The organism is Microbacterium sp. M1A1_1b (genome assembly GCF_053345565.1).
In genome coordinates, this window is record NZ_JBKFAJ010000004.1 from 56124 (window position 1) to 166320 (window position 110197).

Genomic DNA, 110197 nt, shown 5'->3' on the forward strand with positions numbered 1-110197 from the left:
CCCTACGGACTCGGTTCGTACCTGTTCACGACCGACGCCGACCAGGCACTCCGGGTCGCCGACCGCATCGAGGCGGGCATGGTCTACGTCAATATCGTCGGCGCGGACAGCCCGGAACTGCCGTTCGGCGGCGTCAAGGCGAGCGGTTTCGGTCGCGAGCTCGGCCCCCTGGGGGCCGACGAGTTCGTCAACAAGAAGCTCGTCCGCATCGGCTGACGGACCGCAACCCACGACGGACGGGAGGCCCGGTGCGAGCTGGCACCGGGCCTCCTGTCCGTCTCGTGGTCGGGGCGGTTCCGACGTCTCCCGAGCAGAGTGGAAACGATCGGTTACACCGATCCGTTGTAAGCGATCGGTGGCACTGGTACGATGTAATTGATCGCTTACAGTCGGGAGATGGTGATGCGTATCGACAGCGTTCTCGCCCTGGGCGACCTCGTCCATGAGCGCAGATCACACCTGGGTTGGTCACAGGGCGAGCTGGCGAGCCGGATGGGCGTCAGTCGCCGATGGGTCAACGAGTTCGAGAACGGCAAGGGCACCGCCCAACTCCGACTCGCGTTCGACGCACTCACCGTGCTCGGACTCGTCCTCGATGCATCAGAGGAACACGATGGGTGAACTCCGCACCTACCTCGACGGCACGCCGGTCGGCTCGTTCGAGATGAGCGCCACCGGGAACGTCACGTTCACCTACGACGATCACTACCGGTCGGCACCACAGGCCACCCCCATGTCCCTCTCGATGCGAACGAGTCGCGCATCCTGGAAGGCGAGATCTGCGGGACCGTTCCTGGCCGGGCTCCTCCCGGACAGCCCGGAGCGCCTCCGGGAACTCGCTGCCGAGCACCACGTCTCCGAGAACCCGTTCCGGCTGTTGGAGCGCATCGGGAGAGACGCTGCCGGAGCCGTGCAACTCCTGCCGCCGAGCGAAGCCGCTTCCGATGGCGCCGTCCGACGCGGAGCAGTGCGGCGTCTCGACGACGAGGACTTCGCGACCATGATCGACGCCCTGGCACACAATCCCGGGTCGTGGGGCGGCACGAGGAACGCCGGACGGTGGTCACTGGCCGGGGCCCAGAGCAAGGTCGCGCTCTTCCGGTTCGACGACGGTGCATGGGGTGTCCCCGAGGACTCGACGCCGACCACGCACATCCTGAAGCCCGTCATCGCGGCGATGCCGGATCACGACGTGAACGAGTTCGTGTCGATGGAAGCCGCCCGGCTGCTGGGGTTGACCGTTGCGGACCACGAGCTGCAGACGACGGCCACGGGGACGCGGGTGTTCGTCAGCCGACGGTACGACCGCGTCCAGGACGCAGACGGTCGATGGCGCCGTCTCCACCAAGAGGACACCTGCCAGGCACTCTCGGTCTTCCCGGCCAGGAAGTACCAGGAGGACGGCGGGCCGACGGTCAAGCAGATCGCCGCGTTGCTCCGCGAAGCGATCAAGCACCCGGACGACCGTCGGGATGCACAACGGCGGTTCTTCGATGCCCTCGTGATGACCGTCGCCATGCTGGGCACCGACGCACATGCGAAGAACTACTCACTGGTGCTGGACGGCGCCTCGGTGCGGCTCGCACCGCTCTACGACCTGGGGTCGCACGCCGCGTACCCGCAGTCGGGCACCGGCGCGCTCCGGGGAGCGATGTCGATCGCTGACGAGTACCGGTTCGACGCCATCGGAGAACCGCACTTCCGGGCCCTGGCGAAGTCGCTTGACCTGACCGCCGACGAAGCCACGGACCGGTACCGACGCCTCACGTCGAACGTCGCTGACGCGTTCGCCCAGGCGGCGAAGGACGTGCAGGAACCCTTCGCCGCCGAACTCGCCGACGCGGTCGCCGCGAACGCCGCTCGGCGCGGTTGGTGACCGCATGACACCAGGCCCGGTGCCAGCTGGCATCGGGCCTGGTGTCCGAGTCGTGGTCGCGACTAGAGCGCGGCGTGCTGCGGCAGCGCCGCTTCGATCTCGGCGGCGACCTGACGGCCGATGCGGACCGCACCGTCGACGTGCTGGTACCCGGCGCCGGCCAGGTCACTCGACGCGAACCGGATCGGACCCACAGACGCGCGCTGGTCGGCGCCGTAGCGGGAAAGCCCACCCAGGTCGAAGCTCGCGGCGTAGGCACCGCGGGTCCACTCCTCGGTCCCCCAGTCGCTCTCGTGGTAGACGACGGGGTCGGCCGCCTGAGGACCGTAGTAGTCCACGAGCGAGGCCAGGATGCGGGCCCTGCGCTCTTCCGCCGGCAGCGCGAACACCGCGTCGGCGTGCTCGTCGGACACGAAGCCGACGATGGCGCCCTGTGCCGAGCCGTGCGTCGTGTTGTCGTAGGCCTCGTGGACGAGCTCGTACGGGCTGAACGCGGTGCCGGACAGCCCGGCCTCGCGCCAGAACGGCCGGTCGTACACGGCCTGCACCTTGATGACGAAGCCCATCGACAGGTGCTGGTGCAGCTGGTGCTGGCGGCGGGGCAGCGGCGGCTCGAACGTGATCCGGGTGTACAGGGGCGGCGGGACCGCGACCAGGGCCTGCTGCGCGTGCACCTCGATGCCACCGTCGGCGAGCGCCACCACGCCGTCCTCGGTCCAGCGGAGCGTCCGCACGGGCGCGTTCAGGTGCACGGCGTCGCCGAGCTGCTCGGCGAGCCGTTCGGAGACCTGCTGCATCCCGCCGACGACGCGCTTGTCGAGGATGAAGTCGGCGTCGACCAGGTTCGCGAAGCTGCCCGCCGATGCGGCCATCAGCAGCGCCTGCAGCGCCGAGAAGGCATGGGCGGGCTTGGTGAGCATCGCGCCGGCGATGAACAGCTCGACGTTGTCGGTCGCGACCCGGTCGTCGCTCAGGCCGTGCAGCCACGCGCGGAAGCTCGTCTCGTCGAGCTGCCGGGCGTCGGGGGCGTTCCACGGCTCGGCGGGGTCGACCGTGGCGACGTACCCGTCGATGACGGACACCAGCCGCTCGATCTCGTCCGCGGTGGCCTGCGGCAGCGGGAAGACGTCGCCGGTGTACTCGGTGCGGGTGCCGTCCGCGTCGACGTACACGCTGGACCCCTCGCGGTACCGGTCGTACGTGTCCAGCCCGAGTTCGTCGAGGGTCTCCAGCAGGGCGGTCTGGTCCGGGGAGACCCACTGACCGCCGATCTCGAGCGCGACGCCGTGGATGTCGTCGGTCCACGTGCGGCCGCCGACCCGGTCGCGGGCCTCGAGCACGGTGACGGTCCGGCCCTCGGCCCGCAGGCGGGTCGCGGCGATCAGCCCGGTGACCCCGGCTCCGATGATGACGACGTCGCTCTCGGTCATCGCTGTGCTCCCTGTCCGCTCGTGGTGGTGCGCTGCCGGAACGGGTCCGGCGTCAGCGTGTACATCGTCTCGAGGTACTCGGCGATGCCCTCGGCAGCGCCCTCACGCCCGACGCCGGACTGCTTGACCCCGCCGAACGGTGCCGAGGCGTTCGACACGACCCCGGTGTTCAGGCCGAGCATGCCGGTCTCGAGCCGCTCCATCAGACGCTGCCCACGGGCCAGGTCCTCGGTGAAGGCGTACGCCACGAGACCGTACTCGGTGTCGTTGGCCGCGCGGACGGCTTCGTCGTCGGTGGCGAAGGTGCTGATCGCGAGCACCGGGCCGAAGATCTCGTCACGCAGGATCTCGCTGCCCGGCTGCACGTCGGTCAGGACCGTGGGCTCGAAGAACGTGCCCGGTCCGTCGACGGCGTGCCCGCCGGTCCGCACGACGGCGCCGCGGGACACAGCGTCCGCCACCAGGCGCTCGGCCTTGGCCACGGCGCGGTCGTCGATGAGCGGGCCGATCGCGACCCCGTCCTCGGTGCCACGGCCGACACGCATCGCCTGCACGCGCTCGGTGACGCGGCGCGCGAACTCCTCGGCGACGTCCTGGTGCACGATGAACCGGTTGGCGGCGGTGCAGGCCTGCCCGGTGTTCCGGAACTTCGCGGCGAGCGCGCCGGTCACGGCCTCGTCCAGGTCGGCGTCCGCGAACACCAGGAACGGGGCGTTGCCGCCGAGTTCCATGCTGGTGCGCAGCACGTTCGCCGAGGCCTGCGCGAGCAGGGTCCGACCGACGGGCGTCGAGCCGGTGAACGACAGCTTCCGCAGCCGCGGGTCGCCGATGACGGGTTCGGACACCGCCGCGGCGGAAGCGGTCGGCACGACGTTGACCACCCCGTCGGGCACGCCGACCTCGCGCAGCAGGTCGACGAACAGCAGCGTGGTCAGCGGCGTGAGCTCGGCGGGCTTGACGACCACCGTGCAGCCGGCGGCCAGCGCGGGGGCGATCTTCCGCGTCGCCATCGCGAGCGGGAAGTTCCACGGCGTGATCAGGTACGCGGGACCGACGGGCTTGTGCGAGACGATCGCCCGACCGGTGCCCTCGGGGTTCGTGCTGTACGAGCCGCCGATCCGGACTGCCTGTTCGGAGAACCAGCGCAGGAACTCGCCGCCGTAGGTGACCTCGCCGTTCGCCTCGGCCAGGGGCTTGCCCATCTCCAGGGTCATCAGCAGCGCGAAGTCGTCACGGCGCTCCTGCAGCAGGTCGAACGCGGCACGCAGCAGCTCCCCGCGCTTCCGGGGCGCGGTCGCAGCCCAGTCGGCGCGGGCGCGGTCGGCGGCGTCCAGCGCGCGGATCCCGTCGGCAGCGGTCGCACTCGCCACGTCGGCCAGCACCGCGCCGGTCGACGGGTCGTGCACGGCGAAGGTCGTGCCGTCGGACGACGGCTGCCACGAGCCGTCGATGAACAGTCCGGTGGGGACGCGGGACAGCAGGTCGTGTTCGGTGGTGGCGCTCATGCCTGGGCCAGTCCTTCCAGCACGACGCCCAGGCCCTCGGCCAGCAGGGCGTCGTCGATCGCGAGCGGCGGCAGGAAGCGCAGCACGTTGCCGTACGTGCCCGCGGTCAGGGCGATCACCCCGTGTTCGAAGGCGTACCGCACGACCCGTCCGGTGAGCCCCGGATCGGGATCACCGGTCGCCGGGTCGACGAGCTCCATCGCGATCATCGCCCCGCGACCCCGGACGTCGCCGATGCGCGGGTCGTCCGCCTGGGCCCGACGGAGGGTGTCGAGGACGATGGCCTCGATCTCCTGCGCGCGCTCGACCAGGCCGTCGTGCTCGAACGCGTCGATCGCTGCCAGGGCGGCCGCGCACGCGACCGGGTTGCCGCCGTAGGTCCCGCCGATGCCACCGACCTGCGGGGAGTCCATGATGTCGGCGCGGCCGGTCACGGCGGACAGGGGCAGGCCGCCCGCGATGCCCTTCGCGGTGGTCACCATGTCCGGCACGACGCCCTCGTGGTCGCTGGCGAACATCGCGCCGGTGCGGGCGAACCCGGTCTGCACCTCGTCCGCGATGAACACCACGTCGTTCGCCCGGGCCCATGCGGCGAGCGCCGGCAGGAAGCCCGGGGCGGGCACGACGAAGCCGCCCTCGCCCTGGATCGGCTCGATCAGCACCGCCGCGGTGTTCTCGGCCCCGACCTGCTTCTCGATCTGGCTGATCGCCCGCTTCGCCGCCTCGGCGCCGGACAGGCCGTCGCGGTACGGGTACGACATCGGCACGCGGTAGACCTCGGGGGCGAACGGGCCGAAACCGCTCTTGTAGGGCTGGTTCTTGGCGGTGAGCGCCAGCGTCAGGTTCGTCCGACCGTGGTACGCGTGGTCGAACACCACGACCGCCTGTCGCCCGGTGTGGCTGCGGGCGATCTTCACCGCGTTCTCGACGGCCTCGGCGCCGGAGTTGAACAGCGCCGTCCGCTTGTCGTGGTCGCCCGGGGTCAGGCGGTTGAGGGCTTCGGCGACCTCGACGTACCCGTCGTAGGCGGCGATGGTGAAGCACGTGTGCGTGAACGCTGCTGCCTGCGCGGTGACCGCGGCGACGACACCGGGGTGGGCGTTGCCGACCGAGGTCACGGCGATCCCCGAACCGAGGTCGATGAGCGAGTTGCCGTCCGCGTCGACCACGACGCCGCCGCCAGCGGCCACGACGGCGATCGGCACAGCGACACCCACCCCCGTCGGTACGGCCGCGGCTTTGCGTGCCAGCAGTTCCGTGGACCGCGGGCCGGGGACCGCCGTGACGAGACGGCGTTCCTGCGCCAGACCCGGTCCGCCGGTGGTCGTGGTGGGGTGCACTGCTGTGGAGGACATGCGGCGATCGTAGGAGCCCACGCACCGACCGCCCACCGTCCACCGTGTACACCACGTGCAGTACCGATCGCCACGGCGGATACAGTGACGCCATGCCCGCCACCCTGCGTTCCCTGCTCGCCCGGCGCGATCTCGGGCTCCGCCTGCTGACCGGCACGAGCCAGGACGACACCATCGCCTGGCTGCACAGCTCCGACCTGCCCGACCCCACGCCGTTCCTGACCGCGGGCCAGGCACTGCTGACCACCGGCACCCAGTTCGGTGCCGACGCCGAGGTCCCCCGGACGGTCGCCGACGACTACGTCCGCCGCCTGACCGACCACGGTGTCGTGGCGCTCGGCTTCGGTACCCAGGTCGTCCGCGCCGGCACCCCGGACGCCCTGGTCGGAGCGTGCCGCGCCCACGGCCTGCCGCTGTTCGAGGTGCCGTACGCCACCTCGTTCATCCAGGTCGCGCAGGCGAACGCGGAGACCGCCGCCAAGGACGCGAACGCGCGCGACGCCTGGGCACTCGCCGCCCAGCGCGCCATCTCGTTCGCGGCGATGCGTCCGGACGGCCTGGGTGCCACGCTCGCCGAGCTGTCCCGGCAGCTCGACTGTTGGGTGGGCCTGCTGGACGTCTCCGGACGGCTCGACCGGGCGTTCCCGCCCGACGGCATCACCGCCGACCAGGTCGACCAGCTGCGGACAGAGAGTGCCCGACTCCTGCGCGGCGGGCACCGGGCGAGCCTGCCGGTACGAACCGCCTCAGGAGGTTTCACACTGCAGACCCTGGGCTCCGGAGGGCACCTGGACGGGATCCTCGCCATTGCCACCGGCACGCTCGACCACGCCGGCCGCGAGGTCGTGACCGCGGTCATCGCCCTGGCCGGCCTGGCCCTGCAACAGAACCGGGAGCTCGGACGCGCCCGGGGCCTGCTGCGCACCGGGCTGCTGACGATGCTGTCGTCCGGCAACCCCGACGTGGTGGCGACCACGTCGCGAGAGCTCTGGGGTCCCCTGCCCGCCGAACCCGTCCGGGTGGCCGCCGTCCACGTCGAGGACGGCGACCGCGATGCCGTGGTCGACCTCCTCGAGCTCTGGGTGCAGGACCGCCCCGGGCACCTGTTCTTCGCCGTCGACGACGACCTGTTCCTGTGCGTCGGCGCCGACGATGCCGGACTCGACACCGTCCGGGCCCTGACCGAGCGATGGGACCTGCACGCCGGACTGTCGGACGACACGTCCTACGGCTCCTTCGGCCGCGCCCGCGCCCAGGCCGTCCAGGCACTCGGCCGCTCCCGCGAGGGTCGCCCCGGCCTGGTGGCGTTCGCCGAGCTGGCACGCGACGGCGTCCTGGCGCACCTCGCACACACCGATGCCGCGGACGTCGCAGCGGCCTTCCTCGCGCCCCTGACCGACCACGACGCCGCCGCTGGTTCGGACCTGACCCGGACCGTCCGCACCTGGCTCGAGCAGGACTGCGAGTACGACCGGACCGCGCGGGTCCTGGGCATCCACCGGCACACCGCACGCGCCCGGGTCGAACACGCCGGCAGGCTGCTCCACCGCGACCTCGGCCGGTTCGCCACCCGCGCGGACGTGTGGGCCGCGTTCGTCGCCCTGCCCACCGGCTGAGCGCCCTGCTCACCGACTGAGCGCCCTGCCCACCGGCAGAGCGCCCCTGCCTAGGCTGTTCCCGTGCCCACCCCGCCCCGCCGTCGCCTGTCACCCGAGGAACGGTCCGCGCAGATCGACGCCGCCGCCGTGGCCCTCGCCCGCGCCGACGGGCTCGCGGGACTCACGCTGCGCACCGTCGCCGCATCGGTCGGCGTCGCACCGTCACTCGTGGCCCACTACCGTCCGGCCATCAAGGCCCTGGTCGCCGACACGTTCCGCACCGTCGCCACCGACGAGGTCGCCGAGGTCCGCCAGGTCGTCGTCGCCGAACACGACCCGGTCGACCGGCTCCGAGCACTGCTCGCCGCCGTCAACGACCCCCGACGCGACGACGTCGGGACGATCTGGGCCGACGCCTGGAGCATCGGCCGCTCGAACCCGCAGCTCGCCGACGCCGCCCGCGCCGTGATGGGCGCGTGGCACGAGCTCGCCAGCCAGGTCGTCGCGGACGGCGTCGCTGCCGGGTCGATGCACACCGACGACCCCGACCGTGTCGCGTTCCTGCTCTTCGCCCTGGTGGACGCCGCGAACGGCTACGCCCTGGTCGGCCACCGGTCGCGCGCGGAGCGCGACGACCTGGTCGTCCGCACCGTCGCCGGAGCCGTCGGTCTTCCGGCGGAGCGGCTGACGTCCGACGGGTGACCAGCAGGCGGACTGGAGGCGCGGATCACCGCCGCCACGGGCCTCCCGTCCGCGGTCAGACACCGAGGACGAGTCGGACCCCCGCCTCGACCTGTCCGAGCAGGTAGGCGGGGAGCATGCCGACCGGGTGCGGGTCGAGGAACTCCCGACTCACGGGTCCGACCTGTGTGACGTTCGCCACCGAGTCACGGTCGAGACCGGACGAGCCCGGGGGCACCAGCACGTTGCCGGGGAACTGCTCGAGCGCGGTGTTCGAGGTGAGCGGAACCGTCAGGACCGTCTGGATCGATGACGCCGTCAGCCAGTCGGCCTGCAGGACCACGCACGGACGCACCTTCGCGGGCTCCGAGCCGCGAGGAGAACCGAAGTCGGCCCACACCACGTCGCCCCGTTCGATCACCAGGTCGTCCCTTCGGACCGGAGCCGCTCGTTCTGCCGCACGAACAGGTCGTCGTCATCTCGGGCCTTCGCGAGCGCAGCGTCCGCGAGTGCCGTGAGCTCGGACGTCCCCTCGAGCTGGTCCGCGAACCGTGCGGCCGCGGTCCGGTAGAACTCTGAGCGGTTCATGCCGTGGGCACGCGCCACGCGTTCGAATCGTTCGAAGTCGGCGTCCGGAACCGAGATGGCCTTCTTCATGCGGTGAGTATAACCGGTATCACTGCACCGGGAAGGCCGGGACGTCGAGCTCGCCGTGCTCGCCGTGCTCGACGAGCCAGCGGACCGCCGACTCCACGGTCTCGCCGGCCGTGTACCGCGGTTCGTAGCCGAGCAGCCGTCGTGCCTTGTCGATGCTGAACACCTGACTGCGGGACAGGTGGTCCCAGCTCGCGCCGGCGGCGTCCTGGTCGCAGGTCTCGCGGAACCGGTCCCACGAGACGGACTCCAGCCGGGCCTCCTGGCCGAACCACGACGCGGCGAGCGCGGCGTACCCACGGACGTTCAGGGCGTCCGGTGCGACCACCGTGAAGTCCTCGCCGGCGGCGGCGTCGCGGTGCTCGACGGCCAGCGCGAAGGCCTGCGCGACGTCGTCGGCGTGCACGTGCGCCATCGTCTCCGTCCCGATGCCGGGGATCGCGAGCGTCTCGCCGGCGGCCAGCGTGTGCCACACGGACGGGTCGAGGTTGCCGACCGGTCCGATCGGCGCCCAGCCCGGGCCGCTGATGTGACCGGGGTGCAACGACGTCGTGACGACACCACCATCGGTGGTTTCCTGCTTGAGCATCCGGGCGATGCGGTCCTTCTCGACGCCGTAGGTGCCGACCGGCGGCGTGGCGTTCTCCTCGGTGATCGGCAGCACCTGGCTCGGGCCCGCGCGCCAGATCGAGCCGCAGTGCAGCAGGTGGACGTCCGATCCGCGCAGCCCGTCGATCAGTGCCGTGGCCGACTCGAGCGTGAAACAGACCAGGTCGACGACGACGTCCGGCCGCAGGTCGGCGACACGGTCGGGGAACGTGCCGTCGCGGTCCTCCTGCTCGCGGTCCGCGACGACCTGCTCGACCCGCTCCCACTCCGGCGCGTCCGCGTACGCACGCCGCGATCCGCGGCTGACGTTCACGACGTCGTGTCCGGCGCGGACGAGCCGCGGGACCAGGAACGTGCCGATGTGTCCGGTTCCGCCGATGACCACGACGCGCTTGCTGTTGCTCATGCGGCCCACCGTAGGCGCGAGGAACGACAAGGCCCCCGGGATTCCCGGGGGCCTTGTCGTTGCTTGCCTGACTTCCGTCAGGCTCTGGTGCGCGAGGGGGGACTTGAACCCCCACGCCGTTTCCAGCACACGGACCTGAACCGTGCGCGTCTACCAATTCCGCCACTCGCGCCAGCCACAGAACACTACCACGCACAGACTGCCCCAGCTGACGCCGACTACCATGCAGAGGTCATCGACCCGAGACGTGGGAGACCCATGGGACTGCTGGACAGCTTCGAGCGGGGGCTGGAGCGCGCCGTCAACGGCACGTTCGCCAAGACCTTCCGCTCCGGTGTGCAGCCGGTGGAGATCTCGAGCGCGCTCCGACGCGAGCTCGACACCAAGGCCGCGGTGGTCTCGCGCGACCGCATCCTGGTGCCGAACGAGTTCACCGTGCGCCTGGCGCCGCCGGACTGCACGCGCATGAACGACGTCGGCCGGCCGCTCATCGACGAGCTCACCCAGATGGTGCAGCAACACGCCGTCGCCCAGAACTACTCGTTCTCCGGTCCGGTCACCATCCGCCTGCAGCAGGACGGCACGCTCTCCACCGGGATCCTGCAGATCGACTCCACGACCGTGCAGCGCGACGTCGCCTGGGTCGCCGTCCTCGACATCGGTTCGCAGCGGCACCGACTGCACCGCGGGCGCACCGTCATCGGTCGCGGGACCGACGCGGACATCACCGTCGCGGACACCGGGACCAGCCGCAAGCACGTCGAGGTCCTGTGGGACGGCAAGCACGCACAGGCCAACGACCTCGGGTCCACGAACGGCTCGAAACTGAACGGCGAACGCTTCGACCAGGCGATCGTCGAGCCGGACTCCACCATCGAGATCGGTCGTACCCGTATGGTGTTCCGGGTGATCCCGGAGAACGACGGAGGTGCGCGATGACCACAGGGCTGACACTGCTCGTGCTGCGCTTCGCGTTCCTCGCGGTGCTGTGGCTCTTCGTCTTCGTGATCGTCTTCGCTCTGCGCAGCGACCTGTTCGGCCAGCGCGTGCGGACGATCCCGACCGATCCCAAGGGCGCGCCCGCGGGACCGACGACCCCGACGATCCCCGCTGCTGCCCCTGCAGGCGGTGCGGGCGCGTTCACCGAACTCATCGAGCAGGGCCGCTCCAGCCCGCAGCAGACCGCCACCGACGTCGCCACCCGCCTGGTCATCACCGAGGGTGCCCGCGAGGGCATGGAGATGCCGCTCGGCCGCGGACCGATCACGATCGGGCGCTCCAGCGAGAGCAACGTCGTGATCCGCGACGACTACACGTCCACGCACCACGCACGGCTCGAACTGCAGTCGTCCGGCTGGGTGGTCATCGACCTCGAGTCGACGAACGGCACGTTCATCGACGGGCAGAAGGTGACGGCCCCCGTGACCGTCGCGGAGCGGACGCCGATCACGATCGGGACGACGACGTTCGAGCTGCGGCGGTAGGCCCGGATGACGGCTCGCACGCTGAGCGCCGCTGTGTCCCACGTGGGACGCATCCGCGCGAACAACCAGGACTCCGGGTACGCCGGCGCACACCTCTTCGCCGTGGCCGACGGCATGGGCGGACACGCCGGGGGTGACGTGGCGTCGGCGATCGCGATCCGCCGCATCCGCGAGGTCGACCGCGAGTTCCCGTCCGCGCACGACGCCGAGTTCGCCCTGCAGTCGGCCCTGATCGCGGCGAACCAGCTGATCACCGAGACGGTGTTCGAGCACCAGGAACTCACCGGGATGGGCACGACCGTCAGCGCGATGATCCGCGTCGGCGACCAGATCGCGATCGCCCACATCGGCGACTCGCGCATCTACCGGTTCCGCGACGGCGAACTGCAGCAGATCACCTCCGACCACACCTTCGTCCAGCGCCTGGTCGACAGCGGCCGCATCACCCCGGAAGAAGCGGCGGTCCACCCGCGCCGATCCGTCCTGATGCGCGTGCTCGGCGACGTCGACGCGGCGCCCGAGGTCGACACCGCGATCATGGACATCCGCCCGGGCGACCGGTGGCTGCTCTGCTCCGACGGGCTGTCGTCGTACCTGGCCGAGGAACGCATCCGACATGCGATGGCGTCGAACATGGACGCCAACCAGGTGACCCAGCGCCTGGTCAAGGAGACCCTCGACCACGGGGCGCCGGACAACGTCACGGTGGTGGCGATGGACGTCACCGACGCCGTCTCCGCCGAGGACGACGACGACGCCGCCACCACGGTCGGGTCCGCCGCCGCTCCGCTCACCTTCGAGGCGTCGACCGGCCGCAAGCCGATCCGCCTCCCCACGATCCTGCTGCACCCGCTCAAGGTCACCACCGCCCCCGAGGACTCGCACTTCGAACCGGAGAGCGACCAGTACTTCGCCGAGCTCATCGCCGAGGACCGCCGTCGCCGGGTCCGCCGTCGCATCACGTGGACGATCGCGCTCGTGCTCGCCGTCGCCGCGCTGGTCGGTGCCGTGTTCCTGGGCTGGCGCATCGTGCAGGACCACTACTACGTGGGCTCGGACCGCGGCCAGGTCGCGATCTACAAGGGCGTGCAGCAGCAGATCGGCCCGGTCGCACTGTCCGACGTGTACGAGGACTCCGGCATCGAGGTCTCCGACCTGCCCGAGTACACCAGGGAGAACGTCCGCTCGACGATCAACGCGCAGTCGCTCGACGACGCGCGGGACATCGTGGACCGCCTGCGCACCGCGGCCCGCACCGGACAGGACCAGAGCGGCACCGGTGGCTCCGGCGGCTCGTCGTCCTCACCGACCCCCAGCCCGTCACCGTCGCCGTCCTCGACGTCGGGGGCTGCGAAGTGACCACCACGACCTCCCCCTCCCTGACACAGGCGATCACGATCAAGCTGCGCGAGCCGGCGCGCGCGCGCAACCTCGAGCTCGTGCTGCTCGTCATCGCATGCGGCATCTGCGCCGGTGCCCTGGTGCTCGTCGAGCTCGGCACCAAGGGCCGGCTGTTCGACACGTCCGTGCTCTGGGCGGGCTCGGCGATCCTCGGCCTGGCGCTCGTGATGCACGTGGTGCTGCGGATCGTCGCCAAGAACGCCGACCCGTTCATCCTGCCGGTGGCACTGGTGCTCAACGGCATCGGGATCGCCGAGATCTACCGCATCGACGTCCACAACGCCCTGACCGGATGGAACGCGATCGGCGTCAAGCAGATCGTCTGGACCCTGCTCGCCATGGTCTTCGCGATCCTGACGGTCGTCCTCGTGCGGAACCACCGGTTCCTGCAGCGGTACCGGTACATCTTCATGTTCCTGACGATCGTGCTGCTGCTCCTGCCGATGCTGCCCGGCATCGGCCAGAACATCGGCGGTGCCCGCGTCTGGATCCGGCTCGGCCCGTTCTCGTTCCAGCCCGGTGAGCTCGCCAAGATCACGATGGCGCTGTTCTTCGCCGGGTACCTGGTGTCCGCGCGCGACAGCCTGTCGATCGTGGGCAAGAAGTTCCTCGGCATGACCTTCCCCCGCGGCCGCGACCTGGGCCCGATCCTGATCGTGTGGGGCGTGGCGATGAGCGTGCTGGTGTTCCAGCGCGACCTCGGCACCGCGTTGCTCTACTTCGGCCTGTTCCTCGTGATGATCTACGTCGCGACCGCACGCCTGAGCTGGGTGCTCATCGGCCTGGCCCTGTTCGTCGGCGGCGCCCTCGCCGCGGCCAGTGTGCTGGAGTACGTGCAGGGCCGCTTCGAGCAGTGGCTGAACCCCTTCGCCAACTCGGTCTACTACGCCGACACGCAGGCCAGCTACCAACTCGTGAACGGCCTGTTCGGCTTCGCCAACGGCGGCATCACCGGCACCGGACTCGGCCAGGGCCGCCCGTACATCACGCCCGTGGCCAACGCCGACTACATCCTCTCGTCGCTGGGCGAAGAGCTCGGTCTGATCGGTGTCTTCGCGATCCTGGCGCTGTTCATCGTCCTGGTGTCGCGTGGCATCCGGGTCGGCTTCATGGCGCAGGACGACTTCGGCAAGCTGCTCGGCATCGGCTTCGGCTTCACGATCGCCCTGCAGGTCTTCGTCGTCGTCGGCGGCATCACGCGGATCATCCCCGTGACCGGACTCACGACCCCGTTCATGGCCGCGGGTGGTTCGTCCCTGGTGGCCAACTGGATCATCGCCGCGATGCTGCTGCGGCTGACCGACTCGATCCCCGCTGAACAGCGCGTGCTCTCCGAGCGCGGTGGCCTGCTCACCAACGACCGCAAGGCCGCTCGCGGGCGGACCAGGAAGGAGCGTCGATGAAACGCCAGCTCCGTGGCGTCTCCACGGTCATCGTGCTCATGTTCGTCGCACTCTTCGTGTCGACGACCTCGATCCAGTTCTTCGCCGCCGACTCGCTGCGCGCCGACCCGCGCAACTCGCGGACCATCCTCGACAGCTACTCGAACAAACGCGGCGCCATCCTGGTCAACGGCACCCCGATCGCCGAGTCCACCGCCGTCGACGACCAGTACAAGTACCAGCGCAAGTACTCCAACGGCGCGCTGTACTCGGCCGTCACGGGGTACTTCACGATCGGCCAGGGCAACACCGGCATCGAGAGCGCCGAGAACACCGTGCTGTCCGGCAACTCGGACGACTCGTTCTTCCAGAACCTCAACTCGATCCTGACCGGGCAGGACGTGCAGGGCGACAACGTCAACCTGACGATCGACCCGGACGTGCAGCAGGCCGCCTACGACGCCCTCGGGTCGAACACGGGGGCCGTCGTCGCGATCCAGCCGAAGACCGGCAAGATCCTCGCGATGGTGTCGAAGCCCGACTACGACCCGAACTCGCTCACGTCGCACGACACCGCGAAGGTCAAGGCGCAGTACGACGCGCTGCTGGGACAGTCCCCGACCCCGCTGCAGAACCGTGCCATCGGCGGCGACCTCTACACGCCCGGGTCGGTCTTCAAGCTCGTCGTGGCGTCCGCTGCCCTGCAGGGCGGCAAGTACACGCTCGACTCCGAGTTCCCGAACCCGTCACGCCTGCAGCTCCCGCAGACCAGCAGCTACATCAACAACGCCGAGGGCGGCTCGTGCGGCGGCGGCGACACCGTCAAGCTGCGGACCGCCATCCAGAACTCGTGCAACATCCCCTTCGCGGAACTCGGGCAGAAGCTCGGGTACGACACGATCAAGGCGATGGCGGACAAGTACGGGTTCGGCGACGCGATCGAGGTCCCGATGAAGGCCACCGCCAGCCAGTACCCCGAGGTCGACTCGACGGCGCAACTCATGCTCAGCGCGTTCGGCCAGGGCAGCGTCCGTGTGTCGCCGCTCCAGATGGCCATGGTGTCCGCGGGCATCGCCAACGGCGGCAAGGTCATGCAGCCCTCGCTCATCGACTCGATCACCACGAGCGACCTGAAGACCGTCGAGTCGTTCTCCCCGAAGCAGTACAGCGACCCGCTCTCGTCCTCAGAGTCAGCTGACCTGACCGAGGCGATGCAGAGCGTCGTGAACGCGGGGACCGGAACCAATGCGAAGATCGACGGGGTCGACGTCGCCGGCAAGACAGGGACTGCCGAGAACGGCACGGGCGACCCGTACACCCTCTGGTTCACCGGGTTCGCGCCCGCGAAGGACCCGGAGGTGGCCGTCGCGGTCGTCGTCGGCAACGGCGGCGGACGCGGACAGTCCGGCGTCGGCAACACGGTCGCGGCCCCGATCGCGAAGAACGTCATGGAGGCGGTGCTGAACAAATGAGACCCACCAGCGGACTCACCTTCGGTGGGCGGTACCAGCTCTCGTCCCGGGTCGCCATCGGCGGCATGGGAGAGGTGTGGCAGGCGACCGACCTCGTCATCGGACGCACCGTCGCCCTGAAGATCCTCAAGGACGAGTACCTCGGCGACCCCGGGTTCCTCGAGCGCTTCCGCGCCGAGGCCCGTCACGCCGCGCTCGTCAACCACGAGGGCATCGCCAACGTCTTCGACTACGGCGAAGAGGACGGCAGCGCCTACCTCGTGATGGAGCTCGTGCCCGGTGAGGCGCTCTCCACCATGATCGAGCGTGAGCACACGCTGCCGGTCGACAAGGTCCTGGACATCGTCGCGCAGACGGCGAACGCGCTGCAGGCTGCCCACGCGGTCGGCCTGGTGCACCGCGACATCAAGCCGGGCAACCTGCTGATCACGCCGGACGGCCGCGTCAAGATCACCGACTTCGGCATCGCCCGCATCGCCGACCAGGTGCCGCTCACCGCGACCGGTCAGGTCATGGGCACGGTCCAGTACCTGTCGCCCGAACAGGCGAGCGGACACCCGGCGTCGCCGTCGACCGACGTGTACTCGCTCGGCATCGTCGCGTACGAGTGCCTGGCCGGACGCCGTCCGTTCACGGGCGAGTCGCAGGTCGCGATCGCGATGGCCCACATCAACGAGCAGCCGCCGGCGCTCCCCGGGGACATCCCCGAGCCGGTCGCCGCGCTGGTGATGTCCTGCATCGCGAAGAAGCCGGCCGACCGTCCGGCCACCGCAGCCAACCTGGCGCGGGCGGCGCAGGCGCTCCGTCGCGGTGACGTCGCGGCCGCGACCGTGGCGGTGCCCGCACTCGGTGGTGCCGGCACGGTGGCGTTCAACCCCCCGCAGGGCAACGACGCCGCGACCGCGCTCATCGGCACCCAGGCCGGTTCCACGGTCGGTGGTGTCCCTCGGACGCCGAGTTCGCCGGCAGCCCCCGCGGACGACGAACCGAAGAAGAAGCGCGCCTGGATCTGGTGGGTGGTCGCGGCAGGCATCCTCGTGATCGCCGGTGCCGTGATCGCCGCGGTCGTGTTCGCGAACGGCAACGCCGACCCCGCGCCGAGCCCGTCGAAGAGCGCCAGCCAGACGCCCAGCCGGACGCCCAGCCAGACACCCACGCCCGACCGCCTGTTCATCAACCAGAGCGACTACGTCGGCCGCAACACCGCCGAGGCGCAGACCGCCCTGCGCGCGCTCGGCCTCGAGGTCACCGTGGAGGACGGCGACACCGCCCCGTCGGCCGCACAGGCCAACACGGTGCAGTCCATCACCCCGACCGGCAGCGTGGCCCCGGGCACGCTCATCACCCTGCGCGAGTACACGGCGCCGCCGACGGTCAACAAGCCGAACACGCCGTCGGCGGGCACGGTGTCGTCGAGCGGAGCGGTGACGTTCAGCTGGTCGGCCGCGACCTGCCCGACCGGGTACACGGTCAGCAAGTACTCGTGGACCGTGACCGGCGGCAAGGACAGCTCGGGTGCCACGTCCGGCGACACGTCGTCGACCGCCGTCAACATCCAGGCAGACGCTGCCGGGTCCGAGGTCTCGTTCGTGTACAACGTGACCTGCGGGTCGCTCACGGCGTCCGAGAACTCCGACGCCGCCACCGCGACCTGGACCGTCCAGCAGCCGTCCGGCGAGCCCACCGGCGGCGCCACGCAGACCGGCGGACCGCAGGACGGCAACTGACGACGTCGGGGCCGTCCACACCGTTCCGGTAACGGTTGGTGTGGGCGGCCTCGTCGCCAGCGTCTCACCAGGGAGCCCTGTCGTACACTTGCCCCCGACGGACATTCGGAGGAGTACGTGCCAGAAGGTGTGACCGCGGGGATCACGCTCCTCGCCAACCGGTACGAGATCGGTGACGTCATCGGTCGGGGCGGCATGGCCACCGTGCACGTCGGGCAGGACACACGACTCGGTCGTCGTGTCGCCGTGAAGCTGCTCAAGCCGAGCCTGGCCAACGACCCGGCGTTCCGCACCCGCTTCCGTCAAGAAGCGCAGGCGGCCGCCCGGATGGCCCACCCGACGATCGTCCGTGTCTACGACGCCGGCGAAGAGACCGTCACCGAGCCGTCCGGCGCCGAGGTCCAGGTGCCGTACATCGTGATGGAGTTCGTCGAGGGTCGACCCCTCAGCGACGTCATCGCCGACGGGCCCGTCGAGTCCGACGAAGCCGTGCGCATCACGAGCGGCATCCTCACCGCGCTCGAGTACTCCCACCGCGCCGGCGTCGTGCACCGCGACATCAAGCCCGCCAACGTCATGGTCACGCAGACCGGACAGGTCAAGGTGATGGACTTCGGGATCGCCCGGGCCATCACGGACACCTCGGCGACGGTCGCGCAGACCACCTCGATCCTGGGCACCGCGTCCTACTTCTCGCCGGAGCAGGCCCGCGGCGAGACCGTCGACGCGCGCACCGACCTGTACTCGACGGGCATCGTCCTGTTCGAGCTCCTGACCGGACGCCCACCGTTCCTCGGTGACTCGCCCGTCGCGGTCGCCTACCAGCACGTCAGCGAACAGCCGGTCGCCCCGTCCACGATCACGCCGTCGGTCTCGCCGGCGATCGATGCCGTCACGCTGCACGCCCTGGTCAAGGACCGCACCCGCCGGTTCCAGAACGCCGCCGAGTTCCGCCGCGACCTCGAGCAGGCCGGCGCCGGGCACGTCCCGGCGTCGACCAAGAAGCTGCAGCAGCAGCGCGCGAACGACGCGTCGACCATGCTCTTCGGCGTGAACCCGCGCACGACCTCCAACCCCGAGGTCGCCTTCCGTGAACTCGACGACACGCAGGAACACCGCCCGCAGCGCACGCAGAACCGCCCCCCGGTGGCGTGGATCTGGGTCGGCATCCTGGTGGCTGTGGCCGTGATCGCCGGGGTCGTCTTCTGGGTCGCCAACCTGCAGCCGGGCCAGGCACCGGTGTCGTCGTCGGTCAGTGTGCCGAACGTCGTCGGTGCCACCTACGACTCGGCCAGCAAGGCCCTCGAACAGAAGGACCTGGTGCCAGTTCGTGTCGACGAGAACTCGGACGACGTCGACAAGGGATCCGTCATCCGGACCGAACCGGGTTCCGGCACGAACGTCGCCCGCAAGCAGAACATCCGGTTGGTCGTCTCGCTCGGCCCGGAACAGGTGGCCGTACCCGACGTCGCGAACCAGACGCAGGACGCGGCCCAGAGTGCGCTGAAGGCCGCCGGCTTCGAGGTCGGTGCGATCAACACCGACTACTCGCCGTCCGTCCCGGAAGGCACCGTGCTCAGCACCGACCCCGCCGCCAGCACGTCGCTCACGAAGGGCACCGTGGTCAACCTGACGGTGTCCAACGGCATGGTGCAGCTGCCGGACGTCTCGCAGCAGCCGATCGCGACCGCGAACTCGACACTCGCGAACCTCGGCCTGACCGTCAAGCAGCAGCCGTCGTACGCCTGCACCGGTGGCCTCGTGTCGCAGCAGGACCAGCCCGCCGGCGACATCGCCCAGGGCAGCACGGTCGTCCTGACCTACTGCGCTGCGTCAGTCCGTCCCAGCGCACCGGCCACGCAGGCTCCGAGTCCTGGTGGCGACAGCGGCGGGAACCCCGGCGACACCGGCGACAACGGCAACTGAACCGCTGGCCCGCTCGTCCGCTGCGGCTTCCGGACCGGTCACCCACCGGACAGGAGGCCCGGGGTCGCCCGCCACGCGCCTCCTGTCCGACAGGTGGGAGCGCAGGTGGGAGCGCTCAAGGCGGGCAGGACCCTGCGGATCCAGCGACCGGAACGCCGCGCGTCAGGCGTGGTGGGCGGCGATGAGCGGGCCGAGGCCCGCGGCGCGCTCGGCGGCACCCGACAGGCCCGCCGTCTCGAGCCAGTTGCCGACCATCCGGTAGCCGCCCTCGGTCAGGACCGACTCGGGGTGGAACTGCACGCCGTAGACGGGGGCGTCCTGGTGCTGGACGCCCATGATGACGCCGCCCTCGGTCCGTGCCGTCACGGTGAGCGTGTCCGGAACGGTGCCGTCGACGATCGCCAGCGAGTGGTACCGCGTCGCCGTGAAGGGGTGCGGGACACCCACGAACAGCGCGCTGTCGTCGTGGTCGACCTGCGAGGTCTTGCCGTGCATGAGTTCTTCGGCGTGGGTCACGGTCGCGCCGAGCGCCTCGGCGATCGCCTGGTGGCCCAGGCAGACACCGAGCAGGGGCTTGTCCACCGCGATCGACGCACGGACGGTCGCGATCGACACACCGGCGTCAGCGGGCGTGCCCGGCCCCGGTGACAGCAGCACGCCGTCGTAGTCGGCGATGCGCTCGGCGATCTCGGACTCGGGGAAGGCGTCGTTGCGGACGACGTCGGTCTGCGCCCCGAGCTGCTGGACGTACCCGTTGAGCGTGTACACGAAGCTGTCGTAGTTGTCGACGACGAGGATCCTGGTCATGGTCGGTTCACCGTACTCGTGGAGGTCGTGTGGACACTCTGCGGGGGTCGTCCACACACATGTTCACGGTAGGATACCGGCCATGGCCAAGGACAAGGACCGCACCAAGCCCGCCCGGAGGACCCGAGCCGACTCGGTCGAGACTGCGGGTGACCAGCCCAACCCCGTGTGGTTCAAGCCGGTCATGTTCGGGTTCATGCTGATCGGACTCGCCTGGGTCATCATCTTCTACATCTCCCAGGGCACCCTGCCGGTCCCGACGCTCAACTCGTGGAACATCCTGATCGGCTTCGGCATCATGTTCATCGGCTTCCTCATGACCACGCGCTGGCGCTGACCGCCGATTGCGACCCCGACGCCCGTCGTACCCACTCGGTACGGCGGGCGTCGTCGTCTGTCCACAGGCTGCCTGACCGATCTGCGCCGTCAGGCCCGGTTCTCCACAGCTCTGCGGGTTCTCCACACGGCTGTCCACATGCAGGGTCCGGAGTTGTCCACAGGTCTCTCCACAATGGGGATAATCACACGCGTGTAACTCAGGGAGTTCTCCACAGACGACGAACGCCCCGCCGCTCCGAAGAGCAGCGGGGCGTTCCGTACCGAAGCCGGGGCCGTTCGATCAGCCGATGGCGATCGCGTAGCCGACGTAGGTCAGCGCGATGATGACCACCGCTTCGGCGACGAGCAGCGCGATCTGCAGGTTCCGTCGACGGATGTTCCGTGTCTTGGCGAAGACGTAGCCCGTCAGGAAGCCCACGGCGATCCCACCCACGTGGGCCTGCCACGAGATGTTGGTGCCCGGCAGGAACCCGATCACCAGGTTCAGACCGATGATGACCAGCAGTGAGACGGCATTGCCACCCAGGCTGCGCTGCAGCATGAAGAACGCCGCGAACAGCCCGAAGATCGCGCCTGATGCGCCCACGACCGACGAGCCGGGAGCGATCAGGGTGACGGCCATGGAACCGCCGAGTCCCGCCAGGAAGTACAGCGCCAGGAAGCGCCAGGTCCCGAGCATGTTCTCGAGCATCCGACCGAAGATGAACACCGCCCACATGTTGAAGGCGATGTGCAGGAAGCCCGAGTGCACGAACAACGAGGTCACCATGCGCCACGGCTGGGTGGGCAGGTACGCCGCGTTGAAGAACAACAGCTGGGTGAAGTACCCGCGCGTGACCTGGTCGAGCAACCAGATCAGCACGGACACCGCGATGATGACGATCGTCGCCTTCTGGTCGAGCATCGCGAAGCGCCGCCGCGCGACCGTCAGCCCGTTCGGGGCCCCGGAAGCTCGGCGGTTCTCGGTGAACTTCGCACGCTGCTCGCGCACGCACTCAGGGCAGTGCACCCCGACCGCCGCCGGTGTCTGGCACTCCGTGCAGATCGTCCGCCCGCACCGCTGGCACAGGATGAAGCTCTGTCGGTCTGGGTGCCGGTAGCAGTAGTTGGCCGGGTTGTACGCCTGATCGGTCACAGGGGTCAGACGGACTCGACGTCGATACTGTTGATGACGACGTCCTCGAGCGGCTTGTCACGGCCGTCCGTGGGGACGCCCTCGATCGCGTCGACGACAGCGCGGGACTCGTCGTCCGCGACCTCACCGAAGATGGTGTGCTTGCCCTGCAGCCACGGGGTGGCGACGGTCGTGATGAAGAACTGCGACCCGTTGGTGCCGCGGCCGCCCTGGATGCCGGCGTTCGCCATGGCGAAGATGTAGGGGTTCTGGAAGGTGAGCTCCGGGGAGATCTCGTCGTCGAAGCGGTAGCCGGGGCCGCCGACGCCCTGTCCGAGCGGGTCGCCGCCCTGGATCATGAAGTCCTTGATGATGCGGTGGAAGACCACACCGTCGTACAGCTTGTCGGTCGACACCTTGCCCGTGCCCGGGTGGGTCCATTCCTGCTGGCCGGTGGCGAGGTCGACGAAGTTCTTGACGGTCTTGGGTGCGTGGTTGCCGAACAGGTTGACGCGGATGTCGCCCTTGTTCGTGTGGATCGTTGCGACAGCAGTGTGCAGAGACATGTTCCGATTCTCGCATGTGTGACCTGCGTACAGACGAGACGCACAGGGACGGCCCTGTGACCTGTCAGGCACCCTGGTGGCAGGATGGGTACACGCCGTTCCGATGGAGGTACCAGATGACGACGATCGAACTGTCGCGCAAGCGCCGGAAGCAGATCAAGAAGCTCAAGGGCAAGACCGCCTCGCTCCTCGGCGAGCAGCGCAAGGTGCTCGAGCACGCGAACGAGATCCTGGCCGATGCCCGCTCGCACGCCGCCGATGCAGCGCGAAAGGACATCGCCCCCCGCGTCCAGCACGCGATCGACAACGGGGTGCGCCCGGCCGTCGCAACCGGTGTGCACGCTGCCACCTCGGCTGCGCAGACCGCATCGCACCGGTTCCAGACCGAGGTCATCCCCGGACTGATGTCGACCGCGGGCTCGGTCATGAGCGTGGGCGACCTCGCGAAGGACCCCCGCGTCAAGAAGCTCGTCAAGAAGGCCCAGAAGAAGGGCAAGCAGGCGAAGAAGGCCGCGGCCAAGTACACGCCCGGTCACCAGAAGCAGGGCATCGGCTTCGGTGGCGTCGCGCTGATCGTGGTCGGGGTGGTCGCCATCGCTGGTGCCGCGTACGCCGCGTACCAGACGCTCCGCGCCGACGACGACCTGTGGGTCGCTGACGACGCCGACTCGGCGGACAAGTCCGCCGCCTGACCTCCCGGTTCGTACGAAGGGCCCCGGCACGCGCCGGGGCCCTTCGTCGTTCTTGGCACGGGTGCTGTCCGTGTCCGTGTGCGTGTGCGACCTCGACGCACCGCGGCGAGCCCTTTCACCCGCCCCGATCCGTCGGACGCAGGTCCGTGACGCGGGCCGCACCGGACAGGAGGCCCGTGGCGGCCTGGCCCCGTGCCTCCCGCCTGGTGCCACGTGTGTGGCACACGCCGATGCCACACGCGCGCTGACTGGTCACGACACCCCGCTCACGTCCAGCGACTGGTCGCAGCATGTCGCTCCGGCGACGCCCCAACGACAAGTCGTGACCACTCGCCGAAGCTGAGCGGTGTGTTGCGACCACTCATACGGGCCGCCTGTTGTCGCAGCCTCGCGCGCTGACTGGTCACGACACCCCGGCTCACGTCCAGCGACTGGTCGCAGCATGTCGCTCCGGCGACGCCCCAACGACAAGTCGTGACCACTCGCCGAAGCTGAGCGGTGTGTTGCGACCGCTCGGACGGGCCGCGTGTTGTCACGGACTCGCGCGCTGACTGGTCACGACACCCCGCTCACATCCGGCCACTGGGCACGGAACGTCGCCCCGCCGACGCCCCACCGACGAGAGGTGACCACTCGGCCAACGCGAGCGGCGCGTTGCGACCACTCAGGGCTCAGGGCATGGGCGCACACGCGACACCGCGCCGGAGGCGCGCAGACCAGCACGACGACCGAGCGTTGCGGAGCGAGGAACGAGCGGAGCAACGCTCACGCCGAGGGAGTGGAGCCTGGGAGAATCGAACTCCCGACATCCTGCTTGCAAAGCAGGCGCTCTACCAACTGAGCTAAGGCCCCGAGTGACCCCTGAGGGAGTCGCGGCACCGCAGTACCTGGGATTGAATTGTGCGTGGTGGGGCTACAAGGACTTGAACCTTGGACCTCTTCGTTATCAGCGAAGCGCTCTAACCGCCTGAGCTATAGCCCCTCAGACCGGATGAAAGCCTAGCGCACGAACCCGCCGGAGCGAAATCGTACGGTCGGCCCCATCCGGCCGGGTGTGTCAGTTGTTCGTGAAGCCCACGAGCAGACCGCCCGTGATCCGCACACTGAGGTTGTACAGCACGCTGACGATGGCGCCGAGCACCGTGCCGACGACCACGTTGAGGATGCCGACGACGACCGAGAACCCGAGCACCTGGCCCAGCGAGAACTGGTCCATGATCGAGTAGTTGTTCTGCCCGGTGACGTCCTTGAGGAGGGCGTCGATCTGGGTGAACACCCCGGTCTGGTTGAGGATGCCCCACACCAGGGCGGTGGCGACGACGATCACGATGCTGCCCGCGAGGGCGATCAGGAACGACAGCTTCACCATCGACCAGAAGTCGAGGTAGACCAGTCGGAGCCGCACCTGGCGGGTGCCGACGGGTCGCTTCGCCTTCTTCTGGAGCTTCTCGGCGACACTACTCATTGGTTGCCTGGTCCTCTCCGGCCTCGTCGTCGACGGGCTCGGTGTCGATGGGATCAGTGGAATCAGGGGCCGCTTCAGCAGGGCTGACCGTCTCCACCGGGCCCGCGGGCTCGATCTCGGCGTCTTCCTGGTCGTCCAGGTTCCGCTCGCTGTTCCGGGCCACCGCGATGATCCGGTCGTTCTCCGCGAACCTCGCGAAGACGACGCCCATCGTGTCACGGCCCTTGGCGGGGACCTCGGCCACGGCAGACCTTACCACCTTGCCCGATTGCAGCACGACGAGCACCTCGTCGTCTTCACCCACGATGAGAGCACCCACAAGGTCGCCCCGGTCGGCCGCCAACTTTGCCACCTTGATGCCCAGCCCACCGCGGCCCTGGATGCGGTACTGGTCGACGCCGGTGCGCTTGGCGTAGCCGCCCTCGGTCATGACCCAGACGAAGCCGTCATCGGAGACGACCCGAGCAGCCAGCAGAGAGTCACCGTCACGGAAGGACATGCCCTTCACACCCGAGGTCGAACGCCCCATCGGTCGGAGCGTGTCGTTCGTCGCGGTGAAGCGCAGCGACATGCCGTGGCGCGAGACCAGCAGCAGGTCGTCGGTCTCGTCGACCAGCAGCGCCGAGCGGAGCGTGTCGCCCTCGCGCAGGTTGATCGCGATGATGCCGCCGGTGCGGTTCGTGTCGTACTCGGTCAGCGCCGTCTTCTTCACCAGGCCCTGCTCGGTGGCGAGTACGAGGTACTGCGCGGCCTCGTAGTCGCGGATGTCCAGGACCTGCTGGATCTGCTCGTCCGGCTGCATCGCGAGCAGGTTCGCCGAGTGCTGGCCCTTGGCGTCGCGTCCGGCTTCCTGCAGCTCGTACGCCTTGGCACGGTAGACGCGCCCCTGGTCGGTCAGGAACAGCAGCCAGTGGTGCGTGGTCGTCACGAAGAAGTGCTCGACGACGTCGTCCGCACGCAGCTGGGCGCCGCGGACACCACGTCCGCCCCGGTGCTGCTGGCGGTACTGGTCGCTGCGCGTGCGCTTGACGTAGCCGCCGCGGGTGATCGTGACGACGACCTCTTCTTCGGGGATGAGGTCCTCGATCGACATGTCGCCGTCGTACCCGAGCATGATCTCGCTGCGACGGTCGTCACCGAAGCGCTCGACGATCTCGTCGAGCTCCTCGCCGATGATCGACCGCTGGCGCTCGGGCCGGGCGAGGATGTCCTCGAAGTCGGCGATCTTGAGCTCGAGGGCTTCGGCCTCCTCGTGGATCTTCTGACGCTCGAGGGCGGCCAGGCGACGCAGCTGCAGCTCGAGGATCGCACGGGCCTGGATCTCGTCGACGCTCAGCAGGTCCATCAGGCCGCTGCGGGCTTCTTCGACGTCGGGCGATCGGCGGATGAGGGCGATGACCTCGTCGAGCGCGTCGAGCGCCGCCAGGTAGCCGCGCAGGATGTGCGCGCGCTTCTCGGCCTCGCGCAGCCGGTACTGGGTGCGGCGGACGATGACCTCGACCTGGTGGTCGACCCACGCCGAGATGAAGCCGTCGAGCGCCAGGGTGCGGGGCACGCCGTCGACGATGGCGAGCATGTTCGCGCCGAAGTTCTCCTGCAGCTGGGTGTGCTTGTACAGGTTGTTCAGCACGACCTTGGCGACGGCGTCGCGCTTGAGCACGATGACCAGGCGCTGCCCGGTACGGCCCGAGGTCTCGTCGCGGATGTCGGCGACGCCGGCCAGGCGGCCGTCCTTGACGAGCTCGGCGATCTTGATCGCCAGGTTGTCGGGGTTGACCTGGTACGGCAGCTCGGTGACGACCAGGCAGGTGCGACCCTGGATCTCCTCCACCGAGACGACCGCGCGCATCGTGATCGAACCACGACCAGTGCGGTACGCGTCCTGGATGCCCTTGACGCCGAGGATCTGTGCCCCGGTCGGGAAGTCCGGTCCCTTGATGCGCTGCATCAGCGCGCCGAGCAGCTCTTCGCGCGTGGCGTCGGGGTGCTCCAGCGCCCACTTCGCACCGGCGGCGACCTCGCGCAGGTTGTGCGGCGGGATGTTCGTCGCCATGCCGACGGCGATGCCGACCGATCCGTTGACCAGCAGGTTCGGGAACCGTGCCGGCAGGATCGCGGGTTCCTGCGTGCGGCCGTCGTAGTTGTCCTGGAAGTCGACGGTCTCTTCGTCGATGTCGCGGACCATCTCCATGGCGAGCGGCGCCATCTTGGTCTCGGTGTACCGCGGGGCGGCCGCACCGTCGTTGCCGGGCGAACCGAAGTTGCCCTGGCCGAGCGCGAGCGGGTACCGGAGCGACCACGGCTGCACCAGGCGGACGAGCGCGTCGTAGATCGCGCTGTCGCCGTGCGGGTGGAACTGTCCCATGACGTCGCCGACGACGCGCGAGCACTTCGAGAAGGCACGGTCGGGGCGGTACCCACCGTCGTACATCGCGTAGAGCACGCGGCGGTGGACCGGCTTGAGTCCGTCGCGGACCTCGGGTAGCGCGCGCCCGACGATGACGCTCATCGCGTAGTCGAGGTACGACCGCTGCATCTCGAGCTGCAGGTCGACCTGCGAGATCCGGTCGCCGGAGACGACGATGTCCCCGACCTCACCGTGCACGATCTCGGGCTGGTCGTCGTTGGTTTCGTTCTCGTCAGCCATCTGACTCGGCTACCTTTCTGACGGCCGGGAGGCCGTGGTGACGTTCGTCGCGCCGGGCGCGACCACAGGTGGTCCGGACCAGGACGCGCGGCTGGCACCGCGCCTCCTGTCCGTGGATCAGATGTCCAGGAACCGGACGTCCTTCGCGTTCTGCTGGATGAACTGGCGACGCGCGTCGACGTCCTCGCCCATCAGCGTCGCGAAGGTGCTGTCCACCGCGGCCGCGTCCTCGAGCGTGACCTGCAGCAGCGTGCGGGTGTCCGGGTTCATCGTGGTGTCCCAGAGCTCCTTGTAGTCCATCTCGCCAAGCCCCTTGTAGCGCTGGATCCCGTTGTCCTTGGGGATGCGCTTGCCCGAGGCGATGCCGGACTGCAGCAGGGCGTCGCGCTCACGGTCGCTGAACACGTACTCGTGTGCCGAGTTCGACCACTTCAGGCGGTACAGCGGCGGCTGCGCCAGGTAGACGTAGCCGCGCTCGATGAGCGGACGCATGTAGCGGAACAGCAGGGTGAGCAGCAGCGTGGTGATGTGCTGGCCGTCGACGTCGGCATCGGCCATCAGCACGATCTTGTGGTACCGGGCCTTGTCCGGGTCGAAGTCCTCGCCGATGCCGGCGCCGAACGCCGTGATCATCGACTGGATCTCCTGGTTGGCCAGGGCGCGGTCGAGCCGGGCCTTCTCGACGTTCAGGATCTTGCCCCGGAGCGGCAGGATCGCCTGGGTCATCGGGTTGCGCCCCTGCACCGCGGAACCACCGGCGGAGTCACCCTCGACCATGAAGATCTCGGACAGGGTCGGGTCCTTCGACTGGCAGTCCTTGAGCTTGCCGGGCATGCCGCCCGACTCCAGCAGGCCCTTGCGGCGGGTCGTCTCACGGGCCTTGCGGGCGGCGAGCCGCGCCTGGGACGCCTGGATCGCCTTGCGGACGACGTCGCGGGCCTGTGTCGGGTTGCTCTCGAACCAGTGGGTCAGCTCGGTGCCGACGACGCGCTGGACGAAGCCCTTGGCCTCGGTGTTGCCGAGCTTGGTCTTCGTCTGGCCCTCGAACTGCGGCTCGCCGAGCTTGACGGAGATGACGGCGGTCAGGCCTTCACGGATGTCGTCCCCCGTCAGGTTGTCGTCTTTCTCCTTGATGATCTTCGCTTCGCGCGCGTACTTGTTGACCAGGTACGTCAGCGCCGCACGGAACCCTTCTTCGTGGGTGCCGCCCTCGTGCGTGTTGATCGTGTTGGCAAAGGTGTGGACGCTCTCCTGGTACGAGGTGTTCCACTGCATCGCGACCTCGAGCGCGATCTTGCGCTCGGGGTCCTCGGCCTCGAAGCCGATGACGTCGGGGTGCACCAGGTCGGCCTTCTTCTGCGCGCCGAGGTACTCGACGTAGTCGGCAAGACCGCGCTCGTAGCGGAAGGAATCGTGGCGCGACTCTTCCCCTTCGTCGGGGGTGCGCTCGTCGCGCAGGTTGATGCGGAGTCCCTTGTTCAGGAACGCCATCTGCTGGAAGCGCGCGCGCAGGGTCTCGTAGTCGAAGACGACCGTCTCGAAGATCTCGGCGTTCGGCCAGAACGTGATCGTGGTGCCGTGCTCGTCGGACTCCTCGTCCTTGCTGAGCGGAGCCACGGGGACGCCGTCGGTGTAGCTCTGTCGCCAGACGTGCCCCTGCTGACGGACCTCGACGTCGAGCTCGGAGCTCAACGCGTTCACGACGGAGGAACCGACACCGTGCAGACCACCGGACACGGCGTACGCACCGCCGCCGAACTTGCCACCGGCGTGCAGGACGGTCAGGACGACCTGGACCGTGGAGACGCCTTCGGCCGAGTGGATGCCGACGGGGATGCCGCGGCCGTTGTCGACCACGCGGACACCGCCGTCTTCGCGGATGGTCACGTCGATGGTGTCGCAGTAGCCGGCCAGGGCTTCGTCCACGGAGTTGTCGACGATCTCCTGCACCAGGTGGTGGAGACCGCGGGGGCCCGTGGAGCCGATGTACATGCCCGGGCGCTTGCGGACGGCTTCGAGCCCCTCGAGCACCTGGATCTGGTCTGCGCCGTACGACTGTTCGACTGATGTGTTCTGGTCGTCTTCAGATCCTGATGCCATGTCGCGAGAGCTCCTGCCTGCGCGCGGAACGCCCGCACACTGCACCAGTCAGTCTATCGCAGGCGCCTCGTCCGCGAGGGTGAAAACGGCCCCTGGAGGGCCGATTTCGCGACCAGAGGATGATTTCCTCTGCTCAACCGTAGGTATCGCGAGGACCGCGCCCCTGGACGCTCCTGAGGCCGCGTTTCCAGGTGGGGACGTCTGGGCCCGAAACACGTATCGACTGCACGCCCGCCTCCGGGTGGCGCTCCGCGATGGTCGTCGTGACCGTCGCACGCATGAGCCGGAGCTGTGTCGCCCAGGCCGTCGAGTCGCAGCGGATGACGAGCGCGCCGTCCTCGATGGTCACGGGACTGGAGTGCTTGGCGAGCTCCTCGCCCACCACGCTCGGCCAGTCGACGAACAGCTCCGACCGTGCCAGCGGCCCGGTCCAGCCGAGCTCGGCGGCAAGCGATCCGACGATGTCGCCGAGCCCCTTGGGTTCACGGCCGCGCCCGTACGGCACGGTGTCGGCGTCGAACTCCTTGGCACGTCGGCGCCGGGCGTCGACCCCACGCTTGGACGGGTCGCCGAAGACCGCCTTGAGGTGGCCGTACACGCGGGCCGGCTCGGTGGGTCGCCAGGGACGGGGCATCAGACGTCGGCTTCCGTGGTCGCCGGGGCCCCGGCTTCCGGCGTCGCCGCGGTACCGGCTTCCGGCGTCGCCGGACCGGAGGCCGTGGTCGGTTCCGTCTCGTCGGTCACGATGGTGCCGGCCTCGATCCGGACGGTGTGCGCCGCCAGCTGCGGGGGCACGTCGCCGAACACGGCGGCCGTGATGAGCACCTGCTCGTAGTCCGCCACCGCGTTGCCCAGGCGTTCGCGGCGGGACTCGTCGAGTTCGGCGAACACGTCGTCGAGGATGATGATCGGGTCGCCGAGCGTCGACTCCGCGCGCAGGATCGACGCGCTGGCCAGCTGGATCGCGAGCGCGAACGACCACGATTCGCCGTGACTGGCGTACCCGCGGGCAGGTAACCCGTTCAGGGTGAAGAGCACGTCGTCGCGGTGCGGCCCAGCGAGAGTCAGCCCGCGGTCGAGTTCGTCGCGGCGGCGACGTTCGAGCGCGCCACGGAACGCCTCGGCCGCCGCGGGCACGGTGACGGGTTCGTCCGGGGTGCCGAGCACGGAGTCGGTGGCCGAGGCGTCCTCGGGGTCGCCGCCGCGGACGCTCAGCACGCCCGTGATCGAGGCCTCGTGTCGTTCGCCGGCGACGGTCGCGTACGCCTCGGCGACGAACGGTGCCAGGCGACGGGTCAGGTGGTCACGCGCCGCGATGATCTCGGACCCGAACGCGACGAGCCGTTCGTCCCAGACGTCGAGCGTGGCGAGGGAACCCGACTTGGCCCCGGTCGCCCGAGCCGACTTCAGCAGGGTGTTGCGCTGCCGGAGCGTCCGGTCGTAGTCGGCGATGACGCCCTGCATGCGCGGGGCGATCTGCACCAGGAGCTCGTCGAGCATCCGGCGACGACCGGACGGTTCACCGCGGACCAGTGCCAGGTCCTCGGGGGCGAAGAGCACGCTCGTGCAGTACCGCGGCAACTCACGCGGCTTGATCGGCGCACGGTTGACCTGCGCACGGTTCGACCCGGTGCGGTTGATCTGGACCTCGGCCAGGATGCTGCGGTCCTCGTGCGCGAGTCGTGCGCGGACGATCGCCGCGTCACAGCCCTGGCGGACCAAGGCGGCGTCGGTCGGGACCCGGTGCGAGCCGAGGGTGGACAGGTAGGCGATGGACTCGACCAGGTTGGTCTTGCCCTGGCCGTTGCGTCCCACGAACAGGTTCGGCCCGCGTGCGAGGTCGACCTCCGCCTGCCGGTAGTTCCGGAAGTCGGTGAGCTGGAGGTGGTCGACGTGCACGCGGGCCGGGGCTTCGTCCCGGAGGGACTAGGCCTTCTTGACGGCGTGGCCGCCGAACTGGTTGCGCAGCGCGGCGACGGCCTTCATCGTCGGGGACTGGCTGCCCTGACGCGAGACGAAGCGCGCGAACATGGCGGCGGAGAGCGCGGGCATCGGGACGGCCAGCTCGATCGCTTCTTCGAGGGTCCAACGACCCTCGCCCGAGTCGTCGACGTAGCCCTCGAGCTCGTCGAGCTTCGGGTCCTCGTTGATCGCGAGCACGAGCAGGTCGAGCAGCCACGAGCGCACGACGGTGCCGCGCTGCCAGCCGGCGAAGACGGCCGGCACGTCGTGGACGATGTCCTTGGCCTCGAGCAGCTCGTAGCCCTCGCCGTAGGCCTGCATGATCGCGTACTCGATGCCGTTGTGGACCATCTTGGCGTAGTGCCCCGCGCCCACGCCGCCGGCGTGCGAGAAGCCCTCGCCGCGGGGGCCCTCGGGACGGAGTGCGTCGAAGACGGGCATCGCGAACTCGATGTCCTTCGGGTCGCCACCGGCCATCATGCCGTAGCCGTTGTCCTTGCCCCAGATGCCGCCGGAGACGCCGACGTCCATGTAGCGGATGCCCTTGGCGTCGAGCTGCTTGGCGTGCTTCTCGTCGTCGAGCCACTTCGAGTTGCCGCCGTCGATCACCAGGTCACCCGGCTCGAGCACCTCGGCCAGGTCGTTGATGACGTCGTCCGTGATCTTCCCGTGGGGGACCATGACCCAGACCAGACGCGGGCCGGTGAGGGCCTTCGCCAGCTCCCCGAGGTCGGCGACGTCCGAGACGGCGGGGTTGGCGTCGTACCCGACGACGTCGATCCCTGCGTTGCGCAGACGCGCACGCATGTTGTTGCCCATCTTCCCCAGGCCGACAAGACCGATCTGCATGATTTCCTCTTCTGTTCGTCGTCGCGCCGGCGCTCGGTGGAGCCCGTCGGCGCAGTGTTCGGCTGTTGCTATCGCAGCAGGAGATTGGGCTGCAGCAGGTACCGGTAGCCGTCCGTCGCCGGTTCCTCGCGCGAGGACTGGCCGGTGATGAGCACCGGGCCCGGCTTGTTGGGGTTCTCCGTCTTGGTGAAGGAGACACGGACGAACTCGGAGTGCACCGCGTTCAACCCATCCAGCAGGAAGGCGGGCTTCAACGAGACCACCGTTTCCTCGCCGGTCAGCAACGCATCGATCGACTCTGACGCCTGCGCTTGTTCGGATCCGATCGCCTCGAGCGTGAGCCCGTCGACCGAGAAGGAGAACCGGAGTGCGGCTTCGCGCTCCAGGACGAGGGAGACCCGTCGCACCGCTTCGACCAGCTCGGCCGTGTTGATCACGGCGTGGTCCTGCACGGTGTCGGGGAAGAGCCGGCGGACCGGCGGGTAGTTGCCCTTGATGAGCAACGAGGTGACGGTCTTGTCGGCGGCCTGGAACGCGATGAGCTCACGCTCGGACGTGCCGCTGATCGACACCGACACCGTGCTGGCCGAGCCGAACGTGCGGCCCACCTCTTGCAGGGTGCGTGCCGGGACGAGTGCGTGCAGGGTCGTCGACTCGCCGTCGGCGGCACGACCCGAGTCCCACTGGATCGTCCGGACGGCGACGCGGTAGCGGTCGGTGGCGATGAGGGACAGGTCGTGGTCGCTGACCTCGAGCTGGACACCGGTGATCACCGGGGTGACGTCGTCACGGCTGGCAGCGACCGCGACCTGGGACACGGCTTCCGAGAACGCGTCGCCCGGGATGACGCCGGTCTGCTCGCCGACCTCGGGCAGGGTCGGGTACTCCTCGACCGGCATGCTCAGCAGCGTGAAGTGCGCCGAGCCGCAGGTCACGGTGATCCGCGACTCTTCCGTGGAGAACGACACGGGGGCGTTCGGCAGACGGCTCGCGATGTCGTTCAACAGGCGGCCGGAGACGAGCACAGTGCCGGACTCGTCGATCTGCGCGGCGATGGACGTCTGCGCCGAGACCTCGTAGTCGAACGACGACAGTGTCAGGCGATCGCCCTCGGCATGGATCAACACACCCGACAGGATCGGGAGGGTCGTGCGCTGTGGGAGGAGCTTCACCGCGAACGAGACGGCTTCGGAGAAGACGTCCCGGTTGACCTCGAACTTCACAGCTGGGACCCCTGTCGTGTCGTCGGACTGTCCGGCCGCCCCATTGTGGCACAGCGGAGCACAGCCCGGATTTCTTGTCATCCCGCCGTCCACAAGGTTGGCCCAGTGATCCAGAGAGATGAAGAGAGACAAGGCTAATAACGCCTGTGCACACTGTGGACAACTCTGGGGATGCCGGTCAGTGAGCGGGAACTACAACCGTGTGACTTGTGAGTGGCCTGTTGGCGCCCTCGGGATGAATCAATCTCATCTATCCACTTCCATCCCCAGATTCCACAGTCGACCCCATGGCTGTGAACAACCGCGCGGCGTGTCCTCCACAGTTATCCACAGGCTTTCCACACTGTGAGAAGTCCGGCGCATGGAACCGTCTCAGATGGTGGACGCGCGCCGGAGTGGGCCGATCCGACGGACGCGGGTCGGGCCTCCTGGCCGTGTGAACCGATGTTCTGACGGACGCGACCGCGCCGTCGTGAGCGCTGTGCTCAGCGGTACCGGCGGTCCTGCTTGATGCGGCTCGTCAGCTCGGTCACCTGGTTGTAGATGGACCGGCGCTCCTTCATGAGCTCCGCGATCTTCTTGTTGGCGTACATCACGGTGGTGTGGTCGCGGTTGCCGAACAGCTGCCCGATCTTGGGCAGGGACAGGCTCGTGAGCTCGCGGCACAGGTACATCGCGATCTGCCGGGCCGTGGCGATCGCCTGGGACCGGGACGAGCCGTACAGGTCGTCGACCGACAGCTTGAAGTACTCCGCGGTGTGGTTGATGATGTCCGTCGGCGCGATGACGTTGTCCTCGTCCAGCGTGATCAGGTCCTTGAGGACCGTCTGCACCAGCGCCATGTCGACGGCCGTCCGGTTCAGGCTGGCGAACGCGGTGACGCGGATGAGGGTGCCCTCGAGCTCACGGATGTTGCTCGACACCTTCGACGCCATGAACTCGAGGATGTCGTCGGGCACCTGCAGGTGGTCGGACTGCGCCTTCTTGCGGAGGATCGCGATGCGGGTCTCGAGGTCGGGTGCCTGCACGTCGGTGATCAGACCCCACTCGAACCGGCTGCGCATCCGGTCCTCGAAGCCGGTCAGGTGCTTGGGCGCGACGTCCGACGTGATCACGACCTGCTTGTTGTGGTCGTGCAGCGTGTTGAACGTGTGGAAGAACGCCTCTTGTGTGGAGTCCTTGCCCTGCAGGAACTGGATGTCGTCGATCAGCAGGATGTCGATGTCGCGGTACCGCTGCTGGAACTGGTTCGAGCGGTTGTTCGCGATCGAGTTGATGAAGTCGTTCGTGAACTCCTCGCTGGACACGTACCGCACGCGGATGCCCGGGTACAGGCTCTCGGCGTAGTGGCCGATCGCGTGCAGCAGGTGGGTCTTGCCGAGTCCCGAGTCGCCGTAGATGAACAGCGGGTTGTACGCCTTGGCCGGTGCTTCGGCCACTGCCACCGCGGCGGCGTGTGCGAACCGGTTCGAGGCGCCGATCACGAAGTTGTCGAAGTTGTACTTGGGGTTGAGGCGCGACTCCGGGCGGCCGGCGGTGCCCGGGGCGTCGATCTGGCTGGGGACGAACGGCGCCTCGATGTACTGGCGCGGCGCCGCGCTCTGCTCCACCGGTGCCTGCGACGGTTCGGCGTACGACGGCACCGAGGGTTCCATCCGCGGCTCGGAGGCCATGTCCGGGTTCACGGTGATCGCGAAGTTCGCCACCGAGTCGTCACCGATGCGCGAGATCGCCTCGGTCAGGGGCAGGCGGATGCGCTGCTCGAGCATCCCGCGGGTCAGGTCGTTCGGCACCTCGAGGTAGAGCGTGCCGGCCAGGACGCCCTTCGGCTCGACGAGGTTGAGGAAGCCGTGCAGCTGCGGCGTGATGCGCTCGTCCTCGGTGAGCAGTCCGAGGACCGACGACCAGAGGTCCTCGACGGGATCGGCGGGCATCGTCATGTCGCGCTCGTCTCCTGGGCTCGTGGTGTCGTGGTGCTGCGGGCATGGTGCATCGTCCGCTCGGCGCGGTCGGACCGCTGATCAGTCCGTCGCGTGCTGGTCCGGACGAGGGAGTCTGGGGTTCTCAGGCGACCTCGTCGACGCCGTCGTACCGTCTGACTTCCCCACAGGGTTGTCCACAGTCGGGTCCAGCACCGTCCGAGACACTGCGGGAGTGGTGCTTCCCCGTCGTACCGGGCCGCAGGGCGGATCGATCACCCCACTGTAAAGGACCATGACGGCTCCCACCGAACAGAAGTTGTCCCCAGTGTGGAGAACGCTCGCTCCCCGCTCTCCGGGTGCTGGCCGGCTGGCCGGGACGCGTTCGGGGTTTGACCTCACTGCCCTCGGTCACGTACCGTTGTCCAGTTGACTGCGGCCCCTTGGTCGTGACCACCTGCGTCAACCAACCACATTCGTGACGGCCAGCCTCGAGCAGCCGTATGGAGAAGATCATGAGCAAGCGCACCTTCCAGCCGAACAACCGTCGTCGTGCCAAGAAGCACGGCTTCCGTCTGCGCATGCGCACCCGCGCGGGCCGCTCGATCCTGGCCGCACGTCGCGCCAAGGGTCGCACCGAGCTGTCGGCTTGATCTGATCCTGCTGGATCCGATCGCAGTAGCTCCCGGCGCCGCGCCGGCCGGACCCCTGGTCCCGCCGCGCGGCGCTTCGGTGTGCCCGGGGATCGACACCAGCGGAGCCCCCGCCCGGTGGGTGTCGGCATGATCGCCCGCGCCAACCGGATCGTGCGCGGCGACGACTACCGGATGACGGTCCGTCGTGGTCGGCGCAGTGCGACCGGGAACGTCATCGTGTCGGTGGTCCGTCACGACGTCAGCGGGGCCGGACCCACGCGGTTCGGCTTCATCGTCGCCAAGACCGTCGGCAACGCCGTGACGCGCAACCTGGTCAGGCGCCGACTCAAGGGCATCGCCCACGAGCTGCTGCAGGGGCATCCCACCGGGTACGACGTGGTGGTCCGCGCACTGCCAGCCGCTCCGCAGGCCACATGGCCTACCCTGCTCGAAGACGTCTCGCGATCGTTCGCGCGCGGTGTGGAGAAGGCAGCATGAACCGGACGCTCCTGAAGCGGGTCCTGTGGACCGTGGCGTTGCTTCCGCGCAACGCCTGCGTCGTCGTGCTGCGCGCCTACCGTGCCGTCATCTCACCGTTGTACGGCAACGTCTGCCGCTACCACCCCTCGTGCTCGCGCTACGCGCTCGAAGCGATCCAGCAGTACGGCGTCGTACGCGGGACCGCGATGGGCGCCTGGCGCATCGGCCGCTGCAACCCCTGGGCTGCCGGCGGCATCGACGACGTCCCTGACCGTCGTCGGCCCTACCTCGTCAACCGGTTCGGGTTCGTCCTGGCTCCGGTGCCGCAGCAATTGCAGTCCCCGGTCGGCACCCTCCGACCCATGCTGCTCCCCCAGCGCACTCGAAAGGCGTAGCCGTCCCCATGGACATCATCGGAACGATCCTCTGGCCCCTCAAGTGGGTGGTCTCGGCCATCCTCGTCGGCTTCCACTGGGTCTTCGAGAACCTCGGCATGGACCCGAGCGCGGGCATCACCTGGGTGCTGTCCATCATCTTCCTGACCTTCGTGGTCCGCGCCGCGCTGATCCCGATCTTCGTGCGGCAGATCAAGTCGCAGCGCCGCATGCTCGAAGTCGCGCCGCAGCTCAAGAAGATCCAGGACAAGTACAAGGGCAAGAAGGACCAGTTCTCGCGTGAGGCCATGAGCCGCGAGACCATGGCGCTGTACAAGGAGACCGGGACCAACCCGCTCAGCTCCTGCCTGCCGCTGCTGCTGCAGATGCCGATCTTCTTCTCGCTGTACTCGGTGCTGCACGAAGCGCAGATCAACAAGACCGGCATCGGCCTGCTGACGAACGACCTGGCGAAGTCCTTCGGCAACGCCTCGCTGTTCGGTGCGCCGCTGCACGAGACGTTCACGAACGCTTCCGGCTGGGAAGTCCGCGTCATCGCCGGCTTCATGATCGTCGTGATGACGGCCTCGCAGTTCATCACGCAGCTGCAGCTCGTCGCCAAGAACATGTCCCCGGAGACCAAGGAGTCTCCGATGTACCGCCAGCAGAAGATGATGCTGTACGTGCTCCCCCTGATCTTCGTGATCTCGGGTCTGTCGTTCCCCCTCGGCGTCATGTTCTACTGGCTCGCCTCGAACCTGTGGACGATGGCTCAGCAGTACTTCGTCATCCGCAGCATGCCGACGCCGGGTTCGGAAGCCGCGCTTGCGCGTGAGGCCCGCCTCGCCAAGAAGGCCCAGCGTCGCGGCGTGCCCGCAGGCGTGCTCGCCGAGGCCGGTGCCGGTGCCGGCGCCGCCGAGATGGAGGCCGTACGCATCACCACACAGCGTCAGCAGCCGGTGGGCAAGCAGCGCGCCAAGAAGAGCGGGAAGACCAAGTGACCGACCACGACACCGCCGCCACCCTCGACCCGGAGTCCACCGCACCGGTGTCCTCCGAGGACGCGCGTGACGAAGCCGACATCGCCGCGGACTACATCGAGGAACTCCTCGACATCTGCGACCTCGACGGTGACATCGAGATCGAGGAGCGCGCCGGTCGCGTCTACCTGTCCGTCACGGACGAGGGGAACACGCTGGGCGTCCTGGCCAAGCCGGACACGGTGTCGGCGCTGCAGGAGCTCACGCGCATCGCTGTGCAGGCCGAGACCGGTGAGTTCAGCAGGCTGATCCTGGACATCGGTGGATCGCGAGATGCTCGCGCCTCCGAGCTCCAGCGGCTCGTGGACACCGCGGTCGAGCGCATCGAGGACGGATCCCCGACGGCGTCGCTGCCGCCGATGTCGTCGTACGAGCGCAAGCTGGTGCACGACCTGGTCGCTGAGAAGGGCTTCCACTCGGAGTCCGAGGGCGAGGGTCGCGACCGGCACACCGTCATCACGCGATGACGGACGGTCCTGCCACCGCTGCGGACGCTGCTGCGCCGGTGCTCGAAGACGAGCCGGCTTCCGCCGCGACCCTGTTCGGGGACCGGTTGGCAACGGCGCGCTCGTTCACGAACGAGCTGGCTCGTCGCGGTGAAGAGCTCGGCCTGATCGGACCGCTGGAACTCCCGAGGTTATGGACACGACATATCCTCAATTCCGCGGTGGTCGCACCGCTCCTGGAGGCTGGTGGTCACGTTGGTGACGTCGGTTCCGGTGCCGGGTTGCCTGGGTTGGTGCTGGCGATCGCTCGTCCGGACGTGCATTTCACGTTGATCGAGCCGATGGAACGCCGGGTCGACTGGCTGACCTCCGAGGCTGCGCGGCTGGGCCTGGAGAACGTCGACGTCCTCCGGGGGCGGGCCGAGGAAGTCGCGGACACGGTGGTCCTCGACCAGGTCACGGCGCGTGCGGTGAGTGCGCTGTCGAAGCTCATCCCCATCACCGTGCCGCTCGTGCGTTCCGGCGGTCAGCTCATCCTGATGAAGGGTGCGCGCGTCGAGGACGAGATGGCTGCAGCGCGCAAGGTCATCCTCCGCAATCGTCTGGCGGATGTCGAGATCCTCGAGCTCGGAGTCGGTGTCGTCGAAGAGACCACGCGAGTGTTCCGGGCTACAGTTGACTGACGCCGCGTGGCGCTGAGATCGCCTGTTCGATCGGGTGCTGCGCACCACGTTCCACGTGAAACATCGAACCGGGGAAGAGGCACTCGTTGAGTTCATCGACCGACTACGACGCGTCGACACCACTCGCTCGCGAGATCGCTGATCTCAATCGCCGTCGTCGTGCCATCGCGACGCAGCAGTTCCCACTGCCGGCATCGACGCGGATCATCACCGTGTCGAACCAGAAGGGCGGTGTGGGCAAGACGACGTCGACGGTGAACCTCGCCGCTGGTCTTGCGCACGGCGGAGCACGGGTCCTGGTCATCGACCTCGATCCGCAGGGGAACGCTTCGACAGCCCTCGGTGTGAACCACCAGGCCGAGGTCGCGAGCATCTACGACGTGATCGTCGACGAGGCACCGATCGCGGACACCGTGCAGCGCTCCCCCGAGTCCGACACGCTCTGGTGCGTCCCGGCCACGATCCACCTGGCAGGCGCGGAGATCGAGCTCGTGTCGCTGGTGGCACGCGAACAGCGTCTCCGGACGGCGCTGGACCAGTACCTTGCGTCCCTCGACGAGCCGTACCACTACGTGTTCATCGACTGCCCGCCGTCACTCGGCCTTCTGACGATCAACGCCTTCGTCGCGGCACAGGAAGTCCTGATCCCGATCCAGTGTGAGTACTACGCGCTCGAGGGTCTCAGCCAGCTGTTGCGGAACATCGAACTGATCGAACGGCACCTGAACCCCGACCTTCGCGTGTCGACGATCCTGTTGACCATGTACGACGGCCGCACGAACCTGGCGAATCAGGTGGCAGCGGACGTGCGTGAGCACTTCGGGGAGCAGGTCCTGAAGGCGATGATCCCCCGTTCGGTGCGCGTGAGTGAGGCACCGAGCTACGGCCAGAGCGTTGTGGCCTACGACGTCAACTCGAGCGGTTCGTTGTCCTACCTGGAGGCAGCCGCCGAGATCGCAGCACGAGGAGCACAGCACTGATGGCACCCAAGCGGACCGGACTCGGCCGAGGCATCGGCGCCTTGATCCCGACCACTCCCGATCAGCAGGAACGTCCCGTCGACGTCTTCTTCCCCACCGGCGGCTCGCCCGCGTCGGCGCCGGCAGCGGATGGTGTGACGGCTGAGCAACTCGTGGCGGTCCCTGGCGCGCGCCTGGCGAACCTCAACCCGCTGGACATCAAGCCGAACGCGCAGCAGCCGCGCAAGGAGTTCCGCGAAGAGGAGCTGCAGGAGCTGGTGCACTCGATCCGCGAGATCGGCGTGCTGCAGCCCATCGTCGTGCGTCCGATCGAGGGCGCCGCAGGGACCGAGCCGCAGTACGAACTCATCATGGGCGAGCGCCGACTGCGTGCCACCAAAGAGCTCGGCCTGGCCACCATCCCAGCGATCATCAAGGAAACCCCTGATGATGTCATGCTGCGCGATGCTCTGCTCGAGAACCTGCACCGCGCGAACCTCAACCCGCTCGAGGAGGCCTCGGCGTACCAGCAGCTCCTCGCTGACTTCGGTATCACGCAAGAAGAGCTCGGGCAGCGTATCGGCCGGTCCCGTCCGCAGATCACGAACACGATCCGACTGCTGCGGCTCCCCTCCCCCGTGCAGCGTCGCGTCGCAGCGGGTGTGCTGTCGGCCGGGCACGCGCGAGCGATCTTGGCCGCACCGGACGCGCAGGCGATGGAGTACCTCGCCGAGAAGATCGTGAATGAAGATCTGTCGGTCCGGCAGGCCGAGGCAGCCGCGCAGCAGATGGCGCAGGGAGCTCCCAAGAAGGCCCCGACGCAGCCGACCAAGCGTGACGCGCACTTCGTGGACGTCGCGGAGCGGCTGGGCGACCGGCTCAACACGCGGGTGCAGATCGCGATGGGGGCTCGCAAGGGACGCGTCACGATCGACTTCGCGAATGCGGCCGACCTCAACCGGATCCTCAGCGAGCTCGGCGCCGAGGACGTCGCGCGCTAGAGGTCGCCTCTTCGATGTTCCACGTGGAACATCGTTCGTGCGTGACATCTGGAGGGCTCACGTGGCACCTACTCGCCCGCAGTGTGTTGCGATGGTGCTCGGAGTCGCCGCGCTTGTGGGTGGAGCGGTCGCCCTGGCGATGTGCGTGGTCGTGGTGGTCACCGCTGGCGATGGCGGCGGGGTCGATTTCGCCCTCATCTACTACCTGGTCGCGGGCGCTGTGTTGATCGCCGTCGGCGCTGCAGCGCTGGCGTCTCGACATCCACAGCACCGTTGACGCAGGCCAGCTATCACTCCGTCCCGGCTCAGCGACGGCGATGTTCCACGTGAAACCTAGGCGTTGTGGTCGCGGATGGCCTGTTCCGCCAGCTCTGCGTACGTCCACCCGAGGTCGAAGCCGGACACTGAGAGCGCCTGCGGCAGCAATGACGTCTCGGTCAAGCCAGGCAGGACGTTGGCCTCGAGGAACCAGGGCGTACCGGCGCCGTCGATGATCAGGTCCACACGCGAGATGTGACGGAGCCCGAGTGCGCGGTGTGCCTGGATGGCTGCCGAGGCCGCAGCCGAAGCGTTGTCACCGGACAGCCGCGCGGGCGTGTAGAACGTCGTCTCTCCCGCGTTGTACCGGGCTTCGAAGCCGTAGAAGCCGTTCCGCGGCACGATCTCGACCGGTGCCAAGGCAACGGGACCGTCACCGGTGTCGATGATCCCGAGCGCGATCTCGGTTCCACTGATGAGTTGCTCGACGACGACGTCATCGCAGTAGGTGTAGGCCGTGACCATGGCGCGCGGCAGGTCGTTGACGTCCTCGACCAGGGTCACTCCCTGCGCGCTGCCGCCGCGAGCGGGCTTCACGGCAAGTGGGACGGGGTGTTCGGCCGCGATGGCCTCGAGCACACCGACGGCACCGAGTTCGCGGAACACGTCGTGGGACAGGGTGACCGACCGAGGGGTCCGCACGCCGGTCCTGGCGACCAGCGCGGACGCCGTGGGCTTGTCCCATGCCAGGCGAGCCGAGGTCGAGCGTGAGCCGACGAACGGGATGTCCACGGCCTCCAGGATGCCGCGCAGCGCGCCGTCCTCACCCGAGGCGCCGTGCAGCGCCGGCCAGACCACGTCGGGGCGGGACTCGCGGAGTGCGGGCAGCAGGGCGGCGTCCGCATCGCGCAGGTCGACCTGCCAGCCGTAGCCCGTCAGGGAGTCGGCGACGCGACGGCCCGAGCGCAGTGACACGTCGCGTTCATGCGAGATCCCTCCGGCGACGACGACGACGTGGCGACGAGTGAGCTCGGCCATGGGAGAGACCTCCGGAACTGCGGTGAACTGCGGAAAGTGCTGGTCAGGAGATGTTCGGCGGCGGGCCGCTGACCGAGGACGACGCCGGGACGACGGCGTTCGGTCGGGTGGCAGAGCCGAAGGTCTCGATGAGCTCGAGCTCGTCGTTGACGACGTTCGCGAGCCGCTTGATGCCGACACGGATCTGCTCGGCGGTCGGGTAGCAGAACGACAGACGGATGTGTTGCGCGCCCCTGCCGTCGGCGTAGAAGGCGGTGCCGGGAGTGTAGGCCACGAGCTCCTTGACGGCGCGGGGCAGCATGCCCTTCGAGTCGAGGGACTCGGGCAGCGTGAGCCACACGAAGAACCCGCCGTTGGGCCGGGTCCACGTCAGGTCGGGCAGGAACTCCCCCAGCGCCTGGAACATCGCGTCACGGCGCTCGGCGTAGATGCCACGGAAGATGTCGATCTGACCCTTCCAGTCCGCGGCGTCCAGGTACGCGTTGACGACGTACTGGCCGAAGGAGTTCGGCGCCAGGACGGCCGACTCGTTCGCCAGCACGAGCTTCTCGCGGATGGCGTGCGGTGCCAGGGCCCAGCCGACGCGGAAGCCCGGTGCGAGGGTCTTCGAGAACGACCCGAGGTAGACCACGCCTTCGTCGTCGATCGAGCGGATCGCCTGGGGAGCGGGCTCGTCGAACCACAGCAGCCCGTAGGGGTTGTCCTCGAGGACCAGGATGTTGTTCGAGCGGCAGATGTCGAGCACCTCGATGCGGCGCTCGCGGCTCATGGTCACCCCGGCGGGGTTGTGGAAGTTCGGGATCGTGTACAGGAACTTCATCCGCTTGCCAGCGGCCCGGAGACGGCCGATCGTCTCGCGCAGGGCCTCGGGGACCAGACCGAGCTCGTCGGTCGCCACGTGGACCGTCTCGGCCTGGTAGGACCGGAACACACCGATGGCGCCGACGTACGACGGTGACTCGGCGAGCACCACGTCGCCCGGATCGATGAACAGGCGGGTGACCAGGTCGAGGGCGTGCTGGGACCCGGTGGTGACGACGACGTCCTCGGCGCTCGCGCGGATGCCCTCGAGCGACATGATGTCGACGATGTGCTCGCGGAGCTGGCGCAGACCCTGGCCGCCCCCGTACTGCAGTGCCATCGCGGCGTCCTCGGCCATCACGCGGTCGAGCGAGCCCGTGACGAGGTCACGCGGGAGGGCGGAGACGAACGGCATGCCCCCGGCGAGTGAGACGACCTCGGGCCGGGAGGCCACGGCGAACAGGGCTCGTACCTCGGAGGCGCTCAGCCCTGCGGTGCGCTGGGCGTAGGAGTCGTACCAGGGGTCGAGACTGTTGCCGTTGGTCATCGAGTTCTCCGTTCACTCGGCAGTCCAGCCACAGTACGACATGTGTGTCCGAAAGCCGGGCACGGGGACACAGGCCGATCCTGAACGTCTGGACCTGTCGACGTCCAGGCGACGACCGCCGGAGACGGACGAACGCCCCGCCCTCCGATGGAATGGAGGACGGGGCGTCCGGGTCGTGGTGCTGGTCCCTACGCGAGGAACTCGGCGAGGTCGGCCTCGAGGGCCGGCTTCGGCTTGGCGCCGATGACGGTCTTGACGACCTCGCCGCCCTTGAAGACCTTCATCGCCGGGATCGACGTGATCTGGTAGTTCATGGCCGACTGCGGGTTGTCGTCGACGTTGAGCTTGACGATCTCGATCTTGCCGGCGTGCTCTTCGGCGATCTGGTCGAGGATCGGCGAGACGGCGCGACACGGGCCGCACCACTCGGCCCAGAAGTCGACGAGGATCGTCTTGTCGGACTTCAGGACCTCGTCCGAGAAGGTGGCGTCGGTGACTGCCTTGGCGTTGGACATGTGTGCTCCTTCGAGAAGTCGTGCGGTGGGTGGAACGGCGCGAGGCGCCGGACCATTCCCTAGGCCGAGATGGTGACGGGCTCGACCGGGGCGTCGCCCTCGGCCTGGCTGGTCAGGTGGTCGTCGAGGTCCGCGAGGAACTTCTCGGCGTCGAGTGCTGCCACGGCACCGGAACCCGCGGCCGTGATGGCCTGGCGGTAGGTGTGGTCGAGGACGTCGCCCGCCACGAACACACCGGGGACGCCGACGGCCTTGGAGGTACGGCCCTCGACCGCGATGGTGCCCTCGGGTGCGAGCTGCAACTGCTGGTGCACGAGGTGCACGCGCGGGTCGTTGCCGATCGCGATGAACAGGCCGTCGAGCGCGAGCTCGGAGGTCTCACCCGTGACGGTGTCCTTGAGCGTGACGCCTTCGACCGCGGACTCGCCGGAGATGCCGACGACTTCCTTGTTCCAGGCGAACTCGATCTTCGGATCGTTCATCGCCCGGTCCTGCATGATCTTCGACGCGCGCAGGGTGTCCTTGCGGTGGATGACCGTGACCTTGTCGGCGAAGCGCGTCAGGAACGTCGCTTCTTCCATCGCGGAGTCGCCACCGCCGACGACGGCGATGTTCTTCTGACGGAAGAAGAACCCGTCGCAGGTCGCGCACCACGAGACACCGTGGCCGGACAGGCGCTCTTCGTCGGGGAGTCCGAGCTGGCGGTAGGCCGAGCCGGTGGCGTAGATGACCGCGAGGGCCTCGTACGTCTCGCCGGAACCGACCGTGACCTTCTTGACGTCGCCGGTCAGCTCGACCGAGACGGCGTCGTCGTACAGGACCTCGGCGCCGAAGCGCTCGGCCTGTTCCTGCATCTTGATCATGAGGTCGGGGCCCTGGATCCCCTCGGGGAACCCGGGGAAGTTCTCGACCTCGGTGGTCTTCGTGAGCTCGCCGCCCGTCTCGACGCTGGACGCGACGATGAGCGGCTTCAGCTGAGCGCGCGCGGCGTAGATGCCGGCGGTGAACCCGGCCGGGCCGGAACCGATGATGATGAGCTGGCGCATGCCTTCAGTGCCCTTCCGTTGCTTCTGACCGGGTCAACGCATCCTACCGGCGGGGCATTCCACGGCGCCCGTGAGCGCGCGACCCACCGAGAACCGGCACCGAACGGCGACGGTCAGCGCCCGAGACGGCTCTTGAGCATGTCGACCGCGCCACGGATCTCGCCGTTCTTCGCGACGACGAGGGCTCCGAAGTAGACGAGCACCATGACGGCGCCGGTCAGGACGAGCGTGATGAGGGCGCTCGTGACGTCGGACATCGCGAACCCGTCCGCCGAGAACGCGCCGAAGAAGTTCGCGACGAGGACGCCGACCACGCCTGCGATCAGCGCGGCGATGACGAACTGCACGTGGGAGCGGGTGACGTTCGGCCCGTCGATGCCCGCGAGGCGCTTGCGGACGACCACCAGGGCCACGATGGTCTGCGCCGTGCCCGCAAGCGTGGTGCAGACCGCGATGCCGACACCGATGTGCTCGGCCGGGAACGCCGCCACCGCCAGGGCGCCGATGACGAACAGACCGGACTGCACGATCTGCATGAGGAACGGGGTCCGGTGGTCGTGCAGCGCCCAGAACACCCGCTGGATGATGAAGAGCATGCTGAACAGCACCAGCCCGGGCATGTAGGCCACGAGCACCCACGCCATCGACTGCGTCAGCCAGAACGTGTTCTCCCAGACCCGGGCGAACGACGTCGACATCACCACCAGGGCGACGGACGCGAAGACCGTGAACAGGCCGACGATCCGGAGTGACAGCGACAGGTTCCGACGGACGGCGGCCAGGTCTCCGCGTTCGGCGTCGTGGCTCATCCGGGTGAAGTACGCGGTCGCGATCGACACGGTGATGATCGAGTGCGGCAGCATGAACAGCAGCCAGCTGGTCGCCAGGGTCGCGTTGCCGGCGCCCTGGGCGAGCGACGCGACACGGGCCTGCACGATGCCCGCCAGCTGCGTCACCAGGATCATGCCGAACAGCCAGCCCGCAGCGGTCCCGGTGGCCTTGAGACCGACGCCCCGCCAGCGGAAGTCCGGGGTGAACGACAGGCCCGCTCGGCGCCAGAACAGTGGCAGGAACGCGGCCTGTGCCAGGACGCCGAACGACGCACTGCCCGCGAGGACAGCGATCTTCAGGGGCGTCCACGCCGCGGTGGCCGCGTTGACGTCACGGCCGCCGAACATCGCGATGAAGACGATCAGTCCAGCGATCGCGATGACGTTGTTGAGGAGCGGGGCCCAGGTGAAGGGCCCGAACACCTGCTTGGCGTTGAGGACCTCGCCGAGCAGCGAGTACATCGCGTAGAAGAGGATCTGCGGCAGGCACCAGAAGGCGAACGCGATGGCAAGGTCGGTCTGGGCGGCGGTGAACCCCTTGCCGCCGTCACCCGCACTCTGGCTGTACAGGCGCACCAGGACGGGCGCGAGCACGGTTGCCACGATCGCGATCAGCACGAAGACCGATCCGGCGAGCGTGACGATCTTGTTGACGTACGCGGTCCCGCCGTCGCTGTTCTGCTTCATCGAGCGGACGATCTGCGGGATGAGCACGGCGGACAGCAGCCCGCCGGCGATCAGTGCGTAGATGTTGTTGGGCAGCTGGTTCGAGATGGCGAACGCGTCGGCGGCGCGTGAGCCCGAGTTGCCGATCGCGTACGCCAGTACGAACGTCTTCGCGAAGCCGAGCACCCGCGAGATCATCGTGCCGGCCGCGAGCATCGCGCTGGCCCGACCCAGGCTGCGCTGCACGGGTTCCACCGGGTCGGCGGAACCGGTCGTGGCGAGCGGCTCGGGCTGCGTGGCGGTGATCGTGGGCTCCTCTGCGGCGGCGAGCGGGGTGCTGGAGCCGACCGTCGCCATGGCGGTGGCCGCCCCGGCGGGGTGATCGGGGCCTCCTGGAAGGTCATCGTCGGACGGCGCCTCGTACAGGCGGTTCGGGTCGTCGTCGACCTCGTCCGGCTCGCCGTTCCGGCGACGCCGGATTCGGCGGCGGACGTTGCGGTAGATGCCCAGGCCGAAGATCAGGATGACGGCGATCGCGGCCGCCGCGGTGATGACGGTCTCCCACTGCGCCTGCACGTTGATCTCGACCGTGGCCGGGTCGGCGATCCGCACCCCCGTCGCGCTGGTCAGCGACATTGTCAGCTCGACCTTGCCGTTCGCCACCGACTGCACCGGGAAGGTGACCCGGCTGGACGAGTCCGGCTGCACCGTCACGCGGACGGCGTTCTTCTCGATGCGCAGGAACGAGTTGGACGGCTGCACCGTCAGGAACACGGTGACGGGGTACTCGGACCGGTTGCGGACCGAGATGGGCAGCGATGACCGGTCGCCGAGCAGCGTGATGCTGCTGCCGTCGAGGATGCCCACGCTCGACACGACCCGCGCGGCCCGGCTGACCCGGGTGTCGACCGCCTGTGCGAAACCGCTGTCGTCGCTGCGCCAGGCGTTCGATGCCGCAGCGAGGTCGGCCACGCGCGCCGGCGCGGTCAGGTCGGCCGGCGTCTCGATCGCCGACGCGAAGTCGGTCAGGTTCTTCGAGGCCTGGACCAGCCGTCGGAGCTGGTCGAGCCGGGCGTCGCTGTCGGAAGAGCTGGCCAGCGAGACGGACCCGGGGGTGACGGCCGACGCGGTGGAGAGGTCGGCGGGTGACACCCACGGGGTGGTCTCGAGTGCATCGAGTGCCTGCGTGAGGCGCGTGGAGTCGGTCGGCCACGTCCGTCCGAGGGTGAGCAGGACGGGGCCGGTCGTGCCGCCCTGGCGTGAGGCGGTGGCGAGGGTCGCGGTGAGTTCGCTCATCGCACTGGACCACGCACGCTGCGAGGTGGCGGACGCGGCGTCGCGGAGCAGGTCGGACATGCCCTGGTCGGTCACCAGGACGTGGTGGTCACCGATCTTCTCGGAGGCGGTGATCGTGGTGTCGGACCCGGCGGAGGTGTTGCCGCTGGAGACGATCGTGCTGGTCGTCCCGGCGTCGGCCAGGGCGGGCAGGTCGTCCGTCGCCACGGTGCCCTCGGCCGGCCAGGCGAGCGACGACGTCGTGTACGGGAAGTCGAGCAGCTGGGCCGTCGTCGGGAGCGTCGTCGGCTGGGCCCCCTGCCCGGGTTCCGCGGTGCCGCCCTGGGACCCCGCGCCGGTCTGCCCGGTGGTGCCGTCCTGCGGGGCGCCCGGGGTCGCTGTGGCGGATGCGTCGGCGGTGGCGCTCGCACTGCCGGTCGGTGTCGGTGTCGGCGACGCCGTCGTGGCACCCGGGAAGTCGTCCGGGTCGACGAGCTGGTCGAGTGAGATGGGCGACAGGATGCCCGATGCCCCGGCCTGACGGAGCCCCGTGACGTCGGCGTCGGCGTACGACAGCGCGAAGGTCTCGTTGCGCATGCCCTCGAGGCGCTGCAGCCAGGTGGTCGCCGTCGAGGGTGCGTTCTCGCCCAGGATGCGGATCGAGGCGATGATCCGGGGGTCGATCCCGAGCGCGACGTTGTGGTCCTGCGCCGCGTCGAGCTGCTGCGTCAGGGTGCCGTCGACCGAGGTCGCCGCCGCCAGGTCCTTCGCGCTGATCAGGCTGCCGGAGCCGGCCGGCATGGTGATCGGCATCGCGACGGACACCCCGACCGGTGTCTGCTCGTAGTTCGGGTACCAGGTGATCGCTGACCGCGCCACGGCCGACGTCGACCCGGCGCGGTAGTCGGCAGCGATGCGCCTCGCGCCGAACGACGAGTACCCGGACAGGCCGAGGTTGCCCGGCACGACACGGACGTCGTCGATGGTGACCGATCGATGCGCGGGGACGGCCGGAACGTCGACCAAGCCCATCGGTGCGCCGAAGTAACCCGTCGTGCTGGTGTCGGCGAGCCAGTCGCTGATGACGTCGCGCGTGCCCGCGTACTGCCGGAAGATGTCGAGTTCGGCGGACCCGGCCGGCAGGTCGCTGTCGGTGTCGTTCGTGACGGTCACCGTGAGCGAGAGGTCCTGGTCCGGCTGCACCACCCCGCGGTCCGCCGGCACGATCTCGACCGACGTCGTGCCGGCCTTGGCTGCTGCCGGGTGTGCGACGTGGGTGGAGACCGAGGCGGTCGTCGCCGCCCGGGCCGGGGTGACGGCGGCAGGCGTGACGACGAGGCCGAGCGCGACCAGGGCGGACGCGGCGGCAGCGAGCGTGGAGCGGAGGATGTGCATGCTTGTGGAGGGCCGGGATCGGTTCGGACCTCGCACGAGTGTATGAGGCCGGACCATGAGAGCAGGGCGTGCACGCGGAGGTCGTGGACAACCGGTCGCGTCGATCTGGGATGATCGACGACGTCATGCAGTCCGTTGCCCAGGCCGTCGAACGACTCGACGCACTCGCCGCCACCGCCCCCGTCGCGGTCCTCGCCCGCGCGTTCGCCGAGGCCGGTCACGAGCTCGCGCTCGTCGGGGGCCCCGTGCGCGACGCCTTCCTGGGTCGCCCGGTGACCGACCTCGACTTCACCACCGACGCCCGCCCGGACGACGTCCTGGCGATCGTCGAGCCGATCGCCAGCGCCACGTGGGACGTCGGCCGTCAGTTCGGCACCATCGCCGCCCGGGTGCAGGGCGAACAGGTCGAGATCACCACCTACCGCAGCGACGTGTACGACGGCGAGACCCGCAAGCCCGAGGTCGCGTTCGGCGACACCATCGAGGACGACCTGCTGCGCCGCGACTTCACCGTCAACGCGATGGCGCTCCGGCTGCCCGCCCGTGAGCTCGTCGACGTGCACGGCGGCGTCGAGGACCTGCTGGCCGGACGGCTCCGCACGCCCCAGACGGCGACCGTGTCGTTCCGCGACGACCCGCTGCGCATGATGCGGGCCGCACGGTTCACCTCGCAGCTCGGCTTCACGGTGTCCGACGACGTGCGCCTGGCGATGCAGGACCTGGTCGACTCGATCGACATCGTGTCGGCCGAACGGGTGCGCGACGAGCTCGTCAAGCTGGTGAACACCGACGACCCCGTGCCCGGGCTGCGCCTGCTGGTCGACACGGGCCTGGCGGAGCGGTTCCTGCCGGAGCTGCCGGCGATGTGCCTGGAGATCGACGAGCACCACCACCACAAGGACGTGTACGAGCACTCGCTCACGGTGCTGACCCAGGCGATCGGGTACGAGCACGAGCGGCACGCCGGCGACTCCCCCGACACCGTCCTGCGGCTGGCTGCCCTGCTGCACGACATCGGCAAGCCGGCGACCCGCAAGCTCGAGCCCGGCGGCGCCGTGAGCTTCCACCACCACGACCTGGTCGGCTCGAAGCTCGCGAAGAAGCGGCTGCGGGCCCTGCGCTTCGACAACGACACCATCGCGGCGGTTGCTCGCCTGATCGAGCTGCACCTGCGCTTCTTCGGCTACACCGACGGTGCGTGGACCGACTCCGCCGTGCGTCGGTACGTGCGCGACGCCGGCCCGCAGCTCGAGCGCCTGCACGAACTGACCCGCTCGGACGTCACCACCCGCAACCGCCGCAAGGCCGACCGCCTGGCGTTCGCGTACGACGACCTGGAAGACCGGATCCGCGACCTGGCCGAACGCGAGGAGCTCGACTCGCTGCGGCCCGACCTGACCGGAGACGACATCATGCGGATCCTCGACATCCCGCCGGGGCGCGCCGTGGGCGAGGCCTACCGGTTCCTGCTCGAGGCGCGGATGGACGAAGGTCCCCTGGGGCCCGACGTGGCCGAGGAGCGGCTGCGCACCTGGTGGGCCGAGCGGGACGCGACCGCCTGACGCCGCGCCCCGGCGCGACCGCCTGACCAGCTCGCACCGATCTGCCGGACCGGTAGCGGGCCTCCAGGCTGTCCGCTAAGCTTGCGGGGTTGTGCCGTCCGCACCTGCGGTCTGGCGCACATGCATCAACCCTCCTGTTCCGGGAACCGCCCGGAGCCGCCAAGACCAAAGGAGGTGGGTTCCGCATGCACCAGTACGAACTGATGGCGATCCTCGACCCCGAGCTCGACGAGCGCACCGTCGCTCCCAGCCTGGACAAGTTCCTCGCAGTCATCCGCAACGACGGTGGGACCGTCGACAACGTGGATGTCTGGGGCCGTCGTCGTCTCGCCTACGAGATCGCCAAGAAGAACGAAGGCCTGTACGCCGTCGTGAACTTCACGTCGTCCGCCGACGCCGCCAAGGAGCTCGACCGTCAGCTCGGTCTCTCCGAGGCCGTGCTCCGCACGAAGGTCCTGCGCGCTGAAGAGGGCATGGCGCAGGTCGCCGCCCAGAAGCAGCGCGACGAGGCCCGTGCCGCTCGCAAGGCCGCTTCGGCAGCAGCTGTCCCGGCCGCCGCGACCGCGAGCGCCGAGTAACCGATGGCCGGCGAAACCGTCATCACGGTGGTGGGCAACCTCACTGCTGACCCCGAGCTGCGCTACACGCAGAACGGGCTCGCTGTGGCGAACTTCACTATCGCGTCCACTCCTCGCACGTTCGACCGTCAGGCGAACGAGTGGAAGGACGGCGACGCGCTGTTCCTCCGTGCGAGCGTGTGGCGCGAGTTCGCCGAGCACGTCGCGGGGTCGCTGACCAAGGGCTCGCGCGTCATCGCGCAGGGTCGTCTGCGTCAGCGCTCGTACCAGGACCGTGAGGGCCAGCAGCGTACGAGCATCGAACTCGAGGTCGACGAGATCGGCCCGTCGCTCCGGTACGCCACCGCACAGATCACCCGCGCAGCGGGTGGCAGTGGCGGCGGTCGTGGCCAGGTCGGCGGCGGTTCGGGCGGCGGCAACTTCGGTGGCAACGGCGGGGGCGGCAACGCTTCCGGCGGCGGCCGCTCGGACGAGCCGTGGTCCCCGCAGGGTGGCCAGCAGCAGGGTGGTGGAGCGCAGTCGAACGACGTGTGGTCGACCCCCGGTGGCACCTACGACGACGAGACCCCGTTCTGATCCGTCCGCGGACACAACACTTCTTCTTCTCCTAAGGAAAAATCATGGCTGGAAAGAGCACCGGCGACCGCCGGAAGCCTCGCGGCAAGGGCGGCAAGAACGCCGCTCCCGCGAAGGCGATCAAGGTCGGCGTCATCGACTACAAGGACGTCGCGACGCTGCGCAAGTTCATCTCGGAGCGTGGAAAGATCCGCGCCCGTCGCATCACCGGCGTCTCCGTCCAGGAGCAGCGCCTCATTGCCCGTGCCGTGAAGAACGCCCGTGAGATGGCGCTCCTCCCCTACGCCGGCTCCGGCCGCTGATCAGGAGGATCACCATGTCCAAGCTCATCCTCACGCACGAGGTCTCTGGCCTCGGCTCCGCCGGTGACGTCGTCGACGTCAAGAACGGCTACGCCCGCAACTACCTCGTCCCCCAGGGCTTCGCTGTCGCGTGGTCCAAGGGCGGCGAGAAGCAGGTCGAGGCGATCCGCGCCGGCCGTGCCGCGCGCGAGCTCGCCACCATCGAAGAGGCACAGGACCTCAAGATGAAGCTCGAGAACGCCACCATCCAGCTGACCGTCAAGGCCGGCAAGGACGGTCGCCTGTTCGGCTCCGTTCGTCCCGCCGACGTCGCAGACGCCGTGCAGGCACAGGGTGTCGGCTCGCTCGACAAGCGCAAGGTCGAGGTCCCCGCGACCATCAAGACCGTCGGTGACCACGAGGCCACCGTTCGTCTGCGCGAAGACATCACTGCCGTGATCTCGCTGAAGGTCGTCGCCGCCAAGTAAGGCTGCTGCGGTCCGACAGTGTCGGTTCCGGTTCCGTCGGAAGGCGGGTCTCCCCATCTCGGGGAGGCCCGCCTTCCGTCGTTCCTGCGGGGTCGGCGGGTGCTGCGCCGATTGTCGGGAGGCCCGCCTTCCGTCGTTCCCGCCGGTTGCCGTCGGTCTGGCTGGGCTCCCATCCGCCCTTGCGGGTTACCGCACGGACAGGGCTGCGGGTGGCTGAGAGCCAGCCGGGAGACTCCGAACGCACGGCCCGTTTGTCAAGCCGTTTCACACATTAGAAACGTCGAATCGGGAACCTTCAAGCCCACGTTGAAGCCGTGTTGTCCACACACAGGGTAGAAACAGAAACCCCAGGTCAAGTAGTCGAAAGTGTGTTCTCTGGGGAGAGTTTCCACAGCCCTGTCCACAGTTCTCCACACACCGTTCCGGCGTGTTCCGCAGTCTCTCCACAGAGTTATCCACAAGGGCGTTTGCTGGGGATAACTTCGTACCCGTAGCTTGGCCCAGCGACTCGGGGATGTCGGTCGCTCGGGGTAGAACGATCAGGTCCGGAGTCGTCCGGGCTGGTCGCAGAACTGAAGGAGCTCGCGTGTCGATCGCACACCTGGACCCGGCGCCACAGGACTACGCGGAGCGCGGCGGGAACTACGGTGATCGCGGCGGCATGGAGCGCACCCCGCCCCACGACCTGCTCGCCGAGCAGTCGACGATCGGCGGCATGCTGCTGTCCAAGGACGCCGTCGCCGACGTCATCGAGACCGCTCGTGGCGTGGACTTCTACATCCCGAAGCACGAGGTCATCTTCGACGCGATCCTGTCGCTGTACTCGCACGGCGAGCCGACCGACGTCATCGCCGTCACGGACGAGCTGACCAAGACGGGCCTGCTGTCCCGCGCCGGCGGTGCGGAGTACCTGCACAGCGTCACGAGCATGGTGCCCACGGCAGCGAACGCCGGGTACTACGCCGCGATCGTCGCCGAGAAGGCCGTGCTGCGACGCCTGGTCGACGCCGGCACCCGCATCGTGCAGATGGGCTACGCGTCCGAGGGTGAGGTCACCGACCTGGTGAACAGTGCCCAGGCCGAGGTCTACAACGTCGCCGGTGGGGTGCAGACCGAGGACTACGTCCCCCTGACCGAGGCCATCTCCGCCGCCATCGACGAGATCGAGGCCGCCAAGGGCCGCGACGGCCAGATGACCGGTGTGCCGACCGGGTTCGCTCAGCTCGACGGCCTGACCAACGGCTTCCACCCCGGGCAGCTGATCATCATCGCCGCCCGACCCGCACTCGGAAAGTCGACCTTGGCGCTCGACCTGTGCCGCGCCGCCGCCGTCAAGCACGACCAGACCGCGGCGTTCTTCTCGCTCGAGATGGGTCGCGCCGAGATCGCCATGCGTCTGCTGTCCGCCGAGACCAGCGTGCCGCTGCAGAACATGCGCAAGGGCACCGTCGACTCGCGTGACTGGACCACCATCGCGCAGACCCGCGGACGCATCAACGACGCCCCGTTCTTCATCGACGACTCCCCCAACATGACGCTGGTCGAGATCCGCGCCAAGTGCCGTCGTCTCAAGCAGCAGCACAACCTGAAGCTCGTGGTCATCGACTACCTGCAGCTGATGACCTCGGGCAAGAAGGTCGAGAGCCGTCAGCAAGAGGTCTCCGAGTTCTCCCGCGCACTGAAGCTCATGGCGAAGGAGCTGCAGGTCCCCGTCATCGCACTGTCGCAGCTGAACCGTGGTCCGGAGCAGCGTGCGGACAAGAAGCCGATGATCTCCGACCTGCGTGAGTCGGGGTCCATCGAGCAGGACGCCGACATGGTGATCCTGCTGCACCGCGAGTCCGCGTACGAGAAGGACAACCCGCGGCAGGGTGAGGCGGACCTGATCGTGGCGAAGCACCGCAACGGGCCGACCGACACCATCACGGTGGCGTTCCACGGGATGTTCTCGCGGTTCGTCGATATGCCGCAGTAGCCTGCCAACTGTCGTTCGCTAGCTAACTTGTCCGACTGCCACCGACGTGTCCTGATACACGGACTTGGACACGTTGTTCGGCAGTTCGGACCGCGTATCAACGACTTCACCTGTCACGTCCCGGCGTCGTCACCGCGCCCAGCCACACCCGAACTTGATACGGCGAGCCGTCGCGCCGGGTCTCTTCGACTTGCGCGGTCGTAGTCGCGAACGAGTGCCCGTCGGCGGGCGGCGAGCTCGTCGACTGTGAGCCACCGCAGGGCTTCACTGCCGGTGTCGTTCACATCGCAGACTCTAGGCCGGCTGCCGGCTTGAGAATCAACTCTCACCGGCCAACATCGTTCACCTCAATTGGTCGCGGCCGATGTCGACACTCCTTCGGATTCTCAACGGTTGCCCGCGCAGCGCAGCGGAGAGAGAGCGCGGCCGCAAGGCGAATCACGGCGTCGACCTGACGGGCGCGGGGCGCCTTCCGGATGCGAGCATCGACCGAAGGTCTGCGTCGATGAGCTCCCACGGCGTCCACCGGCGGTATCGCTCTGCGAGCCACGGGGCCGTGACGCCATACCGGCCCAGCGATGCAAGTCGCCCTCATCTCCGGCATGGTGAAGGCGGTGGGGACAATGGTGCAGATCGGAGCTGCTGAAATACGTGCACACCCCATTGCGGTCATCGTCTGCGTCGCGGCCATCGTCGTGGCAAAGGGCGTTGGACGCGGCCGCCGGCGGACCTGAAGGACGAGGCAGGGAGACCGGCTCGCCACGGGCTCTTGTCTCCCGCCTCGACGCCTGCGGCTGCGGACCAGGCGCGGCCGCTCGGATACGTTGAGGAAACTCGGCTTCGGAGTGGACTTGTTGTTTGCCAGTGCTCCTGGACGAATGCGGCCGGGAACGTCGCGTTAGGCCGCGATTCTGGACACGTGAAGGGGCTGCCGACAGCAGCGACGTAGATTAGCGCCCAGCTCAGCCTTCCTGCGTCGCAAAGCGTCCGTGTGGCGTGCGTGAACTGAGATCGTTCGCAGACCACCTATGTGAGACAGGGTTGGCTCCAGAGCAGGGCGTAGGAATCCGAAGCTCCGGCAAGCACCCTGCGGTCCACTTGCGGACCGGCTATCGAGACGCTTGGATGCCGAGCCCGAAAGGCCCCAATCACTGGCTATAGGGCCGTCGAAGTACCGTCCAGCTCTGTGTGACGAGCGGGCGGGGCAGGGTGCCATCTCCTTACGGAGAGGATTCATCGGCATCCGTGATCAGCGTTCAGGGGTGATCCGTGTGGTGAACCGAACGTGCGCTCGCACGCAACCAACGAGCATGGCGACACCGACAAGCATCTCGATCGCCCACACCAGGACGTTCGTCCCGGTTCTTCCGCCGCTGAAACCAACCGCGAACGCAGCGAAGGGCTCCAGAATGAACAAGAGGGGCAGGCCGAGCGTGAACCACCATGTTGCGTATCGTCGACTCAACACTCCGAAGAGCCCGGTGACTGCTCCGGCCAGCGCACCAGCGCCCAAAAACAAGGCGTAGTTCGACAGAACGTGGACAGAGAGGGAGTGCGACAGCACTTCGAGCACGGCGTAGAACGAGACGAGGCTGACAACCGCCAGGATTGCCCCGAACACCGCGCCGCCAACGCTGCTCCAACTGCGTCTTCCGCCGAGGAACGGCACCACCAGCCAGGGCGCTGCGAGGTTACCGATCACGTACCGGATCGAGTCGGTTCCGTCGCCCTTGACCACCTCGAACAGCACCCCGACGCACACAGCTGCGACCAGCAGCACGCCAGCGCTGACGAATCGCGCCGACCCTGACGAACGCCTCCCCTGCCTCATGCGGAGGCTTCGCAGTTCTTCTGGTTGAAGTCGCTCACCGCGGCGTTGTCATGACCGGCGATCGCGGCGCGGACTGCGTCGAGCAGTTGCTTGGTGTTTTCGTCAGAGCCCGATCCCCCGAGCCGGAGACGTGCAACCTGCTTCAGGGCTGCGCCGGCTTGATCGTCAAATGCTGGCGTGTGTGCTGCAGCAGCCGCTGTAGTCCAGGAACAGAACCAGTAGAACTGCGCATCGTTCGTGGCAGCGCCCACCTGGTAGTACTGGGGGGACCCGTCCGGACCCGTCGCGGGCTCAGGATCAGCTGGCCACTTCGCATCCGTAGCCAGCGTCAACGTCGACGTGGCCTTCCGGTACTCCTTGTTGGCGTCCTTCGCCGTCACCCACAATCCCGACGGATGACTGGCCGGAACTGCCTGCGCGCAGCCGGCGGTGACAGACGCCACCATCCCCAACGCCAGGGCGGCGAGCATGCCGCGTCGAATCATCACGAAACCTCGCATCACGCTCGCCGCCCCTCGCCGCTGGATCAGTAGATCTCGGATCCCGAGAAGTTGTAGCCTCCGCACGCACTGTTGCATGTGCTGTTCTGGCGGTAGTCGTTCTGGAACACCGTGCCGGCGAGCACGTCATCGACCAGCGTCTTCGTCCCCGCGCTGTTCAGGGTGACCGTGCTGCTGAACACCGAGCCGTTCTTCGAGTTCACCAGTCGCCACTGAATGCCCTTTGCGGGCACCGTGTTCAGGTTCAGGTAGATCTTCGTGCCCGACGAGCCGACCGTACGGGTTGTACTCGACTTGTACCAAGCACCCCCCTCGTACACGGTGCCCGAAATGCTGTGCGAGCTCGACGCCTGCGCCGCCAACGGCGACGCAAACACCGCGCCCGCAGCAACCGCCAGAGCAGTAGCCGTCATCGTGAGCTTGCGGAACCTCATGAGTACCTCTTCCCCGGAGAGCCCCTTGCCCCCCCCACACCGCAACCTAGAGCCAACCTCAACCTGGCGATAGCAGACGCCGTGGTGTCTGAAGCAACACTCACAAAACAGTTCCTCAGTGGATACGGGCCGCAACGCACCGAAGCGACCTCACCGCCAGTACCGATGGCCGGTGGCCGATGGGTCACCGGACGACCCCACATCTTCGGACCCTTCACAGCCGCATCAGGGTCAGTCATCCGCGACGAATTGGTCGGCGAGCTCCTGGACACGCCGTCGCCCATCGAGCTCGGCGCCGTCTGCTGGCGACATCGACGACGAAAGAACACGAGGGGATGATCGCGCCTCGTGCTCGAGGAGGACGCGGCGCGGGGCCGGGGCTCCCTACCGTTGACTCGTCGGGATCGCCCGACATGGGTGGAGGGGACTGACAATGGCCATGACGGACGAGGTTCTGCAGCCGGAGCGACGTGTGGCGGTCTGGTTGGCCGGCGCAGGCGTGCTGGTGATGGCGCTCGTGTTCCTGCCGTCTGCGATCGCAGCGTGGTCGACCGGCGCACAGGTTTCGGTCGCGACCCTGCCGGATGTGGTTGCAGCCGGCTTCTCGCAGTGGGTGCGGTCCGGCAGCTCGTCGCATTCGGGCTTGGCCGATGCGGTGTCGTTCTGGGCGGTCTTCCACGTCGTGAAGGCGATCGTTGCGGCAGCGCTCCTGGTCGCGGTCCTGCCGGTCGGCATGCGGATCTGGGCTGCGTACGTCCACGCCCCGACGCGGAGCCGGCGGATCCTGTTGCTGACGGCCGGTGTGCTCGGTGCCCCCGCGCCTCCAGTCCTGGTCCTGATGGTGATGGCCAACGTGCAGGGCGCGGCGGCGCCCCTGTCGTCCGTGTTGACCTTCCTGCCGATGACCGGTGCGTCCGTCGCGCAGGTGCGGGGTGAGCTGGCGGCCGGGACGATGACGCCGATGCTGACGGCACTCGTCGACGACTTCCGTCTGTACCACGCGGTCCTCGTCGGGACCGCAGTGGTTGCGATCGTCGCCGTGGTCGTGGCGACCGTGGTGGTGTGGATCCGACGCGCCCGCACGAGTCCGACCGATCGGCGACTCCGTCGGGTCCTGGCGGCCGCGGGGACGGCGCTGCCGGTGCTGGTCCTGTTCCTCGGGGTGGTCCTGCTGGCGAACGTGTCGACGGTGGCCGACACGGCGCCCGCGCTGGCGTCGTTCTTCGACGGCAGCGGGATGTGACGTCCGGAGCGCTGACCGTGTCTAGTCCCCTGCCGGACACGGCCAGTCAGGTCCGAACGCCTGCCGTACTCTCCGGACCCCCTCGGTGCTTCCCCACACGTGGTGTCGGGCGCAGCTCGTGGTGGCCTGTCCGGCGACGACTCCGAAGTTGCCGACGTCGATCCACGAGTACCGGACCGGATCGCTCGTCGACTGCAAGCCGCCCGACCCGGCCTGGTCGTCGATGGTGACCCTCGTGCCGTTGGGGAAGAGCAGGTCGGATCCTGCTGGTACGCATGTCGGTGCGGCGGAGGTGCGGAGTTGTTCGACCGGGATGGTCGTCGGGCTGGGGCAAGGTGAGCGCGTCGCCTCGTCGGCGCGCAGCGTCAGGACGCCGTCGGACCCACAGCCGGTCAGCGCCACCAGAGCGGTCAACGCGATGGCAGCAGCCATCGACCGAGAGGACCACCCCGAGCTGCGTCGCACGACTGCATTCTGGCGTACGGCCTCGACTTCCGTCGCGGCCGCCGCCCGTGTATGGTCTCGATCACTGAGGTAAAAGGCGCCGCGCTCTGCGACGCACCCACACGCGGCATCGAACGAGTCGCCACTTCTTCCCTCGAAGGAGTGCGTCCCCGTGTCCCCCAGTTCCTCTCTCCTCCACCGCCCTCGGGCTGGTGACCACCCTCCGCGTCTCTCCGAAGCGTGGATGGCGCTCGCCGGGCTGTCGGCGGTGTTCCTGTTCGAGATGCTCGACAACTCCGTCCTCAACGTCGCGCTGCCGACCATCGGCCGTGACCTGGGGTCCTCGACCACGGGCCTGCAGTGGGTCGCGGGCGCCTACTCCGTCGCGTTCGGCGGGCTCATGCTGCTGTTCGGTGCCGTCGCCGACCGCTTCGGCCGTCGACGCGTGATGCTGGTCGGGCTCGTCCTGCTGGCCCTGGCGAGCCTGGCCACGGCGGCGGTCACGACGAACGAGCAGCTGATCGCCGTGCGGGTCCTGATGGGTGTCGCCGCCGCGATGACCACCCCGGGGTCGATGGCGCTGGCGTTCCGGCTGTTCGACGACGAAGGGCTGCGGGTCCGCGCGCTGACGGTGATCTCGACCGCGGGACTGGTCGGGTTGGCGATCGGTCCGATGATCGGCGGGTTCGTGTTGGCAGTCGCACCGTGGCAGGTGCTGCTGCTGGCCGACGTGCCGATCGCCGTGCTCGCGTGGATCGGCATCCGGCTCGGCATCGACCGTGACGACGCGGCCGGACTCCGGCGCGACCCGGTCGACGTCGCGGGGGCGCTGCTCGGGACGGCGACCGTCGCGGGGGCCCTCGTGACGCCGACGCTCCTGGTCGGTTCGGGCTCGACCGCCGCGTGGGGATGGCTCGCAGTCGCCCTGACGGTCGCGTGTGCGATCGGGTTCGTCGCACGGGAGCGGACGGCGCAGCACCCGCTGGTCGACCTGCACCTGCTCGCCCGACCGCTGGTGTCGAGCGGCCTGGCGTTCAAGGCCGCGTCCGGCCTGGCCGTCGCCGGGATGTCGTACCTGGTCACGCTGCAGCTGCAGTTCGCCTGGGGCTGGTCGCCGGTCATGGCCGCGCTCGGCACGCTGCCGCAGGTGGTCGTGCTGCTCGCCGGAGGCCGGTTCGTCGGACCGTTCGTCCAGCGCGTCGGCCTGGGCCGCGCGGCCTGGATCAGCGCCGCTGCGGTCGTCTCCGGCCTGGTGGTCTTCGGCGGGCTCAGCCGGTACGGGTACGGATGGGTGGTCGTCGCGCTCGTGCTCGTCGCCGCCGGGATGCGCGTGGTCGGCGTCGTCGCCGGGGCGTCGGTCCTGACGGGCTTGCCCGCCGACCGCACGTCGGTCGGAGCCGCGCTCGTCGACACCTCGAGCGAACTCGCCGCCGGTGCGGCCGTCGCCACGGCGGGCACGATCGTCGCGGCCTTCGTCACCGGCAGCATCGCCACCACCAGCTGGACGACCGCTCGGCTGGCGGACTTCCAGGGCGCCCTGACCGTGGCCGGGCTGGGACTCGCGGCCGTCGCCGCCCTGCTCGTCGCGGTGGGGATGATCCGATCCCGCAGCACCAGCGAGCCGCCGGCCATCACCCACGACCCGACACCCCTCACCCAGGAGACCACCCGTGCCTGACATCCAGACCCTGCCCCGCCCGCCGTTCGACCCCGAGTTCGAGCCCTTCCTGTCCGCGATGGACGAGCGCGGCCGCTTCCACCTGACGGCCGAGATGCTGCCGAGGATGCGAGCGCTCGACATGACCGAGGAGCAGCTCGACGACGGCCTGCACGCCCGTGGCCTGGAGCGCCGCAGCATCACCGTCCCCGGACACCACGGCGACCCGATCGCGCTCGCCGTGATCCAGCGCATCGGACGGACGGGCACCGCAGCGTGCGCCTACGCCATCCACGGCGGCGGCATGGTGTTCGGCCACCACCTGGGCAACCTCGACTCGTACGACGACTGGCTGCTGGTGCACGACGTCGTGCTCGTCAGCCCCGACTACCGCCTGGCGCCCGAGCACCCGGACCCCTACCCGGTCGAGGACTGCTACGCCGGCCTGGTGTGGACGGCCGAGCACGCCGACGAACTCGGGATCGACCCCGAGCGGATCGTCCTGGTCGGGCAGAGCGCCGGAGCAGGCCTCGCCGCGGGCACGGCCTTGCTCGCCCGTGACCGTAGCGGCCCCGCCGTGATCGGACAGGTCCTGATCAGCCCCATGCTCGACGACCGCGACGCGACCCTGTCAGCCCGGCAGTTCGACGGCATCGGCGTGGCCGACCGCGAGATGACCGGGTTCGGTTGGGACGCGTACCTGGGTGACCGTCGCGGTGGCGAGCAGGTGTCCGTGTACGCCGCACCTGCCCGCGCCGACGATCTGACCGGGCTGCCGCCCGCCTACGTCGACTGCGGCAGCGCCGAGGTGTTCCGCGACGAGACCGTCGCCTACGCCAGCGCCCTGTGGGCGGCCGGGGTGCAGGCGGAGCTGCACGTCTGGCCCGGTGCGTTCCACGGCTCGATGAGCATGATGCCCCAGGCCACCCTGTCCCAGCGGGCTGTCCGGGCGCTCCGGGAGTTCACCGGACGCTTGCTCGACGCGCCGGCGTGACCACGGGGGTGGTGCCGGCTCACTCGTCCGGGTGCAGGCTCGTGTCGGCTGCACCGAGCCTCCAGGCCGTGAAGTGCACGGTGAGGTCGCCCCGGGACGGGGCGCAGCAGAACGGTCCCGCGGTCACCGCGGCGTCCGGGTCGAGCGGCGCCACCCGCACCAGCCGCCACGGCTCGTCGTCCACCCGGGCGCGCACGGTCAGTGCGTCGCCCGAGCGGCTCGCCCGGATCGTCACCAGGCGGCCGTGCCAGCCGGGGACGGGAGACAGCGACCAGTCGGACACGCCGCGGGTGACCACGGCGCCCAGGCTGTCCTGGCCGTCGCTGCGTTCGACGCCGGCCTTGGTCCACGTGGTGTCGTCGACCTTGACGAAGACGCCGGCCTGGTCGAACTGGGCGCTGAAGTCGAGTGGGAACGAGACCTCCATCGCGGTGTCCGGCTCGAGCGGTGCGAGCAGGGCGTGCTCGGTGTCGTGCACGAAGCCGTACGAGGTGATGCGCCAGGCGTCGCTCCCCTCCACGGCGGTGACGTGCAGGCCGTCGGCAGCGGTCTCCACGTGGGCAGGTGCGGTCGTCCAGGTGCCGGAGTTCCAGTCGATGTCGGTCATGCACCGAATGTACGGGCGTGCCGTGCACGCTGCCGCAGATGACGGGAGGCCCGCCGAACGTGGGTCGGTCAGCGCACCTGAGTGGGGCGTGCGTCCACCTCACCGCAGTCTGAGAGCACCCGAGTCCGGCCCCCGGGATCTTGTGGTCTGTCGGCGTACGACGGAGTGGTCCGCTGTTCCCGCGGACCTCGACGACGAAGGACCCAGCCATGTTCGACGGCTTCACCCCCATCAGCATGATCATGTTCGTCGCGGCCATCGCGTTGGTCGCCGGCGGCCTGATCTCCAGCCGACGCGGCTGACGTCGGACGGGAGGCCCGGTGCCAGCCCGCACCGCGCCTCCCGTCCGCTGGTCACCGCGGCCAGAGCGTCACGGCGACCGGCGCGTCACGCTGACGCGTGCGCGGCTCCCGCGGTCGCCGAGCTCACCAGGTCGTCCGGCTGCAGCGTCGCGCCGCCGCCCACGGCGGCGACCCACGTGTCAGTTGACGCGACGGCAGCGAAGTTCGAGTGCAGCAACGCCATCAGTGTCGTGTGCACCGTCTCGGCGTCCACGGAACCCGCGGCGTTGCTGATGTGGATCGCGCCGGTCGCGTCGGAGAGCACCTCGACGGCGACGCCCAGCCCCTCGGCCTCGACCGCGGAGGCGAGGATGCAGTTGTTCGTCATGTAGCCGACGAGCGTGACCGTGTCGATGCCGTGGTCGCGCAGCCAGTCGTGCAGGTCGGTGCCGGCGAAGGCCGAGCCGTGCTGCTTGGTGAGCGCCTTCCAGGCCGACGTGCGACGTCGCTCGATGTCCGGGTGCAGGGCGTAGCGCTGGCTCGTCGGATCGAAGACGGGGGCACCGGCACCGCCGTCGTGCTGCACGACGACCACGGGGACGTCGTTCGCTGCGGCTGCGTCGATCGCGGCGACGATGCGCGTCAGCGAGTCGGCCGGGTCCGGGAACCGGATCGTGAGCGGACCGTCGAAGTACTCCTGCTGGACGTCGACCAGGACGAGGGCGCGGTTCGGGTTCGGCATGCTGCTCCTGACGCGGATGATGATGGCGGGACCACCCCACTCTGCTCCTGCCGGCTTCGTGGGACGATGCGATGTGCTCGTTCCCGTCCCGCCCTGTCCCCCGGTCGAAGCGGACCGTCGTGTTCGGTGAGGTGCCCGCGCTGCCGGTCGTCATCCCGGTCGGAGTCGTCGTCTTCGCGCTGCTGACGGTGCGGCTGGTCGTCCGGCGACGGTGCACGCTCCCGCGCGTGGCAGTGGCTGCAGCGCTCGCCGTGTACGCGGCGGGCATCCTGGCGAACACGGTGTTCCCGGTCTTCCTGCACCCGGTGACGAGCTCGGACCCGAAACCCCTGCCGCTGGTCGTCGTGCCCTTCGTGGACTACGAGGTCGGGGACGCCGTGATGAACGTGCTCGTGTTCGTGCCGCTCGGTGTCCTGGTCTCCCTGGTGCTTGCCCGGCCGACGTGGTGGCGGGTGGTGCTGACGGCTGCGGCGATCAGTGCCGGCATCGAGATCACGCAGTTCGTCACGGCGCAGGTGGCGGCAGGCGGGCACATCGCCGACGTCAACGACTTCCTCTGGAACACCGTGGGCGGTGGGCTCGGCTTCTGCGTCGTCGCACTGCTGATGCGGTTCCGACGGTCCGCGCGGGTGCTGGCGCCCTTCCGCGGGCCCGAGTCGGGGGCGTGACGGGTCAGCCGTGGTGCCCGGCGCCGGGGTCACTCGGCGGGGGTGTCCAGGTGCTGCCCTGCATGGTGGCGGAGGGGTCCGGCACGTCACCTCGTCGGGTGCCGCCGATCCAGCCCATGAAGTGCGCCACCCAGCTGAGCACGGCGACGACGATGCAGGCGATGGTCAACCACGTGATGCTGTCCATGAGCGGACGCTACCGCACCGTCACACCGGCTGCAGCGGCTGCGGGTCGCCGGCGGGCAACTCGATGCGGATCTCGTCGTCCGGTCGCACGGCCCCGCCGGCCAGGACGACGCTCATCACGCCGCCCTTGCGCTCGACCGTGCCGTCCTCGGCCCGACCGAGCACGGCGCGCAGCAGTCCGGGCTCGAAGTCGTTGATCTGCTGGCACGGGTTCCGCAGCCCCGTGACCCGGACCCGGGCGGCGTCGCCGAGGTGCAGCACCGTCCCCTCGGGCAGGCCGAGCAGGTCGATCCCGCGGGTCGTGATGTTCTCGCCCATCTGGCCGGGCTCGACGTGGAATCCGTCCGCGGCGACCTCGTCGAAGACCTCGGCGTGGATCAGGTGCACCTGGCGCAGGTTCGGCTGCGACGGGTCGCGTGCGACCCGGGAGCGGTGCTGCACGGTGGTGCCGGCATGGGCGTCCCCCTCGATGCCCCAGCCCTCGACGAGCACGACCTCGTCCACCACCGGCTTGCTGAAGTGGTGGTCGCCGTCCCGGCTCACCGCGATCACGCGCGGCCCCGCTGCCTGCTCTCCGCTCATGGTCCGATCCTGGCCCACGACCGGTGCACACTCAATGCCCTGACTATCGTTCCGAGCATGCCTGCCGTCGTCCTGCTCGTCGCGAGCATCGTGCTGCTGGTCGGAACGGGCGTCGGCCTGCTCTGGCGAACCCGCGATCCGGTGTGGATGCGCGACCAGGGCCTCGCGATGAACGTCCATCCACGCGCTGCGGTGGTCGGGTTCGTGGTCACCGGGCTGTTCGTGGCCGCGCTGGCCTTCGTCGGGGTGATTATGATCGGCGGGGGGCACCCCGTCACCGGGTGGGTGTTCATCGTCCTGGCGCTCCTCGGTGTGGAGCTGCTCGCGCTGCAGGTCTGGGTCTTCCGGCAGCGGGTGACCGGCTTCGGGGCGTCCGACGACGAGCCGCTCGACTGAGCGGCGCGGAGGCCGTTCAGCAGCGCCGGAGGACGTCGTCCACCACGGCGCGCAGCGGCCGCCGGGCATCGATGGGTGTCCCTGCCGGAACGTCCTCGCCCGACGCGTGCAGCCGCTCGACCAGCTCGCGCTCGGCCGGCCTGCCCGGTCCGGCCCAGTGGTCCGGGTCGCGCTGGTCGAGCCGACGTCGCAGGGTGTCCACGTCGACCGTCAGGACGAACACCACGTCGAACAGGTCGACGAAGGACTGCACGTTCCGCGAGCCGCCGCAGAAGAACGTGACCGGCGCCGAGTCGTCGGCGACGAGTGCCCGGACCCGGTCGACGTCCCACAGGTGGTGCCGGTGCACGGCCGTCCCGGTGACACCCTGGACCGGCAGTCCGGTGACGGGGTCGCCCTGGTAGGCCAGCTCACGGTCACCGTCCACCGCCTGGTGTCCGCGGCGCCGCAGCTCGCGGAAGACAGAGGACTTCCCACTGCCGGAGACCCCCTCGATCAACACGTTGCGCCGGCCCATGCCCCGACCGTACCGACAACCGTGCACGCTGCCCCGAGACGGACTGGAGGATCGTGGCGGGCCGGCACCGGGCCTCCTGTCCGTCTGGTGTCACGGAGGCATCGCGGGCACTGGTCGGCGACACCGTCTGACCAGTACGCTCCGAGGACACCGAGCCGGAGGGGGCCGCTGTGGTCGCGTTGACGTTCTTGGTACCGGTGGTGCTGGTGCTGGTGGTCGTGATGATCCTGCTCGCTGTCCACGGGTCGATGCAGCGCAGTCCGCTGCAGGACCAGCAGGACGCAGAGTGGCGGGCGCGGCGCGCGGCGCGGAAGCGAGAGCGCGACGCCGAACGGCGCGAGACGTAGTGCGGGAAGCACGGAGCCCCGCTGACCGAGTGGCCAGCGGGGCTCCGTGTGGTGCGAGGTGGATCAGATCATGCGCGAGCGACGACGCGCGACGATCATGAGTGCCGTGCCCGCGAGGGCCAGCAGGCCTGCAGCGACGCCGGCGGGTGCCAGGTCGGCGCCGGTGAACGCGAGCTGGCCGGTCGGCGTCACGGCACCGGTGCCCGTGCCCGTGCCTCCGGTGTTGACCGGGGTGGTCGCTGCGGCTGCCACCAGGGTGAACTGCACCGGGTCGGACGGAGCGGACACCACCGGGTCACCGTTCGCGTCGAGGACCGGGTCGCCGTTCGCGTCGAGCAGGAAGCCCTGTGCGACGGCGGTGTAGTCGCCGGGCGCTGCGGCCAGGGTGACGGACCACGTGCCGTCCGTACCGACCACGATCGGGTCGGTCGGGTCGGCGGGCTCAGCAGCCGCGCGTGCGTTCGCGTTCACCTGGTCGGTGGGCGCGGCGACGACGAGGATGTTGCTGCCGGGCGTGCCGGTGCCCTCGAAGGTGACGCTGTCGCCGACGAGTTCGGCGCCGTCCTTCGGCGAGGTGATGACCGGGGTGTCGAGCGCCGGGGTGGTCGGCGGGGTCGTCACGGCGGGCAACGAGAACGCACGGGTGACGTCACCCGTGCCGACGCCGCCGGTCACCTGGGTCAGGCGGACGGACTGTGCGGTCGCGGCGTCGTCGGCGAACGTGACGTCGACCGTCCACGCGTTGTCCGCACCGACGTTGGCCTGCACGCGCGGGAAGTCACCCGTCAGCGTCACGACGGAGTTTGCGGTACCGGTACCCGAGAAGGTGACGGTGCGGGTCGCGGTGGTCGAGCCCTCGGTCGGCGTGGCGACGACGAGCGTCTGCGTCGCGGGCAGGTTGACGTCGACAGTCACGCTGCCACGGCCGGAGCCACCCTGGATCTGGTTGACCACGATCGACTGTGCACGGTCGACGTCGCTCGGGAAGGTCACCTGACCGGTCCACGAGCCGTCGCCGTTGACCAGGATCCCCGTCGTGGGCTGCCCGGCGGACGGCACCAGCGCGATGTTCGCGGTGGGGATGCCGGTGCCCGTCACGGTGACGGTGCGCGACCCGAGGTACTGGCCCTGGGTGGGGCTGGTCACGGTGAGCTGTGCGGCAGCAGCCGGCAGGGTGAAGGCGACCGACTTGGCGTCGCTGAAGCCACTGCCCCCGAGGACGCCATCGACGAACGCGGTCTGGGCGACCGGGGCGTCGGCTGCGTAGGTGTGCTTGACCAACCAAGCGCCGTCGGCCGGCACGCTGTTGACGGACTCCAGGACCGCACCCGTCTGGGTCGTGTCGTGGATGACGATCTTCGAACCGGCGACCGCGGTGCCGGAGAACGTGACGTCCCGGGTGGCCGTGGTCTGACCGGCGGTCGGGGACGTGATCACCAGGTTGCCGACTGCGGCGCTGGCGGATGTTGCGGTGAGGAGCGCTCCTCCGAGCGCGAGCGAAAGCACGGCTGGCACGACCAGCAGCTTCCGCCATGACGACTTCGTCACGGGGATCCGTTCGTCCGGGCGATCGTCGCGGGTGGAGCCACGATCGCGGATGCGATGACGCCAGGGAAACGACGACCCCTCGACTCTATGGGTTTGCTACCGGTTGCGTACGAATCCAGTGAGGCACCTCCGGATGGAGCGCTCCCGCAAGCTCGAGGACCCAACACTGTCGGCCGGACCACCGGGCATCAGGCCCGGAAACGGGCGGATGCAGGCGGGCCGACGGCGGGGTTCGGGCCGCTGGCCGCTATGCGCACTCGGGGATCGCCACGCCGATGGGACGCCGTCGACCCGGCCTTCGACGGCGTTGATCCGCGGACAGGAGGCGCGTGGCGGGCCCGCACCGGGCCTCCTGTCCGGCGGTGGCCGGGTTCAGTGCTCGGCCGTCACCATGGCGGACATCCGCGCCATCAGCCCACGCGGCACGAAGCGGTGCGCGTTCGCGATGACGGCGTTGCCGACACCGGACACGACCGTCGGTCCACCGGCACGACCGAAGGCCCGCAGGCCGACGGCGGCGACCTGCTCGGCGCTCTGCCGGCCGCTCTGCATGACGTTGCCGCCACCGGCCGCGTCGAAGAACCCGGTGTCGGTCGGACCGGGGCACAGTGCCAGCACCCGGACGCCGGAACCCCGTGTCTCCTGCCAGAGCGCCTCGGTCAGCGAGAGCACGAACGCCTTCGTCGCGCCGTAGACACCCATGCCCGGCGTCGGCTGGAACGATGCCGTCGACGCGATGGTCATCACGCCACCGATGCGCCGCTCGAGCATGGCGGGCAGGAACGCGTGCACCAGACGGGTCAGCGCGGTGCAGTTGAGTGCGAGCTGCGTCCGGATGCGCTCGTCCGTCGTGTCGACGAACGGCCCGTGCGCACCGACACCGGCGTTCGCGACCAGGATGTCCACGCGCGTGCCCTGCATCGCGTCGATGACGTCGTCGACGCCGGCGTCGGTCGCCAGGTCCGCCACGAGCACCTCGGCACGCACGCGGTGGTCACGCCGGATGCGGGCAGCGAGGGCCTCGAGTCGGTCGGCAGACCGGGCGACCAGGACCACGTCGCTGCCGGCGCGGGCGAGTCCGAGCGCCAGGGCCTCGCCGATGCCGCCGCTGGCTCCGGTGACCAGGGCGCGACGGGAACGGAAGGGGTGCTTCGGGGGTGTCATGCACCCTGCCTACACGGTGGTCCGGTCAGGCGGGGAACGGCCGCCTGAGCATCGCCGCAGCCGCACGGGCGCGGGGGATCACGACGATCGCGCTCCACAGCCCCAGGCCGACCCACAGCCCCATCAGCAGCCCGGTGATCAGGTCGCCGTGTTGGGCGCGCATCGACCACGTCATCGCGAGCCAGAAGACACTCAGGACGATCTTGCCCCAGCCGCCGAGCTGCCGTTCGGCCTGGGCCTGCAGCAGCGGCACCCACTCGGTCGGTGGCACTTCGGGCGGGACCTCGCCGTCGGAGACCCAGCGCTGTGCGATCGTCGCGCGTTCGTAGCCGCCCTCGAGACGCCACGACCGCAGGGTCAGACCGACACCGATCGCCGCGCCGAGGACCGCCGAGGGGATGCCGACCGACACCAGCACGCCGGTCGTCGCGGTGGTCCACGAGGACAGCACGAGCATCACGAGCACGACGGTGAACGCGGCACCGGCGATCGCGGCACCGAGCAGACGGAGCCGTCCGGCCTCGTCGATCACGCCCACGTGCCAGAGCCGGTCCGGCTGCTGCTGTTGCTCGTCGATCACGTCGGGGTCCTGTCCGGTCGAGACCCCAGTTCTACACCCGCACGGTGCGGGGTTCGTGGGTGCCGCACGGTGCGAGGTTGGCGGGTGCCGCACGGTGCGAGGTTGGCGGCCGGTGCGAGGTCGGCGGGGTGGTGCGCGGATGTACGCCCGCACCGGGCGGCCAAGGTCGCACGGGCGGTGAACCTCGCACGGTGCTCTTGCGCCTGGTGCGAGGTCGGCGGGGTGGTGCGCGGCCTGGCCTGACGGGTGGACAGGCACGGTGGGTAGCGTCGGGCACGACGTGTGAGGAGACACCATGGCGAAGTACACGAAGCACACCGGGACGAAGGCCCTGCTGCTCGGGATCCTGACCGGCGGCCGGAGCGCGACCCCGCTCGCGCTGCTGGCGCTGAACCGCGACCGCCGCGAGCTGTCCGGGTCGTGGCAGAACTGGCCGGTGTTCCGCACGCCCCTCGGCCGCGGACTGCTGGTCGCCGGCGCGGTCGGTGAGCTCATCGGCGACAAGCTCCCGATGACACCGAACCGCACCGCGGCGACGGGCTTGCTCGGTCGTGCCGTCTCCGGAGCATTCGTCGGACTCGCGATCGGCACCACGGGCCGGCGCGACCGCCGTGTCGAGGGTGCCGTGCTCGGCGCGGTCGGGGCCGTCATCGGCAGCTACGTCGGCTTCGCGGCACGCAAGGCCGTCGGCGGTGCGACGGGCCTGCACGACCCGCTCGTGGCGCTCGCCGAGGACGCCGCGGTGATCGCCGGCACGCAGAAGGTGCTGACGTCCCGCTGAACAGCTAACCGCTGAACCGCTGAACCGCTGAACGCCCGACGCCGTCGGCCCGGAGACCGGGTCGGCAGCGTCAGTTCGTGGTGACCGCGGTCTCGCTGACGGACGTGTCGCCAGCGGTCCCCGTGTCGTTGCCGGTCGTGCCGCGTCCCGCAGCGGCGCGGATGGCCGTGGCGAACTCGCCGGCGATGGCCACGTTCGCTGCTGTCGTCGGGTGGATGCCGTCGGCCGAGGTGCCCGGCAGCCAGCCGTCGTCGGACGCCCGGTCGGCAGCGAAGGGGTCGGCGTACGACCAGCCGTGCTGCTGCGCGTCCGCCGCCAGCGCACGGTCGAGCACCCGGTTCTCGGTGCGACGGTCGACGCCCCACAGGCTGGACGTGTGGTTCGACGGCGGTGCGGCGATCAGCAGCACGTGCGGCGCGCTCTGGTGCGCCACGAGGGTGTCGATGTTGCGCAGGATCCGGGTGGTCGGGACCCCCTGGTTGACGTCGTTCGTGCCGAGCTCGACGACGAGCACGTCGGCCCCCGGCACGGCGGGCATGCGCGCGAGCACCTGGTCCGTGCGGTACCCGCTGTGCGCGTAGCCGCCGAGCGCGTGCACGCCGGTGTCGGTCGTGTCGGCTGCCAGGTCACGCAGCCACGATCCCGGTCGCGCCGTGATCGAGTCGCCGGCGTACGCGAAGGTCACCGCGCCGCCGACGTCCGCGCCGACGACGCCGGTCAGGACCTGGTGCGGGGTGTGCTGGAGCTCGCGGATCTGCGCGGCGGCGATGCGGGCGGCCTGGGCGGTCGCCGTGGTGGCGACCGTCGGGTGCGACGCGAGCGCGACGACCGTGGGGACCGCGACGAGGGCCGCGACCAGTGACGCGACGGTGACGATGTGACGCGGACGCATGGCGGCCCTCCCGAACGATCCTGCAACTGCTCGGATCACCGTAGGGCCGCGCCAGGGCCGTCAGGCCGTGCGATCGTCGGGAACGCACCCCGCTGCCTGAGACCCCTGAGAGCCGTTGCTGGGAACGACGTCACGAAACGGTCTCAGCGCGCAGGATCACCAGCGCTCGTGCACCGTCGCGCGGAACCAGCGGTCGTACAGGTCGTGCACCGTGCTGTCGAGGCCGGGCACCGTGTCCAGGTCGAGCGACCCCGCTGCGGCGTTCGACCGGGCCTGCTCGGCGTTCCGCGCGCCGGGGATCGCCGCGGTGACGCCGTCCTGTGCCACGATCCACGCGAGCGCGGCCTGCGGCACCGAGACACCGTCGGGCAGTGCGGCCGCGAACTCCTGCGCGGCACGGACGCCGTCCTCGAACGGGACGCCGCTGAACGTCTCGCCCTGGTCGAAGGCCTCGCCGTTGCGGTTGTAGGTGCGGTGGTCCTGCGGGGCGAACTCGGTGTCGGTCGTGTACTTGCCCGACAGCAGCCCCGATGCCAGCGGGACGCGCGCCAGGACGGCGACCCCGGCCTGCTTCGCCGCGGGCAGCACGGCGTCGAGCGGCTTGAGCCGGAACGCGTTGAGGATGATCTGGACACTCGCAACGCCCGGGTGCTGGATCGCCTGGAGCGCCTGGTCGGTGGTCTCCACGCTGACGCCGTACGCAGCGATCGAGCGGTCGGCGACCAGCGCGTCGAGCGCGTCGTAGACCGCGTCGTCGTCGAACACGGCGGTGGGCGGGCAGTGCAGCTGCACCAGGTCGAGGGTGTCTTGCTGCAGGTTCGCGCGCGAGCGATCGACCCACGTCCGGAAGTTCGCCGCGGAGTAGTTCGACGGCACCTGGTCGGCGCGACGGCCCATCTTCGTCGGGACGGTCACACCGGAGTCGGGGTTCGCCTGCAGCCAGCGGCCGATCAGCTGCTCGCTGACCCCGTCGCCGTACACGTCGGCGGTGTCGAACAGGGTCACGCCGGCCTCGGCCGAGGCGTCCATCACGGCGAAGGCGTCCTGCTCCGAGACGGGACCCCAGTCACCGCCGAACTGCCAGGTGCCGAGACCGATGACGGAGACTTCGCGGCCGGTGCTGGCCAGGGTGCGTCGCTGCATGGCTTCGACGGTAGCGGTGCCGAGCCGTGTACCGACAGAGCATCCCCAGTCGAGCACGGCACTCGTACCGTGGTGGGCATGCACGACGACACCGCCACCGTCCCCACCCCGACACACGCCCGCACGCTGCCGCGGGGGCTGCTCGGCCGGGTCACGATGTGGTGGACGGCCACGACGGAGATCGCCGAGCTGACCCGTGACCGCGAGCGCGAGGACCGCGTCCGCGCCGAGGCGGCCGTCCGGCTCGCACCGGGCCCGTGGGCGATCGCGGACCTGTTCCGGCGGCGCTGACGCGCCTGTGTCGTCGGACACAGCCGGCACCCTCCGGACTGCTCGCCCGGTGTGCTCGCCCTAGCGTCGCGGCATGGACCCACAGCGCTTCGACGGCATGGCCGGCCTGGCCCTGAGCCTGCTGCTCCCCGTGGCCGTGCTGTTCGTCGCGTCGGCGATCCGCGTGTCCCGGGCGCCGTGGTGGACGTGGCTGGTGTTCCTGGCGGCGGTCGGTGGGCTGCTCGTCGGCTCCGCCGAGATCCACTGGTCCCAGTACCCGACACCGGCCGACAACGAGTGGGGCCGCTACGACGGTGGCCAGTTCCTGGGTTTCAGGCTCGGGTTCGTCGGCGTCACCGTGAACGCCGCGGTCTGCGCCGTCCACGGGTTGGTCACCGACAGTCGCCGCCGGTCGATCCGACCGTTCACCGTCCTGGAGGCCCGGCTCCTCACCGCCTCGTCCCTCGCCCTGGCAGCGGCCTGCGCCGCCCCCGCGGCGTGGTGGGTGTCCGGCACTGGGTTGCCGCCGTGGCCGGTCCCGGTGCTGCCGGCGGCGCTCGGGCTGTCGCTGGCGGTCGTCGCGTGGGTGCGTGCGGACCGCCGCGGACTGGGACTGGACGCCCCGGTCCTCCGCGTCGTCTCGGCGATCGTCGGCTGCGCGCTCGCGGTCGCGGTGGTGTCGTCCGGCAGCGGTGGGCCGGACCTGTCCCTGGTGCCGGACACCGCACCACCACGGCAGACACCCGCATCGACGCCGGACCCCTGGGCGGACTGGCCCGCCGCGTCCGGGCCGCACCCGGTCGACACGACGACGCTCGACGCCGCGGCGGTGCAGGCCGGAACGCGGGCGATGCTCCAGGACACGGTGCGCTGGGCCGGTCCGCTCGACGACCTGTCGTCACCGACGCCCGCGGCTGCTCCCGCTCCACTGGTCGCCCTGCGGCAGGTCGCGTGTCCGTCCGGCGGTGGCCGGTGGACCGACACGCTGACGCTGCCGACCGCTCGGCCGCAGGACGTCGCGACCCGGGTCTTGCGCGGATGGGAACACGCGGGCTACACCGCGGCAGACCGGGCGATGGGGACGGACACGCGGTGGCCGATCGACACCGATGCCGCCGTGCAGCGCATGCAGATCGGCGGTGACCGCACCGGAGTGCAGGTCACCGCCGAGTCGTTCTGCGTGTGAGGGGTGTCAGCGGCGCAGGCCGGAGAGCTCCTCGAACTCGTCGTCCGTCAGCTCGATCGTCGCACCGGCCAGGTTGTCCTCGAGGTGGGCGACGCTCGACGTGCCCGGGATCGGGAGCATCACCGGCGAGCGCTTGAGCAGCCAGGCGAGTGCGAGCTGCGCCGGGGTGGCACCCTTGCGCTGGGCCAGGTCGGTCAGCGGTGAACGGTCACCCGTCAGCCCACCCGTGGCGAGCGGGAACCACGGGATGAAGCCGATGCCCTGCTCGGTCGACCAGTCGAGGAGCTCCTCGGCGTCGCGCTTCTGCAGGTTGTACAGGTTCTGCACGGAGACGATCGTGGCGATCTGCTGCGCGGCCTTGACCTCGTCGACGGACACCTCGGACAGACCGATGTGCCGGATCTTGCCCTCGTCCTGCAGCTTCTTCAGCTCGCCGACCTGGTCCTCCATCGGGACCTTGGGGTCGATGCGGTGCAGCTGGAACAGGTCGATGCGCTCGAGTCCGAGACGGCGCAGGCTCATCTCGGCCTCCTGACGCAGGTACTCGGGGCGGCCGACCGGCGGCCACTTGTTCGGGCCCGTGCGGGTCAGTCCGGCCTTCGTGGCGATGACGACGTCGTCGCCGTACGGGTGCAGGGCCTCGTGCAGCAGTTCCTCGGCGACGTAGGGGCCGTAGCTGTCGGCGGTGTCGAAGAAGTTCACGCCCAGCTCGACGGCACGCTTGAGCACGCGGACGGCTTCGTCGTGGTCCTTCGGCGGTCCCCACACCCCGGGGCCGGTGAGCTGCATGGTGCCGTAGCCGAGGCGGTTCACCTCGAGGTCGCCGCCGATCCGGAACGTGCCGGAGGCGTCTGCGGGACGGGTCGTGGTGTCGGAGTTGGTCATGACTCCGGTCTACGCCGACCGGGCGGACGCTGCCTGCACCCGACGTCCCCCGGTGCCGTGCGTGTGGGTCCGGGTCAGCGTGTCGGGCGCGGGTACGGGGTCTCGCCGCGACCGAGCATGCCGACCAGCTTCGCGATGCGGTTCGCCCGTGCCGTCGGGCTGGGCGCCGTCGTCACCCGGTGCAGCACGGCGTACCGGTTCGTCCGGTCGAGCTCCACGAAGAGCGCTGCCGCTGCCGGGTCGGCATCGAGCGCCACCTGCAGGTCGTCGGGCACGGTGGCCGTCGCGGCTCCGGCATAGGCCCGGTCCCAGCGTCCGTCGGCCTTGGCACGGTCGATCTCGGCCTGTCCCCGGTCACGCATCCGGCCCTCGGTGACCAGTCGTGCGACCAGGCCGATGTTCCGCTCGGACCACAGCGAGGCCTTGCGCCGCGGGGTGAACATCTGCAGGAAGGTCTGTGCGTCGCGGGAGCGCTTCTGCCCGTCGATCCAGCCGGAGCACAGGGCTTCGTCGAGCGCTTGGGCGTAGGTCAGCGTCGTCGGCTCGGTGGTGCCCTTCTTCGCGAGCACGAGCCACACGCCGTCGGGGTCGGCGTCGTGCGCGAGCAGCCAGTCACGCCACGCGACCGCATCGTCGACGACCAGCTCCGCTGCCACCATGCGCACATCGTAGGGCGGCACGGACACGCATGATGTGGCACGACTACGGTCGTGTACATCCGGTCCACAGGGGCCACGAAGGGAACACACATCATGAGCGCATCTTCCGGTCGGCCGACCACGGTCACCGTCTCGTACGTCCTCTGGCTGATCACGGTCCTGGTCGGGATCATCAGCGGCATCGTCGGGTTCTTCTCGCTCGGTGACCAGACCAACGGCATGGGTGGCGCACTCGTCGCGGGTGCGGTCATCGCGATCATCATCGCCATCGTCGAGCTGTTCATCGTCTTCCGCATGCGCGACGGTCGGAACTGGGCCCGCATCGTGCTGCTGGTCCTGGCGATCCTGCAGGTGCTCGGTGTCGTCAGTGCGTTCAGCGTCCTGGGCACGATCGGCCTGATCGCGGTCGTCATCGCGACGGTGCTGATGTTCCTGCCGTCGTCGAACGGGTACTTCCGCCGCGGCTGATCGACGCCCGCACGACACGGAGCACGGAGCACCACGGATCGCCGTGGTGCTCCGTGCTCTCCGTTGTGCGAACCGCGCCGGAGGCCCGCCGCCCGGCCGCCCCGGCCGCGAACGGCGCCGGCCGCCCGGGCCGCCGGCCTCAGACCCAGTGCGGCTGGGCGAACACACCGTGCGGGTCGGCCTGTTCGGCGATGCGGTGCAGGCGCGAGGTGTTGACGTCGAAGTACGCCGTCGGGTCGGTGATCGCCGCGTCGCAGTAGTTCGCGTACGCGGCGTCGCCCCACGCGGGCTGCATCGCCGACCGGAAGCCCCGGACGTACGCGTCGAAGGGCCCCGTGTCGCTGCCGTCGGCGAACACCGCCGTGTACTGCACCGTGCACAGCGCCGAACGCCACGGGAACGGGGTGTCGGTCCGCCCCACGTCCGCCACCACGCCACCCAGCGCGTCGAGTGCGACGCCGCCCTCCCGCATGCCGGAGACGTCGCCGGCCGCCGCTGCGTGCTGCACGAGCACGTCGATCTGCGCGTCGGTCAGCGCCGCGGTGCCGATCGACGAGGTCGCTGCCTCGGACACCCGTTGCGGCTTCCCTGCCAGCTGCGCCATCGCCTGGCCGTAGGTCAATTCCGTCGCCGTGTGGGTCGTCGGCGTCACGCCGACCGCCGCGATGAAACCATCGACGGAGGTGTCAGCCCCTGACTTCTCGCCGGTCCACGTGCCGGTGATGGTGACGGTCGGCGTGTCGTGCCGTGACCCGGCCAACAGCTTCAGCGTCGACCAGAGCTTCGGGTCCGCCTTCGGTGCCCAGTCCTGCCAAGCGCGCACGACCGCCCGTGCGGCCGACCACGGGAAGACGATGGTGAAGAGCAGGACGTCGGGCGCGGGTTGCGTCGTGAAGGTCATCGACGTCACGACGCCGACCGTCCCCCCGCCGCCGCCCCGGCTGGCCCAGAACAGGTCCGGGTCGTTCGTCGACGAGGCCTGGTGCACGGCGCCGTCCGCCGTCACGATCGTGACGCCGGTGAGCTGGTCCGCGGTCAGGCCGAACGAGCGCACGAGCACGCCGACGCCGCCGCCGAGGGTCAGGCCGCCGATCCCGACCGTCGGACACGAGCCCGATCCGATGGCCCGCCCGGCCTTCGCCAGCGTGGCGTAGACGTCGGCCAACCGTGCGCCCGGGCCGATCGTCACCGAGTCCCCCGACACCTGGATGCCGTTCAGCTCGGACGTGCTGATCACGAGCGACCGCGGGACGTCCGTCCCCGGCGCTCCGCCGGCCGACCACCCCGTGTACGAGTGCCCGCCGGCGCGCAGGGCCACGGGAGTGTTCGTGTTCCGGGCGAACGCCAGGCCGGCCGCGACGTCGTGGGTGTTCGCCACGCGCAGGATCCCCTGCGGTTCGGCGTCGTCGTACCGCGGGTTCTCGAGTACCCGGGCGCTGTCCCAGTCCGTCGACCCGGACCGCAGCAGCGTGCCCGCGACCGTCGTGGCGAGTGCGTCCCAGCTCGTCGGTCCGGGGCCGGTCGACGGAGACGCCGTTCCCGTCGGACCGGACGGCGACACCGATGACGACGGCGATCCGGTCGGGGACGGAGACGGGCCGCTGCACGCGGCGAGCACGCCCGCCAGCCCGACGCCGACACCACCGACCAGCAGGCTGCGGCGGGTGGTGCTGCTCGATGGTTCGTTCACGGAACCTGTCTACGCCCCGGTCGAGCTGATCCGGACGGCTCCGGCCCAGTCGTGCACCCACGCGGGCAGTTCCCGGTCGTCGGGAGCGCCGCCGAGGGCGTCCAGCAGCTCGGCCGCCGGCACCGTCCCACCGCTCGTCCGCAGGAAGCGTGCCTGCACCACGGCCCGGGCCACCACGGCGCCGCGGCGCAGGAACGTCTGCTCCATGTACGCAGCGCGTTCGTCGACGCCGAGCACCCGGGTGACGAGCTCGAACCGCTGCCCGAGCGTCAGCGACCGCTTGTACGTGATGGTCTGCGCTCCGACGACGGGGTACCAGCCGCGATCCGTCAGCGACTGCCAGAATCCGGACCGCAGCATCAGGTCCATCCGCCCCAGGTCGAGCATCGACAGGTACTTGCCGTTGTTGACGTGCCGCAGGGGGTCCAGGTCGGTCAGCGTCACGCGGAACGGCGTCCGGGCCTCACCCCACAGCGACAGCGGGCGCGCTCGCCGGGTGCGCAGGCGCAGGAGCAGCAGACGGAAGAACAGGTTCACGCTCCCGATCAGACCAGAGCGACGGCAGTCGGCTCCAGAGCCTTGGAGGATCCGCACCAAACCACGCCGAACCTGACGGGTACGGCCGGTGCCTCCCTCCAACCGCTCACCCCGGAGTAGACCGGAGTCATGCAGACACGCAAGCTCAGTGACCTGGACGTCGGTGCCCTCGGACTCGGGACGATGGGGATGAGCGCCTTCTACACGGGCGCGGGGACGGACGACGACGAGTCGGTGCGCACCATCCACCGTGCGATCGACCTGGGCGTCACGCTCTTCGACACCGCCGAGGCGTACGGCCCCTACACGAACGAGGAACTCCTGCGGCGGGCACTTGCCGACCGCCGCGACGACGTCGTGATCGCGACGAAGTTCGGCCTGATCACCCACCAGCCCGGTGAGGCCGAGCCGGCCTCGCAGCGCGGCATCAGCTCCGCCCCCGAGTCCGTGCGCGAGGCCCTCGAAGGCTCGCTCCGCCGCCTCGGCACGGACCACATCGACCTGTACTACCAGCACCGCGTCGACCCGAACGTGCCGATCGAGGACGTCATCGGCCAGCTCGCCGGCTTCGTGCAAGAGGGCAAGATCCGCCACATCGGCCTGTCCGAGGCCGGCCCCGCGACGATCCGCAAGGCGCACGCCGTCCACCCGATCACCGCGCTGCAGAGCGAGTACTCGCTCTGGACCCGCGACCCCGAGGGCGACGTGCTCGACACCCTGCGCGAACTCGGCATCGGCCTGGTGCCGTACTCGCCGCTGGGCCGCGGGTTCCTGACCGGGGCGATCACCAAGCCCTCGGACCTGGACTCCGGCGACTTCCGCCTGGACAACCCCCGGTTCCAGCAGGAGGCCTTCGCGACCAACATGCGCATCGTCGACGAGGTCAAGCAGGTCGCCGACGAGGTGGGCGGCACCCCGGCCCAGGTCGCGCTCGCGTGGCTGCTGGCGCAGGGTGACGACGTCGTCCCGATCCCCGGCACCAAGCGCGTCAGCCGCCTCGAGGAGAACGTCGGCGCGACCGAGCTGACCCTCACCGCCGACCAGGTCGCGCGCCTGTCGGCGCTGCCCGCCCCGACCGGTGACCGCTACCCCGACATGTCCACCATCGGCCGGTAGACGCAACCGACCACACGGACGGGAGGCCCGGTGCCAGCTGGCACCGGGCCTCCCGTCCGTCATCCGGTGTGACTAGACCTCGGTCGCGAAGCCCGCCGCGCGCACCTGCAGGTCCTCGATGCGCCGCAGGCGTGCGGCGTGCACGTCGTAGCCCTCGTAGGCGGGCGGCGGCAGCTTCCGCACGTTGTGCGAGCACTGGAAGTCCTGGCAGACCAGGGTGCCGATCGTGTTGCCGTTCCGGCCGGCCGGTCCCGAGCGCTTGGCGCTGTAGAACACGACGTCGTTCGGCAGCTTGACGTCCTGGCACCACGAGCACTGCGCGCGCGATCGCGGCGAGGCCTCGGCCTGGCGGAACAGGATCCCGATCAGGTCGCCCTCGAGGGTGGGAACCACGGCGTAGGCACGTCGTCCGATCTTCGGGTCGCGCCAGCCGAGGAAGTCCAGGTCGTCCCAGACGACGGTCTCCAGGTCGGTCGGCATCGTGATGTCGCTCGTCTCCTTGCGCGATGCGTTGACGAAGGACGCGCGGATGGTCTTTTCGCTGAGGGGCAGCATGGTGTGAGCCGTTCTGTGGTGTCGTCCGGGGCGCACACGGGCGCCGCGCCGGACGGGCGTTCGGAAGAGGGGTCGACGAGTCCGGCCGTGTCGGGCGACACAGCCAGGGGCGTCAGGCCCTGATGCCGGCGTGGACGCCGACGACCTCCTCGGAACGGTGCTTCACGGCTCCAGCCTAGGACGGCTTGTCAAGAGCACGACCGAGCCGTCGTACGCCGGCTGGACCCGCAGCGGGCCGTGCCGGTCGTCCCAGGCGCCGGTCTCGAGTGCGCTGCGCAGTGCGGCGACCGAGCGTCGTGCGGTGAGCTCGTCGACCAGGCCCCAGGCGGGGTCGGCGGCCCTGGTCCCCGCGTCGAGCAGGCGTTCCGGGCGGCCGTAGTACGCCTCGGCGAACCCGGCGACGCTCGTGTAGGGCACCGGCAGCCGTTCGGTCGTGACGTCGTCGCCGAGTGCGGCACACTGCCCGTCGACCGCGGGCTGGCGTGCGGCGTCGGCAGCGGTCACCTCGGGTGCGTACTCGGCCAGCCAGTGTGCGGCGATGCGGTCGGGATCCCGCGTCAGGACGACCACCGGTCCGCGCGTCACCCGGCGGACCTCGGCCAGTCCTGATCCTGCGTCGGGCCAGTCCGGCAGCGCGAACGCGACGAGCGCGGCGTCGACCGAGTCGTCGGCGAACTCGTCCAGTTGGCTCGGGCCGTCGATGACCGTCGCGTCGGGTCCGGTCGGCGCGTACCCGGGGTCACCCACGACCAGCAGGGTGCTGACCTGGCCGATCGCCCTGGAGACCGCACGGACGAACGCGGGCTCGGGGCGGCGGAGGGTGACGTCAGCAGGAGTGCTCACGCGCTCAGCCTACGGTGGCGTGCTCGCGCGGACCGCTACTGTCGGGGGCATGATCAGCGGGGGATTCAGCATCGTCGTCGTCTTCTACGCACTCTTCGTGCTCGCGCTCGCCGTGTTGGCGGTGGCGCTCATCGTCCTGGCGTTCGCCGCGATCCGGGTCCTGCGGCTGTCGGCGCGGGAACGGGTCCTGCGCATCGCGCAGCTCGAGCGGCAGGCGTTCCTGCAGGACTTCGACGACACGCACGACGGCGGCACGCACGACGGCGACACCGACCACGGCGACGGCAACACGCCGGTCTGATCCCGCGCGCGGTCGGTTCAGGCGTCGGCAGCGACCTGCTCGGCACGCTCGGTCGCGGCCCAGCTGCCCAGCAGCGCGATCGACCGTTCGGAGTCCGAACCCGGCTCGGCGCTGTACGTGAACATCGTCAGGCCGGGGTCGGCAACCAGGTCGAGCGCCTCGTAGTCGAGCTCGAGCACCCCGACCACCGGGTGGTCGATGCGCTTCTTGCCCGTGCGGTGCAGGCGGACGTCGTGCTCGGCCCACCAGGTGCGGAACTCTTCGCTGCGGGTGGAGAGCTCGCCGACGAGCGTCACGAGCCCGGGTTCGCACGGGTTCGTGACCGCCGCTGCTCGCAGGATCGCCACCGAGTCCTGCGCCGTCCGGGCCCAGTCGACGAAGAACGTGCGCGCCGCCGGGTCGAGGAACGTGAAGCGCGCGGAGTTCACCGGACGACCAGGACCGGCGAACATCGGCGCGTAGAGCGCACGGCCGAGCTCGTTCGCCGCCAGGACGTCACCGCGCTCGTTCCGCACCCACGCCGGCGCGCCCGTGATCGCGTCGAGCAGGCGTTGCACGCCGGGTCGGATCCGGGTCGGCATGGTCTTGTGCATCATCTTCACGCCCGAGTTGGCCAGCCGCGCCAGGTCCCACAGGTGGGTGCGCTCGTCCTCGTCGAGCTGGAGCGCTCCGGCCAGGCCCTCGAGCACGCTGTCCGAGACGCCCTTCAGCGAGCCGCGTTCGAGCCGCGTGTAGTAGTCGACGCTGACGCCGGCGAGCATCGCGACCTCGTGTCGTCGCAGGCCCGGCACGCGCCGGACCCCGCCGCCGAAGGACGGCATGCCGGCCTGGTCGGGGGTGATCCGCGCTCGCCTGGATGACAGGAAGTCGCGGATCTCGTTGCGTACGTCGATGCCCATGCCGACCAGCGTACGTGCGTCGCCCTGGCCGCCGACAGGCACCAGCGTGACCCGTCTGCCGGACGGGAGGCCCGTGGCGGCGCCGCCACCGGCCTCCCGTCCGGTGCGTCAGCTGGTGACGCGTTCGGCTGCGGTCGCGATCGCGACGCGGGCCACGCGGTGACCGTCCATGCGGGTGACCTCGAGGCGGTGGTCGCCGACCTCGACGACGTCCCCGACCTGCGGGACCCGGTCCAGGTGGACCTGCACCAGGCCGCCGACCGTCTCGTAGTCGCCGTCGGGCAGGGCGGGACCGCCGTCGGCGACCAGGTCCTCGAGCACCGTCGCCCCGTCGACGTCGCCCGTCTCGCGGACGGGGGCGTCGTACTCGTCGCGGATCGGACCGACCAGGTCCTCGAGCAGGGCCTCGAGCGTGACCATGCCCGCGCTGCCGCCGTACTCGTCGACGACCAGGGCGATCTGGGCGCCGGTGGTGCGCATCTCGGCGATGGTGCTCGACAGCGACTTGGTCTCGGGGAAGGCGACGATCGGCCGGGTGATCGTGCTGATCGCGGCGGCCGGGTCGGCCGGGCGCAGGAGGTCGCGCAGGTGCACGAAGCCGGTGACGTCGTCGCGGGAGCCGTCGGTGACGACGTAGCGGGTGTGGCCGAGGTCGAGCGCGACGTCGGTGGCGGCGTCGATGCGCTGCCCACCGTCGAGGGTCGCGACGTCGTACCAGGGGCGCATCGACTCGCGGAGGATCCGGCCCTGGGCGTCGAGGGCGCTGCGGGCGATGCGGCGCCCCTGCTCGTCGATCGCGTCGTGGTCCGACACCAACCCACGGAGCTCTTCGGTGCTCATCGACTCGCTGCGGGCGTCCGGGTCGCCACCGAGCAGCCGCACCACGGCGTCCGTGCTCTTCGACAGCACCCAGATCGCCGGGCGCATCAGGATCGCGAACCGGTCGAGCGTGGGGGCGACCGCCATCGAGAACCCCTCTGCGCGCTGCAGGGCCAGGCGTTTGGGCACCAGCTCGCCGAACACGAGTGACAGGTAGGCGATGACGAGGGTCATGGCGACCAGGGCGACCGTCTCGGCGGCACCCTGCTCGAGCCCGAGCCCGGTGAACAGCGGTGCGATGTCCGGGGCGATCGAGGACGCGCCGTAGGCCGCCGAGAAGAACCCGGCGACGGTCACGCCGATCTGGACGGCGGACAGGAAGCGGTTCGGGTCACGGCCGAGGGCGGCGACCCGGGCTCCGCGGCTGCCGCGGTGCTCGAGCTGCTGCAGCTGCGACTCCCGCAGGGACACCAGGGCGATCTCGGCAGCGGCGAACACCCCGCCGACCAGCACGAAGACGACGACGAGTCCGAAGGCGATCCAGGTGTCCACACTGTGATCCTGCACAGGTTTCCTGGTGAACCGGCCGGTGATCGCTGGGGAACCGGCCGGTGTTCGTTGGTGAACCGGCGGTCACGGCCGGGTCTGGGCCCCGGTCGCAGCTGCCCGGTCCTGGCTAGAGCGCCCGCCCCGTGTGGGACTCGATCCACGCCCGCGGGTCGACCGGCAGCGTGCCGTCCATCAGGACCTCGAGGTGCAGGTGCGCTCCGGTGGACACCCCGGACGAGCCGACGCTGCCGATGAACTCACCGGCTTCGACCTGCTGTCCGACCGTGACGGGCGAGGACCCGGGGATCATGTGCCCGTACAGCGTCGAGACCTTGCGGCCGTCGATCACGTGGTCGATGATCACCGCGCTGCCGTACGAGAAGTACGTGCCCGAGACCCGGACGGTGCCGGCTGCGACGGCCCCGATCGGCGCGCCCATGCCGGGGTTGAAGTCGAGGCCCTGGTGCTGGGACGAGCACGCGGCGCACGGTGCCGAGCGGTAGCCGAAGCCCGAACTCATGCGCACCGGGGCGGGGAACGGGGAGCGGACCTGGCCGCCGTAGACCACCGCGGCGGCCGGGTCGGTGGTGACGACCTGGTTGCCGCCGCCGATCGTGAAGCCGTCCCGCGAGGTGGTCGCGGTGGCCACGGCCTGGGTGACGGCGAAGTCCTGCGTGCGGACGATCGGCGCGAGCGTCGACGTGGCGCTCGACGTGCCGACGCTGGCGTGGGCGGGCATGGCGGACGCGGCGAACATCGCGACGGCGGCCGCGGCGCTGGTCAGCGTGAGGCGACTGGTGCGGCGGCGGGCCGTGGTGGTCGTGGCGGTCGTGGTGGCGACCACCTTGCGGCGCGGGGTCCGGGTGAATCGGGTCGTCGGAGCGGTGCGCGCGGGCGTGGGCTTCGCCGTCTTCGTCGTCCTCGCCGTCTTCGTCGCCGTCGCCGTCGTCTTGGTCGCCGTCGTCTTCGTCGTCGTGGTGGCGACGCGCTTCGTCCGCTTGGCTGCTGCGCGCTCGGCCTCCAGGGCAGCACGACGCGACAGGTGCACGGTCGGAGGGGCGTGCTGCTGGTCTGCGTCGCTGGGAATCGTCATGGCCGCAGACCATTCTGCACGAAGCTGTCCGGTTGTACAGCCCCCGGTCCGGGTCAGGCGTCGTCCGGATCGGCTTCCGGCGGGGTCGCGCGCCAGCCGTCAGCCGCGTGGAACCGGCGTTCCAGCGCCGACGACACCCATCCCGCGGGGATCAGCAGGAACAGCCAGAACGGACCGGCCGACGGCACGATGACGGCCCCGACGAGTGCGACGACGAGCGCGATGAACGTCACGGTGCCGTCGACCGGGTGCAGCATCGGCCGGCCGTCCGAGCGCACCAGGTCCGGGTCGCGCCAGATGGTCCACTGCATGGCCGTCATGCTCAGGCTCGCCATCGCGATCGTGCCGATGTACAGCGCGTTCACGCCACGGTCGTGCGCGGTCTGCGCGATCAGGTTGGACGAGAACGGCAGGAACGCGATGCTGGCCAGCCACACGAAGTTCAGCTGCAGCACCCGCGTCGAGTACGTGCGCGTCGCCTCGAACAGACCGTGGTGCGACATCCACAGCCGCGAGATCACGATGAAGCTGACGAAGAACGCGATGAGCCGGCCGACGTTCTCGTTGAGCAGGTCCCCCAGCGACATCCGGTCGATGTCCACCGCGACGTCCACCAGCGGCAGGAGCAGCAGGGTGATCGCGATCGCGACCGTGGCGTCCGAGAAGTTCACCAGCCGGTCGAGTCCCCGGTCCGTCCGCAACGTCCTCGCCATGTCGTCAGCCTAGAGCGAGCCGGCCCGGCCCGGTCAGCCGTCGATCAGTAGTGTCGTGGGCAAGCGAGCGGAAGGACCCCCCATGGCCCGAACGCCCCGGGAACGCCACGAACCCATCGACCTGCAGCACGCCGAGGTCGTCCTGGCGGGCACGCAGGAGCTCCTGCCGGTGCTCCGTGTGGCCGCGGTCCGTGCCGGCATCGACGCCGCACACATGCGCGTGATCGGTGTCGACGACCTGTCCGACCCGTCCGAGACCGGCAACGCCGAGCTCGCCGTCATCGCGATCCGGCGACCGGGCGACGATCCGGCGTTCCACCGTGCGCACGAGGCGGCCGACCTGATCGACCCGCTGCTCGCACCCCACGCCGTCCGCATCGTCATCACGGTCTCGGGCGCGACCCGACTGGTCCCGAAGCTCGAGCGGACCCTGACGTCCGAGGTCCTGCACCAGATCGGCGCCGCGTCCGCACCGTCCGGGTTCCGGCGTCCGTTCCGGACCCTGCGGTTGCGTCTGGGGCTCGCCGCGCTGCAGGCCGCCGGCGTGCGGGTGTTCCGGATCACCATCGGGCACTGACTCGGCCGGTCAGACGGTCCGACCGCTCCGGTGGCCGGGTCAGCGCGCTCCGGTTGCCGGGTCAGCCGGTCGGTCCTCCGCGCAGTTCCAGGGCGATCTGCTCCGCGTCGAGGTTGCCGAGCACGGACTCCAGCACCTCGGCGTCGAACGAGCCGTCGTCGCGGGCGTCGAGCAGCGCCGACCGCTGCGCGTCGAGCACCTGCAGTCGACGGACCTTCTCGCGACCGAACCAGGCCCGCAGCTCGGCCGGGTCGGTCGCCTCGAGTTCCTCGCGGGTGCGGGGCGTCGTGGTCGCGGCATCGGCGCTCGCCGCGGTCACCTGCTCGGCGGCCGCTCGCATCACCCCCATCAGCCGGCGTCGCTCCTCGGTGTCCTGCGCCGCCTGGTCGCTGGTCGGTGGGCTGACGCGACGCAGCAGCGGGCCGATCGTGCCGCCCTGCAGCAGGAGTGACAGGCCGGCGACGGCGAACGCGACGAAGACGAGCAGGGACTTCTGTGGCGTGCTGTCGGGCAGCGTCTGTGCGGCGGCGACCGTGACGGCGCCGCGCATCCCCGCCCAGACAACGGCCGTGCCCTCGCGCCACCCCAGTGGGGCCGCGGCGAAGTACCGGATGTCCGCCAGGGTCTGCCGGACGCGGGTGCCGAAACGTTCCAGGTCGCGCTCGCTCGGCGCACGCCGGCCGAACCGGTGCTCCTGCAGCGCGGCGCTCGCGGCGTCGGGGTCCGCGGCCCGGTACTCCTCGAGCCGGTCCTGCAGACCGGCCTGGCGCCGGGCGCGCCGCGACAGTCCGAACAGCAGCGGCACGACGTAGGCGGCGCGCACGAGGACGGTCAGGACGAGCGCACCGGCGGCGATCAGCAACGCGGGGACGATGCCGGCGTGGTCGTGCTGGACGTCGGCGACGATCGATGCGAGCTCCAGTCCCATCACCAGGAAGACCGCGCCCTCGAGCACGAACGCCACGGTCCCCCAGTTCTGCGCGTCCGACAGCCGGTGGGTCGGCGGCAGGACACGTGGTGCGCGGATGCCGGTGACCAGACCAGCGACGACGGCTGCGACCAGGCCCGACGCGTGCAGGGACTCGGCGGGGATCGACGCCGCGAAGGGCACCGCGAACGACAGCGCCGTGTTGACCGTGGCGTTCGAGACGGCAGCACGGACGCGCAGGTTCAGCCACCCGACGACCAGACCGATCGCCACCGCCACGGCCACGGCGTACGCGAAGTTGCCGACCGCACCCCAGAACGAGAAGGACGCGGCCCCGGCGGCGATGGCCGTGCGCAGCAGCACCAGTGCGGTCGCGTCGTTGAGCAGGGACTCGCCGTCCAGGATCGCGATCACCCGTCGGGACACCGAGGTCTGCTTGACGATCGAGGTCGCCACGGCGTCGGTGGGGCTGACGATCGCGCCGAGGGCGATGCCCCACGCCAGACCGAGGTCCGGGACCGCCCACGCGAAGAACAGGCCGAGCACGACCGAGCTCGCCACGACCAGCACGACCGACAGACCGCTGATCGCCCCGAACTCCCGCCGGAAGTTCATGGTCGGCATCGACACCGCCGACGCGTACAGCAGCGGCGGGAGCACCCCTGCCAGGATCCACTCCGGGTCGATCTCGACGTCGGGGATCCACGGCACCAGGCTGGCGACGATGCCCACGACGACGAGCACGAGCGGCGCGGCGACGCCGATCCGCGGTCCGAGCACGGCGGCGCCCGCGATCACGAGCAGGCCGACCAGCCCGACGAGCAGGAGTTCTGTCACACCCCCAGCGTGGCACCGATGGGCGTGTCGATGAGGGCGACGCTCCCCGCGACGACCGCGACCGCTGCGACGGCCAGCGCGCCGCGGACGGCGACGGACCCGATCCGCCGCATCCGTGGGGTCCCGACCAGCCACGGCCCGCTGCCGTCGGGGTCGTACGAGAACGGGCCGGAGCCGTCCGGGGCGTACCGGAACGGCCCGGTGCCGTCGGCGGCCCAGGCGGAACGGAGGTCCTCGGCGGTCCACCCGAAGTCCTCGGGGCGACGTCGTGTTGCAGTCATGGTGTGCTCCTCGCGACCCGTCCATCACACGACGGCGGCCCATGCGCCGCCGATGCATCCGCTGGGCGATGGCTGGGAGCTGGCTCCCACAAGGTGTCTTGATGTCGAGACATCGCCCGGGACGAGTAGCGTGGAGCCACCGTCGCGCGAACAAGGGAGTACCCGCCAGCATGGCCAAGATCATCTACACGCTCACGGACGAGGCACCGTTCCTCGCCACCCACTCCTTCCTGCCCGTCATCCAGGCGTTCGCCAGCACTGCCGGCGTCGACGTCGAGACGCGGGACATCTCGCTGTCCGGCCGGATCATCGCGCTGTTCCCCGAGCGGCTCACCGACGAGCAGCGCCTCGACGACGCACTGGCCGAACTGGGTGACCTCGCCAAGACGCCCGAGGCGAACATCATCAAGCTGCCGAACATCTCGGCGTCGATCCCCCAGCTCAAGACCGCGATCGCCGAGCTGCAGTCGCAGGGCTACGACCTGCCCGACTACCCGGACGAGCCGACGACCGACGACGAGCGCGAGGCCCGCGCCCGCTACGACAAGGTCAAGGGCAGCGCGGTCAACCCCGTCCTGCGCGAGGGCAACTCCGACCGTCGTGCGCCGCTGTCGGTCAAGAACTACGCGCGCAAGCACCCGCACCGCATGGGCAAGTGGAGCCCGGACTCGCGTACCAACGTCGTGACGATGGGCGCCGACGACTTCCGCTCGAACGAGAAGACGTGGGTCGCTCCCGCTGACGACACCCTGACGATCGAGTTCGTCGGCACCGACGGCAGCACCCAGATCCTGAAGCAGTCGATCCCCGTGCTCGCCGGCGAGGTCATCGACGGCACCGTCCTGCACGTCGGACCGCTCGAGCAGTTCCTCCGCGCACAGATCCAGCGTGCGCAGGACGAGGGCCTGCTGTTCTCGGTCCACCTCAAGGCCACGATGATGAAGGTCTCCGACCCGATCATCTTCGGCCACGTCATCCGCGCGTTCTTCCCCGACGTGTTCGACGAGTACGGCGCCGACCTGGCCGCGGCCGGGCTCACGCCGAACGACGGCCTGAACTCGATCCTGGTCGGGCTCGACGCGCTGCCCAACGGCGCCGAGATCAAGCAGGCCTTCACCGACGGCATCGCCGCCGGACCGGAGCTCGCGATGGTCGACTCCGACAAGGGCATCACGAACCTGCACGTCCCGAGCGACGTCATCGTCGACGCGTCGATGCCGGCGATGATCCGCACGTCGGGCCACATGTGGGGCCCCGACGGCGACGAGCACGACACCGTCGCGGTGATCCCGGACTCCAGCTACGCCGGCATCTACCAGGCCGTCATCGAGGACTGCCGCGCCAACGGTGCCTTCGACCCGTCGACCATGGGCTCGGTGCCGAACGTCGGCCTGATGGCGCAGAAGGCCGAGGAGTACGGCTCGCACGACAAGACCTTCGAGGTGCCGGGCGACGGCACCGTGCGCGTCACGAACGCCGCCGGTGAGACCGTCATCCAGCACGACGTCGCCCAGGGCGACATCTGGCGCGCATGCCAGACCAAGGACGTCGCCATCCGCGACTGGGTCAAGCTCGCCGTCACGCGGGCACGCGCCAGCGCGACCCCGGCCGTGTTCTGGCTCGACGAAGGCCGCGCGCACGACGCCGCGCTCATCGAGCTCGTGCACCGCTACCTCGGCGAGCACGACACCGACGGCCTCGACATCCGGGTGCTCTCCCCCGTCGACGCGATGCGCCAGTCGCTCGAGCGCATCCGCCGCGGTGAGGACACCATCTCCGTCACGGGCAACGTCCTGCGCGACTACCTGACCGACCTGTTCCCGATCATGGAACTCGGCACCTCGGCCAAGATGCTGTCGGTCGTGCCGCTGCTCGGCGGTGGTGGTCTGTTCGAGACCGGTGCCGGCGGGTCCGCTCCCAAGCACGTGCAGCAGCTCGTGCAGCAGAACTACCTGCGCTGGGACAGCCTGGGCGAGTTCCTGGCGCTCGCGGTGTCGCTCGAGCACCTGGCCGGTGTGACGGGGAACGCGCGCGCGCGGATCCTGGGCGAGACCCTCGACCGCGCCACCGGCACCTTCCTGGAGAACGACAAGTCCCCCGGCCGCAAGATCGGCATGATCGACAACCGCGGCAGCCACTTCTTCCTGGCCAAGTACTGGGCTGAAGAACTGGCGGCACAGACCGAGGACACGGAGCTGTCGGCCGCCTTCTCGCACATCGCGGGCGAGCTCTGCGCGAAGGAGCAGACGATCGTCGACGAGCTGGTCGCCGTGCAGGGCCACCCGGCCGACATCGGCGGTTACTACCGCCCAGACGACGCCAAGACGAGCGCGATCATGCGTCCGTCCGCCACGTTGAACGCGGTGCTGGCCGCGCTGTAGACCCACCACACCCACGGACGGGAGGCCCGGTGCCAGCTGGCACCGGGCCTCCCGTCCGTCCGCGGTGTCGCCTTGAACCGCAGCTCGCCCCCCAACGTGCCTCCGTGCCGCCCGCGGACCCGTCCCCGTTCGACCGGTCACGACTCCCCGCTCACGTGCGCTCACTGGTCGGAACCCGTCGGTGCCGAGGCGCGACAACGACGGTCTCCGACCACCCGGCAGACGTGAGCGGGGTGTTGCGACCGGTCAGCGGGGCGGGGCCGGGCTCGGTCGTGACCACTCGGCAGACGTGAGCGGGGTGTTGCGACCGGTCGGAGGGGCGGGACCGGGCTCGGTCGTGACCACTCGGCAGAGGTGAGCGGGGTGTTGCGACCGGTCAGCGGGAGGGGACCGGCGGACCGATCGTCAGCAGGACGGCGAACACCAGGGCGACCAGGACCACGCCGATCAGCGCTGCGACGAACGGGTGCGCGACCACGACGAACAGCAGGCGATCGAGCGGTCGCGAGCGATGCCCGTCCGACGCCGACGCCGACGCCGACGCCGACGCCGACGCCGACCGGCGCCAGGGCCCGTCGAGCATGCCGCGGCGGGCGACGCCGACCTCGAACGGCAGCGTCGTGTACGGCACGATCGCGCTCACCCACCCCAGCGCCGTCGCGCCGAACGACCACCGCTGGTTCACCGCCACCACCGTCGCGACGACCAGGTAGGCCAGGAACACGAACCCGTGCACGCTCCCGCCGATGCGCACGGGCAGATCACCCAGACCGAAGCCGTACTTCATGAGCATGCCGACCAGCAGCATCGTCCAGGTCACGAGTTCGGCCACGGCGAGGGCGCGGAACAGGGATCGAGGCGTCATGCCCTCCATGGTCCCGGAGGGCGGATGGGAATCCTCGGCGCCGGTGACACGCCGCAGGTCGTATCGATTCGACCGCACCCTCGGGTAGCGTCGGAGCCATGTCGATGACGACCAACACGACGACGGATCCGACCCGCACGCTCCGCGTCGGGGTGGTGGGGCTCGGGTTCGCCGGGACCACGCACCTCGATGCCTACACGGCCCTGCCCGGAGTCGAGGTGGTGGCACTGGCGGGGCAGGAGACGGCACGGCTGGCCGAGCTCGCCGAGACACGGCACGTGCCGGACACGTACCCGGACTGGCAGGACCTGGTCGCGCGCGACGACCTGGACGTCGTGTCGATCGGGGTCCCGAACGCCCTGCACCACCCCATCGCGGTCGCGGCGCTCGAGTCCGGCAAGCACGTGTTCTGCGAGAAGCCCCTCGCGACGACCGGGGACCAGGCGCAGGAGATGGTCGACGCCGCCGTCCGCAACGACCGCGTGCTCGAGGTCGCCTACAACCACCGCCGCCGTGCCGACGTGCAGTTCCTGGCGAACCACCTGCGGAACGACGGCGGCCCGAACCCGCTCGGCCACGTCTACCACGCCCGTGCGAGCTGGCTGCGTCGCGCCGGGATCCCGGGCATCACCAGCTGGTTCGCCAACAAGGAGACGGCCGGTGGCGGACCGCTCATCGACCTCGGGTCGCACGTGCTCGACATCGCCCTGCACCTGATGGGCGAGCCGCGCGTCGTGACCGCGAGCGCCGTCACCTACAACGAGCTCGGCAGCGCCGGCCGCGGTGGCAGCAACCGCGGCCCGGTGTCGGCTCCGACCGGCCGTCCGTTCGACGTCGAGGACTTCGCGAACGCGCTGCTGCGCTTCGAGGACGGGTCGAGTCTGCAGCTGCAGGCGTCGTGGGCGAGCTACTCGAAGGACGCCGAGGACATCGAGGTCGAGCTGCTCGGGTCGACCGGCGGCGCGCGGTTGTACGTGCGCGACTACGCGACCGAGGGCACCGTGACGCTGTACTCGGACGAGCAGGGCGTCCCGACGGTGACCCGTCCCGCGGTCGAGGTGCCGTCCGGGCACCACCAGCGTGTCATCGAGGAGTTCATCGCGACGATCCGCAGCGGCCTGCACGACGGCCACCACGGGGAGTTCGCACTGCACCGGAGCCGTGTCGTCGACGCGATCTACGCGTCAGCGGCTGCCGGGCACGAAGTGGAGGTGCAGGCATGACCAACATCGTCGTCTGGAACGAGAACGTGCACGAGAGCCGTGGCGACGCCGTCGTCCTGGGGCACTACCCGAACGGCATCCACACCGTGGTCGCCGATGCGCTGCGCCAGCACCACCCCGACGCCGACGTGACGACGGCCACGCTGCAGGACCCGGAGCACGGCCTGACCCAGGAACGCATCGACGCGACGGACGTGCTGTTCTGGTGGGGGCACGTCGCCCACGAGCAGGTCTCGGACGAGGTCGTGCAGCGCGTGGTCGATGCCGTGCACGCGGGCATGGGACTCGTGGTGCTGCACTCGGGGCACTACTCCAAGCCCTTCAAGCGACTGATGGGCACCACGTGCTCACTCAAGTGGCGCAACGACGGGGAGCGGGAGCTGGTCTGGACGACCGCGCCCGAGCACCCGATCGCCCAGGGGGTCCCGCACCCGATCGTCATCGACCGTCAGGAGATGTACGGCGAGTACTTCGACATCCCCCGGCCCGACGAAGAGGTCTTCCTGTCGACGTTCGCCGGCGGCGAGGTCTTCCGGTCGGGCGTCGCCTACCGCCGCGGACGCGGACGGGTGTTCTACTTCTCGCCCGGCGACCAGGAGTACCCGGTGTACCACCACGCGGACATCCAGCGGGTGCTGGCCAACGCCGCTGGCTGGGCGGCGCCGACCACCCCGCGGCAGACGCTCACGGCAGACCCCCACCCTCGGGACTGGTTCCTGACGCCGGGTGCGGGTAGACAGGGCGCGTGACCACCACCACCACGGATCAGAGTCCCACCAGCAGGAGCGCTGCCGTCGAGGCCCTCGGCATCCTCGGCAGCGGTCCCGAGGAACGGTTCGACCGGATCACCCGGATGACGCAGCAGGCGTTCGGTGTCCCGTTGAGCTTCCTCAACCTCGTGCACCACGACGTCGTGACCGCGCAGTCGGCGCAGGGCTGGGAGCAGGGCGGCGACGTCCCGGCCGACCAGGTCTTCTGCTCGGTCACCGTGATGCAGGACGGCCCGGTCGTGGTGCCGGACGCGCGGCTCGACCCGCGCTTCCGGGACATGGCGGCGGTACGCGACCAGGGCATCCGCTTCTACGCCGGAGCACCGCTGGCGATGGCGGACGGCACCCAGGTCGGCACGCTCTGCATCATGGACGCCGAGCCGCGTGAGCTGTCGGCCGCGGACGTCGAGCTGCTGGCGGACCTGGCGCGGTGGGCCGAACGCGAACTCGGGCACGTGCTCGACCGGGATCGCGTGCGCAGGGTCCTGGCCAGCATGACGCCCGAACCGGTGTCGCTCCCCGGCCTCGACCTGCAGGTGGTCTCCTCGGCGCGCGAGACGTCGGGCGACGTCGCCGACTGGCGTTCGGCCGCCGACGGGACCCTTCGGCTGACGGTCGGTTCCGTGTCGGCCGTCGGTCGTGCCGCTGCGCTGCTGGCGTCGACGATCCGGGCGGCCGTCGTGGCGCGCACCGACCTGGAGCTCGGGTCGGACGGTCCGGCGCTCGAGACCCAGATCGGCGACGACCTGACGGCGTCGAACGCGGTCGGGTCGCTGTTCCACGCCCGGGTCGAGCCCGACTCCGGCCGGCTGGTCTACGTGGATGCCGGCCACGGGCTGGCGCTGCACGTGCGCGCCGACGGCACGCGCGACGTCCTGGGGACCACCGACCTGCCGATCGGTCTGCAGCGGGGCACCGGGCGGACGCACGTCGCGCTGACCCTCGAGCCGGGCGACCGGCTCGTGGTCGTCACCCGCGGCACCTTCGCGCTGGACGGACTGCCCGACATCGACGCCGTGGCATCACTCGCGGTCGCCGCGGGCGCCGACCTGCCCGACCGGGTCCGTGCGCTCCTGCCCACCGCTCCGGATGACGACGTCACCGTCGTGGTGCTGACCCGCCGACCGGTCGGGTGAGCGCGACGACCAGCAGGGTACCGAGCAGGCCGAAGCCGCAGAGCTCGATGCCGAGTCCGGCGAGCTGCCAGTAGGCACTGCCGACGTGCTGGGGCTGGGTGATGACGTCCGGCCACCACGCGTCGATGAGCGGGAACGAGCCGGGGAACGGGTCGACGGCGAACCAGGCCAGTCCACCGAGCAGCATGAGCGCGCCGAGGGCGGCCATCGTGGTGCGCCGCCCGCGCAGCATCCGGACGACCAGCGCGGCGGCGACGGCGGCGAGCCCCACGACCGCCACGGCGAAGACGGTGACGAAGACCCCCTGCGGCACGAGCGTGAACCAGTCGAGCACCGCGATCGGCACCAGGAGCCATCGCCCCGTCCGTGCCCAGCGTGCCGGGGCCAGCCATCCGTCCATGCCGGAACGGTAGGGCACGAGTCCGGACAGGGGCTCGGAGTGGCCGTCAGGGACGCACCGAGCGCCGGACGAACCCGAGCAGGAACGGCACCACCGGGCCGCGCATCGACAGCCCCTGCGCCAGGACCCCCCGCACGCGCAGGACCCCTGCGCAGACCACCTGCCCGTCGACTCCCCCGGCGTCGAGCCAGCGAGCGCGCGCCTCCGGTTCGGTCGGCATCGTCGTCTCCGGGTCGAGCCGGACCACGACGGTGTGCAGCGTGGTGGTCGACGCCCAGGCCCGTCGGAGGCCACCGCGCACGGTCTTCAGCCCCTCGACGACGTACCGGTGCGAGCCGTGCACGACGAGCAGTCGGTAGTGCATCCGACGTCCCTCGACCGCGGTGGTCAGGATGTCCGCCGACCCGCAGTCGACGGGCACCGGCACGGCGGCGATGCCCCGCACCGTCCCGGCGGTGAGCGTCGCCCGCCAGCCGTCCGTCACGGGGTCGAGCCCGTGGACGACGACGTGCAGGTCGTCCAGGTCGAGGACGGCGGGTCGGGCGCCACCGGTCGTCGCGGCCGTCCGGACGATCCCGTCCCCGGCGCGCAGGCCTCGGGGCTGCACGGTCCAGGGCAGGCGGTCGACCGGGCCGACACGGCCGACCATGCGTTCGCGGAACCGGGTCATCGACATGCGTGTGGCTCCTGGTGCTGGTCGGTCGGACGGTGGAGCGCGCCGAGGACGAAGTCGACGAGCTGCGTCCGTGCTGCCGGGCCGACGGGCCACGACTCCAGGTCGAGCCCGTGTCGGGCCGGACTGCACCGCACGATCCGGACGGGTGCGCCGGCCCGGGGCGCGACGTCGTCGGCCCAGTGCGTCACCGCCGGCACGTCGACGTAGCGGTCGTCGTCCCCGAGTTCGACGAGCGTGGGCAGACCCGCCGGCAGCGGTGTGGCGATCGCGACACCGGCCTGGGCCAGCAGTCGGCCGGCGAACACGGGATCCAGGAACGGTGACGCGGGGTCGGGCGGCCCGGCGACGGGGGCGTGCAGGTCGTGGGTCAGGGCGCGCAGGCGCGAGATCCCGTCGCCCCCGGGGAAGGTCAGCGGTGCGACCGCGGGCGACTCGAGTGCCAGGGCACGGACGGGGCGACCGAACGCGGCGCGCTCGTCGGGGTCCTGCGCGAACCGCGTCGCAAGCAGCCCCCCGAACGACCAGCCCGCCAGCACGAACGGCCGGTCCGGGTCCTGCTCGGTGGCGTGCACGACCCGTGCGGCCAGTGCGGCCAGGTCGTCGTCCGACCACCGGTCGATCGGTCCGGCGTCCGTCTCGCCGTGCGACGGCAGGTCGAACGACACCACGCGCAGCCCGGCCGCGGCCAGGTCGGTGAAGAGCGCCGCGTGGTTGTCGAGTCGGTCGGCGTGCCCGTGCAGGAACAACACGTCGGCCACCGGCTTGCCGCTGGGCTCGAGGACACCGACCCGGACCCGGTGGGCGCCGCCGCCCAGGTCCGGCACGTGCAGGGATCCGGTCTGGAGGCCCGGCACCGGTCCGGCCGTCGGATGCAGCCGGACGGCGCGCGGCTCGGGGCCCGTGGTCGCCTCGGCCCGCAGGGTCGCGTCGGTCCGGAGCGTCGACGCCACCGAGGGCACGACGCCGGCGACGAGTGCGAGCGCCGACGCCACCACGAGCGCGACACCGGCGGTGCTGCGGGCCGTCACCGCTGGCCTGTCGCCCGGTCGTGCCCCGCGGTCGCGATGGCCAGGTGGCGTTCGACCAGTCGCTCGCTGATCCGCTCCGCCAGCGCGGCGATGGTCAGCGACGGGTTCGCGCCCGTGGACGTCGGACACAGCGCGCCGTCGACGACGTACAGCCCCTGGTGGACGTCGCCGGCGGGGTCGAAGACGCGACCGTCGGCGTCGCACACCCCGGCGCGGACGTCGTCGGCCATCACCGCGCCGCCGAGCGGGTGCACTGTGATGGGGGTCGCGGCCGGCACCCCACGCCGCAGCAGCGCGCGCCGGGGGTTGCCGACGAAGCGCGCCTCGGAGCCCTCCGAGAGCGCGCGCAGGTCGGCGAGCTGGTCGCGGTAGACGTCCTGCTCCCCCGCCGCGGCCCAGGTGATGCGGGCTGCGCCGCGAGGGTCGAGCCCGATGCGGCCCGCCGACGAGTCGGTCCCCATCGCGAGCCACACCTGGGAGTGCTCGAGGGCACCGCACCCCGGCGGGCAGCCGTTCGGCCGCAGGTCGCACCAGACCTTGGCGTCCGAGGACAGCGCGAACCGCAGCCCGAGCACGCGTCGGAGCGCCTCGGCGACGGGGTACGGCAGGGCGCCGTCCTGCACCAGGTGTCCGTCCGCGCCGTCGCGCAGGTCGAGTGCCGTGGTGATCGTCGGACCGACCGCGAGCTCGGGTGCCGACTGGTCGCGGGCACCCGTGCCCGTCCGGCGGCTCGTCGAGTTGTACGACACCGACAGGGAGTCCGCGTTGCCGGAGAACCGCTCGCCCAGACGGTCGCTCAGGGGCAGGCCCGCGCGGGCACTCCGCAGCAGGATCGTGGTGGTGCCGACCGATCCCGCACCCAGCACCACGACGTCGGCGTGCAGCGTGAAGGGCCGTGTCGTCCGTCGTCGCCCCCGCACACCGTGCCGGATGCCGTGCAGCGTCCAGCGACGGCCACCCGGCGGACCTGGCTCGATGCGCAGCACCTCGGTGGCGGTGACCAGGCGGGCGCCGGCGCGCTTCGCCATCGGCAGGTAGCTCGCCCACATCGTGGTCTTGGCGCCGACGTTGCAGCCCGTGACGCAGTTCCCACACGCAGTGCAGGGTGCCTGGTGGACGCCGGCCGCGTTCGGACCGGGTGCACCGGTGATCTTGACCGCCAGGGGCAGCCGGCGTGGTGTCCGGCCGTGCAACCGACCGAGCCGGTCCAACGGCGCCGCCTTGTCGCTCGGGCCGGTGAACTGCTCGGGCCGCAGGACGGCGCGCACCCGGTCGGCGTACGGGCGCAGGACGTCGGCGTCGATCGAGGTGGGCCACACCGTGTCGAAGACCTCGGGACGGGCCTCGAGCAGCACGTTCGCGTAGACGAGGGACCCGCCGCCCAGGCCGTTGGCGGTGAGGCGGTCGACGTCGGTGCCGAGCTGCAGGTCGAACAGGCCGAGCGGGTTCGACCGGGTACGCAGGGCCTGCCGCATCGAGGTGACGTCCGTCGGGAAGTCGCCGGGAACCCACTCGCGGCCGCGCTCGAGCACGACGACGTCGTTGCCGGCCGCTGCTGCGAGCCGTGCGGCGGCGACGGACGCGCCGAAGCCCGACCCGATCACGGCGATGCCGCAAGACTCGGGCAGCTCGGCGGTCGCGAGTGGCTGTGGACCGGTCATCGTGCGGCTCCTCGGGGTCGTGCGGCATCGGCGAGGATGCGGTCGGCGGCGCGTTCGGACGTCGCGAAGACGGTCATCAGGGGGAACAGGGCCGGGATGGCCGGGAACGACGAGGCGTCGACGACCCGCAGCCCGTCGGTGCCGCGGACCCGGAAGTCGCTGTCGAGCACGGCCATCGGGTCGTCGTCGTGCCCCATGCGCGCCGTGCAGCTGGCGTGGTGGCCCCAGGCGTCCCGGCGGATGACGCGGTCGAGTGCGTCGTCGTGCAGCCCTGCGCCGGGGTAGCGCTCGCGGTCGGTCGCGGCGTCCCCGAACCGCAGCCGGTGCGCCGTGGCGTTGATGCGGCGCGCTTCCTCGAGGCCCTGTCTGACGGCCCGCAGGTCCTGGCGGACGCCCGCCGAGTCGCCGCCGTCGTCGAAGTACCGGAAGTTGATGTCCGGCGGCTCGGTCGGGTCGGCGCTCCGGAGCCGCACGGTGCCGTCCATGCTCTGCTGGTACCCGCGGATGACCGCCCAGGTGAAGTGGTCGCCGCCGCGCAGGCCGTCAGCAGCGAAGCCCGGTCGGTAGCCGGTGAAGTCCGTCGGGGCGCCGAACACGAACAGCTCGGGGTGTTCGCTGCCGTCCGGGACGCGGCGCTTGATGCCCACCAGGATGCCGTTCGAGCGGTACAGCGCGTTCGGGTCGTCCGCGCGCCACTGCCGCATGCCCGGGTCGTCCGGTTGGCCGTAGGTCTTGCCCGCGAGCACCGAGAACGGACGGTCGTACTCGGTGACGACGGTCATCTCGTACCGGTCCTGCAGGTTCGACCCCACACCGGGCGCGTCGACGACCACGGGGACGCCGTTCGCGCGCAGGTGCTCGGCCGGGCCGACGCCGGACAGCATGAGCAGCTGCGGGGTGTTGAACGCCCCGGCGGCGACGATGACCTCGTGCCGCGCGGTCACCCGGCGGCGCGCACGGTGCCGCTCGTCCGGGGACAGGCGCTGCCGGAGCGGACTCGCCCCGTACTGGTACGGCGCGACGACGACGTCGAGCCCGGTCGCGCGGGGTGTGCCGCCGGACCGGTCGAAGACGATGCGTTCGACGAGTGCATCGGACTGGATCGCCAGCCGTCCATCGAGCGCGGGCGCCGCTTCGAGCAGGCGTTCGCGGGTGCCGTAGCGCTTGCCGTCGCGCGTGGACTGCGGGACCAGGAACGTGCCCTCGCGGTAGGCCTCGATCCCGCGCTCGTCGTTCGGGTCCAGCAGCGTGCCGCCGACGGTGCCGCGGTCGACGTCGACGTCCGAGGCCGGCGGGGCGAGGTGGCCGGTCTCGACGAGCGCCGCGGAGACGATGCGGGCGAGCGTCGGGTCCTCGGACAGGATCGCCGCGGGCGACGTCTCGATCGGCAGCCACTCGCGCACGCGCTGCTGGTACTCGGCCATCACGGCGGCGTTCCAGCTCGGGTCACGGGTGATCCGCCCGATGCGGTCCCAGTCGTCCGCCTCGGGCGCGAGCATGAGCAGCGCATGGTGCGCGGTGCACCCGCCGAGTGTCGATGCCCGCGGGTAGAGCACGCCGTCGCGCTCCGGGACGAAGGCGGTGCCGTGCGCGTGGGCGTCGGTGTAGTGGCGCACCCAGAAGTCCCAGCTCATCTCCGGGTCGCTCGAGGCGAACAGGTGGAACGCCGGGACCGCGTACACGTCGGGGTCCGTGGTCGCCGGCCCCGCGTCGAGGACCAGCACGGTGTGACCGGCTTCGGCCAGGCGGACCGCGAGTGGCACCCCGCCGGCTCCGGCGCCGACGACGACGTAGTCGTACTCGTCCGTGTGGTGCAGGGCATCTGTGTCGACGGTCGGTCGGCGCGGTCCCTCGGTCGGGTCGGGAGTCGGGCCGGGGCGGGTGGCGAGCCCCGCGCCGGCCGCGGTGGCGGCCGCGGCGACGCCGAGCCCACCGGCGAGGAAACCGCGGCGTGTGGACCCGGCGCCGGACCCGGGCGTCGACGGGGTCATCGCGCGGGCCGCATCTGCGCGACGACCACGACGAGTCCGATGACGACGAGCACGCCGGCGGCCCACGGCACGGGCAGTGCGACGAGGGACGCCCACACGACCGGCAGCAGGAGCGCGGCGACCGTCAGCACGGCCCGGCGCCGTGCCGATCCGGAACGGACGAGCGCGACCACGACGACGACCAGCAGCCCGGCCAGCCCGGTCGTCGTCGCGGCGCCCGTGCCGGACCAGATCGCCGCGACGAGCTCGGCGAGCTGCACCGCCGCCAGCACCAGGACCGTGACCGTGCCCGCGCGCACCGGGCGGACGGCGACGACCGCGCCCGAGGCCAGCACGGCGGTGACGGCGAGCAGGACCGCGGCCCACGGGTCGACGGGGTCGAGCAGCGTCGCCACCGCGGGTACGGCACCCGCGACGACCTGCGCGGCGAGGACCGTGATCGCGGTGGCACGTGCGGTCGACCACAGCGTCGACACCGGGCGGGCGCGACCGATGACGCCCGTCCACGTCATCGCGACCGCGACCGCACCGGTCAGCACGGCGACGTCGGCACCGTCGACCCCCGGGCCGGTGTGGGTGAGCGGGTGCACGAGCAGGGCGACCGCGATCGGCAGCGACACCGTGGTGGTGACCACGACCGTCCGGCTGGTGCCGACCACCCGGGTCCACCACGGGCCGGCGACCGCGACGACCAGGGTCGCGACGGGCAGGATGCCGTACACGTGCGCCAGGGCGCCCCAGGCCACGGCGAGGACCTGGACCACCGCGAAGTGCACGGGCGACCGGAACCACAGCGCGATCGCCGCGTTCAGCGCGATGACCACCAGGACGACCGCGACCAGCGCGCCACCCAGCCCGGCGAGGTTGACCAGTCCCCCGACCGCCAGGGAGCCGGCGACTCCGGCCCAGGCGGCCCACGCCCGCGCCGCCGGGGATGCCGCAGCCCCGGCAGCGCGTCGGCCGAGGGCGAGGAACACGCCGGTCAGCGCCGTGAGGACGACGGGCAGGAACCAGCCGGCGAGGAACGGCAGCAGGGCGGCGACTGCGAGCACGACGCCGGCGGCGGTCACGAGGGTGCCGATGGTGAGGACGGCGAAGCGGGAGCGCTCGTCCGGCGAGGTCCGCGGTCGCGGTGCTGCTGCGTCCGGCGCGTGGTCCGGGAGGATGTCGGCGATCTGCATGTGGCTCCTGTCCACATGCAGCATACGGTATTTCAGGGGTGGGTCCTGTGAGGACGTGGATCCCCCCATGGCATCCACGTCCGCCGACCCTGTGAAAATAGCAAGAAGTGCTCATCATCGGCGCACCCCAGTTCGCGGGGAGCGCTCGGCTACCCTGACCCGGTGCCCACGCCCGCCGCCGAGTTCACCGTCGACGTCGCCCTGGTCCGTTCGCTCTTGGCCGACCAGCACCCCGACCTGGCCGACCTGCGGCTCGAGCTCGTCGCGAACGGCTGGGACAACGTGATCGTGCGCCTCGGGCCGGCCCTGGCGGTCCGACTCCCCCGCCGTGCCGTCGCGGCCGAGCTCGTCGCGCACGAGCAGCGCTGGCTGCCGCTGCTGGCCCGGCAGGTCGCCGCCGTCGTGCCGGTGCCGGCCCCGGTCCGCACCGGTCGACCGGCGCTCGGGTACCCGTGGTCGTGGAGCATCGTGCCGTGGTTGCCCGGGGTCCCCGCCGGCGAACGTGTCGGTGGCGTGGGCGTGGCCCGGACGCTCGCTGACTTCGTCCGGCTGCTGCACGTCCCGGCGCCGTCGGACGCACCGGTGAACCCGGTCCGTGCGGTCCCGCTCGCGACCCGGACCGACGCCGTGCTGGACCGCCTGGCGACATCCGGGGCGCCCCGTGCCGTGGAACTGGCCGCGCTCTGGCGGGCCGCAGCCGACGCGCCGACGCACGCCGGGCCTCCCGTCTGGGTGCACGGCGACCTGCACCCCTTCAACCTGCTGGTCGAGCCGGGTGCGGACGGCGACCGGCTGTCGGCCGTGATCGACTTCGGGGACGTGACGGCCGGGGACCCGGCCGTCGACCTGGCGACCGCCTGGCTGACGCTCGACCACCGGGCCCGGGTCGCGTTCCTGGGGGCCGTCGCCGTCGACGACGCCACGACACTGCGCGCACGGGGATGGGCCGTGTCCATCGGGTCAGCCCTGTGGACGAGCGACGACAGCGCGTTCCGGACCGTCGGTGCACGCGGTCTGCAGGCGGCTCTCGACGGGTGACGCGAACGGGGTTATCGTCACTCCACACCATCCGTGCACGTGAAGATCGGAGGGGCCTGATGACCCTCGAGTTCCGCGTCCAGCACGACGTCGACACCGACGCCGCTCCCACCCCGTCCCCGTCCACCCGCACCGGAGTGCGCGGCCTGCTCGACCGCATCGCAGCGCGTCGTGCCGCCGCCCGGGTCCGTCGCCTCGAAGCCGAGATGCTCGAGCTCGCCGACCTGGAACGGCTGCTCTCCGGTGCCCGCGGTGTCATCGAGCGGGGGTGGATCCAGCACGCGTGGTTCGCCTACGTCGACGAGAAGGGGCGGACGCGCAAGGCGTCGAGCGCCGCAGCGATGGACGTCGCCGGCCGCCCGCTGGTCGGCGCCTGCCTGGTCGGCGCGGTCGTCTACGCGGCGGGTGGGCCGCACGCGGTGCACTCGCAGCCCGTGCAGCGTGCACTCGACGTCGTCTGGCACGCTCTCGCGGTGGAAGAGGGCACGCCCGTGCTCTGGTGCCCCGCACCCGAGATCCGGATGGGTCGGGTCCGCGACCTGACGAGTTGGAACGACGCTCCCACCCGGACGTCGAGCGACGTCGCGGGGCTGCTGTTGACCGCGGAGCGCGTCGCGGTCGCCGAGTCCGAGCGCATCCGGGCGCGGACGGTGGCACCATCGGGGGCATGAGCCCAGCAGAGTCCGCACTTCCCGACGACGTGCCGTCCGTCCGGTCCGCCGTTCCGTCGGGCAGTCTGGCCGGTGTCGGCAACGCCCTGCTGACCGACGAGGGTGCCGGTGCGCTCGCCGATGCCGCGGCGGTGAAGGCCACCCTGCTCCGGTACCTGCAGAAGCACCGGGCAGCGCTGGTCGGCAAGCTCGACGGACTCGCCGAGCGCCAGGCACGGTGGCCGGTCACGCCCACGGGCACCAACGTGCTCGGCGTCGTCAAGCACGTGGCGTCGGTGCAGGTCGAGTACTTCGGGGCCGTGTTCGGTCGTCCGTTCCCGGACCTGCCGCCCTGGATGCGCGAGGGTGCCGACGACGACGCCGACATGTACGCGACCCTCGACGAGACCGTCGCGGACGTCGTCGCGTTCCACCACGCCAGCGCCGCCCACGCCGACGCGACCATCGCCGCGCTCGACCTCGACGCCCGCGGGGTCGTGCCGTGGTGGCCGGAGGAGCACCGCGAGGTGACCCTGCACCGGGTCCTGGTGCACATGGCCTACGAGACCGCACGGCACGCGGGGCACGCCGACATCGTGCGCGAGATGCTCGACGGGCTGGCCGGTGACGGCGACGGCAACCTGGCGGACAGGTCGGCGGCCGAGTGGCAGGAGTGGCGCGAGCACCTGGTCGACATCGCCGAACGGGCGGGGCTCCGGAGCGCGGGGCTGTAGCGCGTGAGCCTGGGGGATCGTTACCGTTCTCCCAGGGTTGTCCGGCGCAACACCATCTGATCAGGGGTTCCTGAATTCAGCAAGTGGGCTCGTCGGACTCCGGATGACCTTTGCGGTTGTACAACTACCGCATGCAATGGCTACCTTTGGCCGCGATTGTGCCCCGTTCCGCGGGCAGAACTGCCGACCCGGAAGGAGCCCGTCCCGGTGTTCCAGTACGTCGTTGAGCGATGGAGCCAGATCTGGTTCGCATCGTGGCAGCACTTCTCACTGGTCGTCCAGTGCACGGTGCTCGCCACCGTCATCGCTGTGGTGCTCGCAGCACTCGTCTACCGCAGCCCACGGTTCCGCTCCGTCGCGAACGAGGTGTCGACCATCGGGTTGACCCTGCCGTCGTTCGCCGTGATCGGTCTGCTGCTCGTCCCCCTCGGGTTCGGCGTCGTGCCGTCCGTCGTGACGATCACCTTCTTCGCCGCCCTGCCGATCCTGCGCAACGCGGTCGTCGGGCTGAGCGAGATCTCCCCCGCCGTCGTCGAGTCGGCGCGCGGCATCGGCATGGGGCGCTTCCGCACGCTCGTGCAGATCGAGCTGCCGATGGCCTGGCCGATCATCCTGACCGGTGTGCGGGTCTCCGCGCAGATGGTCATGGGTGTCGCCGCGGTCGCCGCGTACGCACTCGGCCCGGGGCTCGGTGGCTTCATCTTCTCCGGCCTGTCGCGACTCGGCGGCGCCAACGCGCTCAACTCCGTCGTGGTGGGTGTGGTCGGTGTCATCCTGCTCGCCCTCGTCCTCGACCTGCTCCTCCTCGGCCTCGGCCGTCTGACCACCTCGCGAGGTATCCGTGTCCAGCACTGACGCAACCCTGTCCCACACCGACGGCCACGCCGCAGACGGCGACGTCACCGGCCGCAGCATCCTGCTCGACACCGTCACCAAGCGGTACGCCGGGCAGTCCAAGCCCGCGGTCGACGGCATCACCCTCGAGATCCCGGCGGGCAAGATCGTCATGCTCGTCGGCCCCTCGGGCTGCGGCAAGACCACCACGCTCAAGATGATCAACCGCCTGATCGAGCCCACCGAGGGTCGCATCGTGGTCGGCGACGACGACGTGACCGCCATCGACGGCGACGAACTGCGCCGGCGCATGGGCTACGTGATCCAGGCCGGCGGGCTGTTCCCGCACATGACCGTCGCGGCGAACATCGCGATCGTCCCGAAGATGCTCGGCTGGAGCAAGGACAGGATCGCCGCCCGCGTCGACGAGCTGCTCGACCTGGTGTCGCTCGACCCGGACACCTACCGCGACCGGTTCCCCCGTGAACTCTCCGGTGGACAGCAGCAGCGCGTCGGCGTGGCCCGCGCACTCGCCGCCGACCCGCCCGTCCTGCTGATGGACGAGCCGTTCGGTGCCGTCGACCCGATCACCCGCCAGCGCCTGCAGGACGAGCTGCTGCGCATCCAGGAGGAGCTGCACAAGACGATCGTCATCGTCACGCACGACTTCGACGAGGCCGTGAAGCTCGGCGACTGGATCGTGATCTTCTCCGAGGGCGCGCACATCGTGCAGTACGACACCCCGGAGCGCATCCTGGCCGAGCCCGCGAACGAGTTCGTCGAGAACTTCATCGGCTCGGGCGCCGGCCTGAAGCAGCTCACGCTGAACCGGGTGCGCGACGTCGAGGTCGTCGACGCCGTCACCTGCTCGCCCGGCGAAGACGTGCAGGCCGTCCTGCAGCGCATGCGCGAGGCCGGCGGACACGGGCACGCCGTGGTCGTCGACGGTCGTCAGCGTCCGATCGGGTGGCCGTCGCGTCGCCAGCTCGAGCGCCTGGAGCGCATCCCCGAGGGCATCGAGCCGAACCTGCCCGTGGTGGGCGAGGCCGCGACCCTGAACGACGCGCTCGACACCATGCTCGTCTCGAGCGCCGGTGCGGCCCTGGTCACCGGGCGCCGCGACGCGTTCCGCGGGGTCATCACCGTCGAGACCGTGATGGACGCCATCACCCGCTCGCGCGCCGCCGCGGCCGAGGAGCAGGCGTACACACCGGTCGGCACGAACACCAACCCGATCGAGACGATGCCCGCCGCACGCCCGACCGAGGCGGAGGTCGTCGATGACTGACGTCCTGACCGACCCCGCCGTCACCACCACGAAGCGTTCCGGCCGCAGTGGCTCGTGGAAGCCGCTCGTCATCCAGCCCGTCGCGATCCTGGTCGTGCTCGGTGCGTTCGCCGTCTGGCTGAACACCGCAGACCTGACCGCCACGGAACGGTCGACGCTCAACCCCGCCGACCTGGTGGCGCTGACGTGGCAGCACGTGCTGCTGACGATCGTGTCGACGGTCATCGTGCTCGTGATCGCCATCCCGCTCGGCATCGTGCTCACCCGCGGGCCGCTCCGGCGTGCCAGCGGCTTCATCCTGGCCGTCGCGAACTTCGGGCAGGCGGCACCCGCCATCGGCCTGGTCGTCCTGCTGGCGTTCTGGCTCGGGTTCTCGTTCTGGGCCGCCGTCGTGGCACTCGTCCTGTACGCGATCCTGCCGGTGCTGCGCAACACGATCATCGGCATCGAGAGCGTCGACGCCCGTCTCGTCGAGGCCGGCCGGGGCATGGGCATGAGCGCGTTCTCCGTGCTGATGAAGGTCGAACTGCCGCTCGCCGTGCCCGTCATGCTCGCGGGCATCCGCACCGCCCTGGTGCTGCTGGTCGGCTCGGCCGCACTGGCGACGTTCATCGGTGCCGGTGGTCTCGGGCTGCTCATCACCACGGGCGTGAACCTGTTCCTGCCCAAGGTGCTGGTCTCCGGGGCGCTCCTGATCGCCCTGCTGGCACTGTCCATCGACTGGATCGGCCGCATCGTCGAGACCGTCGCCCGACCGAAGGGACTCCGATGAACCGCGCCCGCACCCGCCGGATCGCCGCGACCCTCGTCGCTGCTGCCGCCGCACTCGCCCTGACCGGTTGCGGCCTGCAGCCGGCCGCCTCGTTCGTCCCGGCAGCCGGGCCGGGCTCCATCAAGCGCATCGACGACCTGCCCGCCGGCGCGCACATCACGGTCACGTCGAAGAACTTCACCGAGCAGCTCGTGCTCGGCAAGATCGGCGTGCTCGCCGCGAAGGCCGCCGGGTTCGACGTCACCGACGAGACGAACGTGCCTGGCAGCGTCGCCGTCCGCCAGCTCATGACCGGACACGACGCCGACATGACCTACGAGTACACGGGCACCGCCTGGCTGACCTACATGGGCCACAAGGAAGGAATCGCGGACAAGACCGAGCAGTGGCAGGCGGTCCGCAAGGAGGACGCCCGCAACGGTCTGACCTGGCTCGACCCGGCGCCGATGAACAACACGTACGCGTTCGCGGTGCGCAAGGAGGCGGTCAAGGAGCTCGGCGGCATCACCAAGCTGTCGCAGATCACCGACCTGCCGAAGGACCAGCGCACGTTCTGCGTGGAGTCCGAGTTCAACTCGCGGGCCGACGGCTTCAAGCCGATGCTGGCGAAGTACGGGCTCGAGCTCGGGGGATCCGGCGACAACGGCATCCCGAAGGGGAACGTCGACATCCTGGACACCGGCACGGTGTACACGGCGACCGACCGCGGCACGTGCAACTTCGGTGAGGTCTTCACCACCGACGGCCGGATCAAGTCGCTCGGGCTGCAGGTGCTGCAGGACGACAAGGGGTTCTTCCCCGCCTACAACGTCGCCCCGGTGCTCGACAGCGCGACGTTGCAGAAGTACCCGCAGCTCGAGGGCATCTACGACCAGATCTCCCCGAAGCTGACCGACCCCGTCCTGCAGGAGCTGAACCGGCAGGTGGACGTCGAGGGGCGCGAGCCCGCCGACGTCGCCTTCGACTGGATGGTCAAGGAGGGCTTCATCACGAAGGCCTGACGGGTCCGGACGCGACCAGCAGACGGACGGGAGGCGGGGTGCCAGCTGGCACCGCGCCTCCCGTTGCGTCGTTCGGTCCGGCGTCAGGCGGCGCTGATGCGTGCAGCCGTGTCGCGGATCAGGGCGGTCACCGAGGCGCGGACGGCGTCCGGGTCGCTGGCCTCGTGGCGGGCGGAACTGCGGAGCGCCGTCATCACCATGCCGAGCAGCATCTCGGCGGCCTGGGGCGTCGCGGCGTCCGGACCCCACGCGGGATCACGCTCGAGCACCGTGCGGACGGCACCGGTCATCGCCTCGGCGACCGTCGTCATGCGGGTGACCTGGCGGCGCATCAGCTGCGGGAAGCGCACCAGGACCGCTTTCCGGGTCTCGCGCTCGTGCTCGTCGCCGAAGGTCTCGCCGAAGACCAGGAACGCCAGGTCCACCACCGCTTGTGCGGCAGGACGGCCAGCGACGGCCCGCAGATGCGACGCCAGAGTCTCCGGGCTCAGGTCGAGCTCGGTGTGCCCGAGGACCGCGTCCTCCTTGCTGTCGAAGTAGTTGAAGAAGGTGCGCGGCGAGATGTCGGCGCGCGCGGCGATCTGCTCGATCGTGGTGTGGTCGATGTCCTGCTCGAGCGCCAGCGACCTGGCGGAGTCGGCGATCCGGTGCCGTGTCTCGATCCGCTTGCGGTCACGGAGACCGAGTGCAGGGGACGGGTCGGACACAGACATGGCTCGACTGTAACCGGGAAGTCGCAGTGTCTACAGCAGATGCAAACTTGCATTCGTGCAGTGGACAGTACGGTGGGCACATGACGACTCCCGTACTCGAGGCCAGGGGCCTCACGAGGACCTACGGCCGTGGCTCCGCACGGTTCGATGCGCTGAAGGGCGTGTCGCTGGCCGTGCACCAGGGCGAGAGCCTGGCGATCGTCGGCAAGTCCGGGTCGGGCAAGTCGACACTCATGCACCTGCTGGCACTGCTCGACAAGCCGTCCACCGGCGAGGTCCTGCTCGACGGCGCCGACGCGGCGACCCTCAGCGCACGCCAGGTGAACCGCACCCGCAACAGCACGTTCGGGTTCGTGTTCCAACAGTTCTTCCTGACGCCCAAGACCTCGGTGCTCGACAACGTCGTGCTGCCGCTGAAGATCGCGGGCGTCTCCGGGGCCGAGCGGAAGCGTCGGGGCATGGCGGCGCTCGACGCCCTCGGGTTGGCGGACAAGGCCAAGAGCGACGCGAACGACCTGTCCGGCGGGCAGAAGCAGCGCGTGGTCATCGCGCGGGCACTGGTGGGGGAGCCGAGCGTGATCTTCGCCGACGAGCCGACCGGCAACCTCGACACCAACACGGGTGAGATCGTCGAGGACCTGCTGTTCGGCCTGCAGCGCGACCGTGGCATCACGCTCGTGGTCGTCACGCACGACGAAGAACTCGCCGCGCGGTGCGACCGGAGCGTCAACGTGCGCGACGGGCTCATCGTGGGCGGGTCGGACGGCACGGCGGGGGCACCCGCTCCCGCTGCTACCTCGACGCCAGTCGCACCCGCGTCGGCATCCGCTTCCGCCGTCCCGGACCAGCCCGAGCACCACGGAAGGCACTCCGCATGAACGCCCTCGACCTGCTCCGCACCGCGGTGGGCAACACCTTCCGCTCCAAGCTGCGCACCACGCTCACGGTGATCGCGATCTTCATCGGCGCGTTCACCATCACGCTGACCTCGGCCATCGGCACGGGCGTCGGCAACTACATCGACACCCAGGTCGCCTCGATCGGGGACACCGGCACGCTGACCATCACCAAGACCGCCGACACCGGGTCGACCGACGGCGGGCCCGCGAAGTACGACCCCGACGAGTCCAACCAGAGCGTCAACCGTGGCCCGGCGTCGTTCGCGTACCTGTCGCAGTCGGACGTCGACGCGATCAAGAAGGTCTCCGGCGTCACGGACGTCCGCCCGGCCGTCGCCCTGTCCCCGAAGTACGCCGAGTACGACGACAACGGCAAGTACGTCGTGTCCCTGACCGCCAACGCGGGTGAGATCAAGGCCGACCTGGCCGCGGGGAAGCAGCTCGACGACAGCGCCTCCGGCAACCAGGTGATCCTGCCGACCAACGACCTGAAGTCCCTCGGGCTCGGCAGCGCGAAGGCCGCCGTGGGCAAGGAACTGACCTTCGCGGTCGACGACTACCAGGGCAAGGAGCACACCCTGACCGCCACGGTCGTCGGTGTGCAGAACGAGTCGCTGTTCGGCGGCGGTGCAGGGGCGAACGCGCCGCTCACCGACGCCATGCAGTCCGCGCAGGAGACCGGCAAGCCGTCGTCGATCGCGACCTCGTACGCCAGCGCATCGGCCACGCTGGCATACGGTGCGTCGGCGTCGACCGTCAAGAGCGCCCTGTCGAAGGACGGCTACACGGGGCAGACGATCCAGGACCAGCTCGGCCAGTTCCAGACGGTGATCAACGGGATCGTGGGCATCCTCAACGCCTTCGCCGTGATCGCCCTGGTCGCAGCCGGCTTCGGCATCATCAACACGCTGCTGATGAGCGTGCAGGAACGCACCCGCGAGATCGGGCTGATGAAGGCCATGGGCATGGGCGGCGGCAAGGTCTACACGCTGTTCTCGCTCGAGGCCGTCTTCATCGGGTTCCTCGGCAGTGCGATCGGCGCCGGTGTGGCGATCGGGCTCGGCACGGCGATCTCGAACGTGCTGGCGGGCACCGTGCTCAAGGACCTGCCCGGGCTGCAGATCCTGCAGTTCGCACCGTCATCGGTGATCACGATCATCCTGGTCGTGATGCTCATCGCCTTCCTGGCCGGCACGCTGCCCGCCCGTCGCGCCGCGCGGCAGAACCCGATCGAGGCCCTGCGCTACGAGTAGCCCGTCCCGATCACGCAGCGGGTCCCGTCCGGCGCGGACGGGACCCGCTGCGTGTGCCTGGTGTCAGCACCGTGGTGGCGTACGGACGGGACCTCGGTGACGGGTACTCGCTGACGCTCCGCGACCTGACAACGGTGCGACCCGTGCACGAGCTCGTGCTCGCGAACCTCGACCGTCACGGCCGCCGAGCCGTGGGCGTGGGGCCCGCAGACGCTGGCGGGCACCGAGCGCTACACCGAGCGCATGCTCGGCCAGTACGCGATGGACCGGTCGCTGCCGTGCGTCATCCGGGCGGAGGACCGGGTCGTCGGTGTCGCACCCC

General features: G+C 70.1%; 110 protein-coding genes and 3 tRNA genes (1 of these 113 running past the window's edge). 55 read left to right on the forward strand and 58 right to left on the reverse strand.

Going from position 1 to position 110197, the window contains the following annotated elements; translation table 11 throughout:
- From ACLBWP_RS10740 to ACLBWP_RS10750, 3 genes are all read left to right on the forward strand, one after another.
- Positions 1–216: the final stretch of an NAD-dependent succinate-semialdehyde dehydrogenase gene (locus ACLBWP_RS10740; RefSeq protein WP_447655189.1), read on the forward strand. It extends 1155 nt beyond the left edge of the window; only the last 216 of its 1371 coding nucleotides appear in the window; the start codon falls outside the window, past its left edge; the stop codon is at positions 214–216.
- A 180-nt stretch (positions 217–396) separates the two neighbouring features.
- Positions 397–621 carry a helix-turn-helix domain-containing protein gene (locus tag ACLBWP_RS10745; RefSeq protein WP_447655190.1) on the forward strand — a complete coding sequence of 75 codons (225 nt, stop codon included), beginning with the start codon at positions 397–399 and terminating at the stop codon, positions 619–621.
- Entirely contained in the window at positions 614–1876 is a 1263-nt protein-coding gene (locus ACLBWP_RS10750) for a type II toxin-antitoxin system HipA family toxin (protein ID WP_447655191.1), read from the forward strand. Before ACLBWP_RS10745 ends, ACLBWP_RS10750 begins: the two co-directional genes overlap by 8 nt.
- A gap of 62 nt (positions 1877–1938) precedes the next feature.
- On the opposite strand, the gene ACLBWP_RS10755 is transcribed toward ACLBWP_RS10750, so the two are convergent.
- From ACLBWP_RS10755 to gabT, 3 genes are read right to left on the reverse strand one after another with little or no spacing between them, the layout of a single operon-like run.
- Positions 1939–3306, reverse strand: coding sequence for a flavin monoamine oxidase family protein (locus ACLBWP_RS10755; RefSeq protein ID WP_447655192.1), 1368 nt, complete (start codon positions 3304–3306; stop codon positions 1939–1941).
- Entirely contained in the window at positions 3303–4811 is a 1509-nt protein-coding gene (locus ACLBWP_RS10760; protein ID WP_447655193.1) for an NAD-dependent succinate-semialdehyde dehydrogenase, read from the reverse strand. The genes ACLBWP_RS10755 and ACLBWP_RS10760 overlap by 4 nt, the downstream gene beginning before the upstream one ends.
- Positions 4808–6166, reverse strand: coding sequence for a 4-aminobutyrate--2-oxoglutarate transaminase (gabT, locus tag ACLBWP_RS10765; protein WP_447655194.1), 1359 nt, complete (start codon positions 6164–6166; stop codon positions 4808–4810). Before gabT ends, ACLBWP_RS10760 begins: the two co-directional genes overlap by 4 nt.
- A gap of 92 nt (positions 6167–6258) precedes the next feature.
- Between gabT and ACLBWP_RS10770 the strand changes: the two genes are divergently transcribed.
- Together ACLBWP_RS10770 and ACLBWP_RS10775 are read left to right on the forward strand one after the other, a co-directional pair.
- Complete coding sequence (locus ACLBWP_RS10770) at positions 6259–7782, forward strand: PucR family transcriptional regulator (protein ID WP_447655195.1); 1524 nt, start codon at positions 6259–6261, stop codon at positions 7780–7782.
- A gap of 63 nt (positions 7783–7845) precedes the next feature.
- Entirely contained in the window at positions 7846–8466 is a 621-nt protein-coding gene (locus tag ACLBWP_RS10775) for a TetR family transcriptional regulator C-terminal domain-containing protein (protein WP_447655196.1), read from the forward strand.
- 55 nt (positions 8467–8521) lie between these two features.
- Here ACLBWP_RS10775 and ACLBWP_RS10780 read toward each other — a convergent pair whose 3' ends face one another.
- From ACLBWP_RS10780 to ACLBWP_RS10795, 4 genes are all read right to left on the reverse strand, one after another.
- On the reverse strand, positions 8522–8866 hold the full coding sequence (locus tag ACLBWP_RS10780) for a type II toxin-antitoxin system PemK/MazF family toxin (protein ID WP_056120957.1): 345 nt from the start codon (positions 8864–8866) through the stop codon (positions 8522–8524).
- Entirely contained in the window at positions 8863–9102 is a 240-nt protein-coding gene (locus tag ACLBWP_RS10785) for a CopG family transcriptional regulator (RefSeq protein ID WP_243563588.1), read from the reverse strand. The genes ACLBWP_RS10780 and ACLBWP_RS10785 overlap by 4 nt, the downstream gene beginning before the upstream one ends.
- 19 nt (positions 9103–9121) lie before the next feature.
- Positions 9122–10114, reverse strand: coding sequence for an NAD-dependent epimerase/dehydratase family protein (locus ACLBWP_RS10790; protein ID WP_447655197.1), 993 nt, complete (start codon positions 10112–10114; stop codon positions 9122–9124).
- 85 nt (positions 10115–10199) lie between these two features.
- Positions 10200–10286 (reverse strand) — tRNA-Leu (locus ACLBWP_RS10795).
- An 86-nt stretch (positions 10287–10372) separates the two neighbouring features.
- Between ACLBWP_RS10795 and ACLBWP_RS10800 the strand changes: the two genes are divergently transcribed.
- The 7 genes from ACLBWP_RS10800 to pknB all read left to right on the forward strand — a co-directional run bounded on the left by ACLBWP_RS10800 (position 10373) and on the right by pknB (position 19506).
- Positions 10373–11053: an FhaA domain-containing protein gene (locus tag ACLBWP_RS10800; RefSeq protein WP_243563590.1), complete on the forward strand. Its 681-nt coding sequence runs from the start codon at positions 10373–10375 to the stop codon at positions 11051–11053.
- On the forward strand, positions 11050–11598 hold the full coding sequence (locus tag ACLBWP_RS10805) for an FHA domain-containing protein FhaB/FipA (RefSeq protein ID WP_243563591.1): 549 nt from the start codon (positions 11050–11052) through the stop codon (positions 11596–11598). Before ACLBWP_RS10800 ends, ACLBWP_RS10805 begins: the two co-directional genes overlap by 4 nt.
- 6 nt (positions 11599–11604) lie before the next feature.
- Entirely contained in the window at positions 11605–12957 is a 1353-nt protein-coding gene (locus ACLBWP_RS10810) for a Stp1/IreP family PP2C-type Ser/Thr phosphatase (protein WP_243563592.1), read from the forward strand.
- The gene (locus ACLBWP_RS10815; protein WP_447655198.1) at positions 12954–14402 is read left to right on the forward strand and encodes an FtsW/RodA/SpoVE family cell cycle protein; all 1449 of its coding nucleotides are present in this window, start codon (positions 12954–12956) and stop codon (positions 14400–14402) included. The genes ACLBWP_RS10810 and ACLBWP_RS10815 overlap by 4 nt, the downstream gene beginning before the upstream one ends.
- Entirely contained in the window at positions 14399–15853 is a 1455-nt protein-coding gene (locus tag ACLBWP_RS10820; RefSeq protein WP_243563594.1) for a peptidoglycan D,D-transpeptidase FtsI family protein, read from the forward strand. The genes ACLBWP_RS10815 and ACLBWP_RS10820 overlap by 4 nt, the downstream gene beginning before the upstream one ends.
- Positions 15850–17580, forward strand: a complete 1731-nt coding sequence (locus ACLBWP_RS10825; RefSeq protein WP_243563595.1) for a protein kinase domain-containing protein — start codon at positions 15850–15852, stop codon at positions 17578–17580. Before ACLBWP_RS10820 ends, ACLBWP_RS10825 begins: the two co-directional genes overlap by 4 nt.
- A 117-nt stretch (positions 17581–17697) precedes the next feature.
- Positions 17698–19506: a Stk1 family PASTA domain-containing Ser/Thr kinase gene (gene pknB / locus ACLBWP_RS10830; protein ID WP_447655199.1), complete on the forward strand. Its 1809-nt coding sequence runs from the start codon at positions 17698–17700 to the stop codon at positions 19504–19506.
- A gap of 162 nt (positions 19507–19668) precedes the next feature.
- Here the strand turns inward: pknB and ACLBWP_RS10835 are convergent, their stop codons facing one another.
- Complete coding sequence (locus ACLBWP_RS10835) at positions 19669–20313, reverse strand: anthranilate synthase component II (RefSeq protein WP_243563596.1); 645 nt, start codon at positions 20311–20313, stop codon at positions 19669–19671.
- A gap of 82 nt (positions 20314–20395) precedes the next feature.
- Here ACLBWP_RS10835 and ACLBWP_RS10840 point away from each other — a divergent pair, with 82 nt between their 5' ends.
- Positions 20396–20650 carry a cell division protein CrgA gene (locus tag ACLBWP_RS10840; protein WP_243563597.1) on the forward strand — a complete coding sequence of 85 codons (255 nt, stop codon included), beginning with the start codon at positions 20396–20398 and terminating at the stop codon, positions 20648–20650.
- A gap of 282 nt (positions 20651–20932) precedes the next feature.
- Here ACLBWP_RS10840 and ACLBWP_RS10845 read toward each other — a convergent pair whose 3' ends face one another.
- Entirely contained in the window at positions 20933–21643 is a 711-nt protein-coding gene (locus ACLBWP_RS10845) for a rhomboid family intramembrane serine protease (protein ID WP_243563598.1), read from the reverse strand.
- Positions 21644–21792: 149 nt separating this feature from the next.
- A complete protein-coding gene (locus ACLBWP_RS10850) occupies positions 21793–22332 on the reverse strand; it encodes a peptidylprolyl isomerase (RefSeq protein WP_243563599.1) in 540 nt (179 codons plus the stop codon).
- Between the two features lie 116 nt (positions 22333–22448).
- Here ACLBWP_RS10850 and ACLBWP_RS10855 point away from each other — a divergent pair, with 116 nt between their 5' ends.
- Positions 22449–23024, forward strand: a complete 576-nt coding sequence (locus ACLBWP_RS10855) for a DNA helicase (RefSeq protein ID WP_447655200.1) — start codon at positions 22449–22451, stop codon at positions 23022–23024.
- A 779-nt stretch (positions 23025–23803) separates the two neighbouring features.
- On the opposite strand, the gene ACLBWP_RS10860 is transcribed toward ACLBWP_RS10855, so the two are convergent.
- The 10 genes from ACLBWP_RS10860 to dnaA form a co-directional block, all read right to left on the reverse strand.
- Positions 23804–23876, reverse strand: a tRNA-Ala gene (locus ACLBWP_RS10860).
- Between the two features lie 53 nt (positions 23877–23929).
- Positions 23930–24006, reverse strand: a tRNA-Ile gene (locus tag ACLBWP_RS10865).
- A 75-nt stretch (positions 24007–24081) separates the two neighbouring features.
- A complete protein-coding gene (locus ACLBWP_RS10870) occupies positions 24082–24489 on the reverse strand; it encodes a DUF3566 domain-containing protein (protein ID WP_243563601.1) in 408 nt (135 codons plus the stop codon).
- The gene (gene gyrA / locus ACLBWP_RS10875) at positions 24482–27136 is read right to left on the reverse strand and encodes a DNA gyrase subunit A (protein ID WP_447655201.1); all 2655 of its coding nucleotides are present in this window, start codon (positions 27134–27136) and stop codon (positions 24482–24484) included. The genes ACLBWP_RS10870 and gyrA overlap by 8 nt, the downstream gene beginning before the upstream one ends.
- A 117-nt stretch (positions 27137–27253) precedes the next feature.
- Positions 27254–29236, reverse strand: a complete 1983-nt coding sequence (gyrB, locus tag ACLBWP_RS10880) for a DNA topoisomerase (ATP-hydrolyzing) subunit B (protein ID WP_447655202.1) — start codon at positions 29234–29236, stop codon at positions 27254–27256.
- 133 nt (positions 29237–29369) lie between these two features.
- Positions 29370–29870 carry a DUF721 domain-containing protein gene (locus tag ACLBWP_RS10885; protein ID WP_447655203.1) on the reverse strand — a complete coding sequence of 167 codons (501 nt, stop codon included), beginning with the start codon at positions 29868–29870 and terminating at the stop codon, positions 29370–29372.
- On the reverse strand, positions 29870–31135 hold the full coding sequence (gene recF / locus ACLBWP_RS10890) for a DNA replication/repair protein RecF (RefSeq protein WP_447655204.1): 1266 nt from the start codon (positions 31133–31135) through the stop codon (positions 29870–29872). Before recF ends, ACLBWP_RS10885 begins: the two co-directional genes overlap by 1 nt.
- A gap of 27 nt (positions 31136–31162) precedes the next feature.
- Positions 31163–32119, reverse strand: a complete 957-nt coding sequence (gene gnd, locus ACLBWP_RS10895) for a phosphogluconate dehydrogenase (NAD(+)-dependent, decarboxylating) (protein WP_447655402.1) — start codon at positions 32117–32119, stop codon at positions 31163–31165.
- Positions 32116–33270 carry a DNA polymerase III subunit beta gene (gene dnaN / locus ACLBWP_RS10900; protein WP_447655205.1) on the reverse strand — a complete coding sequence of 385 codons (1155 nt, stop codon included), beginning with the start codon at positions 33268–33270 and terminating at the stop codon, positions 32116–32118. The genes gnd and dnaN overlap by 4 nt, the downstream gene beginning before the upstream one ends.
- Before the next feature lie 485 nt (positions 33271–33755).
- On the reverse strand, positions 33756–35210 hold the full coding sequence (dnaA, locus tag ACLBWP_RS10905) for a chromosomal replication initiator protein DnaA (RefSeq protein WP_374202528.1): 1455 nt from the start codon (positions 35208–35210) through the stop codon (positions 33756–33758).
- Positions 35211–35704: 494 nt separating this feature from the next.
- Here dnaA and rpmH point away from each other — a divergent pair, with 494 nt between their 5' ends.
- The 9 genes from rpmH to ACLBWP_RS10950 all read left to right on the forward strand — a co-directional run bounded on the left by rpmH (position 35705) and on the right by ACLBWP_RS10950 (position 41084).
- Complete coding sequence (rpmH, locus tag ACLBWP_RS10910; protein ID WP_055951440.1) at positions 35705–35842, forward strand: 50S ribosomal protein L34; 138 nt, start codon at positions 35705–35707, stop codon at positions 35840–35842.
- A 129-nt stretch (positions 35843–35971) separates the two neighbouring features.
- Positions 35972–36322, forward strand: a complete 351-nt coding sequence (gene rnpA, locus ACLBWP_RS10915; RefSeq protein ID WP_243563608.1) for a ribonuclease P protein component — start codon at positions 35972–35974, stop codon at positions 36320–36322.
- Positions 36319–36699, forward strand: a complete 381-nt coding sequence (gene yidD, locus ACLBWP_RS10920; protein WP_447655206.1) for a membrane protein insertion efficiency factor YidD — start codon at positions 36319–36321, stop codon at positions 36697–36699. Before rnpA ends, yidD begins: the two co-directional genes overlap by 4 nt.
- A gap of 8 nt (positions 36700–36707) precedes the next feature.
- A complete protein-coding gene (yidC, locus tag ACLBWP_RS10925; RefSeq protein WP_243563610.1) occupies positions 36708–37679 on the forward strand; it encodes a membrane protein insertase YidC in 972 nt (323 codons plus the stop codon).
- Positions 37676–38185 (forward strand): Jag family protein, encoded by a 510-nt coding sequence (locus tag ACLBWP_RS10930; protein WP_374202529.1) that lies wholly within the window; start codon positions 37676–37678, stop codon positions 38183–38185. The genes yidC and ACLBWP_RS10930 overlap by 4 nt, the downstream gene beginning before the upstream one ends.
- Complete coding sequence (rsmG, locus tag ACLBWP_RS10935) at positions 38182–38847, forward strand: 16S rRNA (guanine(527)-N(7))-methyltransferase RsmG (RefSeq protein ID WP_447655207.1); 666 nt, start codon at positions 38182–38184, stop codon at positions 38845–38847. Before ACLBWP_RS10930 ends, rsmG begins: the two co-directional genes overlap by 4 nt.
- Positions 38848–38933: 86 nt before the next feature.
- Positions 38934–39827: a ParA family protein gene (locus ACLBWP_RS10940; protein WP_447655208.1), complete on the forward strand. Its 894-nt coding sequence runs from the start codon at positions 38934–38936 to the stop codon at positions 39825–39827.
- Positions 39827–40807 (forward strand): ParB/RepB/Spo0J family partition protein, encoded by a 981-nt coding sequence (locus tag ACLBWP_RS10945; protein WP_447655209.1) that lies wholly within the window; start codon positions 39827–39829, stop codon positions 40805–40807. The genes ACLBWP_RS10940 and ACLBWP_RS10945 overlap by 1 nt, the downstream gene beginning before the upstream one ends.
- A 91-nt stretch (positions 40808–40898) precedes the next feature.
- On the forward strand, positions 40899–41084 hold the full coding sequence (locus ACLBWP_RS10950; RefSeq protein WP_447655210.1) for a hypothetical protein: 186 nt from the start codon (positions 40899–40901) through the stop codon (positions 41082–41084).
- 56 nt (positions 41085–41140) lie between these two features.
- Here the strand turns inward: ACLBWP_RS10950 and ACLBWP_RS10955 are convergent, their stop codons facing one another.
- From ACLBWP_RS10955 to ACLBWP_RS10975, 5 genes are all read right to left on the reverse strand, one after another.
- Positions 41141–42103 carry a D-alanine--D-alanine ligase family protein gene (locus ACLBWP_RS10955; RefSeq protein WP_447655211.1) on the reverse strand — a complete coding sequence of 321 codons (963 nt, stop codon included), beginning with the start codon at positions 42101–42103 and terminating at the stop codon, positions 41141–41143.
- Between the two features lie 43 nt (positions 42104–42146).
- Positions 42147–43451: an aminotransferase-like domain-containing protein gene (locus ACLBWP_RS10960; protein WP_447655212.1), complete on the reverse strand. Its 1305-nt coding sequence runs from the start codon at positions 43449–43451 to the stop codon at positions 42147–42149.
- 188 nt (positions 43452–43639) lie between these two features.
- On the reverse strand, positions 43640–43966 hold the full coding sequence (gene trxA / locus ACLBWP_RS10965) for a thioredoxin (RefSeq protein ID WP_017887828.1): 327 nt from the start codon (positions 43964–43966) through the stop codon (positions 43640–43642).
- Positions 43967–44025: 59 nt separating this feature from the next.
- A complete protein-coding gene (gene trxB, locus ACLBWP_RS10970) occupies positions 44026–45012 on the reverse strand; it encodes a thioredoxin-disulfide reductase (protein WP_243563617.1) in 987 nt (328 codons plus the stop codon).
- 113 nt (positions 45013–45125) lie between these two features.
- The gene (locus tag ACLBWP_RS10975) at positions 45126–49178 is read right to left on the reverse strand and encodes a DUF6049 family protein (RefSeq protein ID WP_447655213.1); all 4053 of its coding nucleotides are present in this window, start codon (positions 49176–49178) and stop codon (positions 45126–45128) included.
- A 125-nt stretch (positions 49179–49303) separates the two neighbouring features.
- On the opposite strand from ACLBWP_RS10975, the gene ACLBWP_RS10980 reads away from it, so the two are divergent.
- From ACLBWP_RS10980 to dnaB, 6 genes are all read left to right on the forward strand, one after another.
- Positions 49304–50740 carry a CCA tRNA nucleotidyltransferase gene (locus ACLBWP_RS10980; RefSeq protein WP_447655403.1) on the forward strand — a complete coding sequence of 479 codons (1437 nt, stop codon included), beginning with the start codon at positions 49304–49306 and terminating at the stop codon, positions 50738–50740.
- Between the two features lie 185 nt (positions 50741–50925).
- On the forward strand, positions 50926–51318 hold the full coding sequence (gene rpsF, locus ACLBWP_RS10985; protein ID WP_447655214.1) for a 30S ribosomal protein S6: 393 nt from the start codon (positions 50926–50928) through the stop codon (positions 51316–51318).
- Between the two features lie 3 nt (positions 51319–51321).
- Positions 51322–51894, forward strand: coding sequence for a single-stranded DNA-binding protein (locus tag ACLBWP_RS10990; protein WP_056121019.1), 573 nt, complete (start codon positions 51322–51324; stop codon positions 51892–51894).
- 44 nt (positions 51895–51938) lie between these two features.
- The gene (gene rpsR, locus ACLBWP_RS10995; RefSeq protein ID WP_056121021.1) at positions 51939–52196 is read left to right on the forward strand and encodes a 30S ribosomal protein S18; all 258 of its coding nucleotides are present in this window, start codon (positions 51939–51941) and stop codon (positions 52194–52196) included.
- Positions 52197–52210: 14 nt separating this feature from the next.
- Positions 52211–52663 carry a 50S ribosomal protein L9 gene (gene rplI / locus ACLBWP_RS11000; protein WP_243563620.1) on the forward strand — a complete coding sequence of 151 codons (453 nt, stop codon included), beginning with the start codon at positions 52211–52213 and terminating at the stop codon, positions 52661–52663.
- Between the two features lie 586 nt (positions 52664–53249).
- Positions 53250–54638 carry a replicative DNA helicase gene (gene dnaB, locus ACLBWP_RS11005; RefSeq protein WP_071299679.1) on the forward strand — a complete coding sequence of 463 codons (1389 nt, stop codon included), beginning with the start codon at positions 53250–53252 and terminating at the stop codon, positions 54636–54638.
- A gap of 1249 nt (positions 54639–55887) precedes the next feature.
- On the opposite strand, the gene ACLBWP_RS11010 is transcribed toward dnaB, so the two are convergent.
- From ACLBWP_RS11010 to ACLBWP_RS11020, 3 genes are read right to left on the reverse strand one after another with little or no spacing between them, the layout of a single operon-like run.
- Positions 55888–56418, reverse strand: a complete 531-nt coding sequence (locus tag ACLBWP_RS11010) for a hypothetical protein (RefSeq protein ID WP_447655215.1) — start codon at positions 56416–56418, stop codon at positions 55888–55890.
- Positions 56419–56465: 47 nt separating this feature from the next.
- On the reverse strand, positions 56466–56939 hold the full coding sequence (locus tag ACLBWP_RS11015; RefSeq protein ID WP_447655216.1) for a hypothetical protein: 474 nt from the start codon (positions 56937–56939) through the stop codon (positions 56466–56468).
- A 56-nt stretch (positions 56940–56995) separates the two neighbouring features.
- The gene (locus ACLBWP_RS11020; protein WP_447655217.1) at positions 56996–57403 is read right to left on the reverse strand and encodes a hypothetical protein; all 408 of its coding nucleotides are present in this window, start codon (positions 57401–57403) and stop codon (positions 56996–56998) included.
- Between the two features lie 439 nt (positions 57404–57842).
- On the opposite strand from ACLBWP_RS11020, the gene ACLBWP_RS11025 reads away from it, so the two are divergent.
- The 3 genes from ACLBWP_RS11025 to ACLBWP_RS11035 all read left to right on the forward strand — a co-directional run bounded on the left by ACLBWP_RS11025 (position 57843) and on the right by ACLBWP_RS11035 (position 61741).
- Positions 57843–58646: a hypothetical protein gene (locus ACLBWP_RS11025; protein WP_447655218.1), complete on the forward strand. Its 804-nt coding sequence runs from the start codon at positions 57843–57845 to the stop codon at positions 58644–58646.
- 688 nt (positions 58647–59334) lie between these two features.
- Positions 59335–60768 carry an MFS transporter gene (locus ACLBWP_RS11030; RefSeq protein WP_447655219.1) on the forward strand — a complete coding sequence of 478 codons (1434 nt, stop codon included), beginning with the start codon at positions 59335–59337 and terminating at the stop codon, positions 60766–60768.
- Positions 60761–61741 carry an alpha/beta hydrolase gene (locus ACLBWP_RS11035; protein ID WP_447655220.1) on the forward strand — a complete coding sequence of 327 codons (981 nt, stop codon included), beginning with the start codon at positions 60761–60763 and terminating at the stop codon, positions 61739–61741. Before ACLBWP_RS11030 ends, ACLBWP_RS11035 begins: the two co-directional genes overlap by 8 nt.
- A gap of 19 nt (positions 61742–61760) precedes the next feature.
- Here the strand turns inward: ACLBWP_RS11035 and ACLBWP_RS11040 are convergent, their stop codons facing one another.
- Positions 61761–62348, reverse strand: coding sequence for a DUF1349 domain-containing protein (locus ACLBWP_RS11040; RefSeq protein ID WP_447655221.1), 588 nt, complete (start codon positions 62346–62348; stop codon positions 61761–61763).
- 387 nt (positions 62349–62735) lie between these two features.
- Positions 62736–63371, reverse strand: a complete 636-nt coding sequence (locus tag ACLBWP_RS11045; protein WP_447655222.1) for an isochorismatase family protein — start codon at positions 63369–63371, stop codon at positions 62736–62738.
- Between the two features lie 119 nt (positions 63372–63490).
- Here ACLBWP_RS11045 and ACLBWP_RS11050 point away from each other — a divergent pair, with 119 nt between their 5' ends.
- A complete protein-coding gene (locus ACLBWP_RS11050; protein ID WP_447655223.1) occupies positions 63491–64039 on the forward strand; it encodes a VanZ family protein in 549 nt (182 codons plus the stop codon).
- Positions 64040–64043: 4 nt separating this feature from the next.
- On the opposite strand, the gene ACLBWP_RS11055 is transcribed toward ACLBWP_RS11050, so the two are convergent.
- Complete coding sequence (locus ACLBWP_RS11055) at positions 64044–64226, reverse strand: hypothetical protein (protein WP_243563635.1); 183 nt, start codon at positions 64224–64226, stop codon at positions 64044–64046.
- 20 nt (positions 64227–64246) lie between these two features.
- Positions 64247–64807, reverse strand: a complete 561-nt coding sequence (locus tag ACLBWP_RS11060) for an MOSC domain-containing protein (RefSeq protein ID WP_447655224.1) — start codon at positions 64805–64807, stop codon at positions 64247–64249.
- A 57-nt stretch (positions 64808–64864) separates the two neighbouring features.
- On the opposite strand from ACLBWP_RS11060, the gene ACLBWP_RS11065 reads away from it, so the two are divergent.
- On the forward strand, positions 64865–65203 hold the full coding sequence (locus tag ACLBWP_RS11065) for a hypothetical protein (RefSeq protein WP_447655225.1): 339 nt from the start codon (positions 64865–64867) through the stop codon (positions 65201–65203).
- A gap of 16 nt (positions 65204–65219) precedes the next feature.
- On the opposite strand, the gene ACLBWP_RS11070 is transcribed toward ACLBWP_RS11065, so the two are convergent.
- The gene (locus ACLBWP_RS11070; RefSeq protein ID WP_447655226.1) at positions 65220–65720 is read right to left on the reverse strand and encodes an AAA family ATPase; all 501 of its coding nucleotides are present in this window, start codon (positions 65718–65720) and stop codon (positions 65220–65222) included.
- Positions 65721–65890: 170 nt separating this feature from the next.
- On the opposite strand from ACLBWP_RS11070, the gene ACLBWP_RS11075 reads away from it, so the two are divergent.
- Positions 65891–66067 carry a hypothetical protein gene (locus tag ACLBWP_RS11075; protein WP_447655227.1) on the forward strand — a complete coding sequence of 59 codons (177 nt, stop codon included), beginning with the start codon at positions 65891–65893 and terminating at the stop codon, positions 66065–66067.
- 63 nt (positions 66068–66130) lie between these two features.
- On the opposite strand, the gene ACLBWP_RS11080 is transcribed toward ACLBWP_RS11075, so the two are convergent.
- The 3 genes from ACLBWP_RS11080 to ACLBWP_RS11090 form a co-directional block, all read right to left on the reverse strand.
- On the reverse strand, positions 66131–67615 hold the full coding sequence (locus ACLBWP_RS11080; RefSeq protein WP_447655228.1) for a hypothetical protein: 1485 nt from the start codon (positions 67613–67615) through the stop codon (positions 66131–66133).
- Positions 67616–67987: 372 nt separating this feature from the next.
- Complete coding sequence (locus ACLBWP_RS11085; protein ID WP_447655229.1) at positions 67988–68779, reverse strand: SDR family NAD(P)-dependent oxidoreductase; 792 nt, start codon at positions 68777–68779, stop codon at positions 67988–67990.
- A gap of 25 nt (positions 68780–68804) precedes the next feature.
- The gene (locus ACLBWP_RS11090) at positions 68805–69359 is read right to left on the reverse strand and encodes a hypothetical protein (protein ID WP_447655230.1); all 555 of its coding nucleotides are present in this window, start codon (positions 69357–69359) and stop codon (positions 68805–68807) included.
- Positions 69360–69654: 295 nt separating this feature from the next.
- On the opposite strand from ACLBWP_RS11090, the gene ACLBWP_RS11095 reads away from it, so the two are divergent.
- The gene (locus tag ACLBWP_RS11095; protein WP_447655231.1) at positions 69655–70140 is read left to right on the forward strand and encodes a DUF4126 family protein; all 486 of its coding nucleotides are present in this window, start codon (positions 69655–69657) and stop codon (positions 70138–70140) included.
- 70 nt (positions 70141–70210) lie between these two features.
- On the opposite strand, the gene ACLBWP_RS11100 is transcribed toward ACLBWP_RS11095, so the two are convergent.
- Both ACLBWP_RS11100 and ACLBWP_RS11105 read right to left on the reverse strand, forming a co-directional pair.
- Positions 70211–71032, reverse strand: coding sequence for an SGNH/GDSL hydrolase family protein (locus ACLBWP_RS11100; RefSeq protein ID WP_447655232.1), 822 nt, complete (start codon positions 71030–71032; stop codon positions 70211–70213).
- A 156-nt stretch (positions 71033–71188) separates the two neighbouring features.
- Positions 71189–72175 (reverse strand): aldo/keto reductase, encoded by a 987-nt coding sequence (locus ACLBWP_RS11105; RefSeq protein WP_447655233.1) that lies wholly within the window; start codon positions 72173–72175, stop codon positions 71189–71191.
- Positions 72176–72253: 78 nt separating this feature from the next.
- On the opposite strand from ACLBWP_RS11105, the gene ACLBWP_RS11110 reads away from it, so the two are divergent.
- Together ACLBWP_RS11110 and ACLBWP_RS11115 are read left to right on the forward strand one after the other, a co-directional pair.
- Positions 72254–72466, forward strand: a complete 213-nt coding sequence (locus ACLBWP_RS11110; RefSeq protein WP_447655234.1) for a hypothetical protein — start codon at positions 72254–72256, stop codon at positions 72464–72466.
- A 73-nt stretch (positions 72467–72539) separates the two neighbouring features.
- The gene (locus ACLBWP_RS11115) at positions 72540–73631 is read left to right on the forward strand and encodes a hypothetical protein (protein WP_447655235.1); all 1092 of its coding nucleotides are present in this window, start codon (positions 72540–72542) and stop codon (positions 73629–73631) included.
- Between the two features lie 6 nt (positions 73632–73637).
- Here ACLBWP_RS11115 and ACLBWP_RS11120 read toward each other — a convergent pair whose 3' ends face one another.
- Together ACLBWP_RS11120 and ACLBWP_RS11125 are read right to left on the reverse strand one after the other, a co-directional pair.
- Complete coding sequence (locus ACLBWP_RS11120) at positions 73638–74516, reverse strand: aldo/keto reductase (RefSeq protein WP_447655236.1); 879 nt, start codon at positions 74514–74516, stop codon at positions 73638–73640.
- Positions 74517–74590: 74 nt separating this feature from the next.
- Positions 74591–75175 (reverse strand): YdeI/OmpD-associated family protein, encoded by a 585-nt coding sequence (locus ACLBWP_RS11125; protein ID WP_447655237.1) that lies wholly within the window; start codon positions 75173–75175, stop codon positions 74591–74593.
- A 93-nt stretch (positions 75176–75268) separates the two neighbouring features.
- Here ACLBWP_RS11125 and ACLBWP_RS11130 point away from each other — a divergent pair, with 93 nt between their 5' ends.
- Positions 75269–75643 carry a hypothetical protein gene (locus tag ACLBWP_RS11130; protein ID WP_243563654.1) on the forward strand — a complete coding sequence of 125 codons (375 nt, stop codon included), beginning with the start codon at positions 75269–75271 and terminating at the stop codon, positions 75641–75643.
- 139 nt (positions 75644–75782) lie between these two features.
- On the opposite strand, the gene ACLBWP_RS11135 is transcribed toward ACLBWP_RS11130, so the two are convergent.
- Positions 75783–77333 carry an FAD-binding oxidoreductase gene (locus ACLBWP_RS11135; RefSeq protein ID WP_447655238.1) on the reverse strand — a complete coding sequence of 517 codons (1551 nt, stop codon included), beginning with the start codon at positions 77331–77333 and terminating at the stop codon, positions 75783–75785.
- A 9-nt stretch (positions 77334–77342) separates the two neighbouring features.
- Positions 77343–77870 carry an acyl-CoA thioesterase gene (locus ACLBWP_RS11140; protein WP_447655239.1) on the reverse strand — a complete coding sequence of 176 codons (528 nt, stop codon included), beginning with the start codon at positions 77868–77870 and terminating at the stop codon, positions 77343–77345.
- A gap of 129 nt (positions 77871–77999) precedes the next feature.
- Here ACLBWP_RS11140 and ACLBWP_RS11145 point away from each other — a divergent pair, with 129 nt between their 5' ends.
- Positions 78000–78986 (forward strand): aldo/keto reductase, encoded by a 987-nt coding sequence (locus tag ACLBWP_RS11145; RefSeq protein WP_447655240.1) that lies wholly within the window; start codon positions 78000–78002, stop codon positions 78984–78986.
- A 72-nt stretch (positions 78987–79058) separates the two neighbouring features.
- On the opposite strand, the gene ACLBWP_RS11150 is transcribed toward ACLBWP_RS11145, so the two are convergent.
- Both ACLBWP_RS11150 and ACLBWP_RS11155 read right to left on the reverse strand, forming a co-directional pair.
- Positions 79059–79541, reverse strand: coding sequence for an FBP domain-containing protein (locus tag ACLBWP_RS11150; protein ID WP_243563659.1), 483 nt, complete (start codon positions 79539–79541; stop codon positions 79059–79061).
- Between the two features lie 162 nt (positions 79542–79703).
- Positions 79704–80384: an SAM-dependent methyltransferase gene (locus ACLBWP_RS11155; protein WP_447655241.1), complete on the reverse strand. Its 681-nt coding sequence runs from the start codon at positions 80382–80384 to the stop codon at positions 79704–79706.
- Positions 80385–80433: 49 nt separating this feature from the next.
- Between ACLBWP_RS11155 and ACLBWP_RS11160 the strand changes: the two genes are divergently transcribed.
- Positions 80434–80685, forward strand: coding sequence for a hypothetical protein (locus tag ACLBWP_RS11160; RefSeq protein ID WP_243563661.1), 252 nt, complete (start codon positions 80434–80436; stop codon positions 80683–80685).
- A gap of 17 nt (positions 80686–80702) precedes the next feature.
- Here the strand turns inward: ACLBWP_RS11160 and ACLBWP_RS11165 are convergent, their stop codons facing one another.
- From ACLBWP_RS11165 to ACLBWP_RS11180, 4 genes are all read right to left on the reverse strand, one after another.
- Positions 80703–81584, reverse strand: a complete 882-nt coding sequence (locus tag ACLBWP_RS11165) for a helix-turn-helix transcriptional regulator (protein WP_243563662.1) — start codon at positions 81582–81584, stop codon at positions 80703–80705.
- 108 nt (positions 81585–81692) lie between these two features.
- Positions 81693–82955: a hemolysin family protein gene (locus ACLBWP_RS11170; RefSeq protein ID WP_447655242.1), complete on the reverse strand. Its 1263-nt coding sequence runs from the start codon at positions 82953–82955 to the stop codon at positions 81693–81695.
- A 124-nt stretch (positions 82956–83079) separates the two neighbouring features.
- The gene (locus ACLBWP_RS11175) at positions 83080–84045 is read right to left on the reverse strand and encodes a M23 family metallopeptidase (RefSeq protein ID WP_447655243.1); all 966 of its coding nucleotides are present in this window, start codon (positions 84043–84045) and stop codon (positions 83080–83082) included.
- Positions 84046–84098: 53 nt separating this feature from the next.
- Positions 84099–84758, reverse strand: coding sequence for a TMEM175 family protein (locus ACLBWP_RS11180; protein WP_447655244.1), 660 nt, complete (start codon positions 84756–84758; stop codon positions 84099–84101).
- An 82-nt stretch (positions 84759–84840) separates the two neighbouring features.
- On the opposite strand from ACLBWP_RS11180, the gene ACLBWP_RS11185 reads away from it, so the two are divergent.
- Complete coding sequence (locus tag ACLBWP_RS11185; protein WP_447655245.1) at positions 84841–85335, forward strand: hypothetical protein; 495 nt, start codon at positions 84841–84843, stop codon at positions 85333–85335.
- Between the two features lie 61 nt (positions 85336–85396).
- Here ACLBWP_RS11185 and ACLBWP_RS11190 read toward each other — a convergent pair whose 3' ends face one another.
- A complete protein-coding gene (locus ACLBWP_RS11190) occupies positions 85397–87100 on the reverse strand; it encodes a cation:proton antiporter (protein ID WP_447655246.1) in 1704 nt (567 codons plus the stop codon).
- Positions 87097–87381, reverse strand: a complete 285-nt coding sequence (locus ACLBWP_RS11195; protein ID WP_447655247.1) for a hypothetical protein — start codon at positions 87379–87381, stop codon at positions 87097–87099. The genes ACLBWP_RS11190 and ACLBWP_RS11195 overlap by 4 nt, the downstream gene beginning before the upstream one ends.
- Before the next feature lie 170 nt (positions 87382–87551).
- Between ACLBWP_RS11195 and ACLBWP_RS11200 the strand changes: the two genes are divergently transcribed.
- Positions 87552–89762, forward strand: a complete 2211-nt coding sequence (locus tag ACLBWP_RS11200; RefSeq protein WP_447655248.1) for an NADP-dependent isocitrate dehydrogenase — start codon at positions 87552–87554, stop codon at positions 89760–89762.
- 376 nt (positions 89763–90138) lie between these two features.
- Here the strand turns inward: ACLBWP_RS11200 and ACLBWP_RS11205 are convergent, their stop codons facing one another.
- Positions 90139–90627: a DUF3817 domain-containing protein gene (locus ACLBWP_RS11205; protein WP_447655249.1), complete on the reverse strand. Its 489-nt coding sequence runs from the start codon at positions 90625–90627 to the stop codon at positions 90139–90141.
- Positions 90628–90725: 98 nt separating this feature from the next.
- On the opposite strand from ACLBWP_RS11205, the gene ACLBWP_RS11210 reads away from it, so the two are divergent.
- Genes ACLBWP_RS11210 through ACLBWP_RS11220 form a run of 3 tightly spaced genes read left to right on the forward strand, consistent with a single transcriptional unit; the run spans position 90726 to position 93756 of the window.
- A complete protein-coding gene (locus ACLBWP_RS11210) occupies positions 90726–91850 on the forward strand; it encodes a Gfo/Idh/MocA family protein (RefSeq protein ID WP_447655250.1) in 1125 nt (374 codons plus the stop codon).
- Positions 91847–92599, forward strand: coding sequence for a ThuA domain-containing protein (locus ACLBWP_RS11215; protein WP_243563674.1), 753 nt, complete (start codon positions 91847–91849; stop codon positions 92597–92599). Before ACLBWP_RS11210 ends, ACLBWP_RS11215 begins: the two co-directional genes overlap by 4 nt.
- Complete coding sequence (locus tag ACLBWP_RS11220) at positions 92596–93756, forward strand: PP2C family protein-serine/threonine phosphatase (protein ID WP_447655252.1); 1161 nt, start codon at positions 92596–92598, stop codon at positions 93754–93756. Before ACLBWP_RS11215 ends, ACLBWP_RS11220 begins: the two co-directional genes overlap by 4 nt.
- Here the strand turns inward: ACLBWP_RS11220 and ACLBWP_RS11225 are convergent.
- Genes ACLBWP_RS11225 through ACLBWP_RS11250 form a run of 6 tightly spaced genes read right to left on the reverse strand, consistent with a single transcriptional unit; the run spans position 93719 to position 100693 of the window.
- Complete coding sequence (locus ACLBWP_RS11225) at positions 93719–94156, reverse strand: hypothetical protein (protein WP_447655253.1); 438 nt, start codon at positions 94154–94156, stop codon at positions 93719–93721. The two genes, ACLBWP_RS11220 and ACLBWP_RS11225, sit on opposite strands and share 38 nt — an antisense overlap.
- A gap of 46 nt (positions 94157–94202) precedes the next feature.
- On the reverse strand, positions 94203–94832 hold the full coding sequence (locus tag ACLBWP_RS11230; RefSeq protein WP_447655254.1) for a hypothetical protein: 630 nt from the start codon (positions 94830–94832) through the stop codon (positions 94203–94205).
- Positions 94823–95860, reverse strand: a complete 1038-nt coding sequence (locus tag ACLBWP_RS11235) for an alpha/beta hydrolase (RefSeq protein WP_447655255.1) — start codon at positions 95858–95860, stop codon at positions 94823–94825. The genes ACLBWP_RS11230 and ACLBWP_RS11235 overlap by 10 nt, the downstream gene beginning before the upstream one ends.
- Positions 95857–97521: a GMC oxidoreductase gene (locus ACLBWP_RS11240; protein WP_447655257.1), complete on the reverse strand. Its 1665-nt coding sequence runs from the start codon at positions 97519–97521 to the stop codon at positions 95857–95859. The genes ACLBWP_RS11235 and ACLBWP_RS11240 overlap by 4 nt, the downstream gene beginning before the upstream one ends.
- A complete protein-coding gene (locus tag ACLBWP_RS11245; RefSeq protein WP_447655258.1) occupies positions 97518–99512 on the reverse strand; it encodes a GMC family oxidoreductase in 1995 nt (664 codons plus the stop codon). Before ACLBWP_RS11245 ends, ACLBWP_RS11240 begins: the two co-directional genes overlap by 4 nt.
- Positions 99509–100693, reverse strand: a complete 1185-nt coding sequence (locus ACLBWP_RS11250; RefSeq protein WP_447655259.1) for a hypothetical protein — start codon at positions 100691–100693, stop codon at positions 99509–99511. Before ACLBWP_RS11250 ends, ACLBWP_RS11245 begins: the two co-directional genes overlap by 4 nt.
- 162 nt (positions 100694–100855) lie before the next feature.
- Here ACLBWP_RS11250 and ACLBWP_RS11255 point away from each other — a divergent pair, with 162 nt between their 5' ends.
- The 7 genes from ACLBWP_RS11255 (at position 100856) to ACLBWP_RS11285 (ending at position 107010) form a co-directional block, all read left to right on the forward strand.
- Positions 100856–101731: an aminoglycoside phosphotransferase family protein gene (locus tag ACLBWP_RS11255; RefSeq protein ID WP_447655260.1), complete on the forward strand. Its 876-nt coding sequence runs from the start codon at positions 100856–100858 to the stop codon at positions 101729–101731.
- 59 nt (positions 101732–101790) lie between these two features.
- Positions 101791–102402, forward strand: a complete 612-nt coding sequence (locus ACLBWP_RS11260) for a DUF6197 family protein (protein ID WP_243563684.1) — start codon at positions 101791–101793, stop codon at positions 102400–102402.
- Positions 102399–103115: a DinB family protein gene (locus ACLBWP_RS11265; RefSeq protein WP_243563685.1), complete on the forward strand. Its 717-nt coding sequence runs from the start codon at positions 102399–102401 to the stop codon at positions 103113–103115. Before ACLBWP_RS11260 ends, ACLBWP_RS11265 begins: the two co-directional genes overlap by 4 nt.
- 207 nt (positions 103116–103322) lie before the next feature.
- Positions 103323–103970, forward strand: coding sequence for an ABC transporter permease (locus tag ACLBWP_RS11270; protein WP_243563686.1), 648 nt, complete (start codon positions 103323–103325; stop codon positions 103968–103970).
- A complete protein-coding gene (locus ACLBWP_RS11275; protein ID WP_447655261.1) occupies positions 103957–105237 on the forward strand; it encodes an ATP-binding cassette domain-containing protein in 1281 nt (426 codons plus the stop codon). The genes ACLBWP_RS11270 and ACLBWP_RS11275 overlap by 14 nt, the downstream gene beginning before the upstream one ends.
- Entirely contained in the window at positions 105230–106009 is a 780-nt protein-coding gene (locus tag ACLBWP_RS11280; protein ID WP_447655262.1) for an ABC transporter permease, read from the forward strand. The genes ACLBWP_RS11275 and ACLBWP_RS11280 overlap by 8 nt, the downstream gene beginning before the upstream one ends.
- Complete coding sequence (locus tag ACLBWP_RS11285) at positions 106006–107010, forward strand: glycine betaine ABC transporter substrate-binding protein (protein WP_447655263.1); 1005 nt, start codon at positions 106006–106008, stop codon at positions 107008–107010. Before ACLBWP_RS11280 ends, ACLBWP_RS11285 begins: the two co-directional genes overlap by 4 nt.
- A gap of 83 nt (positions 107011–107093) precedes the next feature.
- Here ACLBWP_RS11285 and ACLBWP_RS11290 read toward each other — a convergent pair whose 3' ends face one another.
- Positions 107094–107723 (reverse strand): TetR/AcrR family transcriptional regulator, encoded by a 630-nt coding sequence (locus ACLBWP_RS11290; RefSeq protein ID WP_243560776.1) that lies wholly within the window; start codon positions 107721–107723, stop codon positions 107094–107096.
- Between the two features lie 80 nt (positions 107724–107803).
- Between ACLBWP_RS11290 and ACLBWP_RS11295 the strand changes: the two genes are divergently transcribed.
- Together ACLBWP_RS11295 and ACLBWP_RS11300 are read left to right on the forward strand one after the other, a co-directional pair.
- A complete protein-coding gene (locus tag ACLBWP_RS11295; RefSeq protein ID WP_243560778.1) occupies positions 107804–108601 on the forward strand; it encodes an ABC transporter ATP-binding protein in 798 nt (265 codons plus the stop codon).
- Positions 108598–109875, forward strand: coding sequence for an ABC transporter permease (locus ACLBWP_RS11300; protein ID WP_447655264.1), 1278 nt, complete (start codon positions 108598–108600; stop codon positions 109873–109875). Before ACLBWP_RS11295 ends, ACLBWP_RS11300 begins: the two co-directional genes overlap by 4 nt.
- Positions 109876–110197: the final 322 nt, after the last annotated feature.

What these genes read in the sequence shown, in the direction of transcription:
- rpsF (WP_447655214.1), top strand. Translation starts at nt 50,926, where the DNA reads ATGCACCAGTACGAACTGATGGCGATCCTCGACCCCGAGCTCGACGAG.
- ACLBWP_RS11290 (WP_243560776.1), bottom strand. Translation starts at nt 107,723, where the DNA reads ATGTCTGTGTCCGACCCGTCCCCTGCACTCGGTCTCCGTGACCGCAAG.
- ACLBWP_RS10885 (WP_447655203.1), bottom strand. Translation starts at nt 29,870, where the DNA reads ATGCCCCGTCCCTGGCGACCCACCGAGCCGGCCCGCGTGTACGGCCAC.
- ACLBWP_RS11300 (WP_447655264.1), top strand. Translation starts at nt 108,598, where the DNA reads ATGAACGCCCTCGACCTGCTCCGCACCGCGGTGGGCAACACCTTCCGC.
- ACLBWP_RS11230 (WP_447655254.1), bottom strand. Translation starts at nt 94,832, where the DNA reads ATGTCGATGACCCGGTTCCGCGAACGCATGGTCGGCCGTGTCGGCCCG.
- ACLBWP_RS10850 (WP_243563599.1), bottom strand. Translation starts at nt 22,332, where the DNA reads ATGTCTCTGCACACTGCTGTCGCAACGATCCACACGAACAAGGGCGAC.
- ACLBWP_RS10960 (WP_447655212.1), bottom strand. Translation starts at nt 43,451, where the DNA reads ATGACCAACGGCAACAGTCTCGACCCCTGGTACGACTCCTACGCCCAG.
- ACLBWP_RS11105 (WP_447655233.1), bottom strand. Translation starts at nt 72,175, where the DNA reads ATGCAGCGACGCACCCTGGCCAGCACCGGCCGCGAAGTCTCCGTCATC.
- ACLBWP_RS10840 (WP_243563597.1), top strand. Translation starts at nt 20,396, where the DNA reads ATGGCCAAGGACAAGGACCGCACCAAGCCCGCCCGGAGGACCCGAGCC.
- ACLBWP_RS11125 (WP_447655237.1), bottom strand. Translation starts at nt 75,175, where the DNA reads ATGGTGGCAGCGGAGCTGGTCGTCGACGATGCGGTCGCGTGGCGTGAC.
- ACLBWP_RS11055 (WP_243563635.1), bottom strand. Translation starts at nt 64,226, where the DNA reads ATGGACAGCATCACGTGGTTGACCATCGCCTGCATCGTCGTCGCCGTG.
- ACLBWP_RS10825 (WP_243563595.1), top strand. Translation starts at nt 15,850, where the DNA reads ATGAGACCCACCAGCGGACTCACCTTCGGTGGGCGGTACCAGCTCTCG.
- ACLBWP_RS10975 (WP_447655213.1), bottom strand. Translation starts at nt 49,178, where the DNA reads ATGCACATCCTCCGCTCCACGCTCGCTGCCGCCGCGTCCGCCCTGGTC.
- ACLBWP_RS10990 (WP_056121019.1), top strand. Translation starts at nt 51,322, where the DNA reads ATGGCCGGCGAAACCGTCATCACGGTGGTGGGCAACCTCACTGCTGAC.
- rplI (WP_243563620.1), top strand. Translation starts at nt 52,211, where the DNA reads ATGTCCAAGCTCATCCTCACGCACGAGGTCTCTGGCCTCGGCTCCGCC.
- ACLBWP_RS11030 (WP_447655219.1), top strand. Translation starts at nt 59,335, where the DNA reads ATGGCGCTCGCCGGGCTGTCGGCGGTGTTCCTGTTCGAGATGCTCGAC.
- ACLBWP_RS10745 (WP_447655190.1), top strand. Translation starts at nt 397, where the DNA reads ATGGTGATGCGTATCGACAGCGTTCTCGCCCTGGGCGACCTCGTCCAT.
- ACLBWP_RS10805 (WP_243563591.1), top strand. Translation starts at nt 11,050, where the DNA reads ATGACCACAGGGCTGACACTGCTCGTGCTGCGCTTCGCGTTCCTCGCG.
- ACLBWP_RS11240 (WP_447655257.1), bottom strand. Translation starts at nt 97,521, where the DNA reads ATGACCGGTCCACAGCCACTCGCGACCGCCGAGCTGCCCGAGTCTTGC.
- rpsR (WP_056121021.1), top strand. Translation starts at nt 51,939, where the DNA reads ATGGCTGGAAAGAGCACCGGCGACCGCCGGAAGCCTCGCGGCAAGGGC.
- ACLBWP_RS11195 (WP_447655247.1), bottom strand. Translation starts at nt 87,381, where the DNA reads ATGACTGCAACACGACGTCGCCCCGAGGACTTCGGGTGGACCGCCGAG.
- gabT (WP_447655194.1), bottom strand. Translation starts at nt 6,166, where the DNA reads ATGTCCTCCACAGCAGTGCACCCCACCACGACCACCGGCGGACCGGGT.
- ACLBWP_RS10820 (WP_243563594.1), top strand. Translation starts at nt 14,399, where the DNA reads ATGAAACGCCAGCTCCGTGGCGTCTCCACGGTCATCGTGCTCATGTTC.
- ACLBWP_RS11015 (WP_447655216.1), bottom strand. Translation starts at nt 56,939, where the DNA reads ATGCTCGCCGCCCTGGCGTTGGGGATGGTGGCGTCTGTCACCGCCGGC.
- ACLBWP_RS11210 (WP_447655250.1), top strand. Translation starts at nt 90,726, where the DNA reads ATGTCGATGACGACCAACACGACGACGGATCCGACCCGCACGCTCCGC.
- ACLBWP_RS10835 (WP_243563596.1), bottom strand. Translation starts at nt 20,313, where the DNA reads ATGACCAGGATCCTCGTCGTCGACAACTACGACAGCTTCGTGTACACG.
- ACLBWP_RS11215 (WP_243563674.1), top strand. Translation starts at nt 91,847, where the DNA reads ATGACCAACATCGTCGTCTGGAACGAGAACGTGCACGAGAGCCGTGGC.
- ACLBWP_RS10855 (WP_447655200.1), top strand. Translation starts at nt 22,449, where the DNA reads ATGACGACGATCGAACTGTCGCGCAAGCGCCGGAAGCAGATCAAGAAG.
- ACLBWP_RS10810 (WP_243563592.1), top strand. Translation starts at nt 11,605, where the DNA reads ATGACGGCTCGCACGCTGAGCGCCGCTGTGTCCCACGTGGGACGCATC.
- ACLBWP_RS11145 (WP_447655240.1), top strand. Translation starts at nt 78,000, where the DNA reads ATGCAGACACGCAAGCTCAGTGACCTGGACGTCGGTGCCCTCGGACTC.
- yidD (WP_447655206.1), top strand. Translation starts at nt 36,319, where the DNA reads ATGAACCGGACGCTCCTGAAGCGGGTCCTGTGGACCGTGGCGTTGCTT.
- rsmG (WP_447655207.1), top strand. Translation starts at nt 38,182, where the DNA reads ATGACGGACGGTCCTGCCACCGCTGCGGACGCTGCTGCGCCGGTGCTC.
- ACLBWP_RS11150 (WP_243563659.1), bottom strand. Translation starts at nt 79,541, where the DNA reads ATGCTGCCCCTCAGCGAAAAGACCATCCGCGCGTCCTTCGTCAACGCA.
- ACLBWP_RS11020 (WP_447655217.1), bottom strand. Translation starts at nt 57,403, where the DNA reads ATGAGGTTCCGCAAGCTCACGATGACGGCTACTGCTCTGGCGGTTGCT.
- ACLBWP_RS11160 (WP_243563661.1), top strand. Translation starts at nt 80,434, where the DNA reads ATGATCAGCGGGGGATTCAGCATCGTCGTCGTCTTCTACGCACTCTTC.
- ACLBWP_RS11115 (WP_447655235.1), top strand. Translation starts at nt 72,540, where the DNA reads ATGGACCCACAGCGCTTCGACGGCATGGCCGGCCTGGCCCTGAGCCTG.
- ACLBWP_RS10760 (WP_447655193.1), bottom strand. Translation starts at nt 4,811, where the DNA reads ATGAGCGCCACCACCGAACACGACCTGCTGTCCCGCGTCCCCACCGGA.
- rpmH (WP_055951440.1), top strand. Translation starts at nt 35,705, where the DNA reads ATGAGCAAGCGCACCTTCCAGCCGAACAACCGTCGTCGTGCCAAGAAG.
- dnaA (WP_374202528.1), bottom strand. Translation starts at nt 35,210, where the DNA reads ATGACGATGCCCGCCGATCCCGTCGAGGACCTCTGGTCGTCGGTCCTC.
- ACLBWP_RS11120 (WP_447655236.1), bottom strand. Translation starts at nt 74,516, where the DNA reads ATGACCAACTCCGACACCACGACCCGTCCCGCAGACGCCTCCGGCACG.
- ACLBWP_RS11200 (WP_447655248.1), top strand. Translation starts at nt 87,552, where the DNA reads ATGGCCAAGATCATCTACACGCTCACGGACGAGGCACCGTTCCTCGCC.
- ACLBWP_RS10870 (WP_243563601.1), bottom strand. Translation starts at nt 24,489, where the DNA reads ATGAGTAGTGTCGCCGAGAAGCTCCAGAAGAAGGCGAAGCGACCCGTC.
- ACLBWP_RS10950 (WP_447655210.1), top strand. Translation starts at nt 40,899, where the DNA reads ATGGTGCTCGGAGTCGCCGCGCTTGTGGGTGGAGCGGTCGCCCTGGCG.
- ACLBWP_RS11225 (WP_447655253.1), bottom strand. Translation starts at nt 94,156, where the DNA reads ATGGACGGATGGCTGGCCCCGGCACGCTGGGCACGGACGGGGCGATGG.
- ACLBWP_RS11070 (WP_447655226.1), bottom strand. Translation starts at nt 65,720, where the DNA reads ATGGGCCGGCGCAACGTGTTGATCGAGGGGGTCTCCGGCAGTGGGAAG.
- ACLBWP_RS11025 (WP_447655218.1), top strand. Translation starts at nt 57,843, where the DNA reads ATGACGGACGAGGTTCTGCAGCCGGAGCGACGTGTGGCGGTCTGGTTG.
- ACLBWP_RS11065 (WP_447655225.1), top strand. Translation starts at nt 64,865, where the DNA reads ATGCCTGCCGTCGTCCTGCTCGTCGCGAGCATCGTGCTGCTGGTCGGA.
- ACLBWP_RS11045 (WP_447655222.1), bottom strand. Translation starts at nt 63,371, where the DNA reads ATGCCGAACCCGAACCGCGCCCTCGTCCTGGTCGACGTCCAGCAGGAG.
- ACLBWP_RS11245 (WP_447655258.1), bottom strand. Translation starts at nt 99,512, where the DNA reads ATGACCCCGTCGACGCCCGGGTCCGGCGCCGGGTCCACACGCCGCGGT.
- ACLBWP_RS11205 (WP_447655249.1), bottom strand. Translation starts at nt 90,627, where the DNA reads ATGACGCCTCGATCCCTGTTCCGCGCCCTCGCCGTGGCCGAACTCGTG.
- ACLBWP_RS11100 (WP_447655232.1), bottom strand. Translation starts at nt 71,032, where the DNA reads ATGCGTCCGCGTCACATCGTCACCGTCGCGTCACTGGTCGCGGCCCTC.
- ACLBWP_RS11280 (WP_447655262.1), top strand. Translation starts at nt 105,230, where the DNA reads ATGACTGACGTCCTGACCGACCCCGCCGTCACCACCACGAAGCGTTCC.
- ACLBWP_RS11085 (WP_447655229.1), bottom strand. Translation starts at nt 68,779, where the DNA reads ATGACACCCCCGAAGCACCCCTTCCGTTCCCGTCGCGCCCTGGTCACC.
- ACLBWP_RS10770 (WP_447655195.1), top strand. Translation starts at nt 6,259, where the DNA reads ATGCCCGCCACCCTGCGTTCCCTGCTCGCCCGGCGCGATCTCGGGCTC.
- ACLBWP_RS11110 (WP_447655234.1), top strand. Translation starts at nt 72,254, where the DNA reads ATGCACGACGACACCGCCACCGTCCCCACCCCGACACACGCCCGCACG.
- ACLBWP_RS10755 (WP_447655192.1), bottom strand. Translation starts at nt 3,306, where the DNA reads ATGACCGAGAGCGACGTCGTCATCATCGGAGCCGGGGTCACCGGGCTG.
- ACLBWP_RS10980 (WP_447655403.1), top strand. Translation starts at nt 49,304, where the DNA reads ATGCAGTCCGTTGCCCAGGCCGTCGAACGACTCGACGCACTCGCCGCC.
- ACLBWP_RS11130 (WP_243563654.1), top strand. Translation starts at nt 75,269, where the DNA reads ATGAGCGCATCTTCCGGTCGGCCGACCACGGTCACCGTCTCGTACGTC.
- ACLBWP_RS11060 (WP_447655224.1), bottom strand. Translation starts at nt 64,807, where the DNA reads ATGAGCGGAGAGCAGGCAGCGGGGCCGCGCGTGATCGCGGTGAGCCGG.
- ACLBWP_RS10750 (WP_447655191.1), top strand. Translation starts at nt 614, where the DNA reads ATGGGTGAACTCCGCACCTACCTCGACGGCACGCCGGTCGGCTCGTTC.
- ACLBWP_RS10945 (WP_447655209.1), top strand. Translation starts at nt 39,827, where the DNA reads ATGGCACCCAAGCGGACCGGACTCGGCCGAGGCATCGGCGCCTTGATC.
- ACLBWP_RS11185 (WP_447655245.1), top strand. Translation starts at nt 84,841, where the DNA reads ATGGCCCGAACGCCCCGGGAACGCCACGAACCCATCGACCTGCAGCAC.
- ACLBWP_RS11180 (WP_447655244.1), bottom strand. Translation starts at nt 84,758, where the DNA reads ATGGCGAGGACGTTGCGGACGGACCGGGGACTCGACCGGCTGGTGAAC.
- ACLBWP_RS10955 (WP_447655211.1), bottom strand. Translation starts at nt 42,103, where the DNA reads ATGGCCGAGCTCACTCGTCGCCACGTCGTCGTCGTCGCCGGAGGGATC.
- rnpA (WP_243563608.1), top strand. Translation starts at nt 35,972, where the DNA reads ATGATCGCCCGCGCCAACCGGATCGTGCGCGGCGACGACTACCGGATG.
- ACLBWP_RS11250 (WP_447655259.1), bottom strand. Translation starts at nt 100,693, where the DNA reads ATGCAGATCGCCGACATCCTCCCGGACCACGCGCCGGACGCAGCAGCA.
- ACLBWP_RS11285 (WP_447655263.1), top strand. Translation starts at nt 106,006, where the DNA reads ATGAACCGCGCCCGCACCCGCCGGATCGCCGCGACCCTCGTCGCTGCT.
- ACLBWP_RS11095 (WP_447655231.1), top strand. Translation starts at nt 69,655, where the DNA reads ATGGCGAAGTACACGAAGCACACCGGGACGAAGGCCCTGCTGCTCGGG.
- ACLBWP_RS10800 (WP_243563590.1), top strand. Translation starts at nt 10,373, where the DNA reads ATGGGACTGCTGGACAGCTTCGAGCGGGGGCTGGAGCGCGCCGTCAAC.
- ACLBWP_RS10785 (WP_243563588.1), bottom strand. Translation starts at nt 9,102, where the DNA reads ATGAAGAAGGCCATCTCGGTTCCGGACGCCGACTTCGAACGATTCGAA.
- trxB (WP_243563617.1), bottom strand. Translation starts at nt 45,012, where the DNA reads ATGCGCCAGCTCATCATCATCGGTTCCGGCCCGGCCGGGTTCACCGCC.
- ACLBWP_RS11040 (WP_447655221.1), bottom strand. Translation starts at nt 62,348, where the DNA reads ATGACCGACATCGACTGGAACTCCGGCACCTGGACGACCGCACCTGCC.
- gyrA (WP_447655201.1), bottom strand. Translation starts at nt 27,136, where the DNA reads ATGGCTGACGAGAACGAAACCAACGACGACCAGCCCGAGATCGTGCAC.
- ACLBWP_RS11165 (WP_243563662.1), bottom strand. Translation starts at nt 81,584, where the DNA reads ATGGGCATCGACGTACGCAACGAGATCCGCGACTTCCTGTCATCCAGG.
- ACLBWP_RS11175 (WP_447655243.1), bottom strand. Translation starts at nt 84,045, where the DNA reads ATGACGATTCCCAGCGACGCAGACCAGCAGCACGCCCCTCCGACCGTG.
- gyrB (WP_447655202.1), bottom strand. Translation starts at nt 29,236, where the DNA reads ATGGCATCAGGATCTGAAGACGACCAGAACACATCAGTCGAACAGTCG.
- ACLBWP_RS10790 (WP_447655197.1), bottom strand. Translation starts at nt 10,114, where the DNA reads ATGAGCAACAGCAAGCGCGTCGTGGTCATCGGCGGAACCGGACACATC.
- ACLBWP_RS11265 (WP_243563685.1), top strand. Translation starts at nt 102,399, where the DNA reads ATGAGCCCAGCAGAGTCCGCACTTCCCGACGACGTGCCGTCCGTCCGG.
- yidC (WP_243563610.1), top strand. Translation starts at nt 36,708, where the DNA reads ATGGACATCATCGGAACGATCCTCTGGCCCCTCAAGTGGGTGGTCTCG.
- ACLBWP_RS11260 (WP_243563684.1), top strand. Translation starts at nt 101,791, where the DNA reads ATGACCCTCGAGTTCCGCGTCCAGCACGACGTCGACACCGACGCCGCT.
- ACLBWP_RS11295 (WP_243560778.1), top strand. Translation starts at nt 107,804, where the DNA reads ATGACGACTCCCGTACTCGAGGCCAGGGGCCTCACGAGGACCTACGGC.
- trxA (WP_017887828.1), bottom strand. Translation starts at nt 43,966, where the DNA reads ATGTCCAACGCCAAGGCAGTCACCGACGCCACCTTCTCGGACGAGGTC.